This window comes from Paenibacillus terricola (genome assembly GCF_014779765.1).
In the GTDB taxonomy this organism is placed as follows: Bacteria; Bacillota; Bacilli; order Paenibacillales; family Paenibacillaceae; genus Paenibacillus_T; species Paenibacillus_T terricola.
The window spans coordinates 230,687-346,029 of sequence record NZ_JACXZA010000006.1 but is presented as its reverse complement, the minus strand read 5'-3'; the positions used below and the strand labels follow the sequence as shown (position 1 = coordinate 346,029).

The following is a 115,343-nucleotide window of genomic DNA, read 5'->3' as shown; positions in this document are numbered from 1 at the left end:
GACCAATTCAATCACGACCATTTCTACGAGCTGCTCCAGGAGCGCATCAACGGCTCGACGGCGGATAAGAAACAGGTGGAGTCGAAGGTCGCGGATCTGACGGGAACGCACTAGCATTTAGTGGGCAAGGACATCTGGGGACTCCCTTGAGGACAATAACTATATTTCATTATTGGGCCGCATATGATGCGGCCTTTTTCGTTTTGAGATTAAAGTGCGCAACTATTTCACTTCAATTTCGTTACTTACAAATGAGGTGTAAATTGGTTTGTGGGGTTGAGCGTAATGAACAATAGTAAGAAATTGATGATGACGAGTTCGCAATTGAGGAGGTAAAAATGGTGAACTTCGGATTGGCAGGCTTGATCTTTCTTACTATAATCGTTGTTTTAATCTTTTTTGCATTTGAATTATTGGGCTTCATTAATCCAACCGTTCTTCAAATTCAACTTTTAGGCATACACGTTATCCTGTTTGGGGTAATTGTATTGTTGGCTTTTGAAGGCTCTTCGGGATATGGACTTACTTTAGGGATAATTGGACTCGTTACAGGCATTTACGGTTCATTCAGAGAACCTCAGAGGGACTACAAAGAGAAGATTGATTAAACGAACATTCTTTGAGTGACGGGGAGCAACACAACGGTATTTTGAAAAATTTAGCGAAGGCAGCGGATTTGACGGGAACATACTAGTAAACCGCTCCATTATAGTATTTGGGAGAGTCTGTCATGTACAGACTCTCCTTTATTTTATGCGATGGCAAGTGCGTTTTTCGCCATTAGAATACTATTGAATATGTTGCCCATATCCTCTAATATAAGATATTGATAATCATTATCGGGTTGATGTTTTGGAATCGAATATATATGGAGTGAACATTATGACCTTGCTGGAAACGTCATTCGGTTCCAATGTTAAAGTGATGAATTTGGATAACGTCCATGCGCTCGTTCGCCGCCGTCTTGGCGATCTTGGCGTTATGGAGGGCTCCGTCATATCGTTGCGCAAGGCGATGCCATTCGGTGGTCCTTGCACGATTGAGATTAAAGGGCAATGGATTGCCATTCGCCGCAAGGATGCAGGCAGCATCCTGGTAGAAGCCGTATGATGAAGCTTGCATTGACCGGCAATCCCAATACGGGCAAAACCTCACTCTTCAATATGCTGACAGATTCATACGAATACGTCGGCAACTGGGCTGGCGTTACGATCGAGAAGAAGGTCGGCATGCTTAACAATAAGCGCGGTCAGCTTATCGACCTGCCCGGCATTTACTCGCTCAGCCCTTTGTCGCGTGACGAAGGAGTTACTACGCTTTATTTGCTGGATGAAACGCCCTCCATGCTGCTGAATGTAGTGGATGCTTCACAGCTGGAGCGCAATTTGCATCTCACGATTCAGTTACTGGAATATGGCCGTCCGGTTGTCTTGGCGCTCAATATGATAGATGTAGCCAATAAGCGCGGCTTGAACATTGATGTGCAATTGCTTGCGCAGCAGATCGGTATCCCGATTGTGCCTGTCATTGCGCGGACCGGGTACGGCTGCGATGTGCTGCTGGAAACCTCGATGCAGGCAAGCGATGACAGCGGCAGCGCCACAAGTTCGCGCCGCTTCGATTATGGGCCAGTGCTGGAGGAAGCGATCGGCAAGCTGGAAGCGATGCTTCCGAAGGAATTGACATCTGCAAGATGGCTTGCGCTGCAGTTGTTGGAAGGCAACATACCGGTTCTGCAGAAGCTTCGTCAACATGTCGATCCGGTACGGCTGCAGACCTTGTACGATGAAACAGAGAAGCTTGTTCAGGAACAAGCGAATGGCAAGAAGCTGGCGGATTATATCCGTGACCGGCGAGCAGCCGTCATTCAAGGCTGGCTGCAGCATGCTGTTCTAGAGACGAAAGAGCAGCGTACGACGTTATCGGAGCGTATCGATGCGATTGTCATGAACAAGTTCCTAGGTATTCCCGTATTCTTGGCGTTCATGTACTTGACCTTCAAGCTTACCTTTGATTGGTTCGGCACGCCGTTGTCTGACGGGCTCGATTCGCTGCTGAATGGTTTTGTGCGGGACAGCTTGTCCTCGTTCCTTGATTCGGTCGGAGCGGCCGCATTCATTAAAGCGGTTCTGCTCGATGGCGTTATCTCCGGGGTGGGCGGCGTACTCGTCTTCGTGCCGCAAATCTTCATGTTATTCCTCATCATTTCCTTTATTGAGGATTCCGGCTATATGGCGCGTATAGCTACCGTTATGGACAAATTGCTGGAGGGGGTTGGGCTCAACGGCAAAGCGTTCATTCCGATGATTATCGGCTTCGGTTGTAACGTTCCAGGTATCATGGCTGCACGAACGATCGAGCAGCCGAAGGAGCGTCTGCTTACGATTCTGCTGACGCCATTAATGTCATGTTCTGCGCGTTTATCGGTTTACAGTTTATTCGTCGGAACGTTCTTCGAGAAGAACCAAGCTCTAATCGTTCTATCCTTGTATGTGCTTGGCGTCGTCGTTGCATTAGTGCTGGCCAAGCTCTTCTCTTTCACGCTCGCGAAGGAAGAGGAGTCGATGTTTATCGTCGAAATGCCGCCATATCGCGTTCCCCAATGGCGGACGCTCTCTCGCAGTACGTGGGAGAAGGGCAAAGGCTTTGTACGCAAAGCGGGCACTTTTATTTTCGGGGGCTCCGTCGTCATTTGGATGTTGGGCTATTCCGGATTCTCCGGCTGGAATGTGCCAATGAACGAAAGCTTCCTGCAGTCGGTTGGTTCTCTCATATCGCCGATCATGGAGCCGCTTGGTTTCGGCAACTGGCAGGCAGGCGCCGCGCTCATTACAGGCTTCCTCGCCAAAGAGGTCGTCGTATCGACGATGGGCATCATCTATGCGGCTCCGACCGAGGCTGGTTTGGAAGGGGCGATAACGCAATTTTTCACGCCGCTGCAGGCATATAGCTTTATGGTATTCATATTGTTATATGTTCCTTGCTTAGCGACGGTCGGCGTTATCCGCAGTGAGACGAAGTCCGCGAAGTGGACTTGGTTCTCGGTCATCTATGCACTTATCGTTGCTTACATTATCGCATTTATTATATATCGCGCGGGTTTGTTACTGGGCTTTCATTAACATTCGGAAGGAGCTGGGACCATGTTATTCAACATTATCGTAGGTGCCGCGATCTTCGGTTATGCGGGCTGGACGCTGGTTCGTTACGTACGCAAGACCCGGCAGGGCAAATGTGCGGCGTGCTCGCTTCAATCCTCATGCCAGACTGCCTGCTCCAGCGTTAGCAGTCCGCCTGCTCGCGCGGAGTGAATGCAAATATAGGGACTAAGAAGGCTCTCCGAACGTCATCGAATGGATGACTTCAGAGAGCTTTTTCTATCCTGGCCAAACGATTCGATCTATCCGTAAGTAGCAATAGCCGCGGACTGTTAGTGATGCTACTATTGATGGAATATAGTGTAATTGAGGCTCGAGCCTTACTTACTATGCAAACGGAGGAAAGATCATGATTAAGAATCTAGACCATCTTGTTCTGACAGTAAAAGATATTAAAAAAACCATTCAATTCTATACAAACGTGCTTGGAATGAAAGAAGAGACCTTTGGCAATGGTCGTAAAGCATTGTTGTTCGGGAATCAGAAAATGAATCTGCATGAGGCCGGAAATGAATTTGAACCAAAGGCTTTATCCCCTTTGCCCGGCTCTGCTGATTTATGCTTTATAACAGAATTAACTATGGATGACGTAATAAACCGACTACACAATGAAGGCATAAGCATTGAGGAAGGGCCAGTCAATAGAACAGGGGCAATTGGACCGATTGTATCTGTATATGTCCGTGATCCGGATGGCAATTTGATTGAACTGTCTCAGTACCTTGGTTAAAGTGAAACGGAGTATCGGAGAGCGCATGTGTAAAATAAAGAAGCAGTCTCCAGTGGTATCGTAACGATACCACTAGGGACAGCTTCTTCGTTCATCTACTCGATATAGCCATACGTTGCAAAAGCCGCAGCTTGACCGCGGTAAACGCCTTGCTCATCGATCAAGTTCCAGACGATGCCGCGTTCGATCGCAATGCGGCGGCCCGTGGACGAGACGCGAATGCCGTTGAAGTCGTCATCATAGCCTTGCTCCGCGACCTTCTTCAGGAACTGATCGCGCTCAGCGCGTTCCATCGGCTCCGCCGTCAATCGTGACGGTATCGATGTGAAGTCAGCCCAATCGCGTTCCCACAGCGACTGAGCGGCTGCATTGCCGTAGTTCAGCACAGGATCTTCTTCTGTGCCGTGCGACAGCACGACAACCGGCGCGTCATACAGTTTGTCCCGGACGGACTCCCCTTCGTTGACCTCGACTAGCGCTCGCCCAAGCAGCCGTCGGAAGCTTTCTGTAATCAAACGTGCGTGTGCTTCCGTCGTTCCGATTCCTTGAATCGTTCCCCAATTCGCCATCCTTATGATCCACTCCCTTATGAGCTTCTTCTAATCGCCATTGTAGCATATCCGAAATAGAAGATTCTCCCGTTCGACGCAAGCAAGCGGTACGATAGGACAAGCACTAGGAAATTCTCGATGTGTCCTCCTATTAATTGACAAACGGGCTCAGCATCCTTATAATCTAACTGTGCTTAATTTTCAACTGTTTCAAGTTGAAAAGCGGGGGAACCAAGTCATTTGGGGCGAATCATTCGAGCGATCGAAAGTAGGGTACCATCTTACCCGAGTCCGTCAGCTAACCTCGTCAGCAGTAGATGGGTCTTCGCTATATTTTTATCTACATTCTGAGACCCTTTATACACGAAGGGTCTTTTTGTGCGCTTTTTTGGACCCTGCTGGCGGTAAATGTGTAGCTTTCCAGACATTACGGCTCCCTTGCAACCCCATTCTGAGGCGGAGGAGAGAGGTATATGCAGAAAGTCAGGTACATCACGGATCTAAGTAAGGTCGATGGATTGTCGGAGCGCGAACGCCAAGTTTTGAAACCGATTACAGATAAGTTTGTTTTTCGCGTGAATGATTATTACTTGAATTTGATTGACTGGGATGATCCGCATGATCCGATTCGAAAACTAGTCATACCGAACGAAGGGGAGCTTGCGGAGTATGGGCGCTGGGATGCGTCGGATGAGGATACGAACTACGTCGTGCCGGGTTGTCAGCACAAATATGGAACGACGGCGCTGCTCATCGTTTCAGAGGTATGCGGATCGTACTGCCGGTACTGCTTCCGCAAACGGCTGTTCCGCAACGATGTGAAGGAAGCGATGTCGGATGTGTCGCCGGGTATCCAGTATATTGCGCAGACGCCGAGCATCAACAATGTTCTGCTTACAGGCGGGGATAGCTTGATACTCGCAACGGCGAAACTGAGGCTCATTATCGAGCAGTTGCGGGAGATCGAGCATGTGAAGATCATTCGATTGGGTTCGAAGATTCCGGTGTTCAACCCGATGCGCATTTACGAGGACCAGGCACTGCTTGATTTGATCCGAGAGTACTCGAACGAAGAACGAAGAATTTATGTGATGGCGCATATTAATCACCCTCGGGAGATTACGGCAGAGGCGAAGAAGGCATTCAAGGCGCTGCATGATGCGGGCGCGATTGTCGTCAACCAGACGCCGGTGCTGCGCGGCATTAACGATGATCCCGATGTGCTTGCCGAGCTGCTCGATAAGCTGTCATGGGCAGGCGTTACGCCGTACTACTTCTTCATCAACCGACCTGTTGCGGGCAACAGCGAGTTCGTACTGCCGCTCGAGCGCGTCTACCGTATCGTCGAAGAGGCGAAGGCAAGAACGTCCGGTTTGGGCAAAAGAGTGCGGTTGTCCATGAGCCACACGTCAGGCAAAATCGAAATACTCGCAATCGATAAAGGCAAAGCTTATTTGAAATATCATCAATCCCGTGATAATCAATATGGCAAGTTCATGATGCTGGACTGTCCTGCAGATGCAGCCTGGTTCGATGACCTGCCTGGCAATGAGCAGCATTGGAATCGGCCGAGCAAGAAGAACAACAACATCGTGTCCGTGAACGAGATGGTAGAGCAGGTGTATTGAATAACGAGATAGGCGTTCAACCGAACCGCCGAGGGGCTGTCTAAGTGACAGCAACCTCTATGGTTTCGGGGGCGCCTTTTTGTGTGTGGCTAATGTGCTGCCTTGATCTCTTCTCTTATTAACTGTTGCAGTAGCTGCTTCGCTGATGATGATGAACTCTGCTGTTTGCGTGTCTCAAGCAAGCCGACGGCAATCGGTGGAAGCTCCAACGTGACAGGGATACGCGCTACCTCGGGGATGAGCGGAGTGGACGACAGCACGACCCCAATAGCATGCGAGCCTTTCACCAAATGCGGGATAGACGAGATCTGGCTCACCGTATGCTGCAGCGTTGGCGTTTCTTTATACCTGGCCAGATACTTGCCGAACTGCAGCGCGTACAAGCAGGTGCTTCCCCCTGCAACGATCGGATATCGGAATATCTCCTCGAGAGTAACCTCGCTTCTTCCGCACAGCGGATGGGCGCGATCCGCTATTAGGACCGTCTTCTCCTCATACATGGGTTCAAAATAAATCGGCAGCGAGCCGCCCGGCTCTCCGCAGATCGCAAAATCCAACTTGCCTTCGAGCGCGGCTTCTGCCAACGTGTCGGTATTGCCTGTGGTGATCTGCCATGCGATTCGCGGCTTCACTTGCTGGAATCGTCGCAGGGCGTTCGGCAGCACCGACTCCAGTATAGCTTCAATAGCGCCGATGCGAAGCGTGCCAATCTCCTCCTGCTCCAACGATCGGGCAAGGTCGGCAACCTCGTGCCAGTGCTGGATGAGACGATCGACCTCATCGGCGAACAGCCGTCCTGCTGCCGTAAGCTGAGCATCCCAGCCGCGATCGAACAGCGGAATGCCAAGCTCTTTCTCGAGCCGCTGAATCTGGTTCGTAATCGTCGACTGCGCGTAGTTCAGCTTCTCGGCGGCACGCGAGAAGGTGCCTTCTTGCACGATTGTCTGGAATGTGGTGAGTTCTTTTAAGTCCATAATGAGCTCGCTCCTTGATCGATATAATCGATGGAGATATTGATCTTATTCTATTATATAGATTGGGGAGGAAGGCGTACAATGGGATCATCTTCAACGTTCCTGAGAGGAAGGATGATCCGATATGCCATTCATTCGAGTTAGTTACATGGAGCAGCAGTACGAAGCCGGGCAACTGGCTGTCATGAGGGATACGATCACGAGCGCGTTAATTCAACATTTTAATGTTCCAGAGGACGACTTGTTCCAAGTGTTCCACGCGCATAAGCGTGAAGAGTTCTTTTTCGATAAGCAGTACTTAGGCGTGAAGCGCAGCGACGGGCTTGTGTATATTCAGATCACTTGCAAATCGGGGAGAACGATCGAGCAGAAGAAAGGCCTTTATGGCATGCTGGCGAAGGAACTGGCTGTGGCTGCTCCAATGCGAGAGGAAGATGTGTTCGTCGTAGTTGTAGAGACGGAGTTCGAGGATTGGTCGTTCGGCCGCGGGGAGGCGCAGATGCTTCAGATGGCCGCGGGTGACAAGACGAGGCAGCCAGAACCTATAGCGGAACGTGCAGCAGGCCTGTCTGCAGGGGCCGAAGCGTTTCAGGCAGAGCCGCCTATGAACCAGGTGATCACTTCCTCCGCGAGGGAAGCATACGGGGCGATTGCTCCGACATTCGTGCGTTACTCGGAAGACGTACTGTTCGGCGATGTGTGGCGGAGAGGACAGCTGTCGCTGCGCGACCGCAGCTTAATTACTGTCGCGGCGCTCGCCGCAAGCGGGATGACGGAGCAGCTTCCGTATCATCTCCGGCTGGCGATCGACAACGGATTGAGCGTGGAGGAACTAACGGAGACGTTCACGCATCTCGCCTTCTACGCGGGTTGGCCTCGCGCAGCCTCAGCGCTCAATGTGGTTAAGGAAGTTCTAGCGTAAGCATGTCTTAAGTTAAGAAGCGGAGCCGCACGACAGCGGGCTCCGCTCTTTTGTATTCACATAGGTTAGTAGTATGGTGCCGGGGCTATAGAACTCTATTCCTCGTGTATTGGGTTGTAATTCCTAGTTTTCTAGTAAATAAAGCTTAAAAATTTTAATCAAAGTTTAACGATTTGGAAATCAAAGGTATTGAAATGATAGTTTAGTCCTGCGTATACTGGCATATGGATGAGAGATTTTGCCGAATTATGTATGAATTTGTATGAGAGGGGTTTGGATTGTGAAGAATTCTATGAGAAGAAGTATTTCGCTAATGGTAGCTCTACTAGTCATGATTATGACAGTCGCTGCTCCTGTATCGGCAATGAAGTTGCAAGATTCGCAGAGCCATTGGGCGCAAGCGGCGATTGATAAGTGGAGCGGGTACGGGGTTGTACAAGGTTCCGGCGGCAATTTCCGGCCGAATGATCAGATTACAAGAGCTGAATTCGCAACGATGGTCAACAACATTATGAAGTATACGGACAAAGGAGATAATCCTTTCTCCGACGTGAAGTCCGAAGCTTGGTATGCGGATGCATTAATTAAGCTGAGCACAGCAGACGTAATGAATGGCGTTAACGGTAAGGCGCTGCCGAACAATGAAATTACACGCCAAGAAGCGGCAGTGATGTTGTTCAACGCATTCCATATCAGCGCTGGCTCGAATTCTGCTTCATTCGCGGATAGCGGCGATATCGCAGCTTGGGCGAAGGATGCAGTAGCTTCGCTTGCTGGTCAGAAAGTCATCAACGGTATGCCGGACGGCAGCTTTAAACCGCAGGCGCATTTGACGAGAGCGGAAGCTGTTACGATTTTCAATAATCTCATTCAGGACCTGGTTAACGCTTCTGGCGAGCATACTGGCGATGTTCAAGGTAATGTTGTCGTTAATGCTGCTGGCGCAGAGTTGAAGGATATGAAGATTTCCGGCGACCTCTACATTACGGAAGGCGTTGGAGAAGGCGAAGTGACGCTGAGCAATGTACAGATTGAAGGCTCCGTATTCGTAGAAGGCGGCGGCGAGCATTCTGTCATTTTCAATAGCGTAGATGTGAATGGTGCGCTTGTTGTCAATAAGTACAATGGCAAGGTACGTATTCTTGCTACCGGCAGCACGTCGGTTTCAGTTACACGTCTGGAAAGCGGTGCCCTTCTCGTAACGAAAGAGCTGACAGGCGGCGGTTTTGAGACGGTTGAGATTCCTGCTGATGTGGCGGCAGGACAAGAAATCGTACTCGACGGTACGTTCAATAAAGTAGTCAATCAGTCTGCAACTGCAGAAATTACAGCCAACGGCTCGATTAAAGAGCTGGTTACGGAGACTGACACAAACCTTAAAGGTAATGTGAAAGTCGAGAAAGTAACGAACCAGAACGGATCAAGTGCTTCTGTCAACGATAAGCCAGTAACGAATCCGACAGATAGCAGCAATAACACAGGCGGAAGCACGCCATCCACAGGAACGCCTTCGACGGGTGGCTCCAATGGAGGCAGCACCGGTGGTAATGGTGGTAATGGTGATAATGGTGGCAACGGAGGCGGAACAGGGGGCAGCACTACTGTTGCAGTAGATGGCGTCTCGATTCAAGAAACGAATGTTAAGCTGTCTGTTGGGAATACGAAGCAATTGACGGCAACAGTTACGCCAAGCAACGCAACGAACAAGGATGTAACATGGTCCGTTCTGGATAACTCCGATGTTGTAACGGTCGATCAGAAAGGTCTTGTCACCGCTAAGAAAGCAGGCTCCGCAACAGTGAAAGTTGTAACTGTAGACGGCGCGAAGTCTGCTCAGACTACGATTACGGTCAGCGAGGAAGTATTCACTGACATTCTCGATGCGATTGACGCGGTATATCTGTCCAATAATACAGATGCGAGCAATATCGTATCAAACCTGAATCTGGTGACATCCTTGTCCGCTTTCCCAGATGCAGTAATTGCTTGGTCTTCGGATAATGAGTCTGTAGTTTCGAACAGTGGTGTCGTCACAAGAGATAACCAGAACGATCGGTTTGTTAATCTCACGGTAACGGTCACAGGCTCGGTCACGGCAACGAAGACTTATGAGCTTATCGTTCGTCGGAATGGCACGGATAACGTAAGCACGGGCAACTATGTCGATTCCTATTTTGCAGAGGGTTATCCGCAGGCATATATGAAGGACGGAGAGATCTGGGTACGCTACAAGCTCAATGCTCCTGCTGAACTGTATATGGTTGTGAATCAGATGAACGGTCACTGGGAATCCGATGTGAAAGCTGTGCTTGAAGGACATGCAGGCAAGGGCAATGATCTCATTTATGTTGACAAGTGGCCTTATTTCAATGTTGATAGCACGAAAGTGAATACCGTTCAGGAATTTAATACGGGTGTGCGACTGGAAAGCTATCAAGCAACAGCTCGCGTTGAGTTTGTTATCAAGGATGCGAGCCATGATTATGTATCGAGTCAGGTAACGTCGATCGTGTTTGATCAGGAAGTTGTAAGCTCGCTGGATACGTACCCGCCTTCTCTGTATCAAATTTATATTAATAAAGCACTAGACACTATGTATCTCTACTATGGTGAGCATCTTGATTCTTCGAGCGTGCCGGCAACGACGGAATTCACTCTCACGCATGGACAAATCAGCAAAGTGGAGCTCGTCAACTCTACACAGCAATACGGTGTGATTGGAGCCTACTTGAAGCTTGCCGTTAGCGGAATTAAATCTGACGATCTGCCTACTTTGGGATTAACATACTCCGGGACGTCCGTTCAAGATGAGTCCGATGCAAGGAATAAGGCAACAGCCTTCACGAATCGCCAAATCGATGTAGTGGATGAATCGATTCAGCTTGCGGTTATCAGTTCTGACCGTCAATGGATGCAAATTGAAATCAAGCCGGGCCTGAATCCTTACGATAATGATTCGAACGTATTGATGGATAATGCTCGTTACACAATTCGCGTGAATGGACAAGAGTATCATCCTACTAACGTGAACAGCGGTTATTCGATTAACCGATATTATTTCTACCTGAGTTTTGATAATCCTATACCTGCAGGCGAGTTATCAGTCAGTCTCAATATGCAGGGGGTTAAGGGCTGGACTATGGATATGTATCCAGACAGCCTTGAAACAAGTGTCGTGAAGCAGATAGAGGCGCCAGGCACCCCTACTGCTAGTTACAATCATGGATCGCTGCGACTCCAATTCGCTAAGGGATTCGAGCAAGGTTATCAGACGTCTGCTGCTGGTCTAGTCGTCCGAGTGGATGGTGTTGAGTACGCGCTGCGCGGATTTATTGTTCGCCCGGACTGGAATACGCCGGAAGAAAATGACTATACGATCAATCTGCTCGACCAATACGCTGAGCATATCATCAATGCCATCGAGTCAGGTAAGGTAGTCGAGATCAAATTTGTCAAAACGAACGGTAACAATAGAGCACAGCTGTCCGAATCTTCGGGCTTGCTCATTCCAGATTTCAACTATGTAACGGTTACTAAATAAACAGCAAGACTTGCAATTCAGAAGAAAGCGAAGCCGCATAAGGCTTCGCTTTCTTGCTGCTAGAAGGCGATATTTCGCGGGCACCGTATGGGCTATTCGGCATAGGACCACCAACGGGTCTTAAGGTCCAATGACCTTTACATTTCTGTTATGGTATTATATGGATGTTAACGATTGGAGGTGAGAATAGGCCAATATCGATGTTGATGGGAGCACAATGACGGTTTCTCTACAGCATGATAGGCTCGTTCAAGTAATTTTGTAAGCGATTTCAAACGATTAGAGAAGGATGTGTGAATGATGAATTGGACAGCTGGCAGTCATCCCGTTTTTGAACAACGTTGGTTATCTGGAAAACGGCTATTCATGCTTATGTTATCGATCACAATTGCGTTAGTCTGCTTCGTACCGAGCCCCTCTGCGTTCGCGGCAACTGTATATGTGACGGATAATGGATCGACCGTTGTCGTCGACACAGGCGCAGGTCTCGTGTACACGATTAACAAAAGCAACGGTGACATGACCTCGGCTAAGCTGAACGGAACAGAGCTCATCGGCTCGAAGCCATCGCATATCGGCTCGGGTCTTGGCAGCGCGACGGTTACTTGGGGCAAATCGCCATCCGGCTCGACCGTGAATATCACGGTTGCGACCAGCACGTTAACGCACTACTACGCTTCGCGTGGCGGTGAGAACATTATCTATATGGCGACCTATGTGACGGCTGAACCGTCTGTGGGCGAGCTGAGGTATATTTTTCGCGGCAAAAGCAGTGTGCTGACGAATGTACCGACGGCATCCAAGACGCTCAATAACACGGGTGCGGTCGAAAGCTCCGACGTTTTCGGCTTCTCGAACGGTTATACCGCGTCGAAATATTACGGCAACAGCCAAGCGAAAGACCTAAGCATCGCAGGCGTAACGGGCAATGGCGTCGGCGTCTTCATGGCGTATGGCAATCGCGAGTCGAGCTCGGGCGGTCCGTTCTTCCGCGATATCCAATTCCAGTCCGGCGGAGATACGGAAGTGTATAACTACATGAACTCCGGCCACGCGCAGACAGAAGCCTATCGCATGGGTCTGCATGGTCCTTATGCGCTTGTATTTACGACGGGCACTACGCCAAGCGTGCCTGATTTCAGCTGGATGTCGGGTCTCAATCTGCAAGGCTGGGTTTCCTCGCGCGGCAACGTTGTTCTGAATGGTCTCTCCGGTATGCAGTCGGGTTATACGTACACGATCGGCTTCGCGAACAGCACCGCCCAATATTGGAGCACAGCTTCCTCGACGGGCGCAGCAGGCACTTACGGCCTGAAGCCAGGTACGTATACGATGACGGTGTACAAGGGCGAACTAGGCGTCTATTCGGAAAATGTGACCGTAAACGCAGGCAGCACCACGACGCTCAACACGCGTACGATCAACAATGATCCAAGTACGACGTCGACGATCTGGCGTATCGGCAACTGGGACGGCACGCCGCTCGAGTTGTTGAACGGACAGACGATTGCCGTTCGCCATCCGTCTGACAGCCGCAACCCAAGCTGGGGACCCGTCACATACGCGGTTGGAAGCGCGACGAACAAGTTCCCAGCGGTACAATTCCGAGGGCAGAACACGCCAACGGTTGTGACGTTCTCGCTGAACGCAACGCAGGCAGCAGCTGCGCATACGCTGAAGATCGGCATCACAACGGCGTATAACAATGGCCGACCAAGCGTGACGATCAACGGTCATACTTTATCCAATCCGTCTGCCTCGTCGCAGCCAGACTCACGGAGCGTGACGATCGGGACCTACCGCGGCAACAACACGACGTTCTCGTGGAGTATCCCAGCGTCCTATTTCGTGAACGGTTCGAACACCTTAAGCATCTCGCCGATCAGCGGCTCCTCTGACCTAGGCACCTACCTGAGCGCAGGTTGGGCATACGATTGCGTGGAGTTGGGTAACTAAATACTATAGACAGCCGAGCAGATGAAGATCTGCTCGGTTGTTTTTATTATGAGGTCCCAACCCGAGTGTTTTGTTTTGTCCACACTTCATCCCCGGATGCTAACATTTATCCAGCCGACAATTGCCGCGATTGGATCAAAGCGCAGTCGAACCCCGCGTAAAATGTGAATAAGTCTCGCTTGGAGTCTGGTAAGAGCGGTCTATCCACACTTCATCCCCTGTTGTTAACCGCGCTTAAACGAGCGTATGCCATTATGTTACTTCAAGAGGTGACATTACGCACATTGTGACCATAGTCACGGAATAGTCAAATTTGACGATCCCGTTACTTTCCTACTAGCTGCGACCATCAAAGGGTATAATGTTGTAGATCAGCAAAGGATGGAAGGACGGATGGCGATGAAATCGACAAGATGGCTGACGATTGCAGTTGTTTTGATACTTGTGATGGGCTTGGTTGGCTGCGGGGCGGCGGCTAAGGAAGGTGAAGTTGATCCGAAGGACGTAACCGTGGATCTGGTAAGCGATCCTGTCGTAATGAAGGCCAATCTGCCAGGCAAATTGATCGTGCAGACGACAGGCCTGAGCAGCGACATAACGCCGGATATCCAGATCGATATTCGCAAACCGGACAACAAAGGGCTGCCTGAATATGTGAAGACAGCTTCCATAGGCAACGGTCAATATGCTGCGGAATATACTTTTGCTGCAGGGGGAAGTTACACCGTTTATCTTCACGTCATGCAAGGCGAGCTCCATATTACGAAGAAGAAAAAGTTGGACGTGCAGTGATAGTTGGTCGACTGAATTGTGTGACAATATGCGCAAGCGCGAGAAAATGGCAGCTCTAGCTTAAATAATCGATAAGACGCACGATAGCAAGCGTTTACATTCTTGCAGCTACAATCTTTCTAATCTTTTTTGCCCCAAAACGCGATTTTACAGTAATAGGTGATGGCGTTATGATTAGCGCATCACATATTCGCTGAATTTCTGAAAGGAAAACGGGGGAACCAACGGCGCTCTATGCAGCATAAGCGCCAGGGGTGAATCGGTGTGCACGCATCGTAGGGCGACTTCAACCGCCCGAATCCGACAGCTAACCTCGTAAGCGTTGTTGAGGGGGGACACGACTTCGGTTATTGATAACCGCAAGGAGAAGCCTTGCGGTTTTTTGCTGCGCAAAAATAGAGACATACGAGTGCATACCGAGTCTAGGGGGACTACATCGTGATTGCAAGTTTGAAACGCGTCATTATCGGACGCCCATTGAAATCGACCGAGCTTGGCGAACAGCGGTTGAACAAAACGAAAGCATTGGCCATATTATCATCAGACGCTTTGTCGTCGGTGGCCTATGGTCCGGAGCAAATATTAATCGCGCTTGTTGCGGTTAGTATGACCGCGTTCTGGTATTCGATTCCGATCGGCATTGGCGTGCTCGTGCTGCTGACGGCACTTATTTTATCTTATCGGCAAATCATATTCGCGTATCCGCATGGCGGTGGCGCTTATGTCGTCTCGAAGCAAAATCTCGGTAAATACCCTGGGCTGGTTGCGGGCGTATCGCTGCTGGTCGATTATATTCTGACGGTTGCAGTAAGCGTATCAGCAGGAACGGATGCCATCACATCGGCGTTCCCAAGTTTGCACGAACATACCGTTATCATAGCGGTTATATTCGTTTTGCTCATTACGCTGTTGAACCTTCGCGGCGTAACAGAGTCGGCATCCATTCTCGCTTATCCGGTTTACTTGTTCGTAATTGCATTGTTTATATTAATTGGTGCGGGGTTGTACCATATTGCAATGGGGGGCGTTGCGCCTGAGCTTCATACGCCGATGGGCACGCACGTGGCGGGTATCAGCTTGTTCCTGCTGTTGAAGGCATTCGCTTCCGGCAGCTCGGCGCTGACTGGTGTCGAGGCGATCTCGAACGCGATACCGAATTTCAAGTCGCCGGAACCTGACAATGCGGCGAAGACGTTGTCGGCCATGGGTTTACTGCTTGCTGGCTTGTTCGCGGGCATCGTCTTCTTGGCTTACTATTATGGCATTTCGCCGAAGGCGGAAGTTACGGTTGTATCTCAGATTGCGGAGGAAACGTTCGGGCGCAATTTCATGTACTTCTTCATCCAAGGTACAACGGCACTCATTCTGGTGCTCGCAGCGAATACGGGCTACTCCGCGTTCCCGCTGCTGGCGGTCAATTTGGCCAAAGATAAGTTCATTCCGCGCATGTTCACGGCACGGGGCGACCGTCTCGGTTACTCGAACGGCATCATCATCTTGGCGGTCCTGTCGATCCTGCTGATCATTTTGTTCAAAGGACAGACGGATCAATTGATTCCGCTCTACGCGGTTGGCGTATTCATTCCGTTCACGTTGTCTCAGACGGGGATGATGGTGAAATGGATTCGCGAGAAGCCGAAGGGCTGGGTGGCGAAGCTGACAATTAACGGCGTGGGTGCGTTGATCAGCTTTACGGTTTCGATTATTTTCTTCCTGACGAAGTTCTCGCATGTGTGGCCGGTGCTCATCTTCCTGCCAGTGCTGATCTTTGTTCTGCATCGCATTAACAAGCACTATGAAGCGATTGGCGAGCAGCTGGGCTGCGCGACGAGCGAGCCGGTCTTGCCGATTGAAGGCAATGTTATTATTTTGCCTGTCTCGGGCATTACGCATGTAGTGGAACAGTCGCTCGCTTATGCCAAGTCGCTAGGTGCGGCACAGATTATCGCAGTCTACATTCCGTTCGAACGGGATGAAGAAGCGGTCTTCGAGCGCAAATGGGAGAACTTCATGCCGGACGTGCGGCTTGTCACGCTGCACTCGCCGTATCGCAGTATCGTTCAGCCGCTGATTAAGTTCGTGGACACGGTAGAACGTAAAGCAAGAGAGTCTAATCACCAAGTCACCGTTATTATTCCGCAGTTCATTCCGAAGAAAGGCTGGCACAACATTCTGCATAACCAGACCAGCTTCTATCTTCGTACCCGGCTGCTGCACCATTCGAGCGTCGTGCTGACGACGGTGCCTTATCATTTGAAGAAGTAACCAGTGATTGTCCCGCCGTAGGCGAGTGTCGTGGCGGAGGATCAATTATGAACAAGGCCATCCTTTTCGAAGGATGGCCTTGTTGCGTTTAACGTTACTCCATTGCACGATTGTTGAATGGTCGAGGTGGTCGGCCTATTTTATACAATATAGTGTGTGGTACAGATTGACAGTGGAATTCCTCCATGCTACTATATCGATGAACGATATATCAACAGTAGATATAACGTTCGTCAATACATCGACGTGCGATCTAATTTATGATGATAAGACACATTAGAAAAGTTGAAGCAGGGGTGAGGGGCATGAAGAAGGATTCGGTGCAGGATTTGCTGCCGTTGACGGAGGCGTATTTTTATATTTTGGTTACTTTGTATCGAGCGGACGCACACGGGTATGCCATTATGCAGGATGTTGAGCAGATGAGCAACGGCCGGGTTAAGATCGGGGCGGGGACATTGTATACGGCGCTTAGTACGCTGCAGAAGAAAGGTCTTATTGATTTTGCACAAGAAGCAGATAGTGCCGATTCGAGACGGAAGATGTATGCCATAACCGACAAAGGCCGAGATGTGTTGAAGGGCGAGATGGTTCGGCTGGAAGAGCTGCTGCATAACGTTAGGCAGGCATTCGATCAGACAATGGGGAAGGAGCACTAACCATGACGCAAGCTTTATTGGACCAATTCGTTGTACGTACTCGTGTGTCTTTTGTATGGAACTATGAGAAGGATGAGAAATGGCTGACCGACTTGTCCGCGCAAGGACAGCATTTGGTGGAGCCGGGAACGTTCCGCTATGTGTTCAAGAAAGACACCTCTGCGCGATACGTCTATCGGATGGATTATCACCAGATCAAGGAGAAAGAACAGTTGAATGAGTACTACGCCTTGTTTAAGGATATGGGCTGGGAGCACATAGGGTCGAATATGGGCTGGCACTATTTCCGCAAACCGTACGCAGAAGGGGACACCTCGACTCATATCTATACCGACCGCAGTTCGCTTAAACAGCTGCTCAAGCGGATTCAATTCATGCTCATGATGCTCGCGTTCGCCAACGTGCCGATCATGATCGTGAATTCCATTAATACGTGGAAATGGAGCGATGACGCTAAGCCATTCAGTGGTTTGATCGGGGTTGTCGTTGTATTTCAATTGGTGGTTGTGCTGCTCTTGTTGTATGGAACAGCTCGCTTCCAGAGGAAAATTCGAAGGCTCGATGAGCATTAGAGTTAGTATTCCAGCGTAAGCGCTGCGTTGGGTGCAATATGATGCAGAAATGCATCATATCCGAGCACACGCTCGGCGCGGCACCCGAAAGTGCTGCCGCAGGCAACAGTAGGTGCAGAAATACACCTACGCCGAGCGAAGACGTCGCCGTGGGCGGACGTAGGTGCAGAAATGCACCTACGCCGAGCGAATGCATCGCCGTGGGCGGACGTAGGTGCATAGATGCACCTACGCCGAGCGAATGCGTCGCCGTGGGCGGCAATAGGTGCAGAAATGCACCTACACGGGCGAATGCGTGGCCGTGGGCGGCAATAGGTGCAGAAATGCACCTACACGGGGCGAATGCGTGGCCGTGGGCGGCAGTAGGTGCATAAATGCACCTACGCCGAGCGAATGCGTCGCCGCGACACCCGAATGCGTCGCAGACCCGCAACGCGGCGCCCCGTCCAGCCCACGGCTGGACACAAAAATCCCCCTGCCGAATTAGATGGCAGGGGGGGATTTTCAATTACACCGGCGTTACCGTAAACCGCAGGCTGTATGTACGGTTTGCAGGCAGCGTGTACTCCGCGTGCGTCGGAGCGCCCCAGCTGTCGTCGCCGCCAACGCCCATTTGTTTGTCGTTGACGCGAATGACCGTCTGTTGCGACACTGGCAGCTTGTAGCCGTGGTCAGCGTCTTCGAGCTCTTCCGGCGTCCATGGGAGTGCGCTCCACTCCATGAGACCGGCGCTTTCGAAGCGCAGACCGGAGCCGTTCGTACCTTCCGTAACGGAAGCGAAGCGGACGTCCGTCTTGTTGCCGCACTCCTGCGGCTTCAAGTATGGAACATACTGCGAACCTACCGTGCCAGCGAAGAGGCCTAGACGAGCGCTTGTTTTGCGATCCCAATGGTTCTCGTGCGGCCCGCGGCCGTACCATTCGATCGCATCCAGACTGCCGTCCAGCACGAACAACATGCCGAACTCCGGCAAGTCTGGCAATTTGTCGCTGCCTGGCAGCAGATCCTGCTGCACCGTGATCGCACCGTCAGGACGAATATCGTATTGCAGCGTTACCGTCGATGCTGGTACGGTTGCAGCCGCAAGCACGACCGTTACGATGCAGTGACTGCCGTCCATCCGCCATGCTAGATCAACGAGCTGCTGCGAAGTGGATGCTTCTTTCCATGTCGCGCAGCGTACTGGCATTTTGTTGCCGCGGTCGTTGTCCGTCGGCGCACGCCAGAAGTTCGGACGAACGGGCGCGAGCAAGCGCTCTTGGCCTGAAGCGGTGCGATACGAAACGAGTTGACCAGTCGTGCGGTTAAACGCAACCGTCACTTGATCGCCTGCTACCGTCAGGGAGCCGCCATCTTCCACCACGCGAAGCGCATCACTTGCACTTCCCGTGCTGCCAGCATAGCCCGCAGCCGCGCTCGCCGAACGCGGCGCCAGCATGAACTGCTCCCAAGCTACTTCATGACCAGCTTCCGCCCAAGCCGTCGCTGCACGAAGCACGAGCGATACGGTCAATACCGCTTCGCGGCCAGCGCGCTCCGCAGCGTCAATCGCCGCGTAAGGCACGACAACTTCAACCTCTTCGCCCGGCGCAGCCGACGCAACGAGCCGTCCCTCTTGCACAATGGAGCCATCCAGCTCAACCTGCCACGTCAAATCATACTCGCCGAGATCGATGAACAAGTTTTTGTTCTTCAACTGAATGCGACCCGCAGCCACATCAATCGCTGCAAAATCGACGTTCTGATAGCAGCGCTTCACTTCCAGCAGCTTCGGCGTTACGGTGCGATCGCCGAACAGGAGACCGTTGCCGCTGAAGTTGCCGTCATGCGGCGATTCGCCGAAGTCGCCGCCATATGCGAGATACTCCACGCCGTCTGCCGTCTTCGTCCGAATGGCTTGGTCGACCCAGTCCCAGATGAAGCCGCCTTGGATGATTGGATACTTGTCGAACAGCTCCGTGTATTTATGAAGTCCGCCGCAAGAGTTGCCCATTGCATGGGAATATTCGCACAGAATATATGGCTTCTGCGGATTGCTGAACGCGTACCTCTCAACATCACGCGCTCTTACGTACATCGTCGATTCGATATCGGTTGCCGCTTCCGATGGACGGTAGTGGAAGACGCCTTCATAATGCACGAGACGAGTCGGATCGACCTCACGCAAATAATCGTGCATCGCGACAAAATTGTCCCCGCCGAACGCCTCGTTGCCAAGCGACCAAATGACAACGGAAGGGTGGTTCTTATCCCTCTGGAACATCGAGTTGCAGCGGTCGATAACGTTCGCGCGCCATTCCGGATGGCTGGCCGGCACGTTGTGCGGCGTCAACTCCTTCTGACCGTACGTCCAGGAGCCGTGCGATTCCAGGTTCGTCTCGTCGATGACGTACAGGCCGTACTCATCGCACAGCTCGTACCAGATCGGCTGGTTCGGATAATGCGACGTGCGGACCGCGTTAATGTTATGGCTCTTCATCAGCACAATGTCGCGGATCATGTCTTCAACGCCGAGCGCACGGCCTGTCTCGCAGCTGAACTCGTGGCGGTTCGTACCTTTGAACAGGATGCGTTTGCCGTTAATATGCATAATGCCGTCTTTGAGCTCGAACGTGCGGAAACCGACGCGGCAGCTCACGGTTTCGACCAATTCGCCCGAAGCGTCCCGCAGCGAGATTACGAATGTATATAAGTTCGGCGTCTCCGCGCTCCATTTCAACGGATTCGCGACTGCGGCTGCAAGCCTCAGTTCAATCTCGCCGGAATCTCCAATGACGGCAGAAGCGCCGATTGGCGATGCCAGCACCGGCTGACCATCGACATCATAGAGCTGAGCTTCCAATTGGAAGTCGCCAGCCGTGTTGTCCCAATAACGTTCGACGCGAACATCCAGCTCCAGATTAGCGTCCTGATACGCGTCATCCAGCTCCGTACGAACGAAGAAGTCGGCAACATGCAGCTTCGGCGTCGAATACAGGTACACGTCACGGAAAATGCCGCTCAGACGCCAGAAGTCCTGATCCTCCAACCAGCTCGCGTCGCACCAGCGGTACACTTCAACGGCCAGCTTGTTCTCGCCCTCGATCAGGTACGGCGTAAGATCGAACGCTGCCGGCGTGAATGTATCTTCGCTGTATCCGACGAGTTCGCCGTTCAGCCACACGTAGAAAGCGGATTCAACACCTTGGAAATTGATGAACACAGGTTGTCCGGCCCAAGCGGTCGGCACCGTGAACGTCCGTATGTAGGAGCCGACTGGATTGTAGACCGTCGGGGCAAAAGGAGGCTTCAGATCCGGCTCGCGCTCTGCCCACGGATAAACGACGTTCGTATATTGCGGATAGTCGTAGCCTTGAAGCTGCCAATGCGATGGGACAGGCATATCCGCCCAACCGCTGAAATCGAAATCGGCTTCATAGAAATTCGTAATACGCTGCGCAGGCGTTTCGGCAAAAGCAAACTTCCACACACCGTTGAGCGACTGATAGTAAGGCGAGCTTGTATGTTTACCCTCCAGAGCTTGTTCAAGCGACGGGAACGGCATGAGTGATGCGTGCGCTTTCAGGCGGTTCAATTCGAAAATTTCCGGGTTGTTATTCCATTCCGGGTAGCCATTCGCTGGCGGCTGATATGTCCATTTTGAACGCAAGATTGGATCTCTCCTTGTTTCGTTATGTTTAATAATGTCATGCATAGCTTTATTATAAGATGTCGTAATTAACAAAAATATAGAATAATTGCGAGTTTCTCTATCAAAATATGAAAGAAAGCGGCGCCCAAGGCGCCGCTTCATCGATTATCGCTTCGTAGCAAGCCGCTTCGGACGGGGAGCGATGACCGAAACGTTATTATCCTGCTGGTTGACGGTGTACAGCTTGTTGCTCCGCATGTTCACAACGCCTGCGATGACACCTTGGCCCGGTGACAAGGTATTAATAACGCGATTCGTCCGACCGTTAATGGCCGTCACCGTAGTTGGCACGGCATCCGACCCTAGCGTTGAGGAGAAGATCCGATTCGTCCTGCGATTGATAAAGATCTGAATCGGAAAAATCCCATCCGTGATCCGAGTAATAACTCTGTCGGTCTTCGTATTGATGACATTCACAATGCGAGACGAATCATCAGGCGCGTACAGTCTGCTTGTGCGAGGATTAATGCCGAACACGCCAACCTCGCCAATGCCGGTAATCGTCGCTATAATGCGATTCGTCGCCCCGCTGATCACAACCAGGCCTCTGCTCGTGGCGACATAGATGCGATTCGTTCGGCTATTCAGCTTAACCACGTTCGGGAAGTCCCCAACGGTCAGGGTTGCGATTACACGATTCGTTGCACCATTGATGACCGAGACCGTCCGGCCCCCTGTACTGAGCACATAGATCCGATTCGTCCGTTCGTTAATCGCAATCGTGTTGTTGCCGCCGAAGTTTGGATTTTGTGCGCCAACTGGAATGGTAGCAATGACACGGGCCCCTGCGCCGCTGATGACCGATAGGGTATTGCTGTCATGATTGAGCACGTAGATGCGGTTCGTACGCCGATTGACGGCTACCCCAACCGGGTTCTTGCCGACCTTTACCAGTGCGACAATACGATTCAATGCTCCGTTAATAACGGAGACTTGGTTCGAGAAAGAGGTCACATAGATCATATTCGTGCGCGCGTTGACCGCTGCATGAGCAGAGCCATCCGGAATCCTGATTGTTCGGATGACGCGGTCCGTTACGCTGCTAATGACCGAAACGGAGCTGCGAATGGTTGGCGTTCCGTTATTCACGACATAGACGCGTCTCGTCCGAACATTGAAGGCCGCATCCGTCGGATTGCGGCCGACTTTTATTTTCTTGATGACGCGGTACACTTCGGATGTTCGTCTCGCTGCTAGGATTTTCATTGTATCGGTTTTCATCGTATCGAGTTTCGCACGCTCCTTCGCACAAGGTACACGACACTATATTCGATGGAGATTGGACAATGAGACGGCACGTCTGCCTAATTCACGGCGAGCGGTAACCTAATGGGCGCGATTTGCGTCTACAAAGGTACGAGGTGATGGAATAATGAGAAGAACGAAGCATGGGGTGGGCATTAGCTTGCTGCTCCTGGTCTGTTGTGTTCTACTGCTTAGTGCCTGCGGGGATAAAAAGAAACCAGACACCGCCCGCTCGCAAGCGACAGCTAGTCAAACGGGGGACATCGGATCCTCAGCCGAAGTGAAGGATGACGATTTCGTCTATCGGCTTGTCGCCGAGACGGCGGAGGATCAAGCTGCGGACAGCGTGAAGCTGTACGCGGAGCTTGAATATGTAGGAGATCAGGATGAAGTGACGATTACGCACGCGATGTCGCCGTTTTATTTTCCGATGAAAGAAACAACAAGGGGTTACGGCATCGGCTACATGATGGATCAGCCGCTGATCACGACTACCTTGAAGAAAGGTGAGCCGCTGCGTGAGGAATATCATGGTTCCGGCGGGTACTCTGAAGATCAAGATCCGAAGGACTATATTCAGTTCATTAAGGATTTCGGGGCTAATGGTTTTCTCCCCGGGCGTTACGAGGTGAACGGGTTTGCTGATTTCAACTACCTTGTCGGCGAGAAGAGAGAACCGCATAAGTTGTCCGCGACGGTCGTCTTCACGGTCAAATAGCAGTTGACGCAAGGCGTACAATTCGCTAATCTTACCACATAAGAAATTATAAATTTTCGAGTCACTCGAAATTATCGCAACAACAGCGCTGACCAAGGCCAGTCGTTCAAGCGATCGTAAGTCCAGAGAGGAAGCTCACCGGCTGCAAGGCTTCCCGTCCACGATCGAACGATTCTCCTACCTTGCGAGCTGCAGCACCAGCTTAATCAAGCTGAACCTGCTGCCGGCATTCATGCCGTTATGGAAGGAAGGACTGTTGAGTCGAGCAGCAATGCTCCGCGTACGGTTGAAATAAGGGTGGTACCACGACGCATTCGTCCCTGACGGATGCGTCTTTTTGGTGTTGTTCGACGATAGTCGGATTTCGTGCTGCGATCTGCGCGATGTGCTTAAGGATAGTCGCTTAATAATGATGTCAGGAGGATTTCAATATGCGCCAAAATCAGTTAATGCTCTCTACCCTGCGTGAATCGCCAGGGGATGCAGAGGCCATCAGCCACCAACTCATGCTGCGTGCAGGTTATATTCGTCAGGTAGCAGCGGGGATCTACACGTACATGCCGCTTGGCAGACGTGTGCTCCGCAAAGTCGAGGAAATCGTTCGCGAGGAAATGGATCGAGCAGGTGCGCAAGAGCTGCTGATGCCTGCGCTTCAGCCAGCGGAACTGTGGAAGGAGTCGGGCCGTTATGGCGTCTATGGCCCAGAGCTGATGCGGTTGCAGGACCGGCATGAGCGCGAGTTCGCGCTTGGACCTACGCATGAGGAGGTCATTACGACGCTCGTCCGTAACGAGATTAACAGCTATCGCCGCCTGCCGGTGACGCTGTATCAGATTCAGACGAAGTTCCGCGATGAGCGTCGTCCTCGCTTCGGTCTGCTGCGCGGACGCGAATTTCTCATGAAGGATGCTTACTCGTTCGACACGGACTGGGAAGGACTTGATGCTTCCTACCAGCGGATGTATAAGGCTTATCATCGCATCTTTGAACGGTGCGGGTTGAACTTCCGTGCGGTAGAGGCAGATGCTGGCGCCATCGGAGGCGAAGGCGGCACGCATGAGTTCATGGCGCTGGCCGACATTGGCGAGGACACGATTGCGGCGTGCACGCATTGTGGGTACTCAGCGAATCTGGAGAAGGCGACGTCACGAGCAACGACGAGCGCAGGCAGCCAAGCGCATGCTCACAATCAAGCAGCCTCTGTTCCAGCAATAGAGAAGTTCCACACGCCAAGCATCCGTACGATCGATCAACTGGTGCAGTCGGTTGGCGCTGCGGCTTCGGACATTCTGAAGACCGTCGTATTCGTTGCCGATGAGCAGGTTGTTGCGGTTGTCGTTCGCGGCGACCATGAGATCAACGAGCTGAAGGTGAAGCACTACCTCGGTGCAGAGAACATCGCAATTGCGGATGCGGAGACGGTGCTGCGGCTGACTGGCGTACCAACAGGTTTCATCGGACCAGTCGGACTGACGCTGTCCGTCCTTGTCGATCAAGCGGCCGCTGAACTGGCAAGCGGCATTGCCGGTGCGAATGAAGGGGACTATCACTACCGCAATGTGCAACCGGGCCGTGACTTCGAGTTGTCCCGTACAGGCGATTTCCGTAATGCGGCAGAAGGCGACTGCTGCCCAAGCTGCGCGGACGGAACGCTGCAATTTTATCGCGGGATCGAAGTCGGGCATGTGTTCAAACTCGGCACGAAGTACAGCGAGAAGCTGGGGGCGCAGTTCTTAGATGCAGCGGGCAAATCGCAGACGATGATTATGGGCTGCTATGGCATCGGCGTCTCCCGTGTGCTGTCGGCTGTCGTTGAGCAGCATTACGATGCGAACGGAACGGGATCATCTGGCCAATGGGGATTGCGCCTTATCAGGTGCATCTCATTCCAATCGCGGTGAAGGACGAGGCGCAGATGCAGGCGGCGCAGCAGCTGTATGATCAACTGCAAGCCAGCGGAGTAGAAGTGCTGCTGGATGACCGCGATGAGCGCGCAGGCGTGAAGTTTAAGGATGCTGATCTCATTGGCATTCCGCTTCGGGTCGTTGTTGGCCGTGACATTGCAACGGGTCAGGTTGAATATATGGAGGGCCGGGCAGGCGAGAAGCAAGTCATTGGGACGGAAGAGGCGCTCGAGCGCGTCCTGGCTGCTGTTAAAGGTCGGTAATGTTGCGTGAGGGCGATAGTCGGCGGCATATATGCATGCTGGGTTCCATTTTTGGGAAAAATGGTTCCGAAACTTCCCGTGATTATGCGGCAGATGTTTACAGCGGATCGCGACACAGGTATCATTTGGTACATCGGAGAGTGAAGTGACTCGAAGATTCTGATGTAAGGAGGTTCACCATGAGATCGCGATATTTGGCTATTATGTCGCTTGCCGTCATGGCATGCGGATTTATCATCACATTGCTGCTGAAGGATACGACCCTTGTGAAGATTCTGCAGGGTGGATTCGAGGCAGGTCTCGTCGGCGGACTTGCAGACTGGTTCGCGGTTACGGCGCTGTTCCGTCATCCGATGGGCATACCGATTCCGCATACGTCGCTGCTGCTGCGCAATCGGGACAAAATCATCCGTTCGCTCATCTCTGCTCTTGAGAACGAGCTGCTGAACAAAGAGAGCATCGAGAACCGTCTGCGCAAACTGAAGATGCTGCAGATGGGCGGCAGGATGCTGACTCGTCTGTTCGGAAGACGCAAGGTGCGGACGATGATTATCGAAGAAGTCATTCCTATCGTACAGCAGCTGCCATTGGAGAAAGCGGCGGAGCTGGCACAATCTGCGGTTGCGTCGGTCGTACGCAATATCGATATGAAGCTGACCGCGGATCGGCTGCTAACGAAGACGATGGAAGCGGGCTACGATGAGATGGCACTCGACTATGTGCTCAAAGAAGCGCATAATTGGGCGAAGCGTCCAACAACGAAGCTGATGCTGGGCAAGCTGGCTGCCGATAAACTGGCCGAGGTGAAGATGGGCGGGTTCATGGGCTTCGCAGTCCAAGCGTTCGCCGGCTTCATGGACGAGGACAAGATGGGCGGCATGCTGCAAGGGATGCTCGTCTCCGGCATCGCCGGCCTGCAGGATCGGGACAATACGTATCGTGACACGATTATGCGTGAAATTCGCGTCCGCCTGTTCCAGTGGGCGGAGGACGAAGAGAGCCTCGACCGCGTGAAGGGCCGCGTGCTCGGCATGATCGAGGGCGGGGAGGGCAAGCTGTTCATGCTGGCTCGCCTCGAGGAACTCCGTTCGTTGGCGCTCGAGAAGCTCGAAGAGCAGCGTCAGACCGGCGGTCGCGTACTGTTCTCGCTGTATGCGAGCATCGTCCGCAGCTTGAATCGTGATCCGGAGCGTGTGGCGAGCTGGGAGGATAAGCTGCTTGCATACGCCATTCATCTCGTCGAGACGAATCACTTCCGTATTGGTCAGTTGGTGAAGGAGAACCTCGACCAGATGGACGATGCCGCGCTTGTCCGCATGCTGGAGGAGAAGGTCGGCAGCGACCTGCAGTGGATTCGCGTCAACGGCGCGCTGTGCGGCTTCTTGGTCGGTATCGTGTTGTCGCTGTTCCAACTGTAAGAACCATGTTCTATGGGCTTTATAATTTGTCAGGAGGTAAGAAACGAATATGTCTAACGAACAAGTCGATTTCAATGAAGATGAGCTGATTGCCCATCTGGTGGAGAAAACAAAGGTAGCCGCGGGCACGATCAAGCTCGTCCTGAAGCACGAGCAGACGTTCATCGATAAAGCGAAACCAAACGCGCAAGGCGAATACGATATCGACAGCGACGAGCTGGTCGATTACATTTTGCGCCAGAAGGACGTCAAGCTGGACGAGCTCACGCTCGAGACGATTCTCGACACGGAGATGCAATATTTGCTCGAGAACGGCTACGCGGATTACGAGGACTAGGCTTTTCCCAGAGTCGCTGAGCAAGCGGGAGACGAGAGCACTCACCTTTTCGAGGTGGGTGCTTTTTTTTTCTTTTCTAGTAGTCGGATGCTCTGATGCTAAAGAAAAAACCAATACAGGAGAAAATACTGATTGGGAACCTACAAAATATGAAACTGTCAACGACCTTGATGGAGTAACGTTGATTGTTAAGAAAGGAACGGTTACCTCTACTGGATTGACGGTAGTATTTGATAATACCTCTGATAAGCATTGTATTTATGGTGAATTTTTTTTATTGGAAAAGAAAATTGAAGGTAGTTGGTATCAAGTCCCTATTGCCATAGATGGCGTTTACTCATTTGATAGATATACTCGATTTTAGAAAAGCAGGCGACCACGATAAACACTACTTGGCGGCGGAGTTTACAATAGATTAGCTGTTATAGTGAAGTTTAATCCAAAGGATTATAAGAGCACGTTTCACTTGATGACATTACGCTATCGGGATACGATAGCTCAATTCAGACATGGGGACTTAATTCAACTGCTACATATAACTCTGGATGATTATAAAGATTCAATGAGGAAGGATTGGTATCTAAAGAATTGGTTGGTGCCCTTTTTTATACCTGTAGCAGGTTTTATATACAAAGTAAATATTCTAGTAACGCCGAAGAACTGTTGAAGGAATTCGATAAATTAAGTTCTAAGTTACTTAAGGTGTATAAATTAACGAATTAAAAATAATCGTGAGTTGAACTCCCTCGAAATGATTCAGTTTCCTCACTCAGGCTTAACGAGGAACAATAGTTGAATAACTTCAACGCAACAAAGCTGCCGGCGTAAGATCGGCAGCTTTGTTGCTTATCGGTAGGATAGCTAAAAAAAAAGGATCCATTAAGAATCGTAGAATCAATTGGGTAATGTTTCTATCTGCTTCAAATGAAAACTAATAGAACCGACTTTAATGCATTCAAAATGTAACAGGAAACCGTTCTAAACCTCGCATCAAGATGCCCGATCGCCATTTAAGCTCTTCAGAAGTTGTATCAATACGCAGGTTAGGTAATCGCCGAAGCAATGTCGACAAAGCGATCTTTCCTTCCAACCGGGCAAGCGGTGCACCGAGGCAGAAATGAATGCCGTTTCCGAACGCCATGTGCTTGTTTTTCTTTCTCGTAATATCCAGTCGGTCGGGATTCTCGAACTGGTCGGGATCGCGATTGGCAGCTGCCAAGCCTACGAAAATCAAATCGCTTTTGCGTACATTTTTTCCGTGCCATGTAAAGTCGTGTCTGGCCCAACGGGATGTGGCAATCTCGACGGGACTGTAATACCTAAGTAATTCTTCGATGCCCGGTTGGGCTAAGGCCGGATCGCTGCGCCACAAGCGTAATTGATCCGGATTTTCCAATAAGGCGAGGAGTCCGTTGCCAATCAGATTGACTGTCGTTTCATGCCCGGCGACAATGAGCAGCCAAATCGTGGAGGACAACTCTTCAGCAGTCAGCCTATCTCTGTTATCGTGAGCTTGGATTAGCATGCTGATCAAATCGGAACCGGGATGCTTCCTTCTCTCGGTGATGAGCTCGTCTATATACCTGCCAAAAGCCTGGATGGAAGGGAATGCTTCTTTCAGCTTATCACGATTATTGGCAGACTCAATGAAGTCGCTGGACCATTTTTTAACCAGATAATGATCATTCTCTGGAATGCCTAACATCTGACTAATCACGATGATTGGAAGCGGAAATGCAAAGTCTGCGATAATCTCCATGCTTCCTTTTTCCTGAATTCGGTCAATTAGATCATCGGTTATTCGCTGAATTTCATTCTGCATGTCTTCAATCATCTGGGGGGAAAAAGCTTTAGATACGATGGAACGAAGACGGGCATGATCGGGCGGGTCGCTGGAGAGCATCTGTTTGCTGATCAGATCCATTTCTTTATGGGGCATGATCGCCGAATAATCTTCAGGCGATAGAGATTGTAAATTCTTCGTAAAACGTTCGTCATCTTTCAATATTTGTATGGCATCGTCATAGCGTGTGGAGAGCCATGCCCTCTGCCCATCCGGCATTGCAATTTCGAGAAGCGGTTCATTTTGCCTGAGCTGCTTGTAAATCTCATGGGCATTTTTTTTGAACTCAGGCGATGACAGATCAAGGTTTGCATACGAAAACATAAATATATCACTCCTGTCCCAATTCTATTTTTTCGAACCTCTAATTGTTATTTCATAGAAAATCGATGTAGAACAAAATCTTCATTTAGACGGCAAGTGTCTGGCGTTCGTCCCGACTAAATGTTGCAGCAGACGATAGTAAGTATTTTATTGAAAGGAGACACCTGCTATGGAGCAGACCGTTACCATACAGAGATCATTTCGGCCATGACAGCTTCGGCAATTTATGGCGCAGCGCTTCATTGGTTAACAGTTGGGAAATATGATCGGACCGATTTGCTACTAAACATGGTTCGTCCCTATGTTATGAACGGTCTTAAGCTGAATCGCAATTGAGAGAAATATTTATACGACTCATCGTAATAAATAATTGCGGCTTTTCAAAAAACATTAATTAGACTACTATTAAATTAGATAAGTGTCTAAGGAGTTGTTGCTAAGTGATAGCCGTTCTACCTGACAGATGGGGGTCTAATAATCTCGCATTTCTAAAAATATCGGAAAACGAAATAAGGGAAGTACGCTTCTATTTAAACAGTCAGTCTATTAATCTGTGGGACGGAAATGAATATAATGCCAATCAAATCGAACATTGGATTCGCAAGGGAGATTTGCCCCCTGAAGGAAATAAACAAAATTATCGGTTGTTTACGGTTCGACGTAACAGTCGCAATGAAATAATCGGGATTTTAAGCGTGTACCATGGTTATCCCCGAAGTGATTCAGCTTATCTCGTCTTTCTGTATATAAGCAGGGAACAACAGGGCCTCGGATTTGGTCAAGAAGCGGTAAGTCAATTGTGTATCGAGCTCAAGAAACGGGGATATAAGGAAATCAGGGCAAATGTAGCAGTTAGAAACTGGCCTGCAATCAGGTTCTGGACGAAGGCAGGTTTTAACGGAATAAGCGGAATCTACGGAGACAAGGTTCATTCGGATAGCACGTATGCGAACTTGGAATTATTCAAGTTATTATAATTTGTTGATCTATCGGGTACGTTCAATAACGCAGCCTGCCGGAAGGATCCGGCAGGCTGTTCGACTACTATCAAAAAGCATGTTCCTTAATTAGAGGCTTCTAGGCACATCCGGTACATCTGACAATACCGTGCATTCCCGGAACGCGAAATGCTTGCACCCCTTACACGCATGGACGTCGATTCGAGCGAGGGCATAATCAATGGCATCGCCCGTACGCTCGAAGAAGTGTTGCTCTCCGATAATGGCTTGCAAACCGGTCTTCTTGAATACGTCCAGAGACTGCGGTTGAGCGCCCGAGATTAGAACAGTTCCGCCTGTTCGCTTGATATCGTTAACCAATCGGGCCAGCTTAGATTCGCCTGTCATATCTACATAGGGTACTTTCGCCATGCGTATAATGACCACTTGAAGGTTGGGGAGAAGCGCGTCGGCCATCGATTTCTCGAAAATATTGGCGGTGCCAAAAAACAAGGGACCCTCCAGGCTGAAAATGCTGATCTGCGGACAATCATGAGCTTCGCTAACCATATAGGCTTTCACCTTGGCGCGTTTGTCCGCGATGTCGGGCAGTACTTTGGATACGTTCAGCGACTCGCTCATTCGCTTCATGAACAGAAGCACAGATAAGGCCAGGCCGACTTCGACGGCCGTCGGCAAGCTCGTGAGCACGGTCAGTGCAAAGGTAATCAGCAGGACGATCGAGTCGCTTGTTCTCGTCTTGAGGATATGGGCAAACTCCTTGCGTTCGCTCATATTCCACGCAACCAGCATCAGAATGGGAGCCATGCTGGCGAGCGGGATATTCGAAGCGTAAGGGGCAAATAGAATAAGGACAAGGAAAACGACAACGCCATGCACGATGCCGGAAATGGGAGACGCTGCCCCGTTTCTAATATTGGTCGCTGTTCGTGCGATGGCGCCGGTCGCCGGAATTCCGCCGAAGAGAGGGGCGACGATGTTCGCGATGCCTTGCCCGATCAGCTCGCGATTGCTGTTATGGCGGGTCCCGGTCATGCCGTCGGCCACAACGGCCGATAGCAAGGATTCGATGCCGCCGAGCATCGCGATGATGAACGCAGGCTGAAGCAGCGTCCGCAATCGATCCCATGTTAAATCCGGCATATAAAAATGGGGCAGCTCGCTCGGAATCGCTCCGAATGAGGAACCGATCGTTGCGACATGCCCTTGGAAGAACAAGGCTGCGACAACGCTGGATGCGACGAGTCCCGTCAAGGAGCCCGGTATTCTAGGCAGCAACCTCGACGTTAGGAGAGCAACCGCTAGACAGATGGCTGCCGTGATGACGCTGTAGCTATTAACGGTCGCCAAGTGCCTTGCAATTTCCTGCATGTTCGCAATAAAAGATTCATGATTCTTCATGCCTCTCAGACCTAATAAGTTCTTGATCTGACCGCTGAAGATGATGACAGCAATTCCGGCTGTGAATCCGATCGTTACAGGACGAGGAATAAATTTGATCAATGCTCCAAGCCTGAATATGCCCATCAGAACAAGGATAATTCCGGCCATCAGTCCAGCCAGCAATAAATTGTCGTAACCGTATTGCAAGACGATTGCGAACAGAATGGGAATAAAAGCGCCAGTCGGACCTCCAATTTGAAATCTCGAGCCTCCGAGCAAAGAGATCAATATCCCGGCAATGATCGTGGTATAAATGCCGTATTCGGGTTTGACTCCAGACGCAATAGCAAACGCCATCCCTAATGGAATGGCGATAATGCCGACGATGAACCCCGAGACGATATCCTTGCGAAAGGCAGCTGCATGATAGCCCTTGTATCTACCCATCCATTTCATCTGTTCGCCTTCTATTCTCATATATTTGATTATTTGAATATATAGAAAATGTACCTCTGACCACTGCCGTAGTCAAACGCTAGAATTCGAATGGTTTCCCCGAAAATGGGTGGTTAAAAGCAAAAAACAAGGCTCTCCTTGAAATTGCTCATGGATACCCTTGTTTTAAAGGTTATTGCATCGGTTATTGCTCATTTCGAATGACCTCAAGCAGCGAAATGGCGTCGACGAGATGATTGTCGAATATCTGCTTGGCGACGGCCAGCAGGTCCTTAATCAACGGATCTCGCAAGGAATATATGACCGAGGTTCCATCTTTTATGCCGCTCACTACATTTTTATTGCGCAGCACGGACAGCTGCTGTGAAACGGCGGAGCCTTCCGAACCCAGAATGCTTTGCAATTCATTGACGTTTCGATCGCCTTCGCTTAGAACTTCAAGTATTCGTATTCGCATGGGATGAGCTAATGCTTTAAAGAAGTCGGCTTTAAATTGATGAATAGTTTGATACTGATTCATAGCGCAATGCTCCTTAACACCAGAACTTTAGAATATATAGCTATAATAGCACATTTCAAATCACACTTCGTGATTACGAATTAGCCTGAGCATGAATTGTTATTTGTTCGAATCTATTTTATAATACATGTTATATTTATATTTTTGAATATTTGATTTTTTGAAGAGTGGAGGGGGAGCAATGCCGACCCTTATTCCTGACGAACAATCGAAGCCCGGTTCAGACCAACTCCTGAGCATGAGCAGAAAGGCCGTGATCGAGATTGGCGTCCACGCGTTGAACGAGATCGGTGCCGGATCGATTTGCAGCGTTTGCATCAAATACGGGGGCTCTTGCTGTATCGGTTGTCGACATCTTGTGAATGGAATTGGATGTACGACGCGCAATACGAGCTGTACGGCATGGTTGTGCGGCTATCTCAAATATTTGTTATATGCAACGAATCAACTGGAGGAATGGAATGGCTTTTGGAGGCAAGTTCCGGGTCAAAGCTATCGCGAAGATGATACGCCGGAATACGTAACGGTGGACAAGTCGCTGCACCTGCGCTCAATCGCTAAACTTAGCGAAGCATTGGCTGCTGATCTGCAGGAGTTGGCAACGAAGCATCCAGCGATAGGGTTCATCCATACGCTCCGGGATAAGATCGATAAGAACATCGACCAGTTGAATCATTGCAAGAATGATCCGAAGCGGCGGAAGAGAATAGAGAGAAACATAAAAGCATTGTCCAGTCCGTTTCGTCGTTTCCAGATCGAATTGGATGAATGCCATAAGAGGATAGGAGAGAATGAATGATGTCGGAAATTCCGAATTGTCCTGCATGCGGCTCCGCGTACACATACGAGGACGGATTGTTATTGATTTGCCCGGAATGCAGCCATGAGTGGCCCAAAGAATCGGAAGCGAAGAACAGGGAAGACAATGAACCAATCAAAGATTCCAACGGGAATGTATTAAACGATGGCGACACCGTGACCATCATCAAAGATCTAAAAGTAAAAGGGTCCTCATCTGTTCTGAAAATAGGCACGAAGGTGAAAAATATCCGCCTCGTTGACGGAGATCATAATATTGATTGCAAAATCGATGGTTTCGGTGCGATGAAATTAAAGTCCGAGTTCGTAAAGAAAGTATAACTAGCTAGCTATATAGGGGTATGATTACCCTAAATGACTAAGGGCACCCGCCGGGTGCCCTTAGTGTCTTTGTTATGGGCAAACCGAATGACCATGTCCAACAACAACCACGATTCGGCAGGCTGTACAACTACGGTTACACGGGTTGTTGGGAGCCTGTTGAAGGCGCTACACTTAGTCCTACTCACATGTTAGATGCTCTCTCAAGCCCTCGCTTTTCTCACAATGATATCTCCAACATAACAGACTCTCGCATAAGACCTATCACGATTCAAATCGCGCTTATTGAATTCCATATGAAGGGAGGTGGTCGGTGTCCGAATAAGGCGCCGTACAATTTGGCATGCGCCGTGCACGAGGATATAGGAGTTATATGTAAAGACAAAGCTTGACAACTTAATTGTTTCGGAAGGAGATATTGATGAGAATGAATCGAAAGTGGTTATCTCTGTTGTTGACGCTTGTGCTTCTAGTGAGCTTGATCCCGGTATCACCGATATTTGCGGAGAAAAATGTAAGCGCTTCGAATAATCCTGTTATTTGGGCGGATGTTCCGGACCCCGATGTGATCCGAGTAGGTAATGCCTATTACATGACGAGCACGACGATGCATATGAATCCCGGCGTGCCGATCATGAAGTCGTACGATCTGATCCATTGGGAGATCGTTAATTATGTCTACGATGTGCTCGGAGACGATGAGAAGCAGACGCTGAGCAGCGGACAGAACGAGTACGGCAAGGGCTCGTGGGCGAGCAGTTTGCGATATAACAATGGCAAGTATTATGTGACGTTCAGCTCGTCTACAACGGGCAAAACGTACATTTTCCAAACGACGGATATCGAGCATGGTCCTTGGACGAAGTCTGAGCTTGGCTTTCATCATGATATGTCGCTCTTGTTCGATGATGACGGGCGAGTCTATCTTGTAGACGGCGGCGGCGATATTCGAATTACCGAGCTGAACGCGGATGCGACGGCCGTTAAGCCGGGCGGTCTCGATCAAGTCATTATCCCGAATGCAAGCCTTGCTGCAGGAAACAATGTCGGATTGGCGGCAGAAGGCTCGCATATTCAGAAAATCAACGGCAAGTACTACGTCTTCCTGATTACGTGGCCGACGGGCGGCATGCGTACGGAGCTGGTGTTCCGTTCGGACTCGATTGCAGGACCTTACGAGGGCAGAGTCGCGCTGCAGGATCAAGGCATCGCGCAAGGCGGCATCATCGATACGGTGAACGGGGATTGGTATGCGCTGCTGTTCGGCGACCGCGGCGCGGTCGGACGGATTCCGTATCTAGTGCCGGTCACATGGACGGACGGCTGGCCTGTGTTCGGTGCGGGCGGCAAAGTGCCTGCAACGATCGACACGGGGCTGCCATCGAACGGGATAACGACTACGAAGATAGCTGCGTCGGACGAGTTCTATCAGAATGCCAGCCATGCAGCGGCCTATCACACGGTTGTGAAGCCGAAGGCAAGTGTTAGCACGCAACCTGCTCCGTCCAGCTCCACCGGCGGTACAGAAATTCTGGTGAACGGCGGCTTCGAGAATGAGCAAGACGCATCATGGGTTGGGAGCTATGGCGCGGCGGTTGCCGCGACGGATACCGAACATAGCAGTGGTTCGAAGGCGCTGCTCGTATCGGGCAGGACGTTAACGGGCGACGGTCCGAAACAGGTGACGACGGGCAAAATCCAAACAGGCGTCACCTACCGCTTCTCCGCTAAGGTGAAATATACGAGCGGTCCGGACACGAAGCCGTTCAACTTCGACATTCAGCATGGTCCGAGCTGGCAGGGCATCAAGATCCTTGGCTCGAAGACGATCGCGAAGGGCGAATGGGGCACGATCGAGGGGACGTATACGGTGCCTGCCGATGCCGATATTTCGCAAACGTTTATTTTCATCGAGACGCCTTGGGTGCAGACGCCGGATCCTACGAATGATCTGATGGATTTCTATGTCGATGACGTGTCCATGCTCGACACCTCGGTGTCGGAGTTGATCGATAACGGCAACGCGGAAGCAGGGCTAGCGCCTTGGATGGCGAATGGCGCTGCTGCGGCATCCTTGTCCGACGCAGAGCATTACAGCGGAGCTTACAGCATCCTGACGACCGGACGGAAGGCGACTGGCGACGGTGCGAAGCAGGTCATTACAGGCGAGGTGACGGCAGGGGCGACCTATCAATTCTCGGCTAAAGTGAAATATACGAGCGGACCGGATCAGAAGCAATTTAACTTCGATATTCAGAACGGTCCAAGCTGGCAGGGCATCAAGATCCTTGGCTCCAAGACAATCAAGAAGGGCGAATGGGGAACGGTAGAGGGAACCTACACGCTGCCGGCTGATGCGGACATTTCAGAGACGTTTATTTTCCTGGAGACGCCTTGGACGGGGACACCTGATCCCGTGAACGATCTTATGGATTTCTATGTCGACGACGTCTCGTTCGTTCAGAAAGCACTGCCTGCTGCAGTATCGGCGAAGAATGGCGAGAATGACGATAATGGTTCCAATCTGGCGCTCGTCTGGCAGTGGAATCATAATCCGGACAACAACAACTGGTCGCTGACGGATCGGCCGGGCTATCTCCGACTGACGACAGGCCGGAAGAGCACCACTCTTCTAGATGCCCGCAACACACTTACGCAGCGGTCTTTTGGGCCGGAGAGCTCAGGTGCGATTGCGGTTGATGTCAGCCGTATGAAGGATGGCGATTATGCGGGACTGGCTGCGCTCCAAGCGAAGTACGGGTTCGTCGGCGTTAATATGGCAGGCGGCACGCGGTCGATCGTGATGGTGGACGGCAGCGGAGCAGCGCCTGTTGAGGCGGCTTCCGTACCACTCGCGCAGGACCGTGTTTATTTCAAAATCGATATGGATTTCAAAAATCAAGCGGATAATGCAGCCTTCTACTACAGTCTGGACGGCATCACATGGGTGCGGATCGGCAATGCGCTTCACATGCAGTATACGCTGCCGCATTTCATGGGCTACCGGTTCGCGCTGTTCAACTATGCGACTAAGGCGACTGGCGGTTATGTCGATTTCGACTATTTCCGAATCAGCGATAAATTGACGGGCGCAAGTGCGCCTGCCGCGGTTCTTCAGGCCGATCTAGGCGATGTGAGCGATGTCGTCGGCGTGCCGAACATGACGCTTCAGGTGCCGATTACGCTTTCCGCGCTTCCGAAAGGTAAGTACAGCTCAATTAACGCATCCTTTAGCATTCCGAAGGAACTCTCCGTGTCGAATGTCGTGTTTAACCCTTCGAACATAGCCGGGTCTGCATCCTATACGTATGCGGACCATCGGCTGCAGATCAAGCTGGATGGAAATCAAATCCATGTGAAGGGCGGATTATTTGCGACCATCATGCTGAAGGTGGAGGCATTCGCGACGTCCGATCACACTGCATCAATCACAACCGATTATATCAATGTCGAAGGCGGAGACGTCGTGTACGACGTGCAGCAAGCAGTGGCCGAAATCGGACTAAAGCAGTTGAATACTGGCGCTATCGGCAAGCTGCCAGGTTATTCGAATCCGTTGATGAGCCACAAATTCGGAGCCGATCCTTACGCGCTTGTCTATAACGGACGCGTCTACGTCTACATGACGAACGATGCTTATGAGTATGATTCGAACGGCAACATCAAGGATAATACGTACGGTCAGATCAAGACGATTAATGTCATTTCGTCAGCCGACATGGTCAACTGGACCGATCATGGCGCGATCCCGGTCGCAGGAGCGAACGGCGCTGCGAAGTGGGCAGGATTGTCATGGGCGCCAGCCGCAGCGCATAAGGTGATCGATGGCAAGGATAAGTTCTTCCTTTACTTCGCCAATGGCGCAGGCGGAATCGGCGTATTAACGGCGGACAGCCCGACCGGGCCTTGGACCGACCCGATTGGCGGCCCTCTCGTTTCCTTCGCGACAGAAGGAGTTGGCGGAGTGGTATGGCTGTTCGATCCGGCTGTTCTGGTTGATGATAACGGATCCGCATACCTTTATTTCGGCGGAGGTATTCCGAATAACCCGACAGCGGAACAAGCCGCTCATCCGAATACGGCAAGGGTGATTCGATTGGCAGATGATATGGTCCATACAGTAGGCGCTGCATCGGCAATTGATGCGCCGTATATGTTCGAGGACTCGGGCATTCACAAATATAACGGCAAATATTACTACTCGTATTGCTCGAACTTCGCGGGCACGCATCCTGACGGCATGCCGCCGGCAGGCGAGATTGCTTACATGGTGAGCGACAGCCCGATGGGACCATTCACGTACGTGGGATCCATTCTGAAAAATCCAGGTGCATTCTTCGGAGTCGGAGGCAATAACCATCATGCGATCTTCGAGTTCAACAACGAATGGTATGTCGTCTACCATGCCCAGACGTTGAGCAAGGCTGCGCTTGGAGAGGGCAAGGGCTATCGTTCCACGCATATCAATAAGGTTCAAATGTACGAGGATGGTTCGATTAAGAGCATTCAAGCCGACATGGAAGGCGTCGCGCCTGTTGCGGCCCTTAATCCGTATCAGCGCACAGAGGCTGAGACGATTGCCTGGCAGGCTGGCATCGCAACCGAGCCGTCTACCGCACCAGCTGGTTCATCATCGAATATTAACCTGGATGTAACGAATATTAGCAATGGCGATTGGGTAGCGGTATCTAATGTAGACTTTGGGGACAAGGGCGCTGCATCCTTTACTGCGAATGTCGCCGGCAACGTTGGCGGAAAGATTGAGATTCGACTCGACAGCCCGATTGGTCAAGTGATAGGTACGCTGAATGTGAAGTCGACCGGCGGTGATCAGAGCTGGAAGCTGCTGCAAACAGAGGTTGCTGCGGTAGGCGGCGTTCACAACGTGTTCTTGATGTTCCAAGGTGGGGATGGCAGCAAGCTGTTAAATCTGGACTACTGGCAGTTTACGGCTGCTGGTTCGCGTAAGTGAGCAGCTTGACGAACAGTAAATACGAGGTAGTCTCGTATCAGGGAGAAGCAAGATGGCTGTGCCGCAGGCTGCGAAACGCAAGAGCAGTGACTGCGATTATCGTTCATCAGGTGTTGTGACCATAGCGTCTAGCGGTTCAACGCAGGAAGCCCGATCCCTGAGCAAATGACAGCTGCAGGGGTCGGGCATTTATATTTCTCCGGAACGAAACGCGCTGCTCTATTCACAGGGTATTGACCAGCCCTTCCGTTTCACCTTCGATTAATAATCGTACATTCGTGGTAATACTGGTGTAACTATTACGTATACTTTCTTTTAGGCGAGGTGAGTCCATGAATCTTGCGAACAAAATAACGGTTGTCCGAATCGCAATGATTCCGCTGTTCATGCTTGTATTCCAGCGCTACCCGGCGTGGCTGGAGGATCGGCTCGGCATCTTTCACTACATCAATCAGTATGGACTGTACTGGGCCGTCGGGCTGTTTGTTCTGGCGTCCGCCACAGACAAGCTGGACGGTTACATCGCACGCAAATATAACATGATCACCAATCTAGGCAAACTGTTGGACCCGCTCGCTGACAAATTGCTTGTATCGGTGGCACTTATCATGATGGTTCAACAGAAAATGATTCCTTCATGGATCGCGGTCGTCATTATCGGGCGGGAAGTGATGGTGTCCGGGCTGCGCATTCTGGCAGCGGAGAAGGGTGTAGCGCTTGCTGCGGACAGACATGGCAAGCTCAAGCTGGTGCTTCAAGTCGTCGCGATTACAGCGGTGCTGCTAAACAATTATCCGTTCGCGTTCCTGATCGACTTTCCGATTGATCTAACGATCATGTTCGCGGCGGTCGTGCTGACGATCTACTCAGGCTATCAGTGCGTGAAGAACAATTATCGCGAGCTGCAGCTGGAGTGGTGAGAGACATAGCAAGACCGAGCAGCAAGCTGCTCGGTCCTATTGTCATCGGCTAAGCGGTACGCCGTATGAAGTTACATGGCTGTTATCGACAGCCGCTTTCTTCTTCCGCTTAGGCAGTTGACCGAAGAACACCGATGCGAACGGCAGCCAGCGGGCGGATATGCCAACGATGAGCCATGCGCCGCCTAACGCAAGCACGAATCCGCCAGCGTACCATAGATGGACGAGCAGCGAATTGCCCGTGTGCAGCGGGAAATGGCGATACGCGAGCAGCAGCATCGGATGGAGCAGATAAATGCCGAATGACAACGTGCCAAGTCTAGTTAGCGCACGCACAAGCGGTTTCGAGCCATTGCGTGCGATAAGCACCGCAAGTCCGAGAAGTACGACCGCACTCGTGATCGTATAGGCATTCCACAAGCACTCGAATAGCAGTGAGTTGTATTGCGCATGGTTCAGGCGAGACTCATACCAGACCCATACATGCGCGAGTCCGGTTGCCAGCCAAGCGCCGACCAGCGCACCGCCAGCCATCAGCGCAATGGGACTAGCCTGACCGCTTCGGCTGGCCAGCCACTGCTTGATGCGTGGATATTGAATGCCAATGAACGCTCCTAACATATAATATGAGAAGTAGGAAGGAGCCCAGCTGCCTTTATTCGCGATCTGCATGCCGTATTTGTTCAAGATGACGAATCCCCATTGTACGGTTAGACCAATTGGAACGGCCCATTTGACGAGATTAGAACGCTTCTGGAACAGCCACAACGTCAGCGGGAACAGAATATAAAACTGCACGTTAATGAACACGAAGTACAAGTGCGTGTAGGCTTTGCCAGTCAGCACCTTAATGATGAAACTATGCATAGCGTCGCCAAGCGACTGATCCGGGTAATAAACAAAGTGCGTCGCGATCGAGTACAGGATCGAGAAGACCAAGTACGGAATAAGAATGCCGACCGCTCTTTTGCGATAAAAAGACTTCAGCATCCCTGCTCCGATCGGACGGTTCATATAGTTGTAGAACAGCACGAAGCTGCTAAGAAAAATAAACGTTGGCGTCCCGAATTTTGCCATAATATTAATGAAATTATACAGCCAGTAAATCCCCGAGTTTTTCATTTCGACGGTTGCATTCGAGGTGGAGTGTACGCAGAGTACGCCGACAATGGCAATCGCACGCACGAGCGGGATTTCGGGAAGCCTGTCCCTTCGATCGAGCTGTACGGCGGTATTCGCAGGTTGTGCGGACATAAGTAAGCTCCTTTTGTATGATCTTGTTGGGTGGCAGATTGACAGTCTGCTCGTTATTTCTCGGATGAGCTTAGTCTGAACCAGAAATCTGAATTGTCGCTGAGCGTTGTCTGAATAGATACGGAAATGTCGATTTTTTTCAAAATTGTTTGCACGATTGCACGGGCGGCACGTATAATTACGCTAATGACTTTAGGCGCGGGAAGGTGCGCTATAATCGGCATAGGATTGTGTGGTGTCGATATTAGTAGGAGGGAAATTAGCATGCAGTACTTGAGCACGAGAGGCAATGTTAATGGAATCGGCTTTATTGATGCTTTTCTGATGGGATTGGCGACTGACGGAGGTTTGCTGGTTCCGGAACAAATTCCGAATGTATCTGCCGAGACGCTGAAGGCGTGGTCGAAGCTGTCGTACCAAGAGCTGACGCTGGCGATTCTCGATCTGTATACGAATAACGAAATTCCAGCGGACGATTTGAAGAAGCTTGTAACCGATAGCTACGCAACGTTCCGTCATCCAGAGGTAACGCCAGTAACGAAGCTGAAGGACAAGCTGTACTTGCTGGAGCTGTTCCACGGACCAACTTTTGCGTTCAAAGATATCGCCCTTCAATTCATGGGCCAACTGTACACGTACGTTGCGCGTACACGTAATTTGAAGATCAATATTCTCGGCGCAACGTCGGGCGATACAGGCGCCTCGTCCATTGAGGGCGTTCGCGGCAAAGAAGGCATCAACATCTGCATCCTTCACCCGCATGGCAAAGTGAGCAAGGTGCAAGAGCTGCAAATGACGACGGTCGCTGAGGACAATGTGCTGAACCTGTCCGTTCATGGCAACTTCGATGATTGCCAACGCATTATTAAAGATCTGTTTGCAGATCTCGATTTCAAAGCTAAGAACAATCTGTGTGCCATCAACTCGATCAACATCGTGCGCATCATTGCACAGACGGTTTACTACTTCTACGCTTATTTCCGCGTGCAAGAGCAGGAAGCCGGCGGCGCAGAGAAAGTAAGCTTCAGCGTTCCATCGGGCAACTTCGGCGATATCTTCGCTGGCTACCTGGCGAAGCGTATGGGCTTGCCGGTTGACCGCCTTATCGTTGCAACGAATGCGAACAACATCTTGGAGCGTTTCGTGGATACGGGCGTTTACAAGCCAGACAACTTCCGCATGACGCATAGTCCATCGATGGATATTCAAGTTGCGAGCAACTTCGAGCGTTACCTGTATTATGTACTGGGCGAAGATACGGCAGCGATCGAAACGATCATGAACGAGTTCCGTAAAGAAGGCAGCCTGTCCGTAAACGAAGAAACGCTTGCGAAGGTTCGTTCCGAGTTCGGCGCTTATGGCGTAGACAACGACGAGTGCCTCGACACGATCAAGCGTTTTGAGTCGGCGAGCGGCTACATCCTTGATCCGCACTCCGCTTGCGGCGTTGCAGCAGCTGAGCAGCGCGGTGCAGATGGCGTTATCGTCTCGCTCGCAACGGCGCACCCGGCGAAGTTCGACGAGGCTGTACAGCTGACGGGCATAAAGCAAACGTTCCCGGCGCAGATCGAAGCGCTGTTCAACAAACCGCAAAGCATGAAGATCGTAGATGGCGAAACGTCGATTATTGCAAATGAGCTGGTCGAGTTTTTCGGCAGCCGCTAATAGATAGGATTGAGTAGAAGCCCGCGTCCAAGACGCGGGCTTTTTTCGTGTTTTTATATTTTGGGGTAACAGCATCTAATGATGGAGTTAGCATTGTTTATATATTTCCAGGTTATTTACAAATAGTAGTTTACATGGGAACAAGTGTACGGTAATATTTGGATATGGAAGGAAAGAGTATAGGTGATTGGATGAGCGTTCTGCTAGCTCAAACTCACAATATGAGAGGGGAGCCACAATGAGCGAGCAAGTTGTCGAGATGAAGCAGCCTTTACTTATGGATTTAATGACGTTATACCTTCCAGCGAAGGACCCCTATACGACTGCGAAGTGGTATGTCGACATCTTTGGATTCGATCCGAATGCATCGCAGCATTCGCCGCTCCAAGAAGGAGCGGGTTTAGTTGTGCTCCATACGGCATCTAGTCTGACATTGTTCTTCGTTCGATCCGAGGATAAGCTGCCGCTTAACTTCAATAACAACGAAGGTTATAATCACGCTGCTCTGCTGTTCAGAGTGAAAGACGCGGAGATCGAGGAGCTCTATGCGCGATTGATTGAGCATGGAGTGCCGCTAGCGAACGAAGCGATCCAAGACCGCGGCGGATGCGGCCGGGAGATTGCGTTCTATGATCCGGACGGTCGTAAGATTGAGGTAAACACTTACGGTACCTGGTCGTCTCCAACGACGAATGAACCAAGGGTTGAGGAACAAACACAGCCTTTTCTTATGGACGTCATGACATTGTATCTTCCCGCTAGCAACCCTTATGCTGCTGCCAAGTGGTACGTCGACATGTTAGGATTCGATCCGAATGCATCGCAGCATTCACCACTCAAGCAAGGGGCAGGTTCTGTTGTGCTTCATACGGCTTCCGGAATGGAATTGTTCTTCATTCAATCCGAGGACAAGATGCCTCTAAGCTTCAATAACGATGAGGGGTATAATCACGCCGTTCTTCTGTTCAGGGTGATGGACTCCGAGATCGAGAAGCTTTATGCGCGATTGATTGAGCATGGAGCTGGATTAGCCGCAGATGGGATCAATGACCGTGGTGGCTGCGGCCGGGAGATCGCATTCTATGACCCGGATGGACGTAAGGTTGAGATTAATTCGTTTGGTACGTTTTATTAAGTGACAACTCATATATTCTGAAATGGAGAGATCCGAATGAGCTGCTAACAAATAACCGCTCCGCCTTCCTTGAGACTTAATCAATAAGGAGCGGAGCAAATGACGAACAAACATGTAAGCTATAAGATTTTACCTATAGAACTGCTATCAGAACTCCAGAAGTATGTGCAAGGCGAGCTGATCTATATCCCTAAACCTTCCGGATCACGGACGAGATGGGGAGAGAACTCCGGATACAGAGCACGAATCCATGAGCGCAATAACGAAATTACATGCAAATATAAGCAAGGTATTCCACTAGATCATCTTGCAGAAGAGTATTGTCTCTCGTTGGAGAGCATTAAGAAAATTGTATACCGAAAGCAGTAGCCAATTACCCTGGGCATCATTTGATGCGTCGGGGTTTTTGTCGTGTATACAATTTTTTTAGACAATTCTCTCTATATTTAAGATCAGGTTTTATCTGTATATTGAAAGTGCAGTTCCCGCTATATAAAGAATTGGGGGTCGAAATCAATTGTCCGATTTTTTGCGTCGAATAAATGAACATATAGTGATCAGGCAGGCAACTATTCACGATCTTCCGTCTCTTGCATCTTTTTATAGCGAAGTGGATCATCCGGATCAAGCCGTATGGATCGAAATTATGATGGATGGACGGCATCCGTATACACGGCCGGAACATTTTATCATTGCATGGGATACGAAATCCAATGAGATAGCAGCTTCAGCAATCTTTATGCCTTGGGTGTATAGCTATGAGCAAATCGAAATTCAAGTTTCCCGGATCGAACAAGTGTTTACGAGACCTGCGTATCAAGGGCAAGGGATTATGCGCGGCATAATGGATGAGATCCATCGGTTAAGCAACGAACGAGGCGATGATATGCAAGTCGTCTTCGGCAAGCCTGTTTTCTACCGCCGATTCGGATATACGCTTTCTCTTCCGAATGAACAGGAAGGTCGTGCCGTTACGATTAAAGCTTCAGATAAGATGGCCGAAGACGAGGAACCAATTTATAGAATTATCGATATAAGCGATCAGGATTTGCCTTTTGTCGCACGCCTGTATACGAGGATCTACTCCAGGTACATGATTTGTTTGGCAGCGGATGAGGTGTGTTTCAATTACGCCAAGAACATTTATCCGAATGAAACGATTCGTCTGATCGTAGATGATAAGAACAACGCAGTCGGGTTTCTAATGTATGGAGGAGCTGCTTCTGTGTATGGTTTGGAGCTAGCGGAGGAAGTATCCTACTATCAAGTCCGGAAGTCTATTCTATCTGACTTTCTAAGCAAAGGAATCCGAGAAATCAATCTTAAGTTAGGGCCTGCACATCCTTTCTATCAGGTATTAGGAGATTATAACCAGAGCTGCCTCCCAACAGTCTCAGGATATGCACGGATTCCAGACATCAGCCGATTCCTTATGCGTATTCGCAGCGTTCTTGCAGCTAGGCTGGCCAGCTCCTCTTATGCGCATTACAGCGGGAGCATCCAATTAACCTTGCATAACCAATTTGAAGGCTATCATTTAGAGTTTGTAGACGGGGAATTGATGAAGGTAGATTCGGTGTCAGCTGAATATGGGAATGTACAAATTGCAAGAGACTTTCTTGTGCAGATCCTATTAGGCAGGAAAGCAGTGGATGAGCTGACGCAGGAGAATGCTGAGGTGTATTTTGACAATAACGATCTGCGAACTCTATTTATGATTTTATTCCCCAAGAAAGCATCCTATATTTTATCGCTGAATTAGAATCTATTAGAATCTGCATCGAAAAAAGGCTGATTATCAAGGGGGTATAGTCCCTCGGATGATCAGCCTTTCGTATAGCACTACCTATTGCTGCTCCGCCGCATGGCTTAGCGTCTCGATCGTCACATCGGTCATTCCCGTATCTGAGAAGGAAGGAAGCTTGTGGCCATCGGCTGCTTGCAGCAGACGCGCCACGATCAGGGAGCCCCATTCCTGTTCGTATTGCGAGACGGTTGCGGTTAGCTGCCCGTTGCGGATGGCGTCCTCGATCTCCGGCATCATGCCGAAGGTCAAGGCATGGCGGCTTAATCCCATCGCCTTCCACACCAGTACAGCTGCCGATACGGACAGCGGGTCCAGCGCGATAAACGCGTCAAAATGCGGATGGTCATCAATCATTTGCTCCAGATCGGTCTGAGCCGTTGCTTCGCTGCCATCGTTGTAGCGGACATCGAGCACTTGAATTTCGGTGTAGCTCTCCAAGTAATGGCGAAGCCCTTCGAGCCTTTTGTTCAGGCTGTCCATATGAGAGGTACCTGTCTCGACCAAAATCATGCCGCGCCCGCCGAGCAGCCCGTCGAGCAGGCCGCCCATCCGCTGTCCGGCGAGCCGATTGTCGGCGCCGATGAATGACAGACGCCGGCTGTCAGGCGCATCGGATTCGAAGCAGATGACGGGTATGCCAGCGGCAATCGCTTTGTCGATGACCGGCCGCATCGCTGCGGCATCGATTGGGTCGACGGCAATGCCGTCGACATGACGGTTGATCATATTCTCCATCATTCGAATTTGCTGCTCTGCGTTCGCTTCGTCCGGCGCCTGTACGAGCAGCGTCACATGCTGAGGTCCGGCAGCCTGCTGCGCCTGCTCCGTAATCGTCTCATAGAACGGATGGGCGAAAGGATATAGGATACCGAAGGTAAGCGCCTTGCCATTGCTGCTATCCACTGCTGCCGGCTTGTTCACACTTGTTGCGGATTTCAACGATGTACCTGTAATGGAGGCAACGCCATCCCCACCATTCTCGTTGGCTCCTCCCCAGCAGCCCGTTGTAAGCAGCATAACGATTGCAGCAACCAACAGGCTGTGCAAACCCCGCCGTACCACCAGCCGCCGTTCTCCACGACGCTGTCCATTCGTTTGCTGCCAAGAACGCTCAACCCATCTATCGATCAACATGCTGCTCACGCCCCGTCACGCTTCTCTTGCGAAAATCGCGCGGCGTCATGCCGGTTGCCTTGCGGAACACATTGGAGAAATAGTGGGCATCGTTATAACCGACCTTGAATGCAACCTCGTACGTCTTATCGTTCGTCGCCAGCAGCAGCTCCATCGCTTTGCGGATGCGCATCTGCATGACATACTCGATGAACGTTTCTCCCGTTTCCTGCGCGAACACTTTGCTGAGATGCGAAGGGCTCATTCGCACATGCGCCGCCGCATCCTGGAGCGACAGCTTATCGTCGCCAATGTGCGAATCAATGAATGCCTTAACGTCTCGCAGTTGGTCGCTGTAACGACCCGCCGCCTGCGCGCGCCATGTCCAGAACTGCTCCGCCACAAGCAGCAAATATTGCACGGCATCGTCCGTCGACCGCACCGTCGCCAATGCCTGCGTGAACCGTTGGTTCTCCTCGGCCGTCAGCTCTGGGCTTCGGAGCAGCTCGCGCGCAGCCTGCCAGCACTCGACCGTCAGATCGTTTAATGCATAACGCCCATAGCTTGCCGCCGACCAGTCGATGCCGCGAAGCGGGGAGAGGTAGCCGCGGATGTACAAGTCCGCCTCCGCCTGAACGCCGACCTTCAGGAAAGAGACGAATCGTTGGCGATCCAGATGCACGTGTGAGGGAGCTGCCCCCGTTGCATCGAACCCGACGCTCACGCCCATCCCATCAACCCCATGTCCAGTAATGGCCAGACGCTCGCCACCACCAGCCGGGCCAACGACATCGCGCTGCGATGCGAGCCGATTCGCAAGCTTCTCCAACCGCTCGCGATCTTGGCGCTGGCGGTCGATCTTGCAGCTAACCTCCTGCAGCAGCTTCACGATGTCAGCGGCGCTGACCGGCTTCAGGCAGTAATCCTCGACACCGAGACGAAGCGCCTCGCGCGCATATTCGAACTCGTCATGACCGCTCAAGATGATGATCTTCATCTCGGGATACTTATCCCGCACGATTCGGCTTAATTCCAGTCCATTCATGAATGGCATCTTAATATCGGTAATGAGGATGTCCGGTACATGCTGATCGATAAGAGGCAACGCCACTTCGCCGTCCGGTGCATCTCCGCAATAAGCGAACCCTTCCTGCGTCCACGGAATGCAGTCGCGGATATTCTCGCGAATCAATATTTCGTCGTCAACCAGCATCACTTTTTTCATAGATTGCCCCTCCCATGCGGTGCGGAATCTTTAAGATGACACGCGTGCCGGCCTGCGTCTCGCTGTACAGCTCAACGCCATAAGCTTCGCCATAGTACAGCCGGATGCGCTGATGCACATTGTGGAGGCCGAAGCCTCCCGACACTTCGTCGCCGGTTTTCTCCGGCAGACGACCCTTCGACAGCAGCTCGCGAAGTTCCAAGAGCCGCTGCTCGGTCATGCCGATGCCGTCGTCCTCGACGGCCAGCAGCAAGCTGCCGCTTGTATCCACGTTTGCGGCGATCGTGATCATGCCGCGTCCGCGCTTGTTTTTGATACCGTGATAGAGCGCGTTCTCGACGAGCGGTTGGAGCGTCATTTTGAGCAGATGAATATGCAATAGAGAGTCCGGCACCACAATTTCATAGTCGAGAATATCGCGGTACCGCATCTGTTGGATAACGAGATAGCTGCGTACGTGCTCTAGTTCCTCCTTCAGCGTCACCCATTCCATCCCTCTGTTCAAGCCTATTCGGAAGAAGCGGGCCAGCGCCTGCACCAGCCGGATAACCTGCTCGTTCTTGCCAGCCTCGGCCATCCAGATGATCGAATCGAGCGTGTTGTACAAGAAGTGCGGGTTGATCTGCGCCTGGAGCGCGCGGAGCTCCGCCTTCTGAATGTTCTCGCGCTCCTTGATGCTCTGATCGAGCAGCTCGCGGATTTTGCCAAGCATAATGTTGAAGCTGTTGCCGAGGTCTGCGATTTCGTCGGACCCGGTCGGCTTCACCTTCGCTTCGAGATAACCGCCTGCCGCTTGGCGCATTTTGTTCATGAGCACTTGGACAGGGCGGGTGAGACGTGTCGTCACGAAGAAGTACAACGAAATCGTAAAGGCTAGACTGAGCGTGACGCTAAGAATGATAAGCTGCCGAATTTCATCGGCGTCTCTCATAAGCTCTTGCAGCGGGACGAGGCCAACGATCTTCCAGCCGGTCAGCTGCGAGGTGGAATACATAACGAATAAGGGCTTGCCTACGGAACGCTCGACGAAGCCCTCACGATCGGCGGCGAGCCGCGGACCGAGATCAGCAGGCTGGAATGGAAGGGCATCCGGCTTGACCGCGGAAGGCATGAAGATGGGACTGCCTCCCGAACTCGCGACATAGAAGTAACCGGTCTTGCCGATCAGACTGTCATCGCAGAACTGGCGGACGATGCTGTCGTCCAGATCGATAACGATGAAGCCGATTACTTCCTTCGTAATGCGCTGTTTAATCGTCGCCATAATGGAGATCACGTTGCGTCCTTCATATTGGAAGCCGTCGACCCGATCGAGCGACAATGCTTCGGAAGGGGGGACGTTCAGCACCAGATCCGGCTCGCTCAGCAGCTTGACGAAATGCGGGTTGCGCAGCGGATTGCGCTCCAATTGGAACACGCCTCGGCGTTCGCTGATGCCCCGCCCATACAGATTGACCATGGATATGTTTAATACATCTTCATATTTGTATGTTTCACGGTACAGCTCGAACGTGCGCAATATCGCTTTGGCATCCTCGTATGTATCGCTCTGGGTGAAGAGGAAGCGCAGCACCTGCGGGTTTTCCTCCAGTTCGAGCAGCTTGCCTGTATCTCGGAACAGGCCGTCAATATCCCGCGCGAGCCGATCGGCTTCGAGCAGAGCGGACGCTTTGCCGTGGCCCGATATGGTCGCGAACGATTTCTGATAAGAGACGAGGCCGACCGCAATCATCGGAACCGACGAGATCAGAACGAACATGACGAGCAGCTTCGCGCGAAGACTGGACCATCGCCATCGGATCAGCTTCATAGATGGTGTCGTCCCTTCTGTTATGGATCAGCCTAATGATAACAAATTTGGGTATGCAATAGACTGTAAACGCAATCATTTTCGCCTAAAAACACAAAAAATCCCCCATTCGCCCCCGTTGACCCGAAGTTCGAACAAGAAAATCAGCTTATTGCACAAAATAATCAGTTTTTCAGCTCGGGGACGTCCGCACAACTCCATAAAAAAACGAACGAAACTCGCGTGAATCCCCATATAATCGCGTGATGTAAGCGTTCTATAATGAGCTCACACCAATTAGGTGACCGATTATTAAGGGGGATTTGAACGTGAAGAGAAGAACCAAAATGTGGGGACTGCTCACACTGACACTGCTCATGCTGGTTGCCACGGCTTGCGGCAAGAGCGATGACAAGAAAACGTCAGGGAGCGCAAGCGACATCTCGCTAGGCTTCGCACAGGTAGGCGCGGAGAGCGGCTGGCGTACGGCGAACACGAACTCGATTAAAGATTCGGCTGCAGAAGCGGGCTTCGATCTGAAATTCTCCGACGCGCAGCAGAAGCAAGAGAACCAAATCAAGGCCATTCGTACGTTCATTCAGCAAAAGGTTGACGTTATCGCATTCTCGCCAGTCGTTGAATCCGGTTGGGATACGGTATTGAAAGAAGCGAAGGACGCTGGCATTCCGGTCATCCTGACGGACCGTGCGGTTGACTCGAAGGACGAATCGCTGTACGTCACGTTCATCGGCTCCGACTTCGTCGAAGAAGGCAAGAAAGCAGGCCAATGGCTGGCTGACCAATATAAAGACGCATCGGCTGACGTAAACATCGTCGAGCTGCAAGGAACGACAGGCTCCGCTCCGGCAATCGACCGCAAAGCAGGCTTCGAAGATGCGATCAAAGGCAACTCCCATCTGAAAATCATCGCTTCCCAGACGGGCGACTTCACGCGTGCTAAAGGTAAAGAAGTTATGCAGGCGTTCTTGAAAGCAAATCCGAAGATCGACGTACTGTACGCTCACAATGACGACATGGCGCTTGGCGCGATCCAAGCGATCGAAGCAGCAGGTCTGAAGCCTGGCATTGATATCAAAATCATTTCCGTCGACGCTGTTCACGATGGCGTTCAAGCTGCAAGCGAAGGCAAAATCAACTTCATCGTCGAGTGCAATCCGCTCCTCGGACCACAGTTGATGGACGCTGTACGTGACGTTGTTGCCGGCAAAACGCTCGAGAAACGGATCGTAACGAAGGAAGGCACGTTCACATCCGAAGAAGCGAAGGCAGCGCTGCCTGACCGCAAATATTAATCGCTAACAGCCACTTGCGAAAGCCGCTTCGGTACGATTTATCGGACGAAGCGGTTTTTGCTTGCGGCAGAGAGGAGGAACAGGAATGGCACAACAATCGGTGACAGAGCCTGTCCTGAAGCTGACAGGCATCCATAAACGGTTCCCCGGTGTGCGAGCGTTGTCTGGCGTCGATTTTCGATTATTTCCCGGGGAAGTACACGCGCTCATGGGGGAGAATGGAGCAGGCAAGTCGACTCTTATTAAGGTATTGACGGGCGTCTATTCGATCGACGAAGGCATGGTTGAGATGGAAGGGAAACGGCTCGTCGTGCACAGTCCGCAAGAGGCCCAGGCTGCAGGCATTAGCACTGTGTATCAAGAGGTTAATCTATGTCCGAACTTGTCCGTCGCGGAAAATATTTATATCGGCCGCGAGCCGCGCCGCTTCGGCCGAATCCAGTGGAAGGAAATGAACCGCCGCGCCTCACAGCTGCTCGAAGAGCGGCTCCATCTTCGCGTCGATGTGACGCTGCCGCTCAGTGAGTATCCGGTCGCGATTCAACAGTTGGTCGCTATCGCGAGAGCGATTGATATCCAAGCGAGAGTGCTCATTCTTGACGAGCCTACTTCCAGCTTGGATCGCGGCGAGGTGGCCAGACTGTTCGAAGTTGTGCGCAAGCTTCGCGGAGAAGGAATGGCCATTCTTTTCGTTACCCACTTCATCGATCAAGTGTACGAGATATCGGATCGGATTACGATTTTGCGCGGCGGAGAGTTAATTGCAGAATATAAGGCGTCTGAGCTGCCTCGACTGGAGCTTGTGTCCCGCATGATCGGCAAGGAGCTGACGATGTTAGACGAGCTGCCGAAGACGGCAGGCGAAACGCGCGCATCGGATACCCAGAGCGCGATCGTAGCAGCAAGCGGTCTCGGCCGCAAAGGGGCGATCGAGCCGTTCAATCTATCGATCGGCCGCGGAGAAGTTGTCGGCCTTGCAGGGCTGCTCGGCTCAGGCCGGACGGAGCTTGCGAGATTGTTGTATGGCGCCGACCGCGCTGATCAAGGCAAGCTGCAGGTGGAAGGTGCGGGCAAGGGCGGCGTTCATTCGCCTCGCAGCGCGATCGATGCAGGCTTGGCCTTTTGTCCGGAGAACCGGAAGACAGAAGGCATTATCGAAGATTTGACCGTTCGCGAGAACATTGTCGTGGCGCTGCAGGCGACGCGCGGCTGGTTCAAGACGATTTCGCGTAAGCGGCAGAACGAGATTGCAGACGAATATATTAGGACGCTTAATATTCATCCGCCGAACCCGGAGCAGCTCGTGAAGAATTTGAGCGGCGGCAATCAGCAGAAGGTCATTCTCGGCAGATGGCTGCTGACCCAGCCGAAGCTGCTCATTCTCGACGAGCCAACGCGTGGCATTGACATTGGGGCCAAGGCAGAGATACAGCGGCTCGTGCTGACGCTGTCACGCGAGGAAGGAATGTCGGTGCTCTATGTATCGTCCGAGCTCGAGGAAGTACTGCGGGTAAGTGACCGCATTGCGGTGCTTCGCGATCGGGTGAAGGTCGAGGAGATCGACAAGGATGAGATGGATGAGCAGCGCATCATGAAAGCAATCGCAGGAGGTGAAGGAGCATGACCGCGGATTCGAAAGGGCGTTATTCGTCAGGCAGTCAGTCCAGCTTGCTGAGCCGTGCCTATAAGCATCATTTGTTCTGGCCGCTGGCGTTGTGGATCGCATTGTTGTTGTTTAATTTGTTCTATTCGCCGTCTTTCTTCAAAGTGGTTGTACGGGAAGGACATCTTTATGGCAGCTTAATCGATATTCTGAACTTCGGTGCGCCGCTCATGCTCGTCGCAATCGGCATGACGACGGTTATCGCCACGCGCGGCATCGACCTGTCGGTCGGCTCGGTGGTCGCTATTGCAGGTGCGCTTGCATGTCAGATGATCAGCAAAGGCTCGGATCAGAACGCGTTATCCCTTGTCCTCTACGCTATTGTGATGGCGCTTGTCCTGTCGGTTGCGCTTGGCCTTTGGAACGGTCTGCTCGTATCCATTACCGGCATTCAGCCGATTATCGCGACGCTTATTCTCATGGTGGCGGGACGCGGCATCGCGCAGCTTATTACAGACGGGCAAATCATTACGGTGTCGAGCACGCCGTATCAATATATCGGAGCGGGCTCGCTTGCGGGACTGCCTTTCTCGATCTTCCTCGTTGCGATCGTATTCGCGATCTCGGCGCTGCTGACCCGTCGTACCGCACTTGGCTTATACATCGAATCGGTTGGCTGTAATCCGGAAGCGAGCCGTCTGGCTGGCATTCGGGCGAAGACGGTTATGATCATCGTCTACATGTTCTGCGGTCTGTGTGCGGGTGTTGCAGGACTGATTCTGAGCGGCAACGTTGCGAGCGCGGACGGCAATAACGCAGGTCTATGGATCGAGCTTGATGCCATCCTCGCCGTCGTAATCGGCGGGACTTCGTTGACGGGTGGACGGTTCTATCTGACCGGCACCATTGTTGGCGCCTTGATGATTCAGACGCTGACGACAACCATCTATTCCGTTGGCGTAAGACCGGAGGTAACGCTGGTTGTGAAGGCAGTCGTCGTTCTTGCGGTATGTCTCATCCAGTCCGAGTCATTCCGTAAAGCGATCATTAGCCGGTGGAAAACGCGGCGTTATCCAGCAGAGCGGGAGGTAACGCGTCATGCTTAAGCGACAGCATCTGCCGGTGGCGGCTACTATTGCTTTATTCGTCCTCATGTTCATGATGGGCTCATTCCGTTATACCGGATTTTTCTCCATGCAAGTGTTGTTGAATCTGCTGATCGATAATGCGTTCTTGCTTATCGTGGCGATCGGCATGACGTTCGTTATCGTCTCTGGCGGCATTGACCTGTCAGTCGGCTCGATGGTTGCGCTGACGACGATGATGTCCGCAGGCTTGCTGCAGCAGGGTGGTTGGCCGGCATGGGCGGTCATTCCGTTCGTGCTTGCAGTTGGTTCGCTGTTCGGTGCTGCAATGGGGGCGCTCATTCATTATTTCAAAATACAGCCGTTCATTGTGACACTGGCGGGGATGTTTCTCGCGCGGGGCCTATGTTATGTGATCAGCATCAACACGATTACGATTAACAATGGCTTCTACACCGATATGGCGCAGACGAAGATTCGTTTCGGTGATAATTTCGTATCGCCAAGCGTTATTATCGCATTGGTCGTGCTTGCACTCGCCATTTATATTGCGCACTATACGCGGTTCGGACGGACGACCTATGCGATTGGCGGCAGCGAGCAGTCGGCTCTGCTTATGGGTTTGCCAGTCGCACGCACGAAGATCATGGTGTACATGTTCAGCGGCTTCTGCTCTGCGCTCGGCGGCGTCGTATTCACGTTCTACATGTTGTCTGGTTATGGCTTGCATGCGGTAGGGCTAGAGCTTGATGCAATCGCGGCTACTGTCATCGGCGGCACGCTGCTCACGGGTGGTGTCGGCTATGTATTCGGCACGTTCGCAGGCGTGATGATCTACGGTGTCATTCAGACGCTGATCGTGTTCCAAGGTACGCTCAGCTCATGGTGGACGCGTATCATTATCGGCGTGCTTCTGTTTGCTTTCATCGTGTTGCAGCGGTTGTTCACGATGCGCAGTGACCGCAAAACAGGCAGCGTCGAGAAGATGGCGTAAGGCAGGAATTAATAGAGAGAGAAGCGAACGATATAGGCAGTGGATTTGTCGGCGGACGGTGCCCAGCATCGTCCGCCGCTGGAGTGTAAAGGGGGATTCAACATGCGACACTTGGCGGTGCCAGCGCTGCAAGTGCGTTTTCCATTCGTGATGCTCATTGCGCTGTTTATACTGCTGCCTGTGTTGGCTGGTTGTCAGGCAGGCGACCCGAAGACGAGCACGGATTCTAGGGGGGTTATTTCGGATTCGGCTGTGCTGCAGCCGAATGGTCTGTCGGAGACGGGGGATGCAACACCGCCTGCTGTGCAGCGGCCGCTCGTGCTTGGTTTCTCGCAGCTTGGTACGGAGAGCGACTGGCGGAATGCGAATACGAGATCGATCAAGGAAGCCGCTTCAGAAGCTGGCATTGATCTGTTGTTCGACAATGCGGATCAATCGCAGCAGAAGCAGATCGAGGCAGTGCGCTCCTTCATCCAGCGCAAGGTGGATGTGATTGCGATAGCGCCGGTGATCGAGACAGGCTGGGAGCCGGTGCTGAAGGAAGCGAAGGATGCAGGCATCCCCGTCATTATCTCGGATCGTAATGCGAATGTAAGCGATCCGTCGCTGTACGTCTCCTTCATTGGCTCGGACTTCTATGAAGAAGGGCAGAAGGCGGGCAAGTATCTCGTGGACAAAATCCGCGGCATGACCGGTCCTGTTGGCCTTGTCGAGCTTAGAGGCACGGAAGGCTCGTCCCCATCGATCGAACGGGGCAAAGGGTTCCGCGACCAGATCGAGAAGAAGAATGCGAATGTCGTCTTCCTTCGCAGCGAAGCAGCCGATTTCACGTTCGAGAAGGGCAAGGAGACGATGCGCCGATTCCTCGAGGAGGAGGGCGCGAACATCAAGGTGCTGTATGCGCATAATGATGACATGGCGCTTGGTGCGGTTGAAGCGATCGAAGAGTATGGCCTTCGCCCTGGGAAGGACATCATTATTATATCGGTGGATGGCACCAAGGCAGGCTTCGAGATGATGGCCGCTGGCAAAATCAACTGCATCGTCGAGTGCAATCCGCTGCTCGGCCCGATTCTGATGCAGGCGGTCAAGGAGCTGGCAGAGGGTCGGCAGTTGCCGAAGCGGATCTCGACGCCGGAGAGTGTGTTCACCGAGACGATGGCCAAGGATGAAGTGGCCAACCGACAGTATTGATGGTCGGAACCAGGAGCGGAGAGGTGCTGGAAAGGCATATTCATCCTATTAGATGAGGAGCGCTCGGTCGTGCGGACTGAGGCGTTTTGTCTCAGGACTGAGATGGTTCCCGACTTAGGTCGGGTTTTGGTCCAGAGTCATTTACACGGCCAAGTGTCGGTGGTACGCTAACGTCAGTGAGGTAAAAGTTCTACATTTGAGGGTTTGCTAACGCAAGCAAATTACTTTAAGGGGGATAACCTAATGACAATGCGGCGCAATTACGGTGTGATTGCTGTTGCGGCGGGCATCATCTGGCTGCTCATTCAGGCGCAGACCGGAGATGGACGCTCGTATGCCAATGGCGGCAGCATTATCACATACTTCTGGCCGACGCTGTTCATTCTGCCGCTGGGCATCTTCTTCCACGTGGCGTATTTGTACAAGAGATCTAAGCCTGCATCAGGCCTCCTCATTCCGGGTGGCATTCTGCTCGTCACCGGCTTGACGTGCCAAGCGGGCATGTTGTTCGATGCATGGTCAACTGTCTGGCCTGGTTTCTTGCTCGCAGTCGCGTTCGGCTTGTTCGAGTTCTACCTGTTCGGCTATCGCGGCTTCTGGCTGCTGCTTCCGGTATTCGTGCTCGGCGGCGCAGCGGTGATCTTCTTCGCATTGCTGTCGATTACCGCAATTGCACCATTCAACGGGCTGCAAGGACTGACCGCTTCGCTTATCGTGCTAGGCGGACTGATGATCCTGCTGCAGAAATCGACGGGCGACGATGACGATTATCGTCGCAAATATTAAGCTTCACACATGTGAAACAATGAAATCCCTGATGCTGCGAGGACGCGGCTTCAGGGATTTTTGTTTTTTCTACAGTCGGTCAGTATCCGCTGAAGGGGAAACGACAACTGAAATGCCTGCAAGCGTGTAGTTGCTGCTACTTCACCATGCCCCGCCGCAGCGCCGTCACGATAAAATCGTATTAATAAGAACCAATGGCCGTCTTCAAGCCGGGATTTTGTATGAAAAATCATACAAAGTCCCAGAGGTCGCATGAAGTCAGCAGGGTTTTGTACGAAAAATCATACATAACAGGTGAGCAACGTCCCTCACTCTACGATTTGTATGAAAAATCGTATAAAGATGAGCTGACAGATGTCTTCTAGCTGAATTTTGTACGATAAATCATACAAAGTCCCAGAGGTCACATGAAGTCAACAGGGTTTTGTATGAAAAATCATACAAAACAGGTGAGCAACGTCCCTCATTTTCACTTTACGCATTTGTGTGAAAAATCGTATAAATATGAACCAACGAAAACAGCCCCGTCTCTCCTGTTAACGAGCAGGAGAAGCGGGGCCTTGTTTTAGTTATGGCGGTCGATCCTACGATGTGGCTATTCGTCGAATACGAGCGCAAGCACTGCGTATGGATCAAGCACGGCCGCGCCTTTAACGAACCGTTGGCCGGTCAGCAGGTCGGTTGCGCCACAGCTCAGCTTAATGGTTTCTGAGCTGCCGTTGTAGTTCAGCAAGAAGTGGACGCGCAGTCCATTTTCTTGGCCTTCGAAGATGGGTTTATCATGAACCCGAACAGTCAGTTCGATGGATTCAGGAAGCTCCAGTTGGTCTGCGGCAGGAGATGTTATTTCGAGTCGATCAATCAACTGATCCACTAGCGCGTCCGAGAACACGCCGCCGAAGTAAATCGTCCGTCCTTCGCCACTGCGATTCTCGACGAGTGCAGGCTCGCCGTTCATGTAGCTGCTGTTATCGTAACGGCCAAGCACGATTGCATCTGGCGAAGTGACGGCAAGCGTCTCGGCGAAGCCGTTCGTGGAGAAGGCCGCGAATGTATTGAACGCGTCCTCTGACAGTGTAAAGCCTGGGCTGCTGCCATCTGGCTCTTCACGCGTGAAGTCCTCGACCGTAACGCCGCACAGCGGAGCAAGCGGTCCTGGCATTGGCGTCATCCGGCAGCGTCCTGTTTCATCCTTATAGCCGCTGCGGCAGCCAATAATTAAATTGCCGCCGCCTTGTACGTAAGCTTCCAGCAGCTTGGCAGTCTCCTCACGCATAATCGTCGGATGCGGATAGATAAGCGTCTGATAACGGCTCAACTGCTCCAGCGTTGTTTGTTCGTTCACGAACAGCATGTCGCTTGGAATGTGACGCCGCTGCAGTCGCTTGTACCATGAGAGTGTGCTTGTCCATTCATAACCGCCATGCCACTTATCGAACTCGCCGTCCCATTCGTTATCATAGTCGCGCAGGATCGCAACATCAGCCTCATAACGGCTGCCAGCGATTGCTTGTCCAGCGCTGCGCAGCTCTTCGGCGATTTTCTTAACCTCGCGCGTGCGGCGGTTCGGACGGTTATCCCAGTTGTGCAGGCCGTGCCAATACATTTCGGTCCCGAACGTTGCCGTGCGCCAGCGGAAGTAGACCACCAGATCCGCGCCATGCGCGATCGATTGGTAGGTCCACAGCCGTAGTTGACCAGGCTTCGGCGACGGCTGTTCGATTCGGTTCACCCAGCCGCCTGGACCGGACTGCTGCTCCATAATGCAGAAGTTGGGCGAGATCGAGCGTACCGTCGACAGCGACATACTGAAACGCCGATCGAGCAGAGGCTGCTCGCCGCCATCTGGGAACATGCGGCCAAACATCGGGTAGCTGTCGTAAGAGATGAAGTCGAGCATGTCATTCGTCAGTTGATGCGAATCGAGATGGCCGAACAGACCGTTCGTCGTCACCCAATGGCGAGGCGCTGCTGCCCGAACGATATCGGCTTGCATTTGTGCATAAGAGATAACGCTGTCGGAGAAGAATCGTTTCTCATCTAGCTTCAGATGCGGGTTCGGACTCTCGCTCGGTACGTTCCGCGTCAAATGCACTTGCTCCCAAGCGGTGTACGTCTGGCTCCAGAATACGGTGCCCCACGCTTCGTTGAGTGCATCCAGCGTACCGTATTTGGCTTGGAGCCATTCGCGGAACGCTGCGTGATCGGCAGCAGAGTAGAACTCGAATACTTCGCAGTTGAATTCGTTATCGAGCTGCCAACCGACGATGCCGGGATGATCGGCGAAGTGCTCTGCCATCCGCTGCACGATTCGTGCGGACAGCTCGCGGTATTTGGGCGAATTATACGTATAATGGCGGCGTGATCCGTGCTCATAGGAAATGCCGTTCGCTTGCACATTGAGCGTCTCCGGGTAACGGTGTGTCAGCCATGCGGGCGGCGTAGCCGTTGGCGTGCCGACGATAATGTTCAGACCATGTCGATGCGCAAGCGCAAAAGCACGGTCAAACAGCGAGAAGTCGAATACGCCTTCCTCCGGCTCCATCAATGCCCAGCCGAATTCGGCCATGCGGACGTACTCGAGGCCCAGCTCCTTCATGCGGCGGAAGTCGTCCTCCCACATTGTCTCCGGCCAATGCTCCGGGTAGTAGCAGACGCCGAGCAGCACATTGCGCGAATGCAATGCTTTCTCCATGATATGTCATCCTCCTAAAAGTAATATGCTTTCATCTTCGATCCTACTGCCTGTGTTAACCTTCATTGAGGCTTATCGAAGAGGAGCGACTTACAGTCTTGCGAAGCGAAATAGCTTCGCAAGCATACGCCCAAGATGTTCCATATTATTATTTTGCTATTTAAATGCCTTTAATTTTATTATAGATATTGGGTAAAGACGATGAAATAATACGATTTTGATATTCATATAACGAAGTTGATCAGTTGGCAGTTGTAGATGTCGCTCAAATGACATCGAGAGAGAAAGGAGAAGCAGGTCATGATCTGGGAGCATCTGTTCATGCGCCGCCCGTTCCAGCCGAGCTATGTATGTTATCCGGAATCGGTTGGGCATTATGCGGAAGCGCCGCATCATTCATGTGAACGGCAGGGCGGACAGTTCGGATATTATAATTTGCATCTTATTTTTAGCGGCGAGGGCTGGCTTGACTATCGGGGCAAGCGGTATACGCTTCGTCAAGGGGACGGATTTCTGTATCGGCCAGGCGCCGCGCAGCAATATGGAGCATCTGCCGCTAATCCATGGGATATACACTGGGTACATTATGAAGCGATGCCTTGGGCGGATCTGATGCGGGATGGGGAGGACGTATGGCTGTTCTCGTTTACTGCGGAGGACAAGCTCAAGCGGCTGTTCGAGCAGTTGAAGGATGCGTGCAAGGAGTCGACCAAGGAGGATGAAGCGCATATTTCGGCGCTGCTGTATGAGCTGCTGCTCACGATTCGTGAGCATGGCGTTGGGCTCGACAATCCGCTTCTGAGAAGCGCACAAGAGCGGATTCGAACTGCAGCGGAGCTGATACGTATGCGTTGCGTCGAGCCGCTAACGATTGCGGAGCTAGCGGAATCGTCAGGATACAGCACGGCGCACTTCTGCCGACTGTTCCGTCAGACAACGGGCAAGACGCCAGTGGAGTTCCTGACGGAAAGCCGCTTGACGGAGGCCAAGCGGATGCTGCTGTCCACGAGCCGACCGGTCAAGCAGATCGCCATCGAAGCAGGCTTCGGACAAAGCAGCTACTTCATCCGCAAATTCCGCGAAGCAGAAGGCATGACGCCCGACCAATATCGCCGCCTCTTCGACAGCGGCCGATGAATGAGCAGCTGTTGCGACCGCTCCGATGGCAGATCATTCTTCCGATCGCTGTTGTCCCAGATTGTCTTGATTGTATAGATCCTCTATCGGATACAATCCGGTTGACAAAGGCGAGCTAAAAGCTTTCCAATGGAAAGCTGCATCGGAAGCATAAACTTAGACGCTTCTCCAGAATGATGCTGCCCTCTCCGCTGAAGTAGGCGCGACTCATTCCCTTTTTAGGGGGGAATGGTCGTTCGCGTCAGACATCCTCCGCTCACGCAACTTGAACCAGAAAAAGCGTTGCTCAGTTGCTGAGACAACGCCTTTTCTGTTTGGAACTACAACATATTAGTAAGCTCGAACAAAAGCTGTGTCGACAAGGCACGCGACCCCAAGCTCGGTCTATACCTCTTAAATGTTGCTGATAATCAAATGTATCTTCAATGGGCGGTGACTTGTGCTACGAAAGAACATGGGGCGTGGACGAAAGACTGTATCTAGATTCATCCGAACTATAGCTTTGCCGCTGGAAGCGGCAAATGCGGGCATACGATCTAACCAGACCAAAAGATCGTCCTTGTGAGGAGTCCAGAGGTCACACGACCTTTGGGGCCCTCCCTTGCAGGGAGGGTTTGGGTGGGTAGAAAAATCAAAGAGGCCCCAGGGGCGAAGCCCATGGAAACCTCCTACTGGTGTAAATAAACGGGGTCCAAGGGGTCTCCCTTGAAACCTCCCTGTAGGGAGGTATTAGGCGGGTGACCTCAGTACCCGCGTTCATACGCTTTCGGCGGCGCCGGCTTCTTGCCAGTAGCTTGCAGCGCATGAAGCGCCCAATATGGATCGCGGAGCATGCCGCGTCCGACTGCGACCAGATCGCAGTCACCGTTAATGAGTGCTGCGTGCGCAAGCTTTGGCTCATCGAGCAGACCGACAGCAATAATCGGCAGGTCCAGTGCTTGCTTCACCGCACGGGCAACCGGAAGCTGGTAGCCTGGGCCGATGTTTGGCGGCAGCGCATTGACGGATACACCGCCGCCCGTCGAGATATCGAGCAGGTCGACGCCTGCTTCGGCGTATTTGCGGCAGACCTCAATACCGTAGTTCACATCATATCCACCAACACCGTAATCAACTGCAGATACACGGATTTGCAGATTGATGCTCGATGGAATTGCGCTTCGCACCGCTTGAATCACTTCTACGCCGAAGCGGGTTGGATCCTCACCGTATTCATCCGTCCGGTTGTTGATGCTTGGCGAGTGAAATTGGTGAATAAGATAACCGTGCGCACCGTGCAGTTGGATGGAATCGACACCCGCTTTGACCGCACGAACAGCAGCATCACGGAATTTCTCCACCGTCCGTTTAACCTCATCGGTCGTCAAAGCGCGCGGCTGCTTGTATTGCTCGCTGAACGCTTGATTCGATGAACTGACCGGCACTTCCGCGCAAGTTGACTTGCGACCGGCATGCGCAATCTGGATCGAGACCTTCGAGCCATGCTGCTGCATGCCCTCGACCATGCGAGCGAAAGCAGGGGTGTGCTCGTCTGACCAGAGACCGAGGCATTGGTCCGAGATCCGTCCGTCCGGCTCGATGTTGGTCATTTCGATAATAATAAGGCCGGTGCCGCCGACCGCGCGGGATACGTAATGTACGTAATGCCAGTCGGTTGGCATGCCATCTTTGCCTACTGCGGAGTATTGGCACATGGGCGGCATGACGATACGATTGTTCAGCTTCAATGCGCCCAGTTCAAAAGGTGTTGCCAAGGAAAGAGTCATTGTATAGAATACCTCCACTTTGTCTATTTGTTGTTAATCAGTACGAGAGTTGAAGTTAACAAAAACAGCCTTGTAGGTGAGCTTACTGCCTCGAATCATCGCCGCATACGATACGAAGCGTTCACTACAGAAGCGGAGAAGCCTCCAATAAGGTATTCTCATTTCCATTATGACCGATAAACTTTTAGGTGTATAGCGCATTTACTTTCTTTTAGTACGTGACCGCTATTTTATATAGTTGTCATCATCGATTACCTGTGTTATCGTCCAAGAACAAAGGAACCGTACGAACGAACCCTGCAAATATCCATATCTGGAACTGGTCGAGAAGGAGATGCTCACATGTCACACACTGCCGATGCCGGACGAATACGGGCGATAGGCAATGCTACCGTTTATTCAATTCTTATCGCAATTAGCGCCTCTCATCTGTTGAACGATGCGATGCAAGCTGTCGTAACGGCATTATTCCCTGTTATTAAAGATTCTCTGACGCTCAATGATATCCAGCTTGGTTGGATCGTGTTTACGCTTAATATGACGTCATCGGTCATGCAGCCGCTTGTCGGACAATTCTCGGATCGCAGACCGATGCCGTTCATGCTTCCTGTAGGCATGGCGCTAAGTTTGATCGGGATGATCATCCTCGCCTATGCGCCGAGTTTCTGGACGCTGCTTGGCGGCGTCGTATTGATTGGTCTTGGCTCCGCAGTATTCCATCCGGAAGGTTCGCGGGTCGTGCATTTTGCCGCAGGCGGCCGTAAAGGATTAGCTCAGTCGATTTATCAAGTAGGCGGCAACTTCGGTCAGATGCTTGCGCCGCTCATGACGATCTTCATTTTCATCCCGCTCGGGCAGCATGGTGCGATTTGGGGCACAATTATTGCCGCTACAGCTATCGTGCTTCTTGCGCGCGTTGCGCCTTGGTATCGCACACAGCTGAATACGCATGGCAAACCTCAGCGTCGAGCGAACGGAGGAGCGCCGGCTTCTCCAATATCCTCGCTTGCTCCGACGAAACAAAAGGTTATCATTGCGCTGACGCTGCTCGTGTTGATCGTATTCGCTCGTTCCTGGTACTTCTCGGGCATCTCGACGTTTTATCAATTCTTCGCAGAGGATGAGTATGGCCTGTCGAAGAAAGCGGCGCAGATTCCTGTGTTCTTGTATATGGCGGCTGGCGTCATCGGCACCTTCTTCGGAGGCGTTCTGGCAGATAAGATCGGTTTGAAGAAAATGATCGTGTTGTCCGTCGCTGGCGCTGCACCATTCGCACTCATTCTTCCGCATCTACCGCAATTTTGGATTTATCCGGTCATCTTCATAACAGGTCTTATTCTGCAATCGGGCTTCTCCGTCACCGTTGTCTACGCGCAGCAGCTGCTGCCCGGTAATATCGGCATGGCTTCCGGCCTCATAACGGGGCTCGCCTTCGGTATGGGCGCAGTTGGCGCTGTAGCACTTGGCAAGCTGTCGATTGTGATGGGCCGCGCTGACATGATGACCTTTGCAAGCTTCCTGCCATTGCTTGGGCTGCTTGCATTCCTGCTGCCTGGTGATCGAAGCAAAGTTTGAAGATAGGGTAATGTGTTTTACAAAAAATAAAACGTCCGCATATGGCTCTCTAAGAGCCGCATGCGGACGTTTTTTTTTGTTGTTACCTCTCCATTGCACTCCGTACAATGGGACCTCTTGATAGGCTGTTATACGTCGTTTACTGCGCCGTCTTTGGCTTCGCAAACTTATGAATCGTGTTGAATTTCTTGCCGCCATCAACAGTCGTATACAGAACGGAAGCGGCAGAATAATCATTCGTAATCAGCCATGCATGCTTGGCGTCTGCTGCAGCAATCAACTGCTGACCGTAGCCGGCGAATTCAGTTTTGCGAACCGCCCAGCTTTTGCCGCCATCGGTCGTCTCCATGATCGAATTGGCATTGTCGCAAGCCATGCACCGTCCGCCCATAAAGGCCGTCTGAGAATTGACAACGTACAGTTCGCCCGGTCCGCCGCTATTGCCGCTGAAGTAGCTCGTATCCTCATTCGTGAAACCAGGAGCAGGACCTGCGCCAGCTGTGTTATGGACAATGGCAGGCAACCAGTTCGCGCCGCCGTCTGTCGTATGGAACAACGCATAAGAGGTTTGCGTCATGCCTGAGTCGCCGATTAGCTCAATCCAAGCGTCATTCTTGCCTGCGGAGCGAATCACGCTGCCCGTTGGCGTAACGTCGCTCTTGCGCGTCATGACTGTCTTCCATGTTGCACCGCCGTCTGAAGTGTGGAGGAAGTTGTATTTGCCTTTAGCCGACTGTACAGCCCAACCGTTAGCCGCATCATGATAATAAACCTCACCGATGAGCGAGTTTGGCACGGAAAGTTTCGACCAAGTCGCGCCGCCGTCCTTCGTCATATACCTGCCGGCAAAACCTACTTTATCGCTCGTGAAGTGGAGGAAAGATCCGCTTGGAACGGTGCCAGCATCTTTCCAGTGAGCGCCGCCATCAGTCGAGCGGATAATGCGCCATGACTTGCTCTCATCACTGCCAAGAACGGCCCATACTTTGGATGCGTTCAGCGCGAAAATCTGACGGACTTTAGCTGAGCCGCGATACTGCAGCTGCCAATGCGAACCGCCATCCTTTGTGTAAGCAATCTGTCCGCTGCCGCCAATCCAGCCGGCCTTCGCGTCGGCAAGCCGCAGGGCGGTCACCTCGGTAATCGGAACAGCTGTGGAGACAGGAGTAGCAGCCGTATTGGGCGAAGCACCATTCCCCGTGTCGGAAGAGCCCGACGGGGAGGATGGGGCTGCTGATTGGCCATCGTCAGCGGAATTGGACGAACCATCTCCATTGGATGCGCCATCCGACTGCCCATTGGACGGTGTCGTCTGCACCGTACCTGGCGAGTTGGAGTCGGATGTAGAGGAATTAGCGGCGCCTCCATTACTGGAGCAAGCCGATACGATAAGAGACAGGGCGATGGTCAACGACAACAGCGATGTGCGGAATGCTCGTTTCATTTTCATTATGCGTACCACCTTTTTCACAAGCCGAGATAAAAAGCTATTTACGCACATAGACGACAATACGCGGTGAAGGGTTGCGCCTGTGACAGCAAAATAGGTCAAAAGCACGTATCCAATTTACGGAAGTAACGACAAAAGGAGCAGCAGGGCTGCTCCTAGGGTAAACCATTCTTATCGTAACCATTAAATAAATAAGTTCGTGCCCGCCTTATTGGCTTGGCCAAGATAATAACCGACGCCGCCAACCGAGATGCCGTCGATCAATTCCTCGCGTTTGATGCCCATGACGTCCATCGACATCGAGCAAGCGACGATCTCAACGCCTTGGCGAATCGCCGACTCCATTAGCTGCTCGAGCGAGTCGATGTTCTTGCTCTTCATAACGGCGCGGATCATCTTCGGTCCAATGCCCATCATCTGCATGGTGGACAACGGCAGCTTCTTCGACCCGCGCGGCATCATCCAGCCGAACATTCGCTCCACGACTGTCTTATGCACCGATGGAGGGGAAGATTTACGGAGCATGTTCAAGCCCCAGAAGGTGAAGAACATCGTTACTTTCTTGCCTGCTGCAGCGGCGCCATTCGCGAGAATGAAGGAGGCGATGGCTTTATCGAGACTGCCGTCGAAGACGATGAATGTTGCTCCGTCCTTGTTACCCGATACACCCGCGGCGGTATTAGCCATAGCAAGATCAACAGCAGCCGATGCCAGCCCTTTGCGAATCGAAGCGCGGATCGTACCGGCTTCCTTCTGAATATTCAGCAGCTCATTGCCGGTCATTTCGCACCATGCGCGAATGTCCTCATAGAAGCCAGGATCGGTTGCGGTAACCTCGAGCGTACTGCTGTCAGCGAGCCGATCGATGCGCTCTTTTACTTGAATGAGCGGACCTGGGCAGCACAACCCGCATGCATCCAACTTCTCTGTTGATGTCGTGCCTGTCGGCTTCGCAGCCGAAGTTCCGTTGATCATGCTGAACACTGCACCTTTCTCTGCTGGGCTGCTGCTCTTGCTGTCAGGCTTGTTGATTCCACTGGTGCTGGTGCCGCCCCCGATGTTAGGTGTGCCAGATGCAACGGTTTGAACCGGCTTCTTAGGTTTAAAAAGCGTCGCTTTATACGTCCTGTAGCCACCGGACAGGTTGCGTACGCGGAAGCCGCGTTGCGCAAGAATTCGTGAAGCCGTATAACCACGCAGGCCAACTTGGCAAAATACCCATATCGTCTTGCTCTCGTCAAGCTCGCTTAGCCGATCGCGAAGCTCGTCCACCGGAATGTTGACCGCACCAGGAATCGATCCGTTACCGAATTCCAGCGGCGTCCGCACGTCGATCAGCATCGTCGATGCGGTATCGCGCTCCGCAAGGTGTTCGGTATGATAGACGTCGGTCATGCCGTTCAGTACATTTTCGGCCATATAGCCAGCCATGTTAACCGGATCCTTCGCCGACGAATACGGCGGCGCGTATGCCAGCTCCAGCTCGGTCAGATCCGATACGGAGCCACCGAGACGAATAATCGTTGCAATCACGTCGATCCGCTTATCAACTCCGCTGTAGCCGACAGCCTGCGCGCCAAGCACGCGGCCATCCTGACGGAACAACAGCTTCAGCGACATAGGCGAGCCGCCTGGATAATAGGATGCATGCGGCTGCGGATGCAGATGAACGGCATGGAACGGAATGCCAAGCCTATTGAGCTCGCGTGCATGAAGGCCAGTGGATGCGCCGGTCAGTTCGAATACTTTGACGATGGATGTTCCTTGCGTGCCTTTGTAAGTCGTCGGCAGTCCACTAATAACGTCTGCCACGATGCGGCCCTGTTTGTTCGCAGGACCTGCGAGCGGAATCGCAGTATGCTGGCCTGTAATCCGATGAGTCGTCATGACCGCATCGCCTACGGCATACACATTCGCAACGTTCGTGCGCATTTGATGATCGACCATGATATGCCCGTCCGCACCAAGACTAATGCCGCTTCCGGAGAGGAAGCTTGTATCTGGCTTAACGCCGGTCGCGAGAAGCACGATGCCTGCGCGAAGTTCTGTGCCGTCTGTAAGCGTCAGCACCATCTCGCCATTATCCTGTTCGCGCATACGTTTGACGGATACGTTCAAATCGAGCGTGACGCCGCGATGCTCCATTTCCTGTTCAAGCAGCACCGCCATCTCCGAGTCAAAAGGCGCAAGGATATGCGGCCCGGACTGCACAAGCGTAACGTTCATACCGCGATCGCGGAGATTTTCGGCAGTCTCCACGCCTATGAAGCCGCCGCCGATGACAACCGCGCGTTGTGTTGGATTCTCATCTAGATGGCTCATGATTCGGTCCATATCGCGTAGACTTCTGAGCGAGTAGACGCTTCGGCAGCTATCGAGCCCTTCGATTGCGGGGCGGCGAGGTTTCGCACCTGGCGACAACACGAGCGAATCATAGCTCAGCGTGTAGGTCGAGCCGTCTGCTTGACGGACGGTCACTTCATGCTTTGTTGTATTGATCGCCGTTGCTTCGCTTTCGGTACGAACGTCAATGCCGAACCGCTTACGCATCGCTTGAGGCGTCTGTACGAGCAGCTTGCCGCGATCTTGAATCGTTCCGCCGATATGATAAGGCAGACCGCAGTTGGCGAACGAAATATGCTCGCCTTTCTCCAACATAATAATTTCGGCGTGTTCATCCAGTCGTCGAAGCCGAGCGGCTGCCGAGGCGCCGCCTGCAACGCCGCCAACAATAACAACGCGTTGTGATTTGGACATGATGATCCTCCTGATGTAGGTATGTTTGCATATTCTTTCGATAAGCGGTTGTTCAATCGCTTGACCGTTAGGCTTCTGTCGATGGGACAGCCAGAGCCTGAATCAGCTTCTTGACCCTCTCGTTTTTAATCCGGTAGTGGACCTCAAGTCCGGAGCGTTCCGCTTCAATAATTCCTGCCGAACGCAGCTTGGCAAGATGCTGCGAAATCGTCGACTGGGGGAGGGATAGGCATTGCTGCATGTAAGATACATTGCAAAGCCCTTTGTCGAGCAGTCCGTTTACAATACATAATCTTACTGGGTGTGCGAGCGCTTTGAGCAGCTCAGCCGTCTCGTAATACTGCCGGAAATCCGGTTCCATAGCAGCTGTCACCTCCAAGTGGAGTGTAGAATGTTGCGTCTTACATTTCGGATATCGTTATATCGCAATATTACGATATAACGATATGGATAACAACCTTGTTTATGCGTGTGTACACCGAGACGCATGTCTTTTATTTAATGAAAATTAAATATGAAAATAGGGAACTTTTCCCTTATCCGGAACGTCATATCTTGGTATGATGGGGAAATGCCGTCTGTGCAGTCTCGTCGCAGGATTCTGTGTGTGCAGATGCATATTTTGGGAAAAGATAACAATGAAACGAAGTTTAGGAGGATGCCTCAAGTGTTTACGCTCAAAGATACGCCGATAGCCATGCGAAGGACGCTTCATGGCATCGCAATCGCTGTACTGCTTATCTCGGCTATTATCGTACTTGCGTACGGCAATTATTTTCTACTCGGGGATTTGCAGAAGCCAAACAATGACGATGTGAAATATGTTCGCAGCGCCCAAATCTTACTCGAACAGGGCACTCTCGCCTATAACAGCGGTACCAGCCCGACACTGTTCATCATGCCAGGCATCGTGTTGATTCTGTCTGGTTTCATGTGGCTGTTCGGCCATGACGGCGGCATGATCGCCTTCCGCCTATTTCAGTGCTTGCAGCAAGCTGCTTCGATCTATCTAGTCTTCTTCATCGTCCGGTACATGTTCAATCAGCGTGCGGCTATCATTGCATGCGTCATCAGTGCGCTGTACTGGCCCGATTACTTCTCATCTGGCGAGATTCTGACAGAGACGACGTTCAAGACGATTGTGCTGCTGCTCATCTGCGCCACGATTGCTGCCATTGAACGCAGACGTTGGGGGATGTATGCCGTAGTCGGCGTGCTTGTGGCAGCGGCCGCCTACTTCAAGCCGCATGCTTCCTTATATCCAGCCATCTTCTTACTGCTGTGGCTGAAGCGCAAATATACGTTCAAGCAAATGGTGCAATTCGGCGCGGTTATGGCAGGGGCATACATTGTACTGCTGCTCCCGTGGTGGATTCGCAATCTAATCACGTTCGACCGATTTGTTCTGTTCACGAACTCGGCTGGCAGTCCGTTCCTGCTCGGGACGCGTATTCTCGGTGCCATGCCGCCTGCCGGCTTCTTCGAGGCCCATCCAGAGTATTCACCTGAGACGGTATTCCAAGGCTCGGACAGCACTGCGATACATAAGGGACTCGATATTATCCGGTATGGCTTCACACATGAACCGCTTCGATATAGCTACTGGTTTACCCTTGGCAAAATGGCAGAGCTATACTTGAATCCTTATTACTGGCGCCCAGTCTGGCCGATTGGCCGCGATGCGATGAAATGGATTCAACAGGCGCTCGTTACCGTCAGCCTAGTTGGCCTGGTCTGGGCGATGATTCGCCGACCGATCGAACGTCAACTGCCCGTGCTGCTGACATTGCTTTATTTTACAGCCATCTATCTGCCGTTCGTCGCTTTCTCGCGATATGGTTATCCGAATATGGTATTGATTACGTTGTTCGCCGCTTTCCTGATCGAGCGGATCTATACATTCGTAAGCAGCCGTCTTCGCAATCGGCAAGCAGCTAATGGGAGGCAGCAATCGCTGCATAAAGGGGAGACTGTTTAATGAGAACGCTCATTATTATCCCAGCCTACAATGAAGAGGGAAGCATCGCGCAAGTGATTGGCGACATTCGCGAGCATGCGCCGGAAGTGGATATCGTCGTCGTAAACGATGGCTCGAAGGATCGGACGGAAGCCATTGCACGAGACGCCGGCGCCGAGGTGATCACGATGCCATTCAATGTCGGGATCGGCGGCGGCATGCAGACGGGTTACTTGTATGCGTACCAGAATGGTTATGATGCAGCTGTTCAAATGGATGCAGACGGTCAGCACCGTGCAGCCGATTTGCCGAAATTGCTGGCGGCAATCCCGTACAGCGACCTCGTCATTGGTTCGCGTTATGTGGAACAGACCGCGTATCGTTCGTCAGCAACAAGACGAGTAGGCATTCTATTCTTCTCGAAGCTTGTCAGCTTCGTGACGAGGCAGCGTTTTACTGATACGACCAGCGGCTTCCGCGCCGCTAACCGGAAGGTGATTGCCCTTTACGCCAACTACTATCCGTCTGATTATCCGGAAGTAGAATCAATCGTATACCTGAAGCGCAGAGGCTGCCGTCTTGCCGAGGTGCCCGTGGAGATGCGCAGCCGCGAGGCGGGACGCTCGTCTATTACGCCGCTGAAGTCGGTTTATTACATGCTGAAAGTGACATTGTCCGTCCTAATGAGCGCATCGCGCGTGAGGGTTCGCGGGGTGAAGACAAGCGGATGAGCATTTACGTTATATCGATTGTATTCTCGGTTTTGTTCCTTGTTGCAGTGCTTGAGCTTGTTCGCCGACAACGTCTTAAGGAGCAGTACTCGCTTCTGTGGATTTTGTTCGGCGTTCTGCTGCTCGGCGTATCGTTTAATGTGCATTTTCTAGAGAGGATCGCCGAGTGGCTTGATGTCAAATATGCGCCGGCGCTGTTGTTCCTCTTCGGTCTGTTATTCTGCTTTGCGTTCATCCTTCACCTGACGCTCGTTATCTCCAAGCTGACGGGTCAAGTGCTGCGGCTGACACAGGAGCTTGCGATCATGAAGGGCCGGCATCGGGAAGGCGAGGGTGGTATACGGTGAGCAAGACGATCAGTTATTTGCTTCTATTTGGGAATGTGTTATTGCTCGTGGCAGGTCAGATTTTGTTCAAAATGGGACTGCAGCGCACAGACGGCCTTCACTGGCTGCGAATTGCGCAGTCGCCCGCGATTTGGTCCGGACTTGTGCTATATGGCGTGGCGACACTGCTCTGGTTCGCCGTGCTGACGCGGCTTCCGCTCAGCGTCGCCTATCCGATGCAGAGCATGGCCTATGTGCTCGGACTGCTCGCTGCATGGTTTATATTTGATGAGACGCTGCCCTTCACGAAGATTGCCGGCTGCGTTGTTATTTTGTTCGGCGTATATTTGATAGCGAAGTAGAGAGGGGCTTCTAGACGATGAGTAGAATCATAGATTTGACGCATCTGATTCAGAATGGATTGCCGCCTTTCCCAGGCGATTCCGAGACCGTGCTGGCGCAGAGTCGTTTCTATGCGGTCGATGCGTTCAACAATCATCAGCTGACGATCAATATGCACGCGGGGACGCATATCGACGGACCGATGCACTTGCTTGATATTCATACGTATCTTCATGAAATTCCGATCGAGCGTTTCATCGGCGATGCTTGTCTCTTGGATGTGTCCGGTTTGGACGAGATTGACTACATGGAGCAATACGAGTCACAGATTCAAGAGGGTCAGATCGTCGTCCTCCATACGGGCTGGGGCAAGTGGTTTGGTCAGCCGGATTATTTTACACAGTATCCGGAGCTGACGGTGGCGTTCGGGGAACTGCTTGTTCGCAAGAAAGTGCCGATGGTATGCATGGACATGCCTTCGCCTGATAAAGCGCCGCATGCGGTTCATAAGCTGCTGTTCGGCCATCAAATTCTCATTGCAGAGAACTTGAACAATGTCGATCAGCTGCTTGATATCGATTCGTTCGAGATTATTGCGCTGCCGCTGCGCATTCAAGCTGATTCATCGATTGCTCGAATTATAGCGAGAGTGAGAGAGTAGCATTGGGTAGTTTGGTGCAAAAATATGTCGTTTCGACGAGACTGCTGCTTAAGGCTCAACTCCTATTGATCATGCTAATAATCGTCTGGCTGACGGGCTGCAGTAAAGCTGCGAATCCCGTAATTGCATTGGAAGGCGATAATGCAAGCCGAGTGTCGTATCTGTTCTATAATCAGGATGGACCGAGTCGGAGTTTAAGCTTACATTTTCATACGGCATATAATGATCAGGTGGATAAAGTTGTATTCATGCAAGATGAGACCGTCGTAACGACCTCGGCTATTCCTGTGAGCACGTCTAATAATAACGGACAGTTCAGCATCATGCTAACAATGCCCTATTATATTGAACAATTCAATGTTGTCCGATTGCTCAATGAGCGCGATGAGATAGTCGCTGAGCTCCACACGGGGCAATATTATTTTGATGCTATCAACATAAGTGCGCCCACAGGGGAGACGACCTGGCAGTTGAGAACCTATGAGGGAAAAGAATACGTCAATAAGGCCAGTCTGGATGCGACGTTCACGAAGTCGGGGCACGAATCGTTTGAGTATGAAATTGTGCTGCCTAGCCGGCTTGCTCAGCAGCAGATTGTCCAGCAAACCGATAAAACTTCGATTGAAGATAATACGTTCGATTATCATTATGAGAGCTTCATTGCGCCAGAAGACTTTCATCATTACAACGAGATCGCTTACGAAATGATTGTAGTTCAGAAGGACAAGCGCGGGTATGCAGCAAGCTTGGTTCATAACACTGTTCAATTATCTAGGCGCTGATCATTATCCCAATTTGCATAATAACAGCATGCGAACAGGAGGGTGCATTATGTTTCTTACGATTGTGGTAATCATCGGACTGGCTGGCATTATTGGCAATCAGTATTCCGGCCTGCGAAGAATGGAGCAGCTGCAGCACTCGCTGGATCAGATCAATGAGAGGCTGGAGGCACAGCAGACGATTGCTCCGGTTATGAAGTTGGATAAGTGATATACGCTTAGTGAAAGTCAGCCTTTATTTGGCCTCCAGGTCTTCGATTCCATCAGGAAGCGGAACTGGAGGTTTTTTCATGCAGCAGAGTCTTATGGCAGCGGTTTCAAACGCTTGACTGCTCGTGATAGAATAGGAACGCAGCATCGCAGTTAGGATAGAGGAGGACGACAATGATCGACGTGTTTCGTTTCTATCAGAATTGGAGCGTAAGGAAGAAGTTCATTACGATTTATATGTCGATTCTGCTCGCATCTCTGAGCGTTACCGGCTTGATTCTATATGTTCAAGCGTCGAAATCGGCGATCTCCCAGGCCCAGACGGTGATGGAACAGAACCTGCTGCAGACGAAGAACAGCGTATCCGAGAAAATGATCATGATCGAGAACATCTCGCAAATTATAGCGTTTGATTCGCGCATTCAGACGTTTCTCGGCAGCTCCTTTATTAAAGAGAGCTTTCAGTTGGAAGACTACCGATACAATATTGCACCTGTCGTCGATAACATCATGCGGCAGAATCCATACATTTATTCCGTCCATGTGTACATGGACAATGCGACCATCCCGGAGCTCTATGAGCCGCATAATGGCTTCTTCACCATGGATCGAATTCGAAACCTTAAGGAATATAACGGCTTTCTCGTTGATCGGCAGTCGAAGACCGAATGGCGAGATCTGCATGAAGAGAATTTGCAGACGAAGCGTCTGGAAGCGGATAAGCTGGAGGACGTATTCTCCTACAATCGCAAAATTTACTCCATTCGCAACAATGATGTTGCAGGCCTTGTAGAGATTGAAGTGACGCAAGATGAGCTGTTCCGCTCGATGAAGGATTCGATTTCCGGCAGTTTTGGAAGCGTATTCGTCGTTGATTCCAGCGGGACTGTCGTATCGAGCAACGAGCCTGCTCTTTATAAGAAGGAAGTAGAGGGCTTGGACATCTCGACGCTGCCGCTTAATGAACGAGTGAACAAGGTGGAGAAGGTGAAGGATGTATCCTCGATCGTTATCTCGATCCCGCTTGCAGGTCCGGGGCTGCGCATTGTTGGCATTTTTCCCGTCAGTCACTTTAATGGCGAGGTTAAACATTCGATCGGCTGGATGCTGATTGTTCTGTTAGCTGCGTTAATTCTATTGTGTCTGCTCGTTTACTACGTGACGACGAAGCTGTTGTCGCGCATGAAGTCGCTTCACCGAGCGATGAAGCAGGTAAGAGAAGGTTCGCTCGACGTCTCGCTCCCCGTTGTAGGTAATGACGAGTTCTCCCAGATGGCATTCAGCTTCAACATGATGACGGGGCGGCTGCATGAGCTTGTCGAGACGGTGTACAAGTCGGAGCTGCTGGAGCGGGAGGCGGAGCTGAAGGCGTTGGAATCGCAGATCAATCCGCACTTCCTGTACAATACGCTGGCGACGATCTCATGGGTAGCGCGCAAGGCGAAGGTGCCTGAGGTGACGCGCATCTCCGATTCGCTTGCGAAGTTTTATCGGCTTGTCCTTAATCAGGGCAGCTCGGAGACGCTCGTAGAGCGAGAGATTCATATGGTGAAGGCGTATTTGCAAATTCAGAAATTCCGGTTCGAGGACCGTTTCGACGTTATTTTTGATTTGGATGAAGCGATCTACGAATATGCGACGGTCAAAAATATTTTGCAGCCGATCGTTGAGAATGCATTGAACCACGGCATCGAGCCGAAGCGGTCGCACGGGACGATTATTATACGAGGCGAGCTCGTGGACAATCGCGTTCGCCTGAGCGTTATCGATGATGGCGTCGGCATGAAGATGAGTACGGCGCAAGATGTACTGGAGGGCCGCGTCGAACGGACAAGCAGCAGCGGCTACGCTGTTCGCAACATTAAGGAGCGGCTCAAGACGTACTATGGCGAGCAGCACAGCTTTGATATATACAGCCGACCGGGCATCGGAACGGTTGTGACGATTGTTTTTGCAGCAAGGTGAAACGGCTGTAGCCGTCATTGATGGCGAAGTGAGTTTCATTCCGGAGAAATCCAAGCTTATGTAAAGGGTGAAACTTTTAATTTCTTGGATTCTAGGAAAGGGGGAGTGTGACGATGTACAAAATGCTAATTGTAGAGGATGAACGATGGGAGCGCGAAGGGCTTGTCGATTTTCTCGATTGGAGCAGCATGGGCATTAGCGAGATCGAAACGGCGGTAGATGGAATCGACGGGTTCGATAAAGCGATGCAGTGGGAACCGGACATCGTAATCACGGACATTCAAATGCCTGGCATGAACGGAATAGAGATGGCAAACCGCATCAAGGAGCGGCAGCCGGCTGTACGGATCGTTGTGTTGACGGGCTATGACGATTTCAACTTTGCCCGCGATGCGCTTCGTTTCGGTGCAGTCGATTATGTGCTGAAACCTGTGGAAGAAGAGGAAATGCTCAGCACGATGACGAGAGTTGTGCAGAGCTGCGATGAGGAACGGTTGAAGCGGGCCGACGATGCCATGCTGCAGCAACGGCTCCAAGTAGGGGAACGGGCTGTCCTTAGAGAGATGATCGCTGAAGTGTTGAACGGGAACGATGCGCTTCAGGGTGAAGCGGAAGTTCGGCTGCTTCGCAGCGAAGGATTGGCTAGTGAGTCATATGCGCTATGTGCGATGCAGCTTCCAAGTGCGATGAATCGGGATGCCGGGGTGCTTGAGCAATGGATCGAGCAGGCGGTCGATCGATCCGTGCTTGTTCTGCCTCTTCAAGCGGAGACGGCAGGTGCGAATGCGGTTGCGGTGCTGCTGCCTTTGAAGCCTGGCGAGACGGAGCATCTTCGTGAGCTAGCGAGACAACTGCAAGCAGCGATACTTATCAGAATGAGCGAAGATCCTGCTGGCACGGGATTGCCACGGATTACAATCGGCATCGCAGATGACGCTGCGGATTGGAGTGGGCTGGGTGCTGCCTGTAAGCAGGCGGTGAGCGCGCTGCAGCTAGGCCTGTTCACAGGCGCAGGCAGCGAAGTAATTCGCTTCAATGAAGCAGAAGCCGCGCGGTCAGCATTCGCAGCGGAGCGGGAAGCTTTCAACCGCGCCGGTCAGGAGCATGTTCGTTCGATTCGTCTGCATGCTGCTGCATTGGAGGAGACGAAAGCAGAGGAATCTCTTCGTGAGCTCTTCGCGTTGTTCCAAGCCCATCCAGGTGCGGGTCACGTGTACGCGGGTTCGCTGCTCGACAGTGTGCTGAACGAGCTGTCGCTGCTCGATGAACAGCTTGCCGAACACAAAGCGCACAAGCTGCAGGAGCTGCTTGCCATCCGGCCGCTGAATGAGCTGTACCGTGACGTTGAAGAAACGATTCGAGGCGTGATAGAGCGGCTGCGCGGGAAACGGACGAACAAGGACGATTATATCGTTGGTAAGGTGATTGCGCTGATTGAGAGAAGCTATGGCTCGACGGAGCTGAATTTGACGATGGCTGCTCAGGAGGTATTCGTATCGCCGAACCATCTAGGCATGTTGTTCAAGAAGTCGACGGGCCGATCGCTTAACGATTATTTGCATGAGTACCGTTTGAATAAGGCCGAAGAGCTGCTGCGCACGACGAAACAGAAGGTTGCTGCGATTGCTGAACAGGTCGGCATCCCGAACACTTCATACTTTGGTACATTGTTCAAGAATGCTTACGGTATGACACCTAGCGAGTATCAGGAGCTGGCACAGCGGCGGTAAGCTGCGAGTGTTGTGCCGAGGATCGAGTTATCGATCACCCTGATGGGAACTTGCTGTACAAATCATCTCGTTTGGAGTTCCGCGACGCGACGTGCTGCTCAGGCACGTCTTTTTTGCCCTCCTAATTGTTACCGATAACCCTACCATGATGCGCGAGACAAGACAGCGCTTTCAAACATCGTTGGATTTTGAGAGCCGCGTTGTTTTTTTGCATTTCGAGTGATGAAGGCGGTTTATATAATTAGCTTACAAACATTTTAAGTGCGTGTTCACCAAGTTCGGTTTTCAGCACCGAGAACTCACCGCTTACGAAAGAAAGGAAGGTTGGTCATGAGCAGTGTGCCTGCCAAGCGCAGCAGTCTAGGACGCAAGTTTTGGACGCAGCGATATTTGATGCTTCTGACATTGCCTGCCGTGTTGTGGATTATCGTTTTCAACTATATTCCGATGTACGGCATTATTATTGCATTCCAGGACTATACGCCATTCCACGGCGTTATCCATAGCCCATGGATTGGGCTAGATAATTTCCGAGAGTTGTTCAACGATCCGACGTTCCGTGAATCGCTCTCCAATACGTTGGTCATTAGTATCGTCAAGCTTGTGTTCGGCTTCCCGGCTCCAATCTTTCTGGCGCTGATGCTTAATGAGCTTATGTTCAAACGGTTCAAGCGAATCGTGCAATCGCTGTCGTATTTGCCTTACTTCGTATCGTGGGTGCTCGTCGTTGGCCTCATGTACACGCTGCTTGATCCTGAAACAGGCGTTGTAAGCAAGATGCTCGTTCATTTGCACGTGATTGGAAGCGATACCATGTTGATGGGCAGCGAGAAATCGTTCCTGACGCTGGTCGTGTTCACGGAGATTTGGAAGAGCATCGGCTGGAACTCGATTATTTATCTGGCAGCGATCGCAGGTGTCGACCCACAGTTGTATGAAGCGGCTACCGTGGACGGTGCCAATCGGTTCCGACGTGTATGGCACATTACGCTGCCGGCACTGAAACCAACAATCATCATTCTGCTCATCCTATCCGTCGGCGGTTTGATTAACTCGAACTTCGACCAGCTGTATCTGATGCAGAACTCGATGACGCAGGATGCAGCGAATGTGCTATCGGTGTATTCGTACAAAACAGGACTAGTATCCGGTCGATTCTCTTATGCAACGGCCATCGGATTGTTCCAATCTGTAGTAGCCTTCGTTCTTATGTACGCTGCGAACTACTCGTCACGCAAAATTACGAAAGAAAGTCTGTTCTAAGGAGGCTGCTGTATGATTGCTTCAAAAAGCTGGGCGGGAAGAAGCTTCGACTGGATTAACGTCTTACTATTGCTATGCTTAGCGATCGTGACGCTGTATCCGTTCTACAATATCGTTATTACTTCGTTTAATGATCCAACAGACGCAGCTAGGGGCGGCATTACGTTCTGGCCTCGCCAGTTATCGATCGAGAACTACAAAATGGTGTTCCGCGACGACAACATCATTCACGCGTTTGGCGTTACGGTTGCCCGCACGCTGATCGGTACCGCTACGGCGGTGTTGTTCACCGGCGCATTCGCTTATGGCGTATCGAAGCCGGAGCTGCTCGGTCGCCGATTCTTCTTGATGCTTGCCATCGTCACGATGTACTTCAGCGGGGGAATTATCCCGTACTACCTCGTGGTTGCGAAATATTTGCACCTGAAGGGACATTTTCTCGTCTACATCATTCCCAACTTGTTCAGCGTCTTCAATGCAATTCTGATGCTGACGTTCTTCCGAGGATTGCCGAAGGAGATGGAGGAGTCGGCGAAGATCGACGGCGCTAACGATCTGCGTATCTTCTTCCAGCTCGTGCTGCCGGTTTCGAAGCCGGTGCTGGCGACGATCGCCTTGTACAACGCGGTCGCTCACTGGAATGCCTGGTACGACGCCATGCTGTTCGGTAACGAGAATCTTCAGACGCTGCAGCAAATTCTGATGCAGATTATTAGCTCCAACAGCAATGTCAGCATCATTGCGAGCAGCCTTGGCTTCGGTTCCGTAACGGCGCAATCTCTAAAGCTGGCAACGATGGTCATTACGACACTGCCGATCGTATTCGTTTATCCGTTCGTGCAGAAATATTTTGTCCAAGGCGTTATGATCGGTTCGGTCAAAGGTTAATCCGCTAGTCCGTTAATCAAGGCTTTATCGGCGTGCAGCCGTTTAAAGTATATACATGAAACAGATAATACCATTCATTAGGAGGTCTTTAGATGAAAGGAACTGGCTTGAAGGTACTGGCAACTGCAGCACTCTCGCTGACGCTCTTGGCGGGCTGCGGCTCGAACAGCGAATCGGACAAGACAGACAACAAACCGAGCGATACAGGCACATCGACTGATACTGCGCAGACGCAGACGGCTGATGGTCCATCGTGGAAAATCGATACGTCACCATTCACATTCTCGCAATATTTCTACGGCAACTGGGCTTCCAACTACCTCTGGAAAGATCAATACGCAATGAAGCTAGCAACGGAGAAGACAGGCGTTAAGATCGACCGTAAGCTTGCAACCGGCAATGATGAAGATTATCTCAATACGATGATTGCTTCCGGCGACCTGCCGGATACGATCATGCTCGACTGGAACAACCCAGCGGTAACGAAGCTCATCAACAACGGCATGGTGTATTCCATGGACGAGCTGATGGACAAATACGCACCTGAGCTGAAGAAAATGCTCGATCCGGACATGGTGAAATACCACTCGATCGACGGCAAGCTGTGGTACCTGCCGAACAACTATGAGACGGCTGACCGTCTGACGAGCGGCATTCCAATTACGCCAATCCGTCCATGGTTCATTCGTTCCGACATCTACAAGGCAATCGGTTCTCCGAAGATTGAATCGACGGATGATCTGATGACCGCTCTCAAAGCAGCGAAAGAGAAATTCCCGGATGTGAATCCAGTTGGCGTCGAATTCTTCGACGTTGCCAAGAACGGCTTCCAAGGCAGCTTGTCGATGGACTTCCTGATCGATTCGTTCTCGCCTAAGCTTCTGGAAGAGCAAGTGATCGACGATCAACAAATCCTGCAATACCCTATGCGCAACAAAGGCTTCATCGAGGCATTCCGTTACATGAGCGAGCTGAGCCGCAACGGGCTGTTCGATCCGCAGTTGCTGATCTACAAACAAGAGCAGTACCAAGAGAAGCTGTACGGTGCGCAATACGCAGTCGCTTCCAACTTCATGAACAACATCTATGCGGACTTCAATCCGAAGATCGAGAGCACGATTGGCGCAGACAAGAAATACGAAGTTATCGGCGGTCTCAAAGCTAACGGCCAAGATCCGCGTTATCCGGCATCCCGTCTGATGGGCTGGCAAGGTTTCTTCATCACGAAGGCTGCGAAGAACCCAGAACGCATTATCCGTTGGGCAGAGTACGCTTGGTCGGATGAAGGTCAAATGGACTTCCGTTATGGCAAAGAAGGCGAGACATACGATCTGGTGGACGGCATTCCGACGTTCAAGCCGGAAGTTCGTGACATGATGTTGAAGGACAACGGCGGCTGGTATGCGAAATATGGCTTCCAAGCTTCGACGTTGATGTGGCGTTCGGGCAAGCTGTGGGATTCCGCGGCAGCGCGTGACTTCCAAGCGGACCAACCAGAGCAATTCGCGGCCGCTAAGCTTCTCGAGAAATACAACTACGACAAGTACTCGCTTGGCATGGATAACCTTGAGCCAGACGGTTCGTCCCCAGAGGGCGTAATCAACGCGAAGGTCAAAGATCTGTGGAACAAAACGATTCCGAAGCTGATCCTGTCCAAGAACGATGCTGATTTCGACAGCATCTACAACGACTTCGTTACGCAAATGGATCAAGTTGGCGCTGAGAAGGTTGAGAAGGTTATGTACCAACGTCACCTTGCTGACCTCGAGAAGAAGGGCGTTAAGTAATTAGGTTTGTAACAAAGCCGTGAGCCAAGCGCTTGCGGCTTTGTTGCATTTGAGTCACGCGTTGCTGGTGCAGGAATTGGGCCAAGATGCGACGCATAGTGGAGGGGGCGTTGTGTTCGACTGGTGGCAGCGCGTTTGTTTCGTATCGGGCTCGGCTGTAACGGTTGCAGGAGACGCTAATAGTACGCCATTCATACGATTTGAAATGCAACGTTTGCTATTAGTTTTAAGTAGGGAGAAATGGACGCTGTCTGCTCCAAAATGAACGAATAAGTACAATAGTAACCGTTATTCCTGAAAATAGTGCATTTGAAGCCAAATAAACTCTGTCACAACCGTTCCAATCTCGATGGAACCCAAAAAACGCTGGACCCGAGTGGTCCAGCGTTTCAATATGAACAGCAGGTTTTTCATTGTGCGGTTACTGTGTCGTTATTGTGCCGTATATCCGCCATCGACGAGCAGATTGGCGCCCGTAATGAACGATGCATCATCGCTTGCGAGGAATAATACGGCCTTCGCCACTTCCTCTGGACGGCCGAGCCGGCCCATCGGATGAAGGCCGACGAGATGCTGCGTTATTGCCTCATTGCGGCCTGCGATAAGCGGCGTATCGATGTAGCCTGGGCAGATCGCATTGACGCGAATGCCTTCTTTCGCATAGTCTATGCCCAAGCTTTGCGTAAGCAGCTTCACGCCGCCTTTGGCTGCTGCATAAGCCGTTACGCCGCTTTTGCCGACATGGCTGTGAATGGAGCCGCAGTTGACGATCGCGCCGCCGGTTCCTTGCTTCAGCATTTGGTCGATTACGTACTTGTCGCATAGGAAGACGCCGGTCAAGTTAATATCGACTGTCCGCTGCCACTTGTCGATCGTCAGTTCATGACCGGGAGCATCGTTCGCGATACCAGCATTGGCGAACAGGATGTCTATCTTGCCAAACTTCTCGACGGTTGCCTGTACCAGAGCCTGTACGTCCGACTCCTTCGTAACGTCCGTACGAACGAACAATGCTTGATATCCGCTGTCGCGAAGCTCTTGCGCCACCGTCTCGCCGCGTTCGGAGAAGTCGGCAATGACGACCTTAGCGCCTTCCGCTGCGAACAGCCGCGTTGTTTCTTCGCCAATTCCGCTTGCCCCGCCAGTTACGATTGCTACTTTATTAGTAAATCGCATTTTCACGCACCTCTTGTTTTCTTTATCGAACTTTTATCGAGCTGTTGCGCCGCCGTCGATCACATGCTCGGCGCCTGTAATGTAGGAGGATTCATCCGAAGCAAGGAACAACACCAGATTCGAAACGTCCTCCGTCGAGCCTACATGACCCATTGGAGAGACTGCTTGTCCCAACTGCTCTTTGCTTTGTTTAGTTGTCTCCGACGCATATTCAACCATTGCTGTATTAATGTATCCCGGATGGATCGAATTGACGCGAACGCCTAGCGTTGCGAATTCCATTGCGGCGTCCTTCGTCATGATGCGAACAGCGCCTTTGCTAGCGCCATACATCGTATGGCCTGGCGCACCTGTGAGACCAGCTATCGACGATGCGTTAATGACAGAACCTTTCTTTTGCTTAGCCATAACGGGAATAACATGTTTCATGCCGAGGAACACGCCAGTCACATTGATCGACAGCATCCGGTTCCACTCATCGACGCTTGTCTCGAACAGCGGCTTGATCACATAGATGCCTGCATTATTAAACAAAATATCAATGGTGCCGTAAGCTTTCACAGCGTCTTCTACGATCTGCTTCCAGTTGTCTTCGTTGCTTACATCATGACGGAAGGCGATAGCTTCTCCGCCGTTAGCTTTAATTTGAGCTGCTGTTTCGTTTGCTCCAGCTTCATTAATATCCGTGACAATGACTTTGGCGCCTTCTTTCGCGAAGCGAATGGCAGTTGTTCTGCCGATGCCGGTTGCTCCCCCGGTAATAAGCGCTATTTGTCCATTCAAACGCATATATACGCACCTTCTTCTCAAAGATGTTGGCTTGCTCGTTACACTTTCATTATAGGACTGGCTTGTGTAATAATAAATTAACTAAATGTTAGGTTGAGTTAAGCCACGCTTAAGGAACAGGTGGAGCACCGTGAACATTGATCAGTTAACGTATATCGTCGAAATCGCCAAGACGAATTCATTATCAACGGCGGCGCGTAATTTATTCGTGTCCGTACCAGCGCTCAGCCAAGCCATTTCGAATTTGGAGTCTGAATTCGACGTAGAGCTGTTCGAGCGATCGCGCAACGGCACTTTTCCGACGGCAGAAGGTCTTGCACTCATTCAGAAGGCGGCCATTATTCTTGAGCAGATACATGCGTTCAAAGAAGAGGCTAGAAGCTATTCGAATACAATGAGCGGCGAGCTTCGCATCGCAACGATTCCAGGCCCTATGTATTTGCTCGTGAAGACACTCGCAGGCTTCAAGCGGGATTTTCCCAATGTGCGGATTGAGATCTCGGAGAAGAGCTCGCAAGAGATTATGAGCGATATTAGGCAGCATAAGGTTGACCTTGGCCTCATCGTTCTATACGAAGATTTGCGCTCCAGCATCGATGAGTTCGAGTTTACGAAGGTGATGGATACAAAGCTTGTCTGTTTCTTGAATCGGAATAATCGGTTGTCGCTGCAGAAGTCGGTAAGCATTGAAGATTTTCAGCGTTATCCGCTTGTGCTCTATAAGGAGGATTACTTGGGTTGGTTCATTGAGAAGTTCGGACGGCAATACGGTCATGTGGATCTGCTGTTCACGACGAACAACTCGGCTGCGATTAGAGGGGCACTAAGAGAGGAGATGGCAATCTCCGTTGGCGTAGATTATACCTTCCTTAAAGGCAGTGAATACTTATCGAACGATCCTGAGTTAATCATCATGGATATGGATGTGCCGATTAACCGTCCTGTGCCGTTAGGTTGGGCGATGCATCATAATGCCGCGAAGTCGAGAATCTTGAAGCTGTTCATTAATCGGCTGAAGCTTCAGTTGATGCAGGATGAGTCATAACGACTTGTATAAAATGAAGAAAGTGCCGTAAGTTTTACACTTACGGCTTTTTTGGCATGTTGAAATTTTTTAACTTTCGCTGATTAGATGGTTTGATTGCATGGTAATATTATCAAATCCAGCAAACGTTGAAAGGGTGGCTGCTTGTGTACGAACAAGAGATAAATAGAAGCCAATTGATTCGAACGGAAGAAGAGCTGCGCGCGTTGATCGGATTTCCGAGCGAGCTCGTTGAGCGCAAGATGATTGCGCAGTTGGATCATCATTGTCGGGATTTTATCGCAAGATCGCCATTCGTATTGCTTTCCACTTCCAATTCGCAAGGCCAATGCGACGTGTCTCCAAGAGGGGACGGTCCTGGTTTTGTGGATGTCTTGGATGATCGGCATCTGGTCATTCCGGAACGTCCGGGCAACAAGCGCATCGATTCGCTGCGCAACATTATTGCGAACCCGCATGTTGGCATGCTGTTCTTGATTCCAGGACTCGGAGAGACTTTGCGAATCAACGGGCGCGCCTATATTACGAAGGACGAGAAGCTTCTAAGCCGCATGGCGGTTAAGGACCGTGCACCTGTTGTTGGGATTGTGGTGGAAGTCGAAGAATGCTACATGCACTGTGCGAAGGCATTCCTTCGCTCCCAGCTGTGGAAGCCGGAAGCATGGCTCGACAAGGAGCAGCTCCCATCATCGGCTGCCATCATTGCTGACCATGCCCGAATGGATGGCGTAACAGCGGAAACAGTAGCTGACCGTCTGGCGGACGGATATAAGAATCGGCTTTATTGAGATAAGGGGGAGGGAAAGCGATGAACGATCGCAAATCTGGCTATCATTTTGAGAAGGTGAGTATCGGGGCGGAAGAAGAACTGCTAAGGCTGCGAGAACAAGCATTAATGGGATGGGACAAAGAATACCGAGTGTTAAGGTGGTGGGGGCTGGAGGATGGTATGAAGGTATTGGAGGTTGGCAGCGGACCAGGCTTCGTTACGGAACAGCTGCTGCTTCACCTGCCTCATAGCACGATTACGGCGCTGGACATTGACGATACGCTGCTGCAGATCGCGAGGCAGCGATTAAAAGATGTACCGACATCCAGAGTTACCTTTATACAAGCATCGGTGTACGAGAGTGGGTTACCCGATGATACCTATGATTTTGTGATCGCGCGTCTGTTATTCCTTCATCTTCATGACCCTATTGAAGCAGCGCTCGAAATACGACGTATGCTCAAACCTGGCGGTAAGCTCGTTATCATCGACATCGATGATGGCGTTTTTGGAGCAATTCAACCTGACTTAGATGTGCTGCCCTCTATATTGAAGAAGCTAGCGCAGGTGCAGGCATCTAGAGGTGGAAACCGTCATATTGGCCGAAGTTTGCCGCGGTTACTCGCGGAAGCGGGATACAGCGACGTCGATATGGATGCGGTGCTTCAACATAGCGACTTACATGGGCTTGAAGGGTTCAAGCGTCAACTGAATATAGAGCGATTCGCAGGTTTCTATAAGAATGGAATCATTGCGGAGCATGAGTATGAAGATCTAAAGAGATCGTACGAACGTTTTGTCAGTTCTCCTCAAGCTCATGCGATGATGATGTTCTTTATGGCATGCGGAACGAAGAGGGGTTGATGTAGGAAAATGCAAAGTGCCGTCCTTGCAGGGGCGGCACTTAGTTATATTTGCTCGTAGCAAACAGATTCCGCAAAGCGTGAATGATGGGTAATCAGCATTGATATGCGTGATTAGTAAGCCCAAGCATCCGCCAATTGCCTTTCTTCCTGCCCTTCATGCATAGCGTTCGTTGCTCCAAAGGAGTTACCGTCGAGATCATAAAATCCAAAGCCGCTGATCTCGCCGGGCTTGAGAGCGACCGTCTCTCGATTCGTCTGCACATCATGCGACTTGAGATGTTTGTGGAAAGCAGCTAAATCGGGTGTATAGAAATCGATGATGCTCTGCGTATACCCACGGTTTGTGTTATAAAATCGCAGCCGCTCGCTCGAGTCTGTCTGAACCAGATAGATTGTAGGCACACCAACGGGCTTTCCAGGAAACTGAAACATAGCTTCTGTCCAGCAATCCTCATATACGCCGACCGCTTCTAACCCGAGAATTTGATCGTACCAGCGAATAGCTGCCTTCAAATTCGATACGGGAATTTCAATTGTTGCTACGCGCGGCACAATGAACGATTGAGTCATCTTCATTAGACCTCCTTATCCGTTAGTTGCTCCTAATGAATTGCCGTCAGGATCGAAGAAGCCAAACCCGCTGATCTCACCAGGCTGAACATCAATCGTCTGCCGATTCGTTGGCACGCCAAGCGACAGCAAATACTGATGAAAGCCGGCTAGATCCTCGGTATAGAAATCAACGACGCTTTGTGTATACCCATGGTTCGTATTATGGAACTTCAGTCGATCTGCTGAATCCGTCTGAACCAGATAAATCCCTGCGGGATGACCAGGAAAGTCAAGCATCGCTTCCTTCCACGATTCATTGAATTCACCTACAGTCCTCACGCCAATCACTCCCTCGTACCATTCGATGGCCGCTTTCAGGTTTGAGACAGGGATTTCAACGCCAGCAAGTCTAGTAATATAGCTCACAGTATCACTCCTTTTATTATTGTCCGTACTAAGAAACGCTGAGAAACAATGAAAACAAACAACTTATCACGAAAAGTTCATAATTGAATCGAATAGCAATATTTTCGATAAAAATTCATCCAAATCCTTCCTGCAAATGAAGCTATTGAGTGATTTAATGCTGGGAAAGCGATGAATGTCGTAATTAATCGAGACGCGCGAATACGGCTAAATGTGGTTTTTATCACATGATTATATTGACAATCATTCTCACACCCTTTATAGTGACGTTGATAATCATTATCATCGGAAATCAACTTTATATAAGGGAAGGGTATGTCCAATGAATATTAAACGTAAGAACTCTTTAAGCACATTGATTATTCTCTCGCTCGTACTTATCATCGCGCTTGCTGGTTGTTCGTCCAACAAGTCTGATTCTTCAACTGATTCAACTGCGAAGACGGGTGATACGGCAAACACGGATACGACAACAACAGAGGGAACGGCTTCAGATACGCAATATCCGATTACGATCAAGCATGCTTTTGGCGAGACAGTCATTCCAAGCAAGCCTGAACGTGTTGTAACGATTCAATGGGCGAATCATGACGTTGCTCTTGCGCTTGGTGTAGTTCCAGTAGGCTTCTCGGCGGCGAACTATGGTGTACAAGATGACAGCGGATTGCTGCCTTGGACGGCTGATAAGCTGAAAGAACTCGGTGCAGATAAGCCAAACATTTTCCAAGATACGGACGGTCTTGATTTCGAAGCAATCTCGGATGCCAACCCGGATGTTATTCTTGCCGCTTACTCCGGTATCACGCAAGAAGACTACGATACGCTGAGCAAAATCGCTCCAGTTGTTGCATACCAATCGCAGCCTTGGGTAACGACATGGCGTGAGCAAGTTCTCTACAATGCTAAAGGCATGGGTATGGAAAGAGAAGGCGAACAGCTGATTAAAGATACGGAGAAACTCATTGCAGATAAGGCAAGCAAGTATCCGAATATGAAGGGCAAGAAAGTCGTATGGGCGAATTTCTCTGCCACAGACCTATCTAAGTTCCACATCTATACACCAGTAGATCCACGTGGCTCGTTCTTGGAAGAGCTTGGCATGGAGTATCCTGAAAGTGTAACGAAGCAAATGACGGATGCAACCAGCTATTCCTTAAACTTGAGCGCTGAGAATGCAGATCTCCTCAACGACGCGGATATCATTATTGGTTACGGCGATGACAGCTTGTATCAAGCAGTTAAAGCAGATCCACTGCTTGGCAAAATCCCGGCAATCCAACGCGGTTCCGTTGTATTCATTGGTAACGGTACGCCGCTCGCAGCATCCGGCAACCCGAACCCACTGTCGATTGCATACACGATTGACGAGTATTTGGGCCTGATTGACGGAGCTATCAGCAAGATTAATGGCTAGTACAGCGGAATCAACCAACAAACAGGTAAGCCTGCATGTCCCGAAGCATTTTACGAAAGTATTGGCAGGAGGCATGATCCTGCTTGCTCTATGTGTGCTTGCTTCACTTGTGTTCGGATCTCGCGTGGTGGGGTGGAATGATCTGATTGACGGGTTGTTCCACCCGAACGCCGATTCGTATGGAGCGATCGTCGTGCACAAGCGGATTTCGCGAACGGTCTTCGGATTGTTCTGCGGAGCAGCATTAGGCGTATCTGGATCGCTTATGCAGGCGGTTACTCGAAACCCGATCGCTGACCCAAGCATATTGGGCGTCAATACAGGGGCATCGTTGTTTGTTGTTTGTGGGATTGCGTTCTTGAACATAACGACCGCGCATCAATATATTTGGTTAGCATTAGCGGGAGCTATGATCACCGCAGTTTTCGTATTTGGAATCGGCTCAATGGGACGTGGCGGCGCCACGCCCCTTAAGCTTATTTTGGCAGGAGCCGCCACAAGCGCCGCCCTTTCTTCCTTGGTCAGCGCCATTATGATCCCACGCTCCTATGTCATGGATCAGTTCAGATTCTGGCAGGTAGGGAGCATTGGGTCCGGCAATTGGAGTGTTATCGGGACGTTCATCCCGTTCCTAGTCGTCGGATTATTGATCGGATTTATCGCTGCGCCAGCACTCAATGCTCTGGCATTGGGAGACGAAGTCGCTACTGGTTTAGGCGTTCGTACCGGAACATTGCGGTTAAGCGCCGCTCTTGCAGGCGTTCTGTTGTGCGGGGCAACGACGGCTTTGGCAGGACCGATCGGTTTTATTGGATTGTTAGCCACGCATGTCATGCGTCTTGTCCTTGGTTCTGATCTGCGATTTGTTATCCCCATGTCGGCGTTGTCTGGAGCGATCATCTTGACGTTATCGGATGTGATCGGCAGGCTCGTCGGCAGCCCTGGAGAGCTTGAAGTCGGCGTTGTCACCGCATTCGTCGGTGCTCCGATATTGATTCTATTAGCTATGAGAGCGAAAGTGCGTTCATTATGACAACCAATACAATTGCTTATATTATGGAAGGAAGACGTCAACGTCGCCGTCGATGGGTGGTCGTAACCAGCATACTTGCGGTATTAGCAGTCGTGCTGTGCTGCGCGATGCTTATGCTTGGGAATACGATCTATCCAGTCAAAGATGTCCTTCGTGCACTTACGGGGGAGAAGATTAAGGGCGTTTCTTTCGCCGTGAATACGATACGTTTGCCGAGAATGCTGGCAGGTCTTATGGCTGGATTCGCCTTTGGCATTGCGGGGCATACGTTTCAGACGATGCTGCGCAACCCGCTGGCGAACCCCAATGTCATCGGAATTACTTCAGGTTCCGGTGCGGCAGCTGTATTCTGTATCATTGTTCTTCATACTAGCGATACGGTTGTTTCTTTTGCTTCGGTCATTGCTGGCCTAGCAACGGTGATCCTTATCTATTTCTTATCCCGAGGCAGAACCTTCTCGATCGGGCGGATCATTCTGGTAGGGATCGGCATTCAGGCCATGCTCGATGCGTTTGTATCCTATCTGTTGCTCGTAGGGGCTCAACAAGATATACCGGCAGCGCTCCGATGGTTAAGCGGCAGTCTCAATGGCACGCAGATGGAGGAACTCCCATCGCTTGTTGCAGCGATTGTTATCTTCGCGCCTATCGTTATTATGCTGGGGAAACACTTGAGTATATTGGAGCTTGGCGAACAATCGGCTTCTTCTCTAGGCGTTAGCACGGATAAGACCAGGGTGGCACTAATCGTGAGCTCTGTCATCATGATTGCGCTTGCCACTGCTGTTACAGGTCCAATTGCTTTCGTTGCATTTCTCTCGGGTCCGATTGCCAAACGGTTAGTAGGAGCGGGCTTCTCAGGCGCTGTTCCTGCCGGTCTTGTCGGCGTTATTCTGGTATTGGCATCAGATCTTATCGGTCAATTTGCTTTTGAGACTAGATTCCCAGTAGGGATCATAACCGGTATACTCGGAGCACCGTATTTGATCTACTTGCTAATCCGAATGAATCGGAAGGGAGACTTATAATGAAGGCGACACATACGTTTCAAGCGGAACAGACGGTTTCGGGCTATGAGAATAAGACGATTGTCCAAGGCATAAGCCTGTCGATACCGAGTAACCGAATAAGCGTCATTATAGGGGCGAATGCCTGCGGCAAGTCGACGCTGCTGAAGACGCTGGCTAGACTCATTAAGCCAACTTCGGGCAGCATTACGCTCGACGGCAAGCAGATCGACAAGATCCCGCCGAAGCAGCTGGCACGTGTGCTCGGATTGCTCCCGCAATCGCCGATCGTTCCGGAGGGCATTTCGGTTGCGGACTTGGTTGGCCGCGGACGGTTTCCGCATCAAACGCTGTTCAGCGGTTGGTCGAAGAAGGATTACGAGGCTGTCGCTGAAGCGATGGAGATTATGAAGATTACCGAACTGGCAAATCAAAATATCGACGAGTTGTCGGGCGGTCAACGGCAGCGTGTCTGGATTGCGATGGCGCTGGCGCAGCAGACCGATATTTTGTTCCTCGACGAGCCAACTACCTTCTTGGATATTACGTATCAGGTCGAAATTCTTGATCTGCTCACGGACCTTAACCGCAAGCGCGGAACGACGATCGTCATGGTGCTTCATGACATCAATCTGTCCTCTCGTTATGCGGATCATATCTTTGCCCTGCGTCAGGGCAAGTTGGTGGCAGAGGGCGAGCCGTCGAAGGTAATTACAAGTGAGCTCGTGAAAGATATTTTCGGCATGGATAGCACGGTTATTCAAGATCCGGTATCCGGTACGCCGCTGATCGTGCCAATCGGACGGCATCATGTGAATGCTGTGAAACCGGTAGAGAATGTGAAACCAGCTGATGCTGAAGGTCCAGTCATTCCGGAGAGTCCTGTTCTTAGCTATTAATAAGAAGTCTTTATTGATGCTCCTCAAGTTCTGTCGTGCAATCTGCATGCGGCAGGCGCTTGGGGATCTTTTGTTGTTTTGTTCCAAGAATAAGAGACTATGATGGAAGTGCCGCATCTCTATCTATTTACGCTATTAAACTTTATAATGTTTTTTGACAAAATAGGGAACTATCCCCGCTATGAAACGTCTACTTGTCGAGGTGAATGTGTTGTCTTTCGAATATTTGGAGCATGTGCAAGATGGGCTGGATCGGTCAGCAGTGCTGGACGAGCTTATGAAAGCGTACGGGCGTGACGTCTGGAACTATGCTTTATTCCTGACGCGCAGTCGCGAGCTAGCCGATGATATTGCGCAGGATGTGTTCGTCAAAGTATATGAGAAGCTTTACTCCTACCGAGGCGAGTCGTCCGTACGCACTTGGCTGCTTGCGATTACGCGCAATACGGCATTAGACGCCATGCGCTCGTCGTGGCTGCGGCGTGTTATGCTGCTGCCGCAGCGTCTGCTGACAACCGATATTCATCCCTCTGCCGAACGTGAAGCACTTGATCGCGAGCTTGTCCACGAGAGTTGGTCCATTGTGCTCGACTTGCCGGCTAAGCTGCGCGAAGTGCTGCTGTTGTCTGCCCATCATGGCCTACAGATGAAAGAAATTGCGCAGATGCTCGGCGTATCCGAAGGCACAGTCAAGTCGAGACTGTTCCGTGCGCGGGAGCAGGCAAGCCGCAGATTCAAGCAGCTTGATGAGTCAGCCGCGTACGGCGAGGAGGAGTGGACATGAGCGGGCAGTACCAGGAACAGTGGGAGAAACAACTGTCAGGACAGCCGACGCGCAATCACGGATTCACCTCAGACATTCAGAATAAAGTGAGGGAACGAATCCGTATGGAGCAGCAAAATAATAAGCGGAACCGTTGGTTTCGGACAGCGGCAGCGCTAACGTCCGTAGTCATTGTGCTTGGTGGCGGCTGGCTGTTAAGAGACGATATTGGCTCATTGCTGAAGCAAAAGCCAAGCGGGATGGATGGTGTTCCGGCCGCGCTGCAGAACGATGTGCTGGCTGATGAGAACGCGACGTTGAAGGTTATGGTAGGCCAGTATGACAACTTTAACAATATGCAGTATGCGCGGCCATTCCTGCTGCATCATCCAACCGTAACCGTGGAGACGGCGCAGATGCCGGACAAGATCTACCAAGGCAAAGAGCTGCTGGAATGGGTAGATAAAGAGAACCCGGATGTGCTTCGGCTTAGCCTGCAGCAATACTATGAGTTGGCAAAAGCGGGAAAGCTCAAGCCTCTAGATACGCTTATCAAAAGTGATGCGGTAGACGTCGATGCGATGTACGAGCCGGTCATCGATATTTTACGCCAATACGGGGGCGGTCAATTGTACGGCTTGACGCCAGCCTTCCAGACGGACGCTGTGTTTATTAATAAGGAGCTGTTCGAGAAGAACGGCATTCCGCTGCCTCATGCAGGGATGACTTGGGATGAACTGCTGGATACGGCGGCGAGGTTCCAGGGAACGGGTACGGCGGGGCTCGTTTCCTCGTCATTTGGCGACAATCCAAGCGCCTTGGTTGACGATATTGCACAAGCAACTGGACTGCAGACCGATACGCAAGGCGGCAAACAGGTAACGATTGATACGCCCGCTTGGGCAGAGCTGTGGACGAAGATTACGAACGGCTATAAGGACGGCTGGATTTATAGAGATAAGACATCGGACAGCAAGTCAAAGGTGGAGTCGTTCACGCCATCGGATCCGTTCCTCAAGGGCGATGCGGCGATGGTTGTGACAAGCGGGTATTACGTTTCGCAAATACAGTCCGCATGGAAAGATGACCAGAAGTGGATCACGATACCGGTTCCTGGCGATCAAATATCTTCTTTCCATCTTCTTGAGATTTATGCGGTATCTTCGACTGCAAGCAGCGAGAAGGCGGCTTGGGAAATGGTCAAGTTCATGAATGGCTCTGAATTCGCCAAGCGGTTGATCGGCACGGGGATGAGTAAGACCCCAATTCGTCAGTCTGATGCACAGCAGAAGTTCGGCGAGGAACAGATTGCCGCGTTCTATCAGAACAAGCTGGAACTGCCGCAGGATTGGCAGAATGCAGCAGATGGTTCGCCGATGAGCAATACGCTTGCGGGCTACGCTTTTCAGGACAGCAAGCCGTTGTTGGAGGAAGTAATTGCCGGCACGCTATCAGTAGATCAGGCTCTCGTTCAATTGAAAGAAAAACTCGAGCAGCATGCACAGCAAGATGCACTGAATGCGCAGAAGGAGAAGTCGTGATGCGCCGATGGGGGATAGCGACAATCGTTGTTGTGCTATCCACTCTGCTGATGCTGTCAGGATGCTCGGACGGAGAAGAGCAGGCGAAGCAGCCGGACGTGCTAAAGGTAGCCGATGTGGATGAAATGAATTTCTACTCCATGTACGGAGACTACCTGAATGCCGTTTATCCGAATACACAAATTCAGTTTATTTCTGCCAATGACGCATCGGACTATCGGGTATCGTTCGAGGAGCGGGCCAAACGATGGAAGCAGCTCATCCAGAATGAGCAGCCAGATCTCATTGTCCTCCGAGATAGCGAGACTTATCATGTGCTGGCTGATGAAGGTTTATTGTCGGATTTGACCCCTTATATGAAGTCATCAGGCGTAGCAGAGCAGATCCATCCCGGCGTTCTCGAGTTGATGAATCAGAACCGCGACAGTTTGCCTTATGGGATGGCTACTGTATTCTCGGCATCGAAGCTGTATTACAATGAGGACTTATTCCGAGAGTATGGCATTGATCTGCCGCATGATGGCATGACTTGGGAAGAGCTGCTGCAGCTAGCCTACCGATTTACTGCAGCTTCTGCTTCGGCGGATGCTCCGATTGGTTACTATCAATCCTATTCGGGTCCGATGGAGCTCTCCATGCAGGTAGCCGGTACAGAGGGCTTGTCGATGTATAGGTTGAACACTGGGAAGGTGACGCTCGATACAACGGCATGGCAGCAAGTATTCCACACCGTGTTGTCGCATTACAAGGATGGAACATTCCGTTCGTTCACGCCGGAAGGCAAAGTAAGCACCGACGGAACTACTTATTACGATCAAGAGGCGACTATCTCGGCGGATTGGTTCAGCAAAGGCCGGGCAGCCATGACAATCGGATATTATGGATCATTCAGCAATGTGAAGTTCAAGCTGGGTTCGGTGAATCCTCCTGTCGACACCTCTACGAGATCTCGAAGCGGCGACTTCTACGCGAACCATGTGCTCGCAGTCCGTGCAGGCTCGTCGAAAGCGCAAGCTGTCTGGGGCTTTATTGATTTCATGGTCAGCGACTATGTGGCGAAGGTGTCGGCACAGCAAGCGAATGACTTTGGCGTACCGAGCCGTATTTCCTACGGACAATTTACGAAGAACGAAGCCGCGGCGGGACTCTATAAACAGATGCCGGCCATTACGCCACCTGATGATAGAACAGGCATAGATACATCTTTCTATGATGGGTTCTATAGCATGATTAAACAAGAGATCAGTGATACTTTGGCAGACAAGCAGTCCGAGGAAGCGATGCTGAAGCGGATGCAGGAGCAAGGTCAGCAGTTGCTGGACGCAGCAAAGGCTAAGGAGCAGAAGAAATGAGACGGAAGGGATTAGCGTTGTCGTCGGGAGGGCAATTACAGGGCCGTCACGGAGCGTATCGACTGTTGGTGTTAATGCTAATTGCTATGTTGGTGATGGTAGGATGCTCAGACGAACAAGAGCCAGTGAAACAGCCTGATGAGTTGAAGGTTGCCGATTGGGATGAGAATAATTTCAACATCCTATATGGCGATTACTTGAATTCATTCTATCCGAATACGAGCATTCAGTTTATTTCAACCGGGACGGCTTCCGATTATCAGGTATCTACGGAAGAGCAGACCAGACGGTGGAAGCAGCTCTTGGAGCAGGAACAGCCGGATCTAGTCGTCATTCGGGATAATAGTACCTATCGGTTTCTGGCGGATGCAGGCTTGCTGACTGATCTATCTCCTTATATGCAATCGTCAGGAATAACGGATGAACAGATTCATCCCGGCGTTCTTGAGCTCATGAAGCAGAATCGGGATGGCCTGCCTTACGGGATGGCAACTGGATTCTTGGCATCGATGCTATATTATAATGCGGATTTGTTTCAGGAGTACGGTATCGATCTGCCGCATGATGGCATGACATGGGAAGAGGTGCTTCATCTCGCTAACCGATTTACATCTGCATCCGAATCAAAGGATGGTCCAATTGGCTACTATGAACCCTACTCTGGACCGGTGGAACTCGCTAATCGGATTGGCGGGACGGAGGGCTTATCGATGTATCGGATAGGTACAAGGAGAATGACTATCGACACCTCTGCCTGGAAGCAGGTCTTGCATACAATCTTGTCCTACTATAAGGATGGAACGTTTCGCTCAATCGTACCGAAAGGCAAAGTAAATGCTGATGGAATGGAATATTACGATCAGGCAGCGACGGCTTCAGCAGATCTATTCGGCCAAGGCAAAGCGGCGATGACGACAAACAGCTATGGAGCATTCGATGCGAGCAAGGTTTCATTCAAGCTTGGCGCTGTTAATGCACCAGTCGATTCTGCGACGCGATTGCGCAGCAACGGTTTTAATGCAAATGTGAAGCTGGCGGTACGCGCTGGTTCGCCGAAGGCACAAGCTGCCTGGAACTTCATCCAGTTCATGACCAGTGATTATGTCGCTAAGATATCGATTCAGCAAATGACTAATTTTGGCTTGCCTGTCCGTCTATCCTACGCACAGGTGACGAAAGATGATAGCGCAGCGGATCTATATAAGCAGATGCCGGCAATTACACCACCCGACGACTACATGGCTGTCGATTTATCGTTCTATGATAACTTGAACAGCATGTTGAAGCGGGAGATCGGCGATGTGTTGGCTGACAACCAGACCGAGGAAACCATGCTGAAGCGGATGCAGAAGCAAGGTCAGCAGCTTCTGGATACAGCGAAGGCAAGGGGTAAGGAGCAGAAGAAATGAAACAGAAGCGAGTAGCGTTGTCGTTGGGAGGACAATTGCACGGCTATCACGGAACATATCGACTGTTGGTGTTAATGCTAAGTGCTATGTTGGTGCTGGCTGGTTTGACAGGCTGTACGGAAGATAAGGGAGAGACGGCGGAGAAGCAGGTTCTGAAAGTGATGGACAGCAGTGAGTGGAGCTTCAGTATGGAGTACGGCGATTATATTAACGCAGCGTTTCCGAATCTTGAGGTTCAAGTGAGCTCTACTTCCGATGCAATGGATTACGCATTGCCACGCGAAGAGCGCCTGAAGCGAATGAAGGAATTGATTGCTAGCGAGCAGCCGGATTTAATCCTGCTAGGTGACGATTCCATGTATAAAGCTCTCGCAGACGAAGGGCTGCTGAGCGATTTGTCGGTTTATTTGTCAGAGGATAACAATCTGGAGCAGCATATTCACCCTGGCATTATAGAACAGATGAAGCAGAACAGAGACGGGGCGCTCTACGCGTTGACGCCTAATCTTCGTGGGCAACTGTTGTTCTACAATGAAGATTTGTTCAATCGGCTTGGTATCGGGCTCCCGCAAGACGGGATGACCTGGGCTGAAATTTTACAGCTGGCACAGCGTGTGACACAGTCCAGCAGCTCGGAAGGGGAGAAGGCAATCGGTTTTCTACCGGCATTTCCGGGACCAAGCGGGCTCGCCAACTTGATCGGAATGACAGACCAGTTGGGCACTTACCCCTATCGTGTATCTACTGGGGTCATGACGGTGAATATGCCTGCCTGGCAGCATGTGTATCGAACGGCTATCGAGGCTTATAAGAGCGGGACATTCGAATTGGGTATGGAGGAAGGTAACGGTGAACAGCCGATTGCTTCGTACGGTGAGCCCGGACAAACAGATTTGTTCACTGAAGGACGCGCCGGAATGGTAGTTGGCAGTTATCGGGCCTATCAGGATGTGCCGTTTAAGTTAGGTGCTGTGGGAGCGCCTGTCGATGAGGCTACGAGGACAAGAAGTTTTAGTATATATCCCGGATTTACGATGAGTTTACGTGCAGGCACTCCAATGGCACAAGTAGGCTGGGATGTCATCGCTTTTATTATGGGGGACTATGTTGCGAAGGTAAGAGCTGGATTTACCCAGGATGGCTCTAGTGATAATGCCATTCCTAGCAACATCACTTATGCGGACTATGCGAAGGATCCGATCATTAAGTCCATCTATCGGCAAATGCCTTCTAACTTGCCTTCGGACTATGGGAAGTTATCTAATTCTGCATCTAGTGAGATGGCAGACATGATTAATAAGGAAGTCTCGAATACGATGATGGACAAGCAAACCTTCGAGCAAATGATCGAACAGATGCAGACGCAAGGACAGCAGCTTCTTGATCGCGAGCTTAAGAAAAAATGATGATCGATCCTCTATTTGTTGGGCTAAGCGTGAAAGTCCGTTGATTTTGTACCTAATATGCCAGCAGCATTGTGCTACAATGTAGCCATGAAAGTGCAACCTCTACATCGATCATAAAGGAGCGGTTGATCATGGCGATACATAAAGGGACAGCAGTAGTGACTGGAGCTGGACGAGGGCTTGGCTTCGGCTTGGCAAAAGGGCTGCTGGAACAAGGTTGGCGCGTGATTGCTGGCGTGCATGGACAAGTTCCAGAGGAACTGAAACAGTTGGAGAAGCAGGTAGAAGGACGCCTGCTCCTTATAGATGATTTGGATATTGGCAGCGATGATAGAGTAAGAGCGGCGGCAGCGAAGGCTTCCGGCTGGACGGATCATATCGATCTCATCGTTAACAACGCTGGCATTCTGGGTGATATTGATAAACAGCTGCCGGACGAGCTTGATTTTGCAGAAATGCAGCAGGTTCTCAATGTGAACACATTGGGGCCGTTGCGCGTAACCCAAATGTTCGGCAAGCTGCTGCTGAAGTCGGAGCGTCCGATTGTTGCGAACATATCATCGGAAGCGGGAAGCGTCGGCGCTTGCGGCCGAGATAGCTGGTACGCTTATTGCATGTCGAAGGCGGCAGTAAACATGCAGTCGGCTCTCATTCATAACCAATTGAAGCCGCTGGGCGGACGCGTGCTCGTGCTGCATCCGGGCTGGGTTCAGAGCTATATGCACGGCGAACTGAACACGACCGCTCGACTGACGATTGAGCAGTCCGCAGCAAACGTGCTTGGGGCTATCATGAACGAATCGGACTGGCCGGATGTAGATGGCAAGCCGCCTTATATCGAAACGGAATATGGAACGCGTCTGCCATGGTAAAAGGTATAGGGAGAGCCGTTCTGTTCGGTGACGTCGAAGCGCCTTATCATCCCGTACAAGCTGTTGAACAGGATGTAACGGCGATTCTGGCTCCAAGCTTCAGTGTGGAGACAGTCGTTGAATACGGTGATGCACTCGAAGGACAATCGTCGCTGCATGCGGATGTCATTATTTCGTACGCGGATCGTTGGACGGAGAAGCTTACAGAGAAGCAAGCGGATGGATTGCTTGCTTATGTGTGGGAGGGCGGGGGTCTGGTGTCGCTGCACTGCGGCATTTCTCTCGCTATTCACGAGCGGCTGCTGCCGTTGTTCGGCGCGAAGTTTACGGGGCATCCGCCTTTTCAACCATTGAAGTTCGTTCCAGTGTCGGAAGCGCGTAAAGCTAATACAGAAGGTGAGGCAACTGCATCGGAAGAAGCAGATCGTTCCGCAGCACTGCTTGCAGCGATTGAGTCTTTCGAGCTCGATGAGGAGCCGTACCGCTACGAATTCGCTGATGCGCCGAATGGGGATCGCGAAGTGCTGCTGCAGTATGGGCACGAAGGCGCTTTGCATCCGGCAGTCTGGACGCAGGCGTACGGGCTTGGCCGCATCATCAACGTAATGCCGGGACATACAGCTGACTCGCTGAGCCATCCTGCAGTGCGGCGGCTGCTCTTGGCTGCCACGAAGTGGGCGGCTAGAGGGTGATTTTTCGGAATCATTGTATGAATAGGATGATAAGAAAACGCCGTTTTCCTAGCCTAAGAGGGCTGGAAAGACGGCGTTTTTTGCGTGAACAATATGTGTTCAATCCCTTGGATAGTCTAGACTCATAATGTCCATGAACGGAACTTTAACAAGCTCATGCGGCGTCTGAACGTGCACCTTGCCGGTTCGGGAATCGAGATGAACGATTTTGCCGCGCAAAGGCTCTTCCCAAGCCCAGATGGTCAATAGAATCGTTGACTCCTCGTGGAAAGCTTCCGTAATTTGATTGCCGATCTCCTCTAACACAAACTCATCTCTTGTAGGTCGTTTGGGAACCTTTGATTTAGCCATAATTGCTGTCCTCCTAGAATATCTCCGTTTTGCCTTGTACAATAGCTATTTATTCGCAAAAATATCGATTTCACTAATGGGTTGCGATTGCACGAACACTCTGCTTCTATTATAACCTGCCGGTCTACCAATCGGGTACATTGCATGCAGGCATATATTGATCAATGTACAGGCCTTCAATACAATCAAGCCGATCCGTCCGAGCATAAAGAAAAAGGGGATACCAGCACCTATGTAAATCCAATGCAATTTCTCCGATACTAGATTAATAAAACGGCCAGTTGCCGGTATTCTACCGGCAACTGGCCGTTGTGATGCTAGTATAGTCCAAGACCCGAACCGCCGGACAGACACTGCATATAAGGCTGGTGACGAGCGTGTGCTTTGAATGGAAGTCAGGGAGTTTTGAACGATTTTACTTTTATTGTTTCAGGATCCCATACATCGTCTTTGTTTGTGTTGTTAAGAACAAAGGTGACTTGCTGGCCGATTTCTAATTCATCATACTTCTCGTATTTGATCGGCGCTTGTTTATCGACATAGACATACTGTTTATCTTTATCGATGGCAGTGACTTTACCCGAAATCGTGAACTCGTCGCCGCTTGTTCCGTTGCACCCTGACAAGAAGATGACGAGCACCAACGTCGCGAGAAATTTGTACATGATATCCCTCCCTGAATATGGAATATCTACTAGACGTCATATATAACCCTAATGTTTCAATCTACCTCAATTATCCAGCGTCTATTCCACGTTCCGCACTTTCCGCAGGAACGTGCTGATCGCGTAATACGCCGCGCCTCGTACGGCAGAACGGTCCTGCAGCTCCGCGAACAGAATGCGCATTCGCTCGCGATGGTACGACAGTGTTCGGCGGTCGACCGATTCTTGAACGGCGCATTCCAGCCAACGGCTGGCCCGGCTCATCCGATTGCCGATAATGACGACGTCCGGGTTGAAAACGTTGACGATGTTTGCGATGCCGACGCCCAGATATTCGCCGATGCTGCGGAACAGCTCGATCGCACGTGAATCGTTAGCTTCCGCTGCGGCGATTAGACTGTCAAGTTCGCCTTCAAGTCCTAATTCTTCTGCGTTTTCCACCAATGCATTCTCCGAGGCATACAGCTCCCAACAGCCGCGATTGCCGCAGCGGCAAGGCTTGCCGTCATATTGAATCGATAGATGGCCAAGCTCGCCGGAGAAGCCAGAGGCCCCCTTGTACAGATCCTTGTTCAGAATAATGCCTGTCCCGATCCCGATGCCGACACTGACATAGATTTGATGAGGAATGCCGCGGCCTGCACCGTACTTCTGTTCGCCCTGCGCGCCTGCATTCGCTTCGTTGTCGATCGTGACCGGCACGCCGAATCGCTCCTCGATTAGACGTTGAAGCTCCACGCGGTCCCATGCCAAATTGGGGGCGAACAGAATCGCGCCCTTATCATCGACGATGCCGGGAACGCCGATGCCGATGCCAACGATACCGTATTTGCTTGAAGGCTCCAACTCGACAAGCTTCTGAATGCAGTTTTCTAGCTGCTTCAAGCCGGAGGCCATGTCCGGCCGTTTCATTGTCCATTCTCGTTCCTCTACGACATTGCCGAGCAAGTCCGTTAATACACCGCGTATATAATTGACGCCAAGGTCAATCCCAATGGCATGTCCAGCCTGCGCATTGAACAGCAGCATGACCGGCTTGCGTCCGCCGTTGGATACGCCTTGGCCGATTTCATCAACAAGATGAGCATCCATCAGGTCAAGCACTAGGCTTGAGACGGTCGCTTTGTTTAGCCCTGTTCGCTCCGATATTTGCGCCCTGGAGAGAGGACCTTCTTTCATTACGGAATCGAGCACGATCGCCGTGTTTATTTTTTTGATCAGCGTTTGATCGCCTGTCGGTTTTGGTTTCGCCATTTCATGACATCCTCTGCAGCAATTAGTAGCTCTATTGTAGCATATTCCGTCAAGTTTGTTTAGTCGTTAAACGAAGTGAGGGGGACGAATTAAGTGGGTGTTTATTTTGCTGCATATGAGAAAAGTATATGGTGGTGGTTATTAAGTTGTCTGATTGCTCGATTGAGGAATTGATGTTGTAACTGCGATGTTTCGAAAGAAATTCTGCTGGCACAAAAAAATCTAAAAAACTTAGTTTGTTTAATAGACAAACCAAGTTCTGAAGTGGTATGCTGTCGTTAGACACAAGCAATAACGCTTTCAACAATCAAACGCATGGCAATCATGCATCTTACATTTTGAAGGAGGATTACGTTAACGATGTCCTATTTCGCTAACATTCCAACAATTAAATTCGAGGGCAAAGGCTCCGACAATGCACTTGCATTCAAACACTACAATCCATCCGAAGTCGTATTCGGCAAAACGATGGAAGAGCACCTGCGTTATGCAGTAGCATACTGGCACACTTTCACTGCAGACGGCACGGATCCATTCGGCGCTGGTACGGCTGTACGTGCTTGGGATAGCCTGAGCGCTCTTGATAAAGCTAAAGCACGCGTTGAAGCAAACTTCGAGTTCATGGAGAAGCTGAACCTTCCTTACTACTGCTTCCATGACCGCGATATCGCTCCTGAAGGCGCTACGCTGCAAGAAACGAACAAAAACCTCGACATCATCGTTGCTATGCTGAAAGACGGCCAAAAATCGTCCGGCAGAAAGCTGCTCTGGAACACGCAAAACATGTTCACGAACCCGCGCTTCGTTCATGGCGCTGGTACAGCAGTCAACGCTGACGTATACGCATACGCTGCAGCACAAGTGAAGAAAGGCCTTGAAGTAGGTAAAGAGCTCGGCGCTGAAAACTACGTATTCTGGGGCGGTCGCGAAGGTTACGAAACGCTTCTGAACACGGACATGAAGCTTGAGCTGGACAATCTCGCTCGCCTGTACCACATGTCGATCGCTTACGCGAAAGAAATCGGCTTCGACGCACAATTCCTGATCGAACCTAAGCCGAAAGAGCCTACTAAACACCAATACGACTTCGACGCTGCAACGACGATTTCGTTCCTGCAAAACTATGGCCTGAAAGAGCACTTCAAGCTGAACCTTGAAGCTAACCATGCTACACTGGCTGGCCACACGTTCGAGCACGAGATCCGCGTAGCTGCAATCAACGGCATGCTGGGCTCGCTCGACGCTAACCAAGGCGACATGCTCCTCGGCTGGGATACGGACGAGTTCCCTACGGATCTGTACTCCACGACGCTTACGATGTATGAAGTTCTCAAAGCTGGCGGCCTGGGCCGTGGCGGCGTAAACTTCGATGCGAAAGTTCGCCGTGGTTCGTTCGAACTGGAAGACCTCTTCCTTGCTCACATCGCAGGTATGGACAGCTTCGCTTGGGGCCTGAAAGCAGCTGCGAAACTGATCGAGAACAAGGTTCTCGACAGCGTAGTAGAAGACCGCTATGCTAGCTTCAAATCCGGCATCGGTGCTGACATCGTATCCGGTAAAGCAACGCTTGCTTCCCTGGAGCAATACGCACTGCAAAACAACCCAATCGTTAACAAGTCGGGCCGTCAAGAGCGTCTCCGCCTGCTGCTTAGCGAAGTAATCTACAGCGTTTAATAACAAGCGAGTCTATCGCTTCAACAATATGCAAGTTCAAAAAAGTCAGCATAAGTGCTGGCTTTTTTGAACGAAAATTGAAAGTTCAAGTAGTCGGGTTTTCAGTACCGAGAAGATTGCGAGAACCTGAAAAGCGTATGCTTACGTGGTTGTTATTTGTTCGCAGGTTGTAACACTGCAGTATCGCAAATAACTTCAGGAGGAACGGAGTGTAGGCAGAACCTACATGATACAAGGTTTCCAGCGGAAACCTGCATCGGAAGCATAACCTCCGGACTCCGAGGGTGAACGCAAGCTTCGACGTCGAATAGGCTTCCTGATTCACTTCGTGATCAAAAGATGACTTTTTGAACTACCTATAGAAAAGGGAGAATAACGGACGATGAGTTATGTAATCGGTATCGACCTCGGAACAAGCGCCGTTAAGGCGCTTCTGATCGACAAGGAAGGCGTCGTACGCGGCGAGGCTTCCCGCGCATACCCGCTGTTCCACGAGCATTCCGGCTGGAGCGAACAGAAGCCGGATGACTGGGTGGAAGGTACAATTGAAGCATTGAAGGAGCTGTCCAGCTCGACAGGCATCAATGCGGCTGACATCGAAGGGATGAGTTTCTCGGGCCAAATGCACGGTCTCGTGCTGCTGGACGGCGAAGGAAATCCCGTTCGCAACGCGATTCTGTGGAACGACACGCGCACGACGGCACAATGCCGCGAGATCGAGCGTACGCTTGGCGATAAGCTGCTTGGCATTACGCGCAACCCGGCACTGGAAGGTTTCACGCTGCCGAAGATTCTCTGGGTTCGCCAGAACGAGCCGCAAGCATTCGAGCAAGCGAAGCTGTTCGTGCTGCCGAAGGATTATGTACGTTACCGCCTGACAGGCGAGCTGCACATGGACTACTCCGACGCCGCAGGCACGCTGCTGCTTGACGTTGCAGGCAAACAGTGGAGCAATGATGTGCTTGCTGCATTCGATCTTCCGGCATCGTTCTGCCCTGCGCTGGTAGAGTCGCACGGTCTTGTTGGCACGCTGCTGCCGGCAGTAGCTGAGCGCGCAGGTCTGCAAGCTTCGGTCAAAGTATTCGCAGGCGGCGCGGACAACGCGTGCGGCGCGATTGGCGCTGGCATCCTGTCCGAAGGCTTGACGTTGTCGAGCATCGGTACGTCCGGCGTTATTCTGAACTACGAGAATGACAAGGACGCTGACTTCGCAGGCAAAGTGCACTTCTTCAACCACGGTAAAGAAAATGCGTTCTACGCAATGGGTGTTACACTGGCGGCAGGCTACAGCCTGAGCTGGTTCAAAAATACGTTCGCAGCAGGCGAGTCGTTCAACCAAATGCTCGAAGGCGTTGGCGAAGTGAAGCCAGGTGCAGGCGGACTGCTGTTCACGCCTTACCTCGTCGGCGAACGCACGCCGCATGCTGACGCGCAAATCCGCGCGAGCTTCATTGGCGTAGACGGCTCGCACACACGTATTGATTTTGCGCGTGCGGTTATGGAAGGCATCACGTTCTCGCTGAACGAGTCCGTCGACCTGTTCCGCAAGGCCGGCAAGAAGATCGAGACGGTGATCTCGATTGGCGGCGGCGCGCAAAACCCTGTCTGGCTGCAAATGCAAGCCGACATCTTCAACGCAACGGTCGTTGCGCTGGAGAACGAGCAAGGCCCTGGCCTTGGCGCAGCAATGCTCGCAGCTTATGGCTGCGGCTGGTTCCCAAGCCTCGACGCATGCGCAGACCAATTCGTGAAGCGCGGCGCATCGTATGAGCCAAACGCTGACGCGGTTGAGACGTATGCGGGTCTGTTCCGCATCTATCAGCAAGTGTATGAGCAAACGCGCGGCCTGAACGAAGCGCTTGCAGCATATCGCAACTAGTTAATATAACAAACAAACCCGCCTCATTCATCACTATGAAATGTGATGAATGAGGCGGGTTTTTATTTTTATCAACGGAATTAGAAGCCGCCGTACCCGACATGGTAAGCGCCCCAGATCGCTTCAGGCACAACGCCAAGCTGACTTGCGATTAATTCAGCTGTCATCCGTTTAGGTTTTTTGATCTTGCCGTTGCGGATCTTGGAGATCGTCGTCAGCGAGATGTGCGTAGAACGAGCAAGCTCGGTAACGGAAATGTTCTTCGCCGTCATCAGCAGTCTTAGTTTAGCAGACGAATCGACGTCCGTATGAAGCGGCTCCATCTGCAGCATGACAACGGCGTGGCTTCGCACCGAGCCGTTCCAGCGTTGGAATGACATGAAGACTGCACGCGCGAGATACACCTCATCGTCGTGGACGAGGCTGAAGGAGCATGGCTGCGGCGTACGGTTAGCAGATGCATAATCGATTGATCGCTTCACATGGCGGCGGTCATTGATGCTTACATAATGTTGAAAAGGTTGATTCAAAAAGGCCGACTGCTCATGCCGGACAGGCGTTACATAGCTGTTCACCCATTGGATGTTATGCTCTCTATTCAGAATAGCCGCCCCAACAGCTTTCTCCTCGCGGATGATGGAATCGATCCAGCGCTGCTCGGTTACATCGTGAAATACGACCGCATAACGTTTCAGCGGTGCATCGGTTTGACCAATCCGCATCACTTCAATTCGAACCTCGAAGAGGATGCCGTTGCGCGAACGGAATTTGCAGTAGAAAGGCGAGGAGGAAGAGGGCGCTTGAGACAGCGTTACTAGCTGCTCGAACGGGTTGCTGCCTTGCTCTTTCTCGATCAGCTGCGACGGAGTGGTGCCAAGCAGGTTGTCCTTGCGATAACCGCTCCATTCGCAGAATGCATCGTTCATATCCGTAATGCGGATCAAATCCATCGAAGCGTCAACAATGAGGATTGAATCAGGACTAAACGTAAACACATCGTACATGTATAGGCACCTCTCAAACGTCAGAATAATTAACTTCAAACCGGATCGAATTAATCTATTTATATTGTACCATGCTTGATGTCATGGAACATGACATATGTGTATAATTTTTTGTAACATTCTACGTAGGGGAATTGATCATTTGATTGAAATGGATGTCCAGTTGTACAATTTTCGGTTAAAAATGGGTGGGGATGGGAAGCGTAACGATATAAAAAGAGTCTTGAAGGAGAATTCGAATGGACAGAACGGAAGATTCGGCAATCTTGTTCCAGTTCGCCGATAACGGCAGTGCTGAGGATGCTAGCGCTACGCTGCGTGAGCTAGGATACGATCCAGTCGTACATGAGGGCGGCAAGCTGCACATTCATATGAATGGCAGCGATCTAACCTCTGCGCTAGAGATTGCGATGTCGCATGGCGGAGAGTTGATGGACCAGCAACCGCTTGATCCGCTTGCGGTTACAGGACTTGCTTATGGAATGGACAGTATCCAGATTCCTGCGCATACGGTCAACGAGGATTGGGCAGATTCCTACGCAATGGGAACAGGCGATGACATTGTTGATGAGGATGCAGGGCTGAACAATCGCGATGAAGATGGAGAAGAGCACGGCTTCCGCCCGGACGACGGCTCGTACAACTTCATGTCGGGGGATGTGCATACGTAGGAGTTATCCACCCAGAAACCGAAGGGTGGCGAACAAAAAAAGCCTTTCTCCCCGCGATAATGGGGAGGAAGGCTTCTTTGTTGCGATTTCTGAACTTACATCAATTTAAACAATCCGTAGATGATAACTGCCGCTTGAGCGCGCGTTGCGTTGCTGGCAGGGGCGAACCTTCCGTTCTCCATGCCTTTCACGATACCGGCTTGCTGCAATGCTTTAATGGCTTGTGCTGCATAGCTCGAGATGCTCGAATCATCGGCAAATTGGATTTCATTGACGGTATTCGGCAGCTCGATATTTGCCTTCGCGGCAGCACGATACAGCATAACGGCCATTTCCTGCCTGCTGATTGCATCGTTGATGCCATAAGATCCGTTCGCTTTCCCGTTGACGATGCCGAGCTGTTGAGCAGAAGCGATCGCTTGATAATACCAGGCGCCTTCCTTCACATCTGTAAAGGTGCTGGTCGCCTTGTCGCTGTTCAGGTCAAGCGCATTTATCAGCATTTGGATGAATTCGGCTCTGGTGACCTGATTGTTCGGCGCGAAAGCTCCAGTCTTAACTCCGGCAACGATACCCCGCGCTTCGAGAGCTTGGATGCTTTCTACCGCCCAAGGTACATTGTTCACGTCTTGGAATGCAGAAGCGTTGGCCTTGGCAAGTTCCAACGTACCAATCTTGAATAGATCCTGATAAGCCGTACCGCTTGCGTCGTTCCAAGCGAACGCGCCAATGCGTACACCGGCTTTCGCGTCGTTCACCTGAACGTCGAAGCCTACTTGAGTACCGCTCGCAGGCGTAATCTGGATAAACGGAATCTGCATCTCGACGATGTAGGAGTTCGTCTTCGCGTCGAACGTCGTCGCGGAGGTCATCTTTGTTGCAACGCCCTGATTATCCGTCATGCCTGCGTCTACCGTCGCAAAGCCGTCATACCGAACGCGGTAATGCCCGGAAGCGTTCGAATACATGGCGTTGGAGCCGTTCGTCAGGTCGAGAACCACTTCGACTGAATCCTGCTCCCAAGGGTTTGTATTCCCCTTGTCCAACGGTTCGGACGGATCTTTGGTCACCTGCGCGAGTACGTACAGGTTCCCGTTGTCCCACAACATGCGAGCGGTAGCGGCCGGCATGTGCGTATCCGCCTTCGTGTTGCCTGCTTGCGTTACATTGATATCGATAGCCGTTGTCGTATTCCAAATGTCGTCTATTTTGCCGTCGATGCTCGGCGTTCCCTTCGCGGCTGTCGATGTTTTGCCCCCAGGAGGCTTTGTCGGAGCGTTGTAATTCGCAAGGTACTTGGCCGGGTCAATCACGGCGTAGAACGCGTCTTTCGGGTATAGGTTGCCGTCGAACAGCAACGGGCTGCCTTCAGACAGCCAGCTGTTGGTATCTGTCAGCCCCCAGATGGAGATGCGCTGCACCGTGTCCTTGAAGCTCGGATCAGTATAAACCTGCATCAACCGCGCGTACTGTGCGGCTTGGGCTTTTACCTGCTCAGCCGTCTGCTGTTTGTTCGTGCCGGCGGAGATGTCCAGCTCGCTGATTGAAACTTTGACACCGATATTCTTGAACATCTGAATCGTCTTTCTCTGGTTGTTAGGGTTGGTGCCGAGGCCGTTATGCTCTTGCAAGCCGACGCCCTGTATGAGCTGCTTGCCAGGATGATCCACAGCCCAACGGTCATTAATGTCTTTCACCATGTCGCGAACGGCTGAGGCCTTATTCTGATCGTCCATGCTATAGTCGTTGTAGTACAACAGGACGTTGTAATCCGGCTCCGCCGCACGGGCGTACTTGAACGCTTGTTCGACGTAGTTCACGTCCGTCGCTTTCAGCCACGGGGTGGCTTTCAGGTAGCTGTGCCAGTCTTTCGGGTCCAACTTGCTGTCACGGACGCTGCCGCTGAACGCTTCATTGACGACGTCCCACGAGATGATGTTCCGCGTGGTTGCGTTGAACTTGCCATCGAAATGCTTGAGCGTCGCGTTAATGTACGCGTTCATGTTCGCATACGCCCCATCCGCGGTCAGACCAGGGTTGGACGGAGTCGAGTCGGAGCTGGAGGTCTTATCGTTGTTCAGCCACGGAATCGATTGCGATTCCCAGACGAGCGTATGACCATGTACTTTAAGGCCATTGTCGATCGCGCTCTGAAGCTCCTTGTCCGCTTCGGTAAAGTTCAGATCCTTGACGTCATGCGTGGAGGCGCTGGTGCCAATCAGCGAAGCAGGTTTCGTGGCGTTCTCAGGCGTCACAACGCCGAACTGGGCTTTCAGGACGGGCATGATTGAGTCTTGCATGTAATAGGGGCCAATGATGCTGCCCATCAAATAACCAGGGTACGTATTCTTAATGCTTGGCAATTTGAGTACATCCGGGTTAGTCGTTGGTACTGTTGCTGCACTAGTGTTATTAACAATAGACAGTGTAGCAGTCCCGCTTGATGCAAAACCATCAGCAGCTTTGTCCTCAAAGTCGGCTGTGTAAACAACATTGCCGCTTGCTGCGTCTTTAACGACGAAGTTATCGATGTAGTAAGTAATATTCTTTGCATCTGTAGCTCCGCTGTCGCCGGCTTTAACAAACTGAAGTTGTCCGCCGCTTGCCGCTAGATAAGTATATGTCGCCGTGTATGAAGTCCAAGCGGGATTAGCCGCACTTAAAGCATTAGTATTCTTAATCCAGTTGTAGTTTCCGTTGGTTTGCAAAAGAATGCCAGCTACGTCTTTGTCAGGTGTGTATAAGTCAAAAGAGAAGGTGTAGGCTTTGTCGGCAACGAGGTTCAAGCCATTTGCCCCTGTGTCTATCTGCACGCCGTCCCACTGTTTCCCACCTGTAGTTTGAACCTTTAAGAAATAATTGGTTGCTGCCTGCGGTGGTGCTGCAGCAGACAGTGTAGCAGCCCCACTCGAAACAAAACCATCAGCAGCTTTGTCTTCAAAGTTGGCTGTGTAAATAACATTGCCGCTTGCTGCGTCTTTAACAACAAAGTTGTCGATGTAGTAAGTTATATTCTTTGTATCCGTAGCTCCTTTATCGCCAATCTTCACAAACTGAATCTGTGGACCGCTTGCCGCTGTATAAGTATATGTATCCGTGTATGAAGTCCAAGCGGGGTTTGCCGCACTTAAAGCTGCTGTATGACTAATCCAGTTGTAGTTAGCGTTACTTTGGAGAACAATGCCTGCCACATCTTTATCAGGGGTGTATAAGTCATATGAGAAGGTGTAGGCTGTGCCGGCAACTAACTTCAAGCCGTTTGCTCCTGTGTCTATTTGCGCGCCATCCCATTGATTCCCGCCTGTAGTTTGAACTTTCAGTGCATAATTTCCATTCGCAACGGCCGCGCTTGCCTTCTGCGCGATCCCGAACTGCGGCAACAACAATGCAACCGCGAATACGATCATCAAAATCTGCTTCCACCGTTTGTTCATCGTGTTATTTCCCCTCTAGAAAAATGATAAAGCCTCAGTGCATTAGCCGAACCCGGAACGTCCGACTTGTCCGTGTGAGATGTTGTATCCCCTTTAAATAAGTGTTCTTTCTGTCAGTAAAGCGCTTACACTTTCTTGATGAAAAAGGAGACCTCCTTCCAATAAATATAAATTTAATGATAATGCTAATGAAAGCGGATCACAGTACACAGATTAAAGATGGAACCACCACAATTTATAGCTTAACTTTCGGTGCTATCAAATTTAGACTATGAAAAATGAGTAAAACCCCAAGGTAAAATTACCTTAGGGTTTGTGCATACTCCGCTGCGCTTCTGCCCGCCGCATAGCCGGTGGAGAAGGCTGCTGTAATGTTATAGCCGCCCGTGTAGCCGTGGATGTCGAGTACCTCGCCGCAGAAATACAGGCCGAGGGACAGCTTCGACTCCATCGTCTTAGGATCGATTTCTTTCAAATGGACGCCGCCGCCGGTGACGAACGCTTCTTCAATCGAGCGTGTACCATACGCGCGCAGCGGGAACGCTTTGATCAAGCGGGCAAACTCGAGCCAGCCCTGTTTCGGAATGTTGTCGTACGTTAGCTGCTCATCGAGCTCAACCTTCGCGAGAAGGAGCGGAATCATTTTATCCGGCAAATAGCCGTGAAGGACGTTCTTGATTGCTTTCTTCGATTCGGAAGCAGCTAGTTTAAGCGTTTCGTTGTAGATTTCGTCGGCCGTTCGATCAGGCAGCAGGTCGATCGTTAGAATGATGTTGCCGACGTCGAATTGCTTGAGCGCCTTCACGACGAATTGGCTGCAGCGCAGCGCAATCGGGCCCGATACCCCGAAGTGAGTAAAAATCATATCGCCGCGATGCTCAATGATTCGCTTGCCCTTCGGGTTCCATACGGACAAGCTGACATCGCGCAGCGAGACGCCTTGCAGCTCCTTCGAGACGATGAACGGCTCGTTCGAGACGATCGGGACTTCCGTCGGGAATAGTTCCGTAATCGTATGGCCGCCTTGTTCGGCCCATGCGTAGCCATCGCCGGTCGAACCTGTGTGCGGAACCGATTTGCCGCCGGAAGCGACAATAACCGCCTTCGATGCGATCCGTTCGCCAGAGCGCAGACGCACGCCGCACGCCGCGCCATCCGTATACAGCACTTCTGCGACAGGCGAATTGACGCGTATCGTTACACCTTGATTAACCACCTGATTAATTAGCGCATCGACAACGGTCTTGGCTTTATCCGTAACCGGGAACATACGCCCGTTGTCTTCTTCTTTCAGCCGAATGCCAAGCCGCTCGAAGAACGAGATGATGTCTTTGTTGCCAAAGTTCGTTAGCGCGCTGTATAGAAACCGCCCATTGCCGGGGATATGCTTGATCAGCTCGTCCATATCTTTGTTGTTCGTTACGTTGCAGCGGCCTCCGCCGGATATGCCCAGCTTGCGTCCTAGCTTATCGCCTTTGTCCAGCAGCAGAACTTTACCGCCGTGCTCGCTGGCAGCAATGGCAGCCATAAGTCCGGCAGACCCGCCCCCGATAATAATGATATCAAACTTCATTCGTACAAAGCCTCCGTGTCATCCGCAATCTATGACCTTCATTGTAATCGGAAAGCTGCGACTTCGCAAAACTTTACAATGCGGTTTCAGCACGCTGCATAACATCATATACATAAGAACCGATAAACCGCTTGCATTCGGGGGCCGATCGTGCTCAACTATTGTTAGAAAAAAGTTAACGTGGAGGCTGCTCGCTATGACTCACACCTCGAACGCGAATGAACGAAAAGGCAGCGGTCAGCCGATTGAACGGCCGCTTACAAGTCCAGTAGATGGATTGAAGCTGTATTCAGCGGAATGGCCGGCATCGGGGTCGCCGATCGGCGTTGTCTGCCTCGTGCATGGCATGGGGGAGCATCACGGCCGGCAAGCTGCGATCGTACAGCCATTGAACGAAGCCGGCTTCACGGTCTTCGTCTATGATCAGCGCGGGCACGGCCGCTCTGAAGGCAAGCGGGGACATTCGCCGTCCATCGCGCATCTGACGAGCGATGTAGACGCAGTGCTTGCAGAGGCGCGGCGTCGCTATGCATCGCTGCCGATATTCCTATACGGCCACAGCATGGGCGGCAATGTAGCCGTCAATTATGCGCTCCGTCATGAAGCCAAGCTCGCTGGGCTTGTTCTGACGAGTCCTTGGCTGCGCCTTTCATTCCAACCGCCGAAGTGGAAGGTGACGATGGGACGTGCGATCGGGCGATTCTGGCCTACTTTTACACAAAAGGCCGGTCTGGCATCCGGTGCTCTCTATCGGCCTGGTCATCCGAACCCGGCGCCTTCCAACGATGAATGGTCGCACGGTAATATTACTGCCGCGATGTTCGTGGCCATGACCGACAGCGGCGAATGGGCGATTCGCGAAGCGAACCGGCTCCACATCCCGTTACTGCTTGCGCACGGTACGGCGGATCGCATTACGTCTTATGATGCAAGCCGCGAGTTGTTCTCGCGTACTAATCAGGCAACTAGTACGTTCATGCCGGTTGAAGGCGGCTACCATGAGCTGTATCACGATACCGACGGGATCAAGACAATGACGCAGATTGCGGCTTGGCTGCAAGAACAAGCGAATCTTTATACAAACTTCAAATAACGAGCCTTTTCGTTCGGCGGAGTCGAATGGGAATTAAAACTTTATCGAATAAGCAGAAATCGGACCGGTTTCTGCTTTTTTTCGTATTTATTTTTCTACTATCCCGATCAGACTTAACAGTCTATGTATAGTAAAAATAAACAATTTGTGTTTTAATTTGTGATATTAGAACGTGTTCAAAAAGTCGGGTTTTCAGCACCGAGAAGCTTGCGAAAACCTGAACAACCTCTATTAGGACGATTGGCAGCAAGGTGGAGTATAGCTCCTTGTATTGGAGAGAGTAGGAGACCGAAACCGTGATGTGGAAAACGATGCTTCTGCAATTATTCATTTCCATTCTACCAGCTGTTGCCTATCAAATGTGGCGGGATCGACCGCATCATCACCCGAGAGCCAGAGAGATGTTGATCGGTATCGTTAGCGCAATTTCGATGGTTCTGTGCATGCTGCTGTCCCATCACTCGCAATTCGGCTATCAATTCGATGCGCGGTTGATTCCTTATGTAGTAGGGTCGCTGTATGGCGGCTACTGGAGTATGGGGGCATTAACCGTTATTTACATTGTCTCGCGTCTGCCGCTGCTGGATACGAGCAATCAATGGATTTCGTTTGGCCTGCTGCTGTTGATCTTTTGTCCGCTGCTCATGATGTCGATCAGACCCTTTCAGCTTGCCAAGCGAATGGATAAGCAGAAGATTGGCGCTGCGCTCGTTACGGTGCTGCAGCTGTTCTTCAGCACGACCATGATGATCAATGTGACGACAAGTGCGCCTGAATCCATGCATGCGGCTGAACTGCTGCTGATTGGTTTAGTGGCGATGTCGTATGTAATGGTCTGGTGTTCGATTCTAATTATTGAGAACATGCGTGAGAATGAGCTCCTGCATAGACAGTTCAGGCGGATGTCGGACAAATATCGCGCCGAGGTTCAGAAGCTGCAGCAATTTATCGACGAGATGACGCTTGGCGTCGTCCTTGTCGATCTTGAAGGGCATATTACACACCTCAATGAAGCGGCGTTTCAGCAGTACCCTAGCCCGAATAATAGGCGAAATATCTTTGAGATGAAGGGACGCATGTTTACCGAATTGTTCGATCCTGAGCGGGATTGGCAGTGCGTCTCGATGGTGGGGAAGGCGCTCGGCGGTGAGCGCAGCTCGCTTGAGCTGGTAGAGAAGGAAGGTCAGGTGCTCGTGAAAACCGCGTTTACGATTCGGGACAACGAGTTAGTTGGTCCGGCTTCGATTACAGGTGCGGCGATCATTATTCACGACATTACTGAGCTTCGGAAGCTGCGTGATGAGCTGGGGCGAATGGACAGGCTCAGTCTGGTCGGTCAGATGGCAGCGAGCATTACGCATGAAATTCGTAATCCAATGGCCGTTATTCGCGGTTTCGTCCAGTTGATGAAAGAACGATCCGGCGAAACACACAATGATTATTTCCGCATCATTATGGACGAGCTCGACCGTGCGAACATGATCATCAACGACTTTCTTTCCTTGGCACAAAATCGGCTTATCGATAAGGCGCTTACCTCGCTTAACGACATTGTAGCGGATACGATACCGCTAATTCAGGCGGATGCGAACTTGCGCGGCCTGCATCTGGAATGGAACCCAAGGCCCAGCTTGCCTGAACTATGGCTTAATGACAAAGAGATGAAGCAGCTCATTCTGAACCTTGCGCGCAACGGGCTTGAGGCGATGAAAGACGGTGGCAGCTTAAGGCTCTCTACACGAACCTATCCGGGCATCGTCGAGCTGCGCGTGCAGGATACAGGGGTCGGCATTACGCAGATACAGATGGATCAGATGTTTGAACCCTTCTTCACGACCAAATCACGGGGGACCGGACTTGGCTTACCTGTCTGCTTGAGTATTGTTGAGAAGCATCACGGCAGTATAGAGGTTGAGTCGAAGGAAGGCGAAGGAACAACCTTTATCGTCAAATTCCGGATTGAAGAAAGTTTGGCGGAGGCGGCTGCGGCTGCCGGTTACGAAGTAGGTTTCGCAGGATAAAAGGATTCCTCCACGCGCATAATACAGCACGGAAGGAGGATGATGACAAATGGGTAATAAATCGAATAAACAGAGTGCATCGGCGCCGGCTAATCGCAACTCGGCATCGAACAAATCAGCTGGAGAGCCGGGCTTCGACAAGAAGCTGGATGGACCTAACCGTCCTTCCACCTAAGCGCAGACTATTATGATGCGTGATATAGGAAGCAATTATAGGGAAGAGTACGAGGCGTCGGTGGATGCGCTGAGGGATGATCCGGAGCTTGATCCATACGAGATCAACTTCCTGCCAGCCTATCGCAGCGGGCGAGGGCCCAGAGGCGCCTTCGTCAATCGGCACGGGGTCGTCATTGGTGACCATATGTATGCTTCACCTAATTCGCCGTTAGAGCTGTGGTCGACGGAGACGGATCCGGCGATGATGTCTGGCGATGAATGGGTGCACCCGTATAAAGATATAGGATTCCTCACATCGGACAATCGTGCGATATTCGAGGAGGGCCGCGATCCGCAGACGGGCGCTGACAGGTTTCAACATCCGGATAAAGATGTAGGCTATGCAGCCGATGAGCCAAGCACTTGAGGCAGCCTTGCAGCAGCTGGATTGGACAGCAGCCAGCAGGCTGAGCTGCGTCGATCAGAGGTTTCAGATGGCTACATATCGGGGATGTTCGGAAGGGCTCGCAGCCGGGTGAAAACTCGGCTGCTTTTGCTTTACATTCATTTTCCATGAGGTTTATAATAATTATAATCATGTAACAATGAGGCTATTATGATAATTGAAAGGTGAGTGAAGAACATGTCAATGTCCTTCGAACGATATATGCTGGATATGATTCAACCGATGCGCGACGATTTGACGCGCGTCGGCATTACGGAGCTCCGCA

95 protein-coding genes, 2 pseudogenes and 2 riboswitches (2 of these 99 running past the window's edge) are annotated in these 115,343 nt (G+C 51.3%); of the genes and pseudogenes, 71 read left to right on the top strand and 26 right to left on the bottom strand.

Annotated features, from left to right (window positions below; all coding sequences use genetic code 11):
• From H8B09_RS23280 to H8B09_RS23255, 6 genes are all read left to right on the top strand, one after another.
• Positions 1-114, top strand: partial view of a Gfo/Idh/MocA family protein gene (locus H8B09_RS23280; protein WP_191205974.1) — the end only. The gene continues 1,050 nt to the left of window position 1, outside the view; the window shows 114 of its 1,164 coding nt (coding positions 1,051-1,164); its start codon lies off the left edge, out of view; it ends in the stop codon at positions 112-114.
• Between the two features lie 224 nt (positions 115-338).
• On the top strand, positions 339-608 hold the full coding sequence (locus H8B09_RS23275; protein ID WP_224753906.1) for a hypothetical protein: 270 nt from the start codon (positions 339-341) through the stop codon (positions 606-608).
• 274 nt (positions 609-882) lie between these two features.
• Positions 883-1,110: a FeoA family protein gene (locus H8B09_RS23270; protein ID WP_191205972.1), complete on the top strand. Its 228-nt coding sequence runs from the start codon at positions 883-885 to the stop codon at positions 1,108-1,110.
• On the top strand, positions 1,107-3,122 hold the full coding sequence (feoB, locus tag H8B09_RS23265) for a ferrous iron transport protein B (protein ID WP_191205971.1): 2,016 nt from the start codon (positions 1,107-1,109) through the stop codon (positions 3,120-3,122). Before H8B09_RS23270 ends, feoB begins: the two co-directional genes overlap by 4 nt.
• Positions 3,123-3,143: 21 nt before the next feature.
• The gene (locus H8B09_RS23260; RefSeq protein WP_191205970.1) at positions 3,144-3,311 is read left to right on the top strand and encodes a FeoB-associated Cys-rich membrane protein; all 168 of its coding nucleotides are present in this window, start codon (positions 3,144-3,146) and stop codon (positions 3,309-3,311) included.
• A 196-nt stretch (positions 3,312-3,507) separates the two neighbouring features.
• Positions 3,508-3,888, top strand: a complete 381-nt coding sequence (locus H8B09_RS23255) for a VOC family protein (protein ID WP_191205969.1) — start codon at positions 3,508-3,510, stop codon at positions 3,886-3,888.
• A 95-nt stretch (positions 3,889-3,983) separates the two neighbouring features.
• Here the strand turns inward: H8B09_RS23255 and H8B09_RS23250 are convergent, their stop codons facing one another.
• The gene (locus H8B09_RS23250) at positions 3,984-4,457 is read right to left on the bottom strand and encodes an MEKHLA domain-containing protein (protein ID WP_191205968.1); all 474 of its coding nucleotides are present in this window, start codon (positions 4,455-4,457) and stop codon (positions 3,984-3,986) included.
• Between the two features lie 163 nt (positions 4,458-4,620).
• Positions 4,621-4,765, top strand: a riboswitch (cyclic di-AMP (ydaO/yuaA leader).
• A gap of 147 nt (positions 4,766-4,912) precedes the next feature.
• Between H8B09_RS23250 and H8B09_RS23245 the strand changes: the two genes are divergently transcribed.
• Entirely contained in the window at positions 4,913-6,067 is a 1,155-nt protein-coding gene (locus tag H8B09_RS23245) for a KamA family radical SAM protein (RefSeq protein ID WP_191205967.1), read from the top strand.
• An 89-nt stretch (positions 6,068-6,156) separates the two neighbouring features.
• Here the strand turns inward: H8B09_RS23245 and H8B09_RS23240 are convergent, their stop codons facing one another.
• Positions 6,157-7,041: a LysR family transcriptional regulator gene (locus H8B09_RS23240; protein WP_191205966.1), complete on the bottom strand. Its 885-nt coding sequence runs from the start codon at positions 7,039-7,041 to the stop codon at positions 6,157-6,159.
• A gap of 124 nt (positions 7,042-7,165) precedes the next feature.
• Here H8B09_RS23240 and H8B09_RS23235 point away from each other — a divergent pair.
• From H8B09_RS23235 to H8B09_RS23200, 8 genes and pseudogenes are all read left to right on the top strand, one after another.
• Positions 7,166-7,513, top strand: a pseudogene (locus H8B09_RS23235) (tautomerase family protein); the annotation flags it as partial.
• Positions 7,514-7,645: 132 nt separating this feature from the next.
• Positions 7,646-7,963 (top strand): carboxymuconolactone decarboxylase family protein, encoded by a 318-nt coding sequence (locus tag H8B09_RS23230; protein WP_191206095.1) that lies wholly within the window; start codon positions 7,646-7,648, stop codon positions 7,961-7,963.
• 280 nt (positions 7,964-8,243) lie between these two features.
• The gene (locus H8B09_RS23225; protein ID WP_318152716.1) at positions 8,244-11,504 is read left to right on the top strand and encodes an S-layer homology domain-containing protein; all 3,261 of its coding nucleotides are present in this window, start codon (positions 8,244-8,246) and stop codon (positions 11,502-11,504) included.
• Positions 11,505-11,801: 297 nt separating this feature from the next.
• Complete coding sequence (locus H8B09_RS23220; protein WP_224753905.1) at positions 11,802-13,460, top strand: rhamnogalacturonan lyase B N-terminal domain-containing protein; 1,659 nt, start codon at positions 11,802-11,804, stop codon at positions 13,458-13,460.
• Positions 13,461-13,853: 393 nt separating this feature from the next.
• The gene (locus H8B09_RS23215; protein ID WP_191205964.1) at positions 13,854-14,252 is read left to right on the top strand and encodes a FixH family protein; all 399 of its coding nucleotides are present in this window, start codon (positions 13,854-13,856) and stop codon (positions 14,250-14,252) included.
• Between the two features lie 181 nt (positions 14,253-14,433).
• Positions 14,434-14,589, top strand: a riboswitch (cyclic di-AMP (ydaO/yuaA leader).
• A gap of 101 nt (positions 14,590-14,690) precedes the next feature.
• Positions 14,691-16,517 carry a potassium transporter KimA gene (gene kimA / locus H8B09_RS23210; protein WP_191205963.1) on the top strand — a complete coding sequence of 609 codons (1,827 nt, stop codon included), beginning with the start codon at positions 14,691-14,693 and terminating at the stop codon, positions 16,515-16,517.
• Between the two features lie 305 nt (positions 16,518-16,822).
• Complete coding sequence (locus H8B09_RS23205; RefSeq protein WP_191205962.1) at positions 16,823-17,176, top strand: PadR family transcriptional regulator; 354 nt, start codon at positions 16,823-16,825, stop codon at positions 17,174-17,176.
• Between the two features lie 2 nt (positions 17,177-17,178).
• Entirely contained in the window at positions 17,179-17,748 is a 570-nt protein-coding gene (locus H8B09_RS23200; protein ID WP_191205961.1) for a DUF2812 domain-containing protein, read from the top strand.
• A gap of 508 nt (positions 17,749-18,256) precedes the next feature.
• Here the strand turns inward: H8B09_RS23200 and lacZ are convergent.
• A complete protein-coding gene (gene lacZ / locus H8B09_RS23195) occupies positions 18,257-21,397 on the bottom strand; it encodes a beta-galactosidase, LacZ type (RefSeq protein ID WP_191205960.1) in 3,141 nt (1,046 codons plus the stop codon).
• A 147-nt stretch (positions 21,398-21,544) separates the two neighbouring features.
• Positions 21,545-22,645 carry a YncE family protein gene (locus tag H8B09_RS23190; RefSeq protein WP_224753904.1) on the bottom strand — a complete coding sequence of 367 codons (1,101 nt, stop codon included), beginning with the start codon at positions 22,643-22,645 and terminating at the stop codon, positions 21,545-21,547.
• Positions 22,646-22,811: 166 nt separating this feature from the next.
• Between H8B09_RS23190 and H8B09_RS23185 the strand changes: the two genes are divergently transcribed.
• From H8B09_RS23185 to H8B09_RS23165, 5 genes and pseudogenes are all read left to right on the top strand, one after another.
• Positions 22,812-23,402: a hypothetical protein gene (locus H8B09_RS23185; RefSeq protein WP_224753903.1), complete on the top strand. Its 591-nt coding sequence runs from the start codon at positions 22,812-22,814 to the stop codon at positions 23,400-23,402.
• Positions 23,403-23,833: 431 nt separating this feature from the next.
• Positions 23,834-25,569: pseudogene (locus tag H8B09_RS23180) on the top strand (proline--tRNA ligase).
• Positions 25,570-25,748: 179 nt separating this feature from the next.
• On the top strand, positions 25,749-26,987 hold the full coding sequence (locus tag H8B09_RS23175) for a DUF445 domain-containing protein (RefSeq protein ID WP_191205958.1): 1,239 nt from the start codon (positions 25,749-25,751) through the stop codon (positions 26,985-26,987).
• A gap of 49 nt (positions 26,988-27,036) precedes the next feature.
• Entirely contained in the window at positions 27,037-27,324 is a 288-nt protein-coding gene (locus H8B09_RS23170; protein WP_191205957.1) for a hypothetical protein, read from the top strand.
• 58 nt (positions 27,325-27,382) lie between these two features.
• Complete coding sequence (locus tag H8B09_RS23165) at positions 27,383-27,688, top strand: immunoglobulin-like domain-containing protein (RefSeq protein ID WP_191205956.1); 306 nt, start codon at positions 27,383-27,385, stop codon at positions 27,686-27,688.
• A gap of 591 nt (positions 27,689-28,279) precedes the next feature.
• On the opposite strand, the gene H8B09_RS23160 is transcribed toward H8B09_RS23165, so the two are convergent.
• Positions 28,280-29,491, bottom strand: a complete 1,212-nt coding sequence (locus tag H8B09_RS23160; protein WP_191205955.1) for a cytochrome P450 family protein — start codon at positions 29,489-29,491, stop codon at positions 28,280-28,282.
• Between the two features lie 440 nt (positions 29,492-29,931).
• Here H8B09_RS23160 and H8B09_RS23150 point away from each other — a divergent pair, with 440 nt between their 5' ends.
• Positions 29,932-30,468, top strand: a complete 537-nt coding sequence (locus tag H8B09_RS23150; RefSeq protein WP_191205953.1) for a GNAT family N-acetyltransferase — start codon at positions 29,932-29,934, stop codon at positions 30,466-30,468.
• A 90-nt stretch (positions 30,469-30,558) separates the two neighbouring features.
• Here the strand turns inward: H8B09_RS23150 and H8B09_RS23145 are convergent, their stop codons facing one another.
• The gene (locus tag H8B09_RS23145) at positions 30,559-32,289 is read right to left on the bottom strand and encodes a SulP family inorganic anion transporter (RefSeq protein WP_191205952.1); all 1,731 of its coding nucleotides are present in this window, start codon (positions 32,287-32,289) and stop codon (positions 30,559-30,561) included.
• A 184-nt stretch (positions 32,290-32,473) separates the two neighbouring features.
• Entirely contained in the window at positions 32,474-32,809 is a 336-nt protein-coding gene (locus tag H8B09_RS23140; RefSeq protein WP_191205951.1) for an ArsR/SmtB family transcription factor, read from the bottom strand.
• Positions 32,810-32,990: 181 nt separating this feature from the next.
• Between H8B09_RS23140 and H8B09_RS23135 the strand changes: the two genes are divergently transcribed.
• The 4 genes from H8B09_RS23135 to pgsA all read left to right on the top strand — a co-directional run bounded on the left by H8B09_RS23135 (position 32,991) and on the right by pgsA (position 39,841).
• Complete coding sequence (locus tag H8B09_RS23135; RefSeq protein ID WP_191205950.1) at positions 32,991-33,608, top strand: hypothetical protein; 618 nt, start codon at positions 32,991-32,993, stop codon at positions 33,606-33,608.
• Positions 33,608-33,949: a zinc ribbon domain-containing protein YjdM gene (locus H8B09_RS23130; RefSeq protein ID WP_191206092.1), complete on the top strand. Its 342-nt coding sequence runs from the start codon at positions 33,608-33,610 to the stop codon at positions 33,947-33,949. Before H8B09_RS23135 ends, H8B09_RS23130 begins: the two co-directional genes overlap by 1 nt.
• A 427-nt stretch (positions 33,950-34,376) precedes the next feature.
• Positions 34,377-38,921 (top strand): family 43 glycosylhydrolase, encoded by a 4,545-nt coding sequence (locus H8B09_RS30665; RefSeq protein WP_224753902.1) that lies wholly within the window; start codon positions 34,377-34,379, stop codon positions 38,919-38,921.
• A gap of 332 nt (positions 38,922-39,253) precedes the next feature.
• A complete protein-coding gene (gene pgsA / locus H8B09_RS23110; RefSeq protein WP_191205949.1) occupies positions 39,254-39,841 on the top strand; it encodes a CDP-diacylglycerol--glycerol-3-phosphate 3-phosphatidyltransferase in 588 nt (195 codons plus the stop codon).
• A 42-nt stretch (positions 39,842-39,883) separates the two neighbouring features.
• Here pgsA and H8B09_RS23105 read toward each other — a convergent pair whose 3' ends face one another.
• Positions 39,884-41,095: an acyltransferase gene (locus H8B09_RS23105; protein WP_191205948.1), complete on the bottom strand. Its 1,212-nt coding sequence runs from the start codon at positions 41,093-41,095 to the stop codon at positions 39,884-39,886.
• Between the two features lie 264 nt (positions 41,096-41,359).
• On the opposite strand from H8B09_RS23105, the gene thrC reads away from it, so the two are divergent.
• From thrC to H8B09_RS23085, 4 genes are all read left to right on the top strand, one after another.
• Complete coding sequence (thrC, locus tag H8B09_RS23100) at positions 41,360-42,760, top strand: threonine synthase (RefSeq protein WP_191205947.1); 1,401 nt, start codon at positions 41,360-41,362, stop codon at positions 42,758-42,760.
• A gap of 238 nt (positions 42,761-42,998) precedes the next feature.
• On the top strand, positions 42,999-43,895 hold the full coding sequence (locus H8B09_RS23095) for a VOC family protein (RefSeq protein ID WP_191205946.1): 897 nt from the start codon (positions 42,999-43,001) through the stop codon (positions 43,893-43,895).
• Positions 43,896-43,994: 99 nt separating this feature from the next.
• The gene (locus H8B09_RS23090) at positions 43,995-44,264 is read left to right on the top strand and encodes a CD3324 family protein (RefSeq protein WP_191205945.1); all 270 of its coding nucleotides are present in this window, start codon (positions 43,995-43,997) and stop codon (positions 44,262-44,264) included.
• A 148-nt stretch (positions 44,265-44,412) separates the two neighbouring features.
• Positions 44,413-45,657, top strand: coding sequence for a GNAT family N-acetyltransferase (locus tag H8B09_RS23085; protein ID WP_191205944.1), 1,245 nt, complete (start codon positions 44,413-44,415; stop codon positions 45,655-45,657).
• An 84-nt stretch (positions 45,658-45,741) separates the two neighbouring features.
• Here the strand turns inward: H8B09_RS23085 and H8B09_RS23080 are convergent, their stop codons facing one another.
• Genes H8B09_RS23080 through H8B09_RS23070 form a run of 3 tightly spaced genes read right to left on the bottom strand, consistent with a single transcriptional unit; the run spans position 45,742 to position 49,850 of the window.
• Positions 45,742-46,836, bottom strand: coding sequence for a sugar ABC transporter substrate-binding protein (locus H8B09_RS23080; RefSeq protein WP_224753901.1), 1,095 nt, complete (start codon positions 46,834-46,836; stop codon positions 45,742-45,744).
• On the bottom strand, positions 46,823-48,040 hold the full coding sequence (locus tag H8B09_RS23075) for a response regulator (RefSeq protein WP_191205943.1): 1,218 nt from the start codon (positions 48,038-48,040) through the stop codon (positions 46,823-46,825). The genes H8B09_RS23080 and H8B09_RS23075 overlap by 14 nt, the downstream gene beginning before the upstream one ends.
• Positions 48,018-49,850, bottom strand: a complete 1,833-nt coding sequence (locus H8B09_RS23070; protein WP_191205942.1) for a sensor histidine kinase — start codon at positions 49,848-49,850, stop codon at positions 48,018-48,020. The genes H8B09_RS23075 and H8B09_RS23070 overlap by 23 nt, the downstream gene beginning before the upstream one ends.
• Positions 49,851-50,158: 308 nt before the next feature.
• Between H8B09_RS23070 and H8B09_RS23065 the strand changes: the two genes are divergently transcribed.
• The 6 genes from H8B09_RS23065 to H8B09_RS23040 all read left to right on the top strand — a co-directional run bounded on the left by H8B09_RS23065 (position 50,159) and on the right by H8B09_RS23040 (position 56,804).
• Complete coding sequence (locus tag H8B09_RS23065) at positions 50,159-51,142, top strand: ABC transporter substrate-binding protein (protein WP_318152712.1); 984 nt, start codon at positions 50,159-50,161, stop codon at positions 51,140-51,142.
• Between the two features lie 85 nt (positions 51,143-51,227).
• Positions 51,228-52,766, top strand: coding sequence for a sugar ABC transporter ATP-binding protein (locus H8B09_RS23060; protein ID WP_191205941.1), 1,539 nt, complete (start codon positions 51,228-51,230; stop codon positions 52,764-52,766).
• Positions 52,763-53,851 (top strand): ABC transporter permease, encoded by a 1,089-nt coding sequence (locus tag H8B09_RS23055; protein WP_191205940.1) that lies wholly within the window; start codon positions 52,763-52,765, stop codon positions 53,849-53,851. The genes H8B09_RS23060 and H8B09_RS23055 overlap by 4 nt, the downstream gene beginning before the upstream one ends.
• Positions 53,844-54,824: a galactofuranose ABC transporter, permease protein YjfF gene (gene yjfF / locus H8B09_RS23050; protein WP_191205939.1), complete on the top strand. Its 981-nt coding sequence runs from the start codon at positions 53,844-53,846 to the stop codon at positions 54,822-54,824. The genes H8B09_RS23055 and yjfF overlap by 8 nt, the downstream gene beginning before the upstream one ends.
• A gap of 102 nt (positions 54,825-54,926) precedes the next feature.
• Entirely contained in the window at positions 54,927-56,018 is a 1,092-nt protein-coding gene (locus H8B09_RS23045) for an ABC transporter substrate-binding protein (RefSeq protein WP_224753900.1), read from the top strand.
• Between the two features lie 243 nt (positions 56,019-56,261).
• Positions 56,262-56,804 carry a hypothetical protein gene (locus H8B09_RS23040; protein WP_191205938.1) on the top strand — a complete coding sequence of 181 codons (543 nt, stop codon included), beginning with the start codon at positions 56,262-56,264 and terminating at the stop codon, positions 56,802-56,804.
• Between the two features lie 595 nt (positions 56,805-57,399).
• On the opposite strand, the gene H8B09_RS23035 is transcribed toward H8B09_RS23040, so the two are convergent.
• On the bottom strand, positions 57,400-59,499 hold the full coding sequence (locus tag H8B09_RS23035) for a beta-galactosidase (protein ID WP_191205937.1): 2,100 nt from the start codon (positions 59,497-59,499) through the stop codon (positions 57,400-57,402).
• A gap of 300 nt (positions 59,500-59,799) precedes the next feature.
• On the opposite strand from H8B09_RS23035, the gene H8B09_RS23030 reads away from it, so the two are divergent.
• Positions 59,800-60,636: a helix-turn-helix transcriptional regulator gene (locus H8B09_RS23030; protein ID WP_191205936.1), complete on the top strand. Its 837-nt coding sequence runs from the start codon at positions 59,800-59,802 to the stop codon at positions 60,634-60,636.
• 743 nt (positions 60,637-61,379) lie between these two features.
• Here H8B09_RS23030 and H8B09_RS23025 read toward each other — a convergent pair.
• Positions 61,380-62,402 carry an NADH:flavin oxidoreductase/NADH oxidase gene (locus H8B09_RS23025; protein WP_191205935.1) on the bottom strand — a complete coding sequence of 341 codons (1,023 nt, stop codon included), beginning with the start codon at positions 62,400-62,402 and terminating at the stop codon, positions 61,380-61,382.
• A 342-nt stretch (positions 62,403-62,744) separates the two neighbouring features.
• Between H8B09_RS23025 and H8B09_RS23020 the strand changes: the two genes are divergently transcribed.
• Positions 62,745-63,977, top strand: coding sequence for an MFS transporter (locus H8B09_RS23020; protein WP_191205934.1), 1,233 nt, complete (start codon positions 62,745-62,747; stop codon positions 63,975-63,977).
• A 139-nt stretch (positions 63,978-64,116) separates the two neighbouring features.
• Here H8B09_RS23020 and H8B09_RS23015 read toward each other — a convergent pair whose 3' ends face one another.
• The 3 genes from H8B09_RS23015 to H8B09_RS23005 form a co-directional block, all read right to left on the bottom strand.
• Positions 64,117-65,427 (bottom strand): WD40/YVTN/BNR-like repeat-containing protein, encoded by a 1,311-nt coding sequence (locus H8B09_RS23015; protein WP_191205933.1) that lies wholly within the window; start codon positions 65,425-65,427, stop codon positions 64,117-64,119.
• Positions 65,428-65,610: 183 nt separating this feature from the next.
• Positions 65,611-68,184 (bottom strand): FAD-dependent oxidoreductase, encoded by a 2,574-nt coding sequence (locus tag H8B09_RS23010; RefSeq protein ID WP_191205932.1) that lies wholly within the window; start codon positions 68,182-68,184, stop codon positions 65,611-65,613.
• Positions 68,185-68,251: 67 nt separating this feature from the next.
• A complete protein-coding gene (locus H8B09_RS23005; RefSeq protein ID WP_191205931.1) occupies positions 68,252-68,545 on the bottom strand; it encodes an ArsR/SmtB family transcription factor in 294 nt (97 codons plus the stop codon).
• A gap of 306 nt (positions 68,546-68,851) precedes the next feature.
• Here H8B09_RS23005 and H8B09_RS23000 point away from each other — a divergent pair, with 306 nt between their 5' ends.
• From H8B09_RS23000 to H8B09_RS22945, 12 genes are all read left to right on the top strand, one after another.
• A complete protein-coding gene (locus tag H8B09_RS23000) occupies positions 68,852-70,162 on the top strand; it encodes an ArnT family glycosyltransferase (protein ID WP_191205930.1) in 1,311 nt (436 codons plus the stop codon).
• Positions 70,162-70,872, top strand: coding sequence for a glycosyltransferase family 2 protein (locus H8B09_RS22995; RefSeq protein ID WP_191205929.1), 711 nt, complete (start codon positions 70,162-70,164; stop codon positions 70,870-70,872). The genes H8B09_RS23000 and H8B09_RS22995 overlap by 1 nt, the downstream gene beginning before the upstream one ends.
• Complete coding sequence (locus tag H8B09_RS22990; protein WP_191205928.1) at positions 70,869-71,219, top strand: DUF2304 domain-containing protein; 351 nt, start codon at positions 70,869-70,871, stop codon at positions 71,217-71,219. Before H8B09_RS22995 ends, H8B09_RS22990 begins: the two co-directional genes overlap by 4 nt.
• On the top strand, positions 71,216-71,560 hold the full coding sequence (locus tag H8B09_RS22985) for an EamA family transporter (protein ID WP_191205927.1): 345 nt from the start codon (positions 71,216-71,218) through the stop codon (positions 71,558-71,560). The genes H8B09_RS22990 and H8B09_RS22985 overlap by 4 nt, the downstream gene beginning before the upstream one ends.
• Positions 71,561-71,577: 17 nt before the next feature.
• On the top strand, positions 71,578-72,201 hold the full coding sequence (locus H8B09_RS22980) for a cyclase family protein (protein WP_191205926.1): 624 nt from the start codon (positions 71,578-71,580) through the stop codon (positions 72,199-72,201).
• Between the two features lie 2 nt (positions 72,202-72,203).
• Positions 72,204-72,983 carry a hypothetical protein gene (locus tag H8B09_RS22975; protein WP_224753899.1) on the top strand — a complete coding sequence of 260 codons (780 nt, stop codon included), beginning with the start codon at positions 72,204-72,206 and terminating at the stop codon, positions 72,981-72,983.
• A 49-nt stretch (positions 72,984-73,032) separates the two neighbouring features.
• A complete protein-coding gene (locus tag H8B09_RS22970; RefSeq protein ID WP_224753898.1) occupies positions 73,033-73,194 on the top strand; it encodes a hypothetical protein in 162 nt (53 codons plus the stop codon).
• Between the two features lie 173 nt (positions 73,195-73,367).
• Positions 73,368-75,158, top strand: coding sequence for a cache domain-containing sensor histidine kinase (locus H8B09_RS22965; RefSeq protein WP_191205923.1), 1,791 nt, complete (start codon positions 73,368-73,370; stop codon positions 75,156-75,158).
• 113 nt (positions 75,159-75,271) lie between these two features.
• Complete coding sequence (locus H8B09_RS22960) at positions 75,272-76,888, top strand: response regulator (RefSeq protein WP_191205922.1); 1,617 nt, start codon at positions 75,272-75,274, stop codon at positions 76,886-76,888.
• 330 nt (positions 76,889-77,218) lie between these two features.
• Positions 77,219-78,151 (top strand): ABC transporter permease, encoded by a 933-nt coding sequence (locus tag H8B09_RS22955; protein ID WP_191205921.1) that lies wholly within the window; start codon positions 77,219-77,221, stop codon positions 78,149-78,151.
• A gap of 12 nt (positions 78,152-78,163) precedes the next feature.
• A complete protein-coding gene (locus H8B09_RS22950) occupies positions 78,164-79,039 on the top strand; it encodes a carbohydrate ABC transporter permease (protein ID WP_191205920.1) in 876 nt (291 codons plus the stop codon).
• A 92-nt stretch (positions 79,040-79,131) separates the two neighbouring features.
• On the top strand, positions 79,132-80,826 hold the full coding sequence (locus tag H8B09_RS22945) for a type 2 periplasmic-binding domain-containing protein (RefSeq protein ID WP_191205919.1): 1,695 nt from the start codon (positions 79,132-79,134) through the stop codon (positions 80,824-80,826).
• 432 nt (positions 80,827-81,258) lie between these two features.
• Here H8B09_RS22945 and H8B09_RS22940 read toward each other — a convergent pair whose 3' ends face one another.
• Both H8B09_RS22940 and H8B09_RS22935 read right to left on the bottom strand, forming a co-directional pair.
• On the bottom strand, positions 81,259-82,002 hold the full coding sequence (locus H8B09_RS22940; RefSeq protein ID WP_191205918.1) for an SDR family NAD(P)-dependent oxidoreductase: 744 nt from the start codon (positions 82,000-82,002) through the stop codon (positions 81,259-81,261).
• Between the two features lie 33 nt (positions 82,003-82,035).
• Positions 82,036-82,791: an SDR family NAD(P)-dependent oxidoreductase gene (locus H8B09_RS22935; RefSeq protein WP_191205917.1), complete on the bottom strand. Its 756-nt coding sequence runs from the start codon at positions 82,789-82,791 to the stop codon at positions 82,036-82,038.
• A gap of 130 nt (positions 82,792-82,921) precedes the next feature.
• Between H8B09_RS22935 and H8B09_RS22930 the strand changes: the two genes are divergently transcribed.
• The 3 genes from H8B09_RS22930 (at position 82,922) to H8B09_RS22920 (ending at position 85,469) form a co-directional block, all read left to right on the top strand.
• Positions 82,922-83,836 carry a LysR family transcriptional regulator gene (locus H8B09_RS22930; RefSeq protein WP_191205916.1) on the top strand — a complete coding sequence of 305 codons (915 nt, stop codon included), beginning with the start codon at positions 82,922-82,924 and terminating at the stop codon, positions 83,834-83,836.
• Positions 83,837-83,997: 161 nt separating this feature from the next.
• Positions 83,998-84,624 carry a pyridoxamine 5'-phosphate oxidase family protein gene (locus H8B09_RS22925; protein ID WP_397376092.1) on the top strand — a complete coding sequence of 209 codons (627 nt, stop codon included), beginning with the start codon at positions 83,998-84,000 and terminating at the stop codon, positions 84,622-84,624.
• A 20-nt stretch (positions 84,625-84,644) separates the two neighbouring features.
• Entirely contained in the window at positions 84,645-85,469 is an 825-nt protein-coding gene (locus tag H8B09_RS22920) for a class I SAM-dependent methyltransferase (RefSeq protein WP_191205914.1), read from the top strand.
• Between the two features lie 113 nt (positions 85,470-85,582).
• On the opposite strand, the gene H8B09_RS22915 is transcribed toward H8B09_RS22920, so the two are convergent.
• Positions 85,583-86,041, bottom strand: coding sequence for a VOC family protein (locus H8B09_RS22915; RefSeq protein WP_191205913.1), 459 nt, complete (start codon positions 86,039-86,041; stop codon positions 85,583-85,585).
• Positions 86,042-86,056: 15 nt separating this feature from the next.
• Positions 86,057-86,449 (bottom strand): VOC family protein, encoded by a 393-nt coding sequence (locus tag H8B09_RS22910; RefSeq protein ID WP_191205912.1) that lies wholly within the window; start codon positions 86,447-86,449, stop codon positions 86,057-86,059.
• Between the two features lie 322 nt (positions 86,450-86,771).
• Here H8B09_RS22910 and H8B09_RS22905 point away from each other — a divergent pair, with 322 nt between their 5' ends.
• The 11 genes from H8B09_RS22905 to H8B09_RS22855 all read left to right on the top strand — a co-directional run bounded on the left by H8B09_RS22905 (position 86,772) and on the right by H8B09_RS22855 (position 98,837).
• Positions 86,772-87,863: an iron-siderophore ABC transporter substrate-binding protein gene (locus tag H8B09_RS22905; protein ID WP_191205911.1), complete on the top strand. Its 1,092-nt coding sequence runs from the start codon at positions 86,772-86,774 to the stop codon at positions 87,861-87,863.
• Positions 87,856-88,896, top strand: coding sequence for a FecCD family ABC transporter permease (locus H8B09_RS22900; protein WP_191205910.1), 1,041 nt, complete (start codon positions 87,856-87,858; stop codon positions 88,894-88,896). The genes H8B09_RS22905 and H8B09_RS22900 overlap by 8 nt, the downstream gene beginning before the upstream one ends.
• Complete coding sequence (locus tag H8B09_RS22895) at positions 88,893-89,924, top strand: FecCD family ABC transporter permease (RefSeq protein ID WP_191205909.1); 1,032 nt, start codon at positions 88,893-88,895, stop codon at positions 89,922-89,924. The genes H8B09_RS22900 and H8B09_RS22895 overlap by 4 nt, the downstream gene beginning before the upstream one ends.
• Complete coding sequence (locus H8B09_RS22890) at positions 89,924-90,802, top strand: ABC transporter ATP-binding protein (protein ID WP_191205908.1); 879 nt, start codon at positions 89,924-89,926, stop codon at positions 90,800-90,802. Before H8B09_RS22895 ends, H8B09_RS22890 begins: the two co-directional genes overlap by 1 nt.
• Positions 90,803-90,983: 181 nt before the next feature.
• Positions 90,984-91,586, top strand: coding sequence for an RNA polymerase sigma factor (locus tag H8B09_RS22885; protein WP_224753897.1), 603 nt, complete (start codon positions 90,984-90,986; stop codon positions 91,584-91,586).
• Complete coding sequence (locus H8B09_RS22880; RefSeq protein WP_191205907.1) at positions 91,583-93,106, top strand: ABC transporter substrate-binding protein; 1,524 nt, start codon at positions 91,583-91,585, stop codon at positions 93,104-93,106. Before H8B09_RS22885 ends, H8B09_RS22880 begins: the two co-directional genes overlap by 4 nt.
• Entirely contained in the window at positions 93,106-94,458 is a 1,353-nt protein-coding gene (locus H8B09_RS22875; RefSeq protein WP_224753936.1) for an ABC transporter substrate-binding protein, read from the top strand. Before H8B09_RS22880 ends, H8B09_RS22875 begins: the two co-directional genes overlap by 1 nt.
• Positions 94,455-95,867 carry an ABC transporter substrate-binding protein gene (locus H8B09_RS22870; RefSeq protein WP_224753896.1) on the top strand — a complete coding sequence of 471 codons (1,413 nt, stop codon included), beginning with the start codon at positions 94,455-94,457 and terminating at the stop codon, positions 95,865-95,867. The genes H8B09_RS22875 and H8B09_RS22870 overlap by 4 nt, the downstream gene beginning before the upstream one ends.
• Positions 95,864-97,273, top strand: coding sequence for an ABC transporter substrate-binding protein (locus tag H8B09_RS22865; RefSeq protein WP_191205904.1), 1,410 nt, complete (start codon positions 95,864-95,866; stop codon positions 97,271-97,273). Before H8B09_RS22870 ends, H8B09_RS22865 begins: the two co-directional genes overlap by 4 nt.
• Positions 97,274-97,404: 131 nt before the next feature.
• Complete coding sequence (locus tag H8B09_RS22860; protein WP_191205903.1) at positions 97,405-98,145, top strand: SDR family NAD(P)-dependent oxidoreductase; 741 nt, start codon at positions 97,405-97,407, stop codon at positions 98,143-98,145.
• Positions 98,139-98,837, top strand: coding sequence for a ThuA domain-containing protein (locus H8B09_RS22855; RefSeq protein ID WP_191205902.1), 699 nt, complete (start codon positions 98,139-98,141; stop codon positions 98,835-98,837). The genes H8B09_RS22860 and H8B09_RS22855 overlap by 7 nt, the downstream gene beginning before the upstream one ends.
• Before the next feature lie 99 nt (positions 98,838-98,936).
• Here H8B09_RS22855 and H8B09_RS22850 read toward each other — a convergent pair whose 3' ends face one another.
• The 3 genes from H8B09_RS22850 to H8B09_RS22840 all read right to left on the bottom strand — a co-directional run bounded on the left by H8B09_RS22850 (position 98,937) and on the right by H8B09_RS22840 (position 101,107).
• Positions 98,937-99,188: a YolD-like family protein gene (locus tag H8B09_RS22850; protein WP_191205901.1), complete on the bottom strand. Its 252-nt coding sequence runs from the start codon at positions 99,186-99,188 to the stop codon at positions 98,937-98,939.
• Between the two features lie 395 nt (positions 99,189-99,583).
• Positions 99,584-99,853, bottom strand: coding sequence for a hypothetical protein (locus H8B09_RS22845; protein ID WP_191205900.1), 270 nt, complete (start codon positions 99,851-99,853; stop codon positions 99,584-99,586).
• Positions 99,854-99,934: 81 nt separating this feature from the next.
• A complete protein-coding gene (locus tag H8B09_RS22840) occupies positions 99,935-101,107 on the bottom strand; it encodes an ROK family protein (RefSeq protein WP_191205899.1) in 1,173 nt (390 codons plus the stop codon).
• Positions 101,108-101,467: 360 nt separating this feature from the next.
• Between H8B09_RS22840 and xylA the strand changes: the two genes are divergently transcribed.
• Positions 101,468-102,781, top strand: a complete 1,314-nt coding sequence (gene xylA, locus H8B09_RS22835; RefSeq protein ID WP_191205898.1) for a xylose isomerase — start codon at positions 101,468-101,470, stop codon at positions 102,779-102,781.
• Positions 102,782-103,163: 382 nt separating this feature from the next.
• Entirely contained in the window at positions 103,164-104,660 is a 1,497-nt protein-coding gene (gene xylB, locus H8B09_RS22830; protein WP_191205897.1) for a xylulokinase, read from the top strand.
• Between the two features lie 80 nt (positions 104,661-104,740).
• Here xylB and H8B09_RS22825 read toward each other — a convergent pair whose 3' ends face one another.
• Entirely contained in the window at positions 104,741-105,664 is a 924-nt protein-coding gene (locus H8B09_RS22825; protein ID WP_191205896.1) for a helix-turn-helix domain-containing protein, read from the bottom strand.
• A gap of 239 nt (positions 105,665-105,903) precedes the next feature.
• Between H8B09_RS22825 and H8B09_RS22820 the strand changes: the two genes are divergently transcribed.
• Positions 105,904-106,335: a hypothetical protein gene (locus H8B09_RS22820; RefSeq protein WP_191205895.1), complete on the top strand. Its 432-nt coding sequence runs from the start codon at positions 105,904-105,906 to the stop codon at positions 106,333-106,335.
• A gap of 95 nt (positions 106,336-106,430) precedes the next feature.
• Here the strand turns inward: H8B09_RS22820 and H8B09_RS22815 are convergent, their stop codons facing one another.
• The gene (locus H8B09_RS22815) at positions 106,431-109,769 is read right to left on the bottom strand and encodes an endo-1,4-beta-xylanase (protein ID WP_191205894.1); all 3,339 of its coding nucleotides are present in this window, start codon (positions 109,767-109,769) and stop codon (positions 106,431-106,433) included.
• 301 nt (positions 109,770-110,070) lie between these two features.
• Entirely contained in the window at positions 110,071-111,342 is a 1,272-nt protein-coding gene (locus H8B09_RS22810) for a BaiN/RdsA family NAD(P)/FAD-dependent oxidoreductase (protein WP_191205893.1), read from the bottom strand.
• A gap of 196 nt (positions 111,343-111,538) precedes the next feature.
• Between H8B09_RS22810 and H8B09_RS22805 the strand changes: the two genes are divergently transcribed.
• From H8B09_RS22805 to H8B09_RS22790, 5 genes are all read left to right on the top strand, one after another.
• Entirely contained in the window at positions 111,539-112,435 is an 897-nt protein-coding gene (locus tag H8B09_RS22805) for an alpha/beta hydrolase (RefSeq protein WP_191205892.1), read from the top strand.
• A gap of 299 nt (positions 112,436-112,734) precedes the next feature.
• Entirely contained in the window at positions 112,735-114,456 is a 1,722-nt protein-coding gene (locus H8B09_RS22800) for a two-component system sensor histidine kinase NtrB (protein WP_191205891.1), read from the top strand.
• Positions 114,457-114,505: 49 nt separating this feature from the next.
• Positions 114,506-114,631, top strand: coding sequence for a hypothetical protein (locus H8B09_RS30925; protein ID WP_263576151.1), 126 nt, complete (start codon positions 114,506-114,508; stop codon positions 114,629-114,631).
• Between the two features lie 15 nt (positions 114,632-114,646).
• On the top strand, positions 114,647-115,039 hold the full coding sequence (locus H8B09_RS22795; RefSeq protein ID WP_224753935.1) for a DUF3905 domain-containing protein: 393 nt from the start codon (positions 114,647-114,649) through the stop codon (positions 115,037-115,039).
• A 216-nt stretch (positions 115,040-115,255) separates the two neighbouring features.
• Positions 115,256-115,343 carry the 5' portion of a BrxA/BrxB family bacilliredoxin gene (locus tag H8B09_RS22790; RefSeq protein WP_110046026.1) on the top strand. The gene runs 347 nt beyond the window's last position, so the window shows 88 of its 435 coding nt (coding positions 1-88); it begins with the start codon at positions 115,256-115,258; its stop codon lies off the right edge, out of view.

Excerpts from the sequence above, each read along its gene's own strand:
- H8B09_RS23145 (WP_191205952.1), bottom strand. The coding sequence starts at position 32,289 with ATGAAATGGATGGGTAGATACAAGGGCTATCATGCAGCTGCCTTTCGC.
- H8B09_RS23245 (WP_191205967.1), top strand. The coding sequence starts at position 4,913 with ATGCAGAAAGTCAGGTACATCACGGATCTAAGTAAGGTCGATGGATTG.
- xylB (WP_191205897.1), top strand. The coding sequence starts at position 103,164 with ATGAGTTATGTAATCGGTATCGACCTCGGAACAAGCGCCGTTAAGGCG.
- thrC (WP_191205947.1), top strand. The coding sequence starts at position 41,360 with ATGCAGTACTTGAGCACGAGAGGCAATGTTAATGGAATCGGCTTTATT.
- H8B09_RS23140 (WP_191205951.1), bottom strand. The coding sequence starts at position 32,809 with ATGAATCAGTATCAAACTATTCATCAATTTAAAGCCGACTTCTTTAAA.
- H8B09_RS22810 (WP_191205893.1), bottom strand. The coding sequence starts at position 111,342 with ATGAAGTTTGATATCATTATTATCGGGGGCGGGTCTGCCGGACTTATG.
- H8B09_RS30925 (WP_263576151.1), top strand. The coding sequence starts at position 114,506 with ATGGGTAATAAATCGAATAAACAGAGTGCATCGGCGCCGGCTAATCGC.
- H8B09_RS23130 (WP_191206092.1), top strand. The coding sequence starts at position 33,608 with ATGTCGGAAATTCCGAATTGTCCTGCATGCGGCTCCGCGTACACATAC.
- H8B09_RS22870 (WP_224753896.1), top strand. The coding sequence starts at position 94,455 with ATGAGACGGAAGGGATTAGCGTTGTCGTCGGGAGGGCAATTACAGGGC.
- H8B09_RS22885 (WP_224753897.1), top strand. The coding sequence starts at position 90,984 with ATGAAACGTCTACTTGTCGAGGTGAATGTGTTGTCTTTCGAATATTTG.
- H8B09_RS23030 (WP_191205936.1), top strand. The coding sequence starts at position 59,800 with ATGATCTGGGAGCATCTGTTCATGCGCCGCCCGTTCCAGCCGAGCTAT.
- H8B09_RS23170 (WP_191205957.1), top strand. The coding sequence starts at position 27,037 with ATGTCTAACGAACAAGTCGATTTCAATGAAGATGAGCTGATTGCCCAT.
- H8B09_RS23045 (WP_224753900.1), top strand. The coding sequence starts at position 54,927 with ATGCGACACTTGGCGGTGCCAGCGCTGCAAGTGCGTTTTCCATTCGTG.
- H8B09_RS22840 (WP_191205899.1), bottom strand. The coding sequence starts at position 101,107 with ATGGCGAAACCAAAACCGACAGGCGATCAAACGCTGATCAAAAAAATA.
- H8B09_RS22940 (WP_191205918.1), bottom strand. The coding sequence starts at position 82,002 with ATGCGATTTACTAATAAAGTAGCAATCGTAACTGGCGGGGCAAGCGGA.
- H8B09_RS22905 (WP_191205911.1), top strand. The coding sequence starts at position 86,772 with ATGAATATTAAACGTAAGAACTCTTTAAGCACATTGATTATTCTCTCG.
- H8B09_RS22935 (WP_191205917.1), bottom strand. The coding sequence starts at position 82,791 with ATGCGTTTGAATGGACAAATAGCGCTTATTACCGGGGGAGCAACCGGC.
- H8B09_RS22865 (WP_191205904.1), top strand. The coding sequence starts at position 95,864 with ATGAAACAGAAGCGAGTAGCGTTGTCGTTGGGAGGACAATTGCACGGC.
- H8B09_RS30665 (WP_224753902.1), top strand. The coding sequence starts at position 34,377 with ATGAATCGAAAGTGGTTATCTCTGTTGTTGACGCTTGTGCTTCTAGTG.
- H8B09_RS23010 (WP_191205932.1), bottom strand. The coding sequence starts at position 68,184 with ATGTCCAAATCACAACGCGTTGTTATTGTTGGCGGCGTTGCAGGCGGC.
- H8B09_RS23215 (WP_191205964.1), top strand. The coding sequence starts at position 13,854 with ATGGCGATGAAATCGACAAGATGGCTGACGATTGCAGTTGTTTTGATA.
- H8B09_RS22945 (WP_191205919.1), top strand. The coding sequence starts at position 79,132 with ATGAAAGGAACTGGCTTGAAGGTACTGGCAACTGCAGCACTCTCGCTG.
- xylA (WP_191205898.1), top strand. The coding sequence starts at position 101,468 with ATGTCCTATTTCGCTAACATTCCAACAATTAAATTCGAGGGCAAAGGC.
- H8B09_RS22980 (WP_191205926.1), top strand. The coding sequence starts at position 71,578 with ATGAGTAGAATCATAGATTTGACGCATCTGATTCAGAATGGATTGCCG.
- H8B09_RS23005 (WP_191205931.1), bottom strand. The coding sequence starts at position 68,545 with ATGGAACCGGATTTCCGGCAGTATTACGAGACGGCTGAGCTGCTCAAA.
- H8B09_RS23080 (WP_224753901.1), bottom strand. The coding sequence starts at position 46,836 with ATGTTGATCGATAGATGGGTTGAGCGTTCTTGGCAGCAAACGAATGGA.
- yjfF (WP_191205939.1), top strand. The coding sequence starts at position 53,844 with ATGCTTAAGCGACAGCATCTGCCGGTGGCGGCTACTATTGCTTTATTC.
- H8B09_RS23020 (WP_191205934.1), top strand. The coding sequence starts at position 62,745 with ATGTCACACACTGCCGATGCCGGACGAATACGGGCGATAGGCAATGCT.
- H8B09_RS23025 (WP_191205935.1), bottom strand. The coding sequence starts at position 62,402 with ATGACTCTTTCCTTGGCAACACCTTTTGAACTGGGCGCATTGAAGCTG.
- H8B09_RS23135 (WP_191205950.1), top strand. The coding sequence starts at position 32,991 with ATGCCGACCCTTATTCCTGACGAACAATCGAAGCCCGGTTCAGACCAA.
- H8B09_RS22795 (WP_224753935.1), top strand. The coding sequence starts at position 114,647 with ATGCGTGATATAGGAAGCAATTATAGGGAAGAGTACGAGGCGTCGGTG.
- H8B09_RS22960 (WP_191205922.1), top strand. The coding sequence starts at position 75,272 with ATGTACAAAATGCTAATTGTAGAGGATGAACGATGGGAGCGCGAAGGG.
- feoB (WP_191205971.1), top strand. The coding sequence starts at position 1,107 with ATGATGAAGCTTGCATTGACCGGCAATCCCAATACGGGCAAAACCTCA.
- H8B09_RS23090 (WP_191205945.1), top strand. The coding sequence starts at position 43,995 with ATGACGAACAAACATGTAAGCTATAAGATTTTACCTATAGAACTGCTA.
- H8B09_RS22820 (WP_191205895.1), top strand. The coding sequence starts at position 105,904 with ATGGACAGAACGGAAGATTCGGCAATCTTGTTCCAGTTCGCCGATAAC.
- H8B09_RS23205 (WP_191205962.1), top strand. The coding sequence starts at position 16,823 with ATGAAGAAGGATTCGGTGCAGGATTTGCTGCCGTTGACGGAGGCGTAT.
- H8B09_RS23160 (WP_191205955.1), bottom strand. The coding sequence starts at position 29,491 with ATGTTTTCGTATGCAAACCTTGATCTGTCATCGCCTGAGTTCAAAAAA.
- H8B09_RS23060 (WP_191205941.1), top strand. The coding sequence starts at position 51,228 with ATGGCACAACAATCGGTGACAGAGCCTGTCCTGAAGCTGACAGGCATC.
- H8B09_RS23040 (WP_191205938.1), top strand. The coding sequence starts at position 56,262 with ATGACAATGCGGCGCAATTACGGTGTGATTGCTGTTGCGGCGGGCATC.
- H8B09_RS22855 (WP_191205902.1), top strand. The coding sequence starts at position 98,139 with ATGGTAAAAGGTATAGGGAGAGCCGTTCTGTTCGGTGACGTCGAAGCG.
- H8B09_RS22880 (WP_191205907.1), top strand. The coding sequence starts at position 91,583 with ATGAGCGGGCAGTACCAGGAACAGTGGGAGAAACAACTGTCAGGACAG.
- H8B09_RS23275 (WP_224753906.1), top strand. The coding sequence starts at position 339 with ATGGTGAACTTCGGATTGGCAGGCTTGATCTTTCTTACTATAATCGTT.
- H8B09_RS22900 (WP_191205910.1), top strand. The coding sequence starts at position 87,856 with ATGGCTAGTACAGCGGAATCAACCAACAAACAGGTAAGCCTGCATGTC.
- H8B09_RS22950 (WP_191205920.1), top strand. The coding sequence starts at position 78,164 with ATGATTGCTTCAAAAAGCTGGGCGGGAAGAAGCTTCGACTGGATTAAC.
- H8B09_RS22860 (WP_191205903.1), top strand. The coding sequence starts at position 97,405 with ATGGCGATACATAAAGGGACAGCAGTAGTGACTGGAGCTGGACGAGGG.
- H8B09_RS22920 (WP_191205914.1), top strand. The coding sequence starts at position 84,645 with ATGAACGATCGCAAATCTGGCTATCATTTTGAGAAGGTGAGTATCGGG.
- H8B09_RS22955 (WP_191205921.1), top strand. The coding sequence starts at position 77,219 with ATGAGCAGTGTGCCTGCCAAGCGCAGCAGTCTAGGACGCAAGTTTTGG.
- H8B09_RS23190 (WP_224753904.1), bottom strand. The coding sequence starts at position 22,645 with ATGAAAATCCTAGCAGCGAGACGAACATCCGAAGTGTACCGCGTCATC.
- H8B09_RS22875 (WP_224753936.1), top strand. The coding sequence starts at position 93,106 with ATGCGCCGATGGGGGATAGCGACAATCGTTGTTGTGCTATCCACTCTG.
- H8B09_RS22850 (WP_191205901.1), bottom strand. The coding sequence starts at position 99,188 with ATGGCTAAATCAAAGGTTCCCAAACGACCTACAAGAGATGAGTTTGTG.
- H8B09_RS22825 (WP_191205896.1), bottom strand. The coding sequence starts at position 105,664 with ATGTACGATGTGTTTACGTTTAGTCCTGATTCAATCCTCATTGTTGAC.
- H8B09_RS23055 (WP_191205940.1), top strand. The coding sequence starts at position 52,763 with ATGACCGCGGATTCGAAAGGGCGTTATTCGTCAGGCAGTCAGTCCAGC.
- H8B09_RS23015 (WP_191205933.1), bottom strand. The coding sequence starts at position 65,427 with ATGAAAATGAAACGAGCATTCCGCACATCGCTGTTGTCGTTGACCATC.
- H8B09_RS22815 (WP_191205894.1), bottom strand. The coding sequence starts at position 109,769 with ATGAACAAACGGTGGAAGCAGATTTTGATGATCGTATTCGCGGTTGCA.
- pgsA (WP_191205949.1), top strand. The coding sequence starts at position 39,254 with ATGAATCTTGCGAACAAAATAACGGTTGTCCGAATCGCAATGATTCCG.
- H8B09_RS23250 (WP_191205968.1), bottom strand. The coding sequence starts at position 4,457 with ATGGCGAATTGGGGAACGATTCAAGGAATCGGAACGACGGAAGCACAC.
- H8B09_RS22915 (WP_191205913.1), bottom strand. The coding sequence starts at position 86,041 with ATGACTCAATCGTTCATTGTGCCGCGCGTAGCAACAATTGAAATTCCC.
- H8B09_RS23200 (WP_191205961.1), top strand. The coding sequence starts at position 17,179 with ATGACGCAAGCTTTATTGGACCAATTCGTTGTACGTACTCGTGTGTCT.
- H8B09_RS23240 (WP_191205966.1), bottom strand. The coding sequence starts at position 7,041 with ATGGACTTAAAAGAACTCACCACATTCCAGACAATCGTGCAAGAAGGC.
- H8B09_RS23070 (WP_191205942.1), bottom strand. The coding sequence starts at position 49,850 with ATGAAGCTGATCCGATGGCGATGGTCCAGTCTTCGCGCGAAGCTGCTC.
- H8B09_RS23260 (WP_191205970.1), top strand. The coding sequence starts at position 3,144 with ATGTTATTCAACATTATCGTAGGTGCCGCGATCTTCGGTTATGCGGGC.
- H8B09_RS22965 (WP_191205923.1), top strand. The coding sequence starts at position 73,368 with ATGATCGACGTGTTTCGTTTCTATCAGAATTGGAGCGTAAGGAAGAAG.
- H8B09_RS23075 (WP_191205943.1), bottom strand. The coding sequence starts at position 48,040 with ATGAAAAAAGTGATGCTGGTTGACGACGAAATATTGATTCGCGAGAAT.
- H8B09_RS23095 (WP_191205946.1), top strand. The coding sequence starts at position 42,999 with ATGAGCGAGCAAGTTGTCGAGATGAAGCAGCCTTTACTTATGGATTTA.
- H8B09_RS23035 (WP_191205937.1), bottom strand. The coding sequence starts at position 59,499 with ATGGAGAAAGCATTGCATTCGCGCAATGTGCTGCTCGGCGTCTGCTAC.
- H8B09_RS23105 (WP_191205948.1), bottom strand. The coding sequence starts at position 41,095 with ATGTCCGCACAACCTGCGAATACCGCCGTACAGCTCGATCGAAGGGAC.
- H8B09_RS22995 (WP_191205929.1), top strand. The coding sequence starts at position 70,162 with ATGAGAACGCTCATTATTATCCCAGCCTACAATGAAGAGGGAAGCATC.
- H8B09_RS23220 (WP_224753905.1), top strand. The coding sequence starts at position 11,802 with ATGATGAATTGGACAGCTGGCAGTCATCCCGTTTTTGAACAACGTTGG.
- H8B09_RS22890 (WP_191205908.1), top strand. The coding sequence starts at position 89,924 with ATGAAGGCGACACATACGTTTCAAGCGGAACAGACGGTTTCGGGCTAT.
- H8B09_RS22805 (WP_191205892.1), top strand. The coding sequence starts at position 111,539 with ATGACTCACACCTCGAACGCGAATGAACGAAAAGGCAGCGGTCAGCCG.
- H8B09_RS22895 (WP_191205909.1), top strand. The coding sequence starts at position 88,893 with ATGACAACCAATACAATTGCTTATATTATGGAAGGAAGACGTCAACGT.
- H8B09_RS22970 (WP_224753898.1), top strand. The coding sequence starts at position 73,033 with ATGTTTCTTACGATTGTGGTAATCATCGGACTGGCTGGCATTATTGGC.
- H8B09_RS22800 (WP_191205891.1), top strand. The coding sequence starts at position 112,735 with ATGTGGAAAACGATGCTTCTGCAATTATTCATTTCCATTCTACCAGCT.
- H8B09_RS23175 (WP_191205958.1), top strand. The coding sequence starts at position 25,749 with ATGAGATCGCGATATTTGGCTATTATGTCGCTTGCCGTCATGGCATGC.
- H8B09_RS23230 (WP_191206095.1), top strand. The coding sequence starts at position 7,646 with ATGAACCAGGTGATCACTTCCTCCGCGAGGGAAGCATACGGGGCGATT.
- H8B09_RS23270 (WP_191205972.1), top strand. The coding sequence starts at position 883 with ATGACCTTGCTGGAAACGTCATTCGGTTCCAATGTTAAAGTGATGAAT.
- H8B09_RS23185 (WP_224753903.1), top strand. The coding sequence starts at position 22,812 with ATGAGAAGAACGAAGCATGGGGTGGGCATTAGCTTGCTGCTCCTGGTC.
- H8B09_RS22990 (WP_191205928.1), top strand. The coding sequence starts at position 70,869 with ATGAGCATTTACGTTATATCGATTGTATTCTCGGTTTTGTTCCTTGTT.
- H8B09_RS22845 (WP_191205900.1), bottom strand. The coding sequence starts at position 99,853 with ATGTACAAATTTCTCGCGACGTTGGTGCTCGTCATCTTCTTGTCAGGG.
- H8B09_RS23255 (WP_191205969.1), top strand. The coding sequence starts at position 3,508 with ATGATTAAGAATCTAGACCATCTTGTTCTGACAGTAAAAGATATTAAA.